The organism is Mycobacterium sp. IS-1264 (assembly GCF_001954195.1).
In the GTDB taxonomy this organism is placed as follows: domain Bacteria; phylum Actinomycetota; class Actinomycetes; order Mycobacteriales; family Mycobacteriaceae; genus Mycobacterium.
In genome coordinates, this window is the sequence record NZ_MBES01000034.1 from 1 (window position 1) to 97,140 (window position 97,140).

Annotated in this window: 104 protein-coding genes, 1 tRNA gene, 1 other RNA gene and 2 pseudogenes; 62 read left to right on the forward strand and 46 right to left on the reverse strand. The window is 67.5% G+C overall.

Annotation, left to right across the window (positions count from 1 at the left end; translation table 11 throughout):
* Window positions 1–102: 102 nt before the first annotated feature.
* On the reverse strand, window positions 103–717 hold the full coding sequence (locus tag A5744_RS06350) for a M15 family metallopeptidase (RefSeq protein ID WP_240562985.1): 615 nt from the start codon (window positions 715–717) through the stop codon (window positions 103–105).
* Between the two features lie 126 nt (window positions 718–843).
* Here A5744_RS06350 and A5744_RS06355 point away from each other — a divergent pair, with 126 nt between their 5' ends.
* The gene (locus A5744_RS06355) at window positions 844–2,340 is read left to right on the forward strand and encodes a serine hydrolase domain-containing protein (protein WP_076059375.1); all 1,497 of its coding nucleotides are present in this window, start codon (window positions 844–846) and stop codon (window positions 2,338–2,340) included.
* Here A5744_RS06355 and A5744_RS06360 read toward each other — a convergent pair.
* Both A5744_RS06360 and A5744_RS06365 read right to left on the reverse strand, forming a co-directional pair.
* The gene (locus A5744_RS06360) at window positions 2,337–3,491 is read right to left on the reverse strand and encodes a 1,4-beta-xylanase (RefSeq protein ID WP_076059377.1); all 1,155 of its coding nucleotides are present in this window, start codon (window positions 3,489–3,491) and stop codon (window positions 2,337–2,339) included. The two genes, A5744_RS06355 and A5744_RS06360, sit on opposite strands and share 4 nt — an antisense overlap.
* Before the next feature lie 131 nt (window positions 3,492–3,622).
* Entirely contained in the window at window positions 3,623–4,114 is a 492-nt protein-coding gene (locus A5744_RS06365) for a TM2 domain-containing protein (protein WP_076059535.1), read from the reverse strand.
* Window positions 4,115–4,310: 196 nt separating this feature from the next.
* On the opposite strand from A5744_RS06365, the gene A5744_RS06370 reads away from it, so the two are divergent.
* The 7 genes from A5744_RS06370 to A5744_RS24350 all read left to right on the forward strand — a co-directional run bounded on the left by A5744_RS06370 (window position 4,311) and on the right by A5744_RS24350 (window position 9,681).
* Window positions 4,311–4,697: a DUF2237 domain-containing protein gene (locus tag A5744_RS06370; protein WP_076059379.1), complete on the forward strand. Its 387-nt coding sequence runs from the start codon at window positions 4,311–4,313 to the stop codon at window positions 4,695–4,697.
* A gap of 21 nt (window positions 4,698–4,718) precedes the next feature.
* Window positions 4,719–5,987 (forward strand): sulfotransferase, encoded by a 1,269-nt coding sequence (locus tag A5744_RS06375; protein ID WP_076059381.1) that lies wholly within the window; start codon window positions 4,719–4,721, stop codon window positions 5,985–5,987.
* 14 nt (window positions 5,988–6,001) lie between these two features.
* The gene (locus A5744_RS06380; RefSeq protein WP_076059383.1) at window positions 6,002–7,240 is read left to right on the forward strand and encodes an MBL fold metallo-hydrolase; all 1,239 of its coding nucleotides are present in this window, start codon (window positions 6,002–6,004) and stop codon (window positions 7,238–7,240) included.
* The gene (locus A5744_RS06385; RefSeq protein ID WP_076059385.1) at window positions 7,237–7,986 is read left to right on the forward strand and encodes an SDR family oxidoreductase; all 750 of its coding nucleotides are present in this window, start codon (window positions 7,237–7,239) and stop codon (window positions 7,984–7,986) included. Before A5744_RS06380 ends, A5744_RS06385 begins: the two co-directional genes overlap by 4 nt.
* A gap of 16 nt (window positions 7,987–8,002) precedes the next feature.
* Window positions 8,003–8,482 carry a VOC family protein gene (locus A5744_RS06390; protein WP_076059387.1) on the forward strand — a complete coding sequence of 160 codons (480 nt, stop codon included), beginning with the start codon at window positions 8,003–8,005 and terminating at the stop codon, window positions 8,480–8,482.
* Window positions 8,483–8,491: 9 nt separating this feature from the next.
* Window positions 8,492–9,439 (forward strand): LLM class flavin-dependent oxidoreductase, encoded by a 948-nt coding sequence (locus A5744_RS06395; RefSeq protein ID WP_076059388.1) that lies wholly within the window; start codon window positions 8,492–8,494, stop codon window positions 9,437–9,439.
* Between the two features lie 86 nt (window positions 9,440–9,525).
* The gene (locus tag A5744_RS24350) at window positions 9,526–9,681 is read left to right on the forward strand and encodes a hypothetical protein (RefSeq protein ID WP_139329394.1); all 156 of its coding nucleotides are present in this window, start codon (window positions 9,526–9,528) and stop codon (window positions 9,679–9,681) included.
* A 67-nt stretch (window positions 9,682–9,748) separates the two neighbouring features.
* Here the strand turns inward: A5744_RS24350 and A5744_RS06400 are convergent, their stop codons facing one another.
* Complete coding sequence (locus A5744_RS06400; RefSeq protein ID WP_076059390.1) at window positions 9,749–11,158, reverse strand: aldehyde dehydrogenase; 1,410 nt, start codon at window positions 11,156–11,158, stop codon at window positions 9,749–9,751.
* 93 nt (window positions 11,159–11,251) lie between these two features.
* Between A5744_RS06400 and A5744_RS06405 the strand changes: the two genes are divergently transcribed.
* The 11 genes from A5744_RS06405 to A5744_RS06455 are packed head-to-tail and all read left to right on the forward strand — an operon-like array spanning window position 11,252 to window position 19,063.
* Entirely contained in the window at window positions 11,252–12,520 is a 1,269-nt protein-coding gene (locus tag A5744_RS06405; protein ID WP_076059392.1) for an aromatic ring-hydroxylating dioxygenase subunit alpha, read from the forward strand.
* Window positions 12,517–12,855 (forward strand): hypothetical protein, encoded by a 339-nt coding sequence (locus tag A5744_RS06410; protein WP_139329395.1) that lies wholly within the window; start codon window positions 12,517–12,519, stop codon window positions 12,853–12,855. Before A5744_RS06405 ends, A5744_RS06410 begins: the two co-directional genes overlap by 4 nt.
* Complete coding sequence (locus A5744_RS06415; RefSeq protein ID WP_076059393.1) at window positions 12,852–14,105, forward strand: amidohydrolase family protein; 1,254 nt, start codon at window positions 12,852–12,854, stop codon at window positions 14,103–14,105. The genes A5744_RS06410 and A5744_RS06415 overlap by 4 nt, the downstream gene beginning before the upstream one ends.
* 18 nt (window positions 14,106–14,123) lie before the next feature.
* Complete coding sequence (locus A5744_RS06420; RefSeq protein ID WP_076059395.1) at window positions 14,124–14,576, forward strand: MarR family transcriptional regulator; 453 nt, start codon at window positions 14,124–14,126, stop codon at window positions 14,574–14,576.
* Between the two features lie 54 nt (window positions 14,577–14,630).
* Window positions 14,631–14,942: a 2Fe-2S iron-sulfur cluster-binding protein gene (locus tag A5744_RS06425; protein WP_076059397.1), complete on the forward strand. Its 312-nt coding sequence runs from the start codon at window positions 14,631–14,633 to the stop codon at window positions 14,940–14,942.
* Window positions 14,939–15,682 carry an SDR family NAD(P)-dependent oxidoreductase gene (locus A5744_RS06430; protein WP_076059399.1) on the forward strand — a complete coding sequence of 248 codons (744 nt, stop codon included), beginning with the start codon at window positions 14,939–14,941 and terminating at the stop codon, window positions 15,680–15,682. Before A5744_RS06425 ends, A5744_RS06430 begins: the two co-directional genes overlap by 4 nt.
* 22 nt (window positions 15,683–15,704) lie before the next feature.
* A complete protein-coding gene (locus A5744_RS06435; protein ID WP_076059401.1) occupies window positions 15,705–16,973 on the forward strand; it encodes an aromatic ring-hydroxylating dioxygenase subunit alpha in 1,269 nt (422 codons plus the stop codon).
* Between the two features lie 3 nt (window positions 16,974–16,976).
* Entirely contained in the window at window positions 16,977–17,312 is a 336-nt protein-coding gene (locus tag A5744_RS06440; protein ID WP_076059402.1) for a hypothetical protein, read from the forward strand.
* Between the two features lie 22 nt (window positions 17,313–17,334).
* Window positions 17,335–18,180: a TauD/TfdA family dioxygenase gene (locus A5744_RS06445; RefSeq protein ID WP_076059404.1), complete on the forward strand. Its 846-nt coding sequence runs from the start codon at window positions 17,335–17,337 to the stop codon at window positions 18,178–18,180.
* 11 nt (window positions 18,181–18,191) lie between these two features.
* Complete coding sequence (locus A5744_RS06450; protein ID WP_076059406.1) at window positions 18,192–18,503, forward strand: hypothetical protein; 312 nt, start codon at window positions 18,192–18,194, stop codon at window positions 18,501–18,503.
* Window positions 18,503–19,063 carry a carboxymuconolactone decarboxylase family protein gene (locus A5744_RS06455; RefSeq protein WP_076059539.1) on the forward strand — a complete coding sequence of 187 codons (561 nt, stop codon included), beginning with the start codon at window positions 18,503–18,505 and terminating at the stop codon, window positions 19,061–19,063. The genes A5744_RS06450 and A5744_RS06455 overlap by 1 nt, the downstream gene beginning before the upstream one ends.
* Before the next feature lie 71 nt (window positions 19,064–19,134).
* On the opposite strand, the gene A5744_RS06460 is transcribed toward A5744_RS06455, so the two are convergent.
* The 4 genes and pseudogenes from A5744_RS06460 to A5744_RS06475 all read right to left on the reverse strand — a co-directional run bounded on the left by A5744_RS06460 (window position 19,135) and on the right by A5744_RS06475 (window position 22,067).
* A complete protein-coding gene (locus tag A5744_RS06460; protein ID WP_076059407.1) occupies window positions 19,135–19,728 on the reverse strand; it encodes a TetR/AcrR family transcriptional regulator in 594 nt (197 codons plus the stop codon).
* Window positions 19,725–20,497: pseudogene (locus tag A5744_RS06465) on the reverse strand (SDR family NAD(P)-dependent oxidoreductase). Before A5744_RS06465 ends, A5744_RS06460 begins: the two are co-directional and overlap by 4 nt.
* A complete protein-coding gene (locus A5744_RS06470; RefSeq protein WP_076059409.1) occupies window positions 20,494–20,997 on the reverse strand; it encodes a VOC family protein in 504 nt (167 codons plus the stop codon). The pseudogene A5744_RS06465 and the gene A5744_RS06470 overlap by 4 nt, the downstream one beginning before the upstream one ends.
* Window positions 20,994–22,067: a dihydrodipicolinate reductase gene (locus tag A5744_RS06475; RefSeq protein WP_076059410.1), complete on the reverse strand. Its 1,074-nt coding sequence runs from the start codon at window positions 22,065–22,067 to the stop codon at window positions 20,994–20,996. The genes A5744_RS06470 and A5744_RS06475 overlap by 4 nt, the downstream gene beginning before the upstream one ends.
* A gap of 88 nt (window positions 22,068–22,155) precedes the next feature.
* On the opposite strand from A5744_RS06475, the gene A5744_RS06480 reads away from it, so the two are divergent.
* From A5744_RS06480 to A5744_RS06500, 5 genes are read left to right on the forward strand one after another with little or no spacing between them, the layout of a single operon-like run.
* Window positions 22,156–23,013 (forward strand): SDR family oxidoreductase, encoded by an 858-nt coding sequence (locus tag A5744_RS06480; protein ID WP_139329396.1) that lies wholly within the window; start codon window positions 22,156–22,158, stop codon window positions 23,011–23,013.
* A gap of 59 nt (window positions 23,014–23,072) precedes the next feature.
* On the forward strand, window positions 23,073–23,456 hold the full coding sequence (locus A5744_RS06485) for a DUF1330 domain-containing protein (RefSeq protein WP_076059541.1): 384 nt from the start codon (window positions 23,073–23,075) through the stop codon (window positions 23,454–23,456).
* A 49-nt stretch (window positions 23,457–23,505) separates the two neighbouring features.
* Window positions 23,506–24,861: a wax ester/triacylglycerol synthase family O-acyltransferase gene (locus tag A5744_RS06490; protein WP_076059414.1), complete on the forward strand. Its 1,356-nt coding sequence runs from the start codon at window positions 23,506–23,508 to the stop codon at window positions 24,859–24,861.
* 8 nt (window positions 24,862–24,869) lie between these two features.
* Window positions 24,870–25,355 (forward strand): NUDIX domain-containing protein, encoded by a 486-nt coding sequence (locus A5744_RS06495; protein WP_076059416.1) that lies wholly within the window; start codon window positions 24,870–24,872, stop codon window positions 25,353–25,355.
* Window position 25,356: 1 nt separating this feature from the next.
* Window positions 25,357–26,262, forward strand: coding sequence for a haloalkane dehalogenase (locus tag A5744_RS06500; RefSeq protein ID WP_076059418.1), 906 nt, complete (start codon window positions 25,357–25,359; stop codon window positions 26,260–26,262).
* Window positions 26,263–26,275: 13 nt separating this feature from the next.
* Here the strand turns inward: A5744_RS06500 and A5744_RS06505 are convergent, their stop codons facing one another.
* The 3 genes from A5744_RS06505 to A5744_RS06515 form a co-directional block, all read right to left on the reverse strand.
* Window positions 26,276–26,641: a hypothetical protein gene (locus A5744_RS06505; RefSeq protein WP_076059420.1), complete on the reverse strand. Its 366-nt coding sequence runs from the start codon at window positions 26,639–26,641 to the stop codon at window positions 26,276–26,278.
* Between the two features lie 120 nt (window positions 26,642–26,761).
* Window positions 26,762–27,238, reverse strand: a complete 477-nt coding sequence (locus A5744_RS06510) for a hypothetical protein (protein WP_076059422.1) — start codon at window positions 27,236–27,238, stop codon at window positions 26,762–26,764.
* Between the two features lie 166 nt (window positions 27,239–27,404).
* A complete protein-coding gene (locus A5744_RS06515; RefSeq protein ID WP_076059424.1) occupies window positions 27,405–28,472 on the reverse strand; it encodes an ATP-dependent DNA ligase in 1,068 nt (355 codons plus the stop codon).
* A 37-nt stretch (window positions 28,473–28,509) separates the two neighbouring features.
* Here A5744_RS06515 and ligD point away from each other — a divergent pair, with 37 nt between their 5' ends.
* Entirely contained in the window at window positions 28,510–29,538 is a 1,029-nt protein-coding gene (ligD, locus tag A5744_RS06520) for a non-homologous end-joining DNA ligase (RefSeq protein WP_076059543.1), read from the forward strand.
* Between the two features lie 2 nt (window positions 29,539–29,540).
* Here ligD and A5744_RS06525 read toward each other — a convergent pair whose 3' ends face one another.
* A complete protein-coding gene (locus A5744_RS06525) occupies window positions 29,541–30,179 on the reverse strand; it encodes a cutinase family protein (protein ID WP_076059426.1) in 639 nt (212 codons plus the stop codon).
* 37 nt (window positions 30,180–30,216) lie between these two features.
* Window positions 30,217–30,987 carry a class I SAM-dependent methyltransferase gene (locus A5744_RS06530; RefSeq protein WP_076059428.1) on the reverse strand — a complete coding sequence of 257 codons (771 nt, stop codon included), beginning with the start codon at window positions 30,985–30,987 and terminating at the stop codon, window positions 30,217–30,219.
* A 93-nt stretch (window positions 30,988–31,080) separates the two neighbouring features.
* On the opposite strand from A5744_RS06530, the gene A5744_RS06535 reads away from it, so the two are divergent.
* A complete protein-coding gene (locus tag A5744_RS06535; protein ID WP_076059430.1) occupies window positions 31,081–32,220 on the forward strand; it encodes a glycosyltransferase in 1,140 nt (379 codons plus the stop codon).
* 249 nt (window positions 32,221–32,469) lie between these two features.
* Here A5744_RS06535 and A5744_RS06545 read toward each other — a convergent pair whose 3' ends face one another.
* Window positions 32,470–32,814, reverse strand: coding sequence for a hypothetical protein (locus A5744_RS06545; protein WP_076059434.1), 345 nt, complete (start codon window positions 32,812–32,814; stop codon window positions 32,470–32,472).
* A gap of 130 nt (window positions 32,815–32,944) precedes the next feature.
* Between A5744_RS06545 and A5744_RS06550 the strand changes: the two genes are divergently transcribed.
* Both A5744_RS06550 and A5744_RS06555 read left to right on the forward strand, forming a co-directional pair.
* On the forward strand, window positions 32,945–33,655 hold the full coding sequence (locus tag A5744_RS06550; RefSeq protein ID WP_076059435.1) for a response regulator transcription factor: 711 nt from the start codon (window positions 32,945–32,947) through the stop codon (window positions 33,653–33,655).
* Window positions 33,652–35,232 carry an ATP-binding protein gene (locus A5744_RS06555; protein ID WP_076059437.1) on the forward strand — a complete coding sequence of 527 codons (1,581 nt, stop codon included), beginning with the start codon at window positions 33,652–33,654 and terminating at the stop codon, window positions 35,230–35,232. The genes A5744_RS06550 and A5744_RS06555 overlap by 4 nt, the downstream gene beginning before the upstream one ends.
* A gap of 114 nt (window positions 35,233–35,346) precedes the next feature.
* Here A5744_RS06555 and A5744_RS25300 read toward each other — a convergent pair.
* Window positions 35,347–35,835: pseudogene (locus A5744_RS25300) on the reverse strand (rhomboid-like protein); the annotation flags it as partial.
* Window positions 35,836–36,015: 180 nt separating this feature from the next.
* Here A5744_RS25300 and A5744_RS06565 point away from each other — a divergent pair.
* Complete coding sequence (locus A5744_RS06565; protein ID WP_076059438.1) at window positions 36,016–36,849, forward strand: mycofactocin-coupled SDR family oxidoreductase; 834 nt, start codon at window positions 36,016–36,018, stop codon at window positions 36,847–36,849.
* A gap of 10 nt (window positions 36,850–36,859) precedes the next feature.
* On the forward strand, window positions 36,860–38,062 hold the full coding sequence (locus tag A5744_RS06570; protein ID WP_076059440.1) for a cytochrome P450: 1,203 nt from the start codon (window positions 36,860–36,862) through the stop codon (window positions 38,060–38,062).
* A gap of 2 nt (window positions 38,063–38,064) precedes the next feature.
* On the opposite strand, the gene A5744_RS06575 is transcribed toward A5744_RS06570, so the two are convergent.
* Complete coding sequence (locus tag A5744_RS06575) at window positions 38,065–38,667, reverse strand: TetR family transcriptional regulator (protein ID WP_076059441.1); 603 nt, start codon at window positions 38,665–38,667, stop codon at window positions 38,065–38,067.
* 66 nt (window positions 38,668–38,733) lie between these two features.
* Between A5744_RS06575 and A5744_RS06580 the strand changes: the two genes are divergently transcribed.
* Complete coding sequence (locus A5744_RS06580; protein ID WP_076059443.1) at window positions 38,734–39,495, forward strand: SDR family NAD(P)-dependent oxidoreductase; 762 nt, start codon at window positions 38,734–38,736, stop codon at window positions 39,493–39,495.
* A 4-nt stretch (window positions 39,496–39,499) separates the two neighbouring features.
* Here the strand turns inward: A5744_RS06580 and A5744_RS06585 are convergent, their stop codons facing one another.
* The 3 genes from A5744_RS06585 to A5744_RS06595 all read right to left on the reverse strand — a co-directional run bounded on the left by A5744_RS06585 (window position 39,500) and on the right by A5744_RS06595 (window position 41,590).
* Complete coding sequence (locus tag A5744_RS06585; RefSeq protein ID WP_076059445.1) at window positions 39,500–40,486, reverse strand: NAD-dependent epimerase/dehydratase family protein; 987 nt, start codon at window positions 40,484–40,486, stop codon at window positions 39,500–39,502.
* Between the two features lie 45 nt (window positions 40,487–40,531).
* The gene (locus A5744_RS06590) at window positions 40,532–41,203 is read right to left on the reverse strand and encodes a cutinase family protein (RefSeq protein ID WP_076059545.1); all 672 of its coding nucleotides are present in this window, start codon (window positions 41,201–41,203) and stop codon (window positions 40,532–40,534) included.
* Between the two features lie 213 nt (window positions 41,204–41,416).
* Window positions 41,417–41,590, reverse strand: a complete 174-nt coding sequence (locus A5744_RS06595) for a CsbD family protein (RefSeq protein WP_076059447.1) — start codon at window positions 41,588–41,590, stop codon at window positions 41,417–41,419.
* A gap of 88 nt (window positions 41,591–41,678) precedes the next feature.
* Between A5744_RS06595 and A5744_RS06600 the strand changes: the two genes are divergently transcribed.
* On the forward strand, window positions 41,679–41,843 hold the full coding sequence (locus A5744_RS06600) for a hypothetical protein (protein WP_170874438.1): 165 nt from the start codon (window positions 41,679–41,681) through the stop codon (window positions 41,841–41,843).
* Between the two features lie 11 nt (window positions 41,844–41,854).
* Window positions 41,855–43,141 carry a serine hydrolase domain-containing protein gene (locus A5744_RS06605; protein ID WP_076059450.1) on the forward strand — a complete coding sequence of 429 codons (1,287 nt, stop codon included), beginning with the start codon at window positions 41,855–41,857 and terminating at the stop codon, window positions 43,139–43,141.
* A gap of 10 nt (window positions 43,142–43,151) precedes the next feature.
* On the opposite strand, the gene A5744_RS06610 is transcribed toward A5744_RS06605, so the two are convergent.
* Genes A5744_RS06610 through A5744_RS06620 form a run of 3 tightly spaced genes read right to left on the reverse strand, consistent with a single transcriptional unit; the run spans window position 43,152 to window position 46,711 of the window.
* Window positions 43,152–44,207 carry a dihydrodipicolinate reductase gene (locus A5744_RS06610; RefSeq protein WP_076059452.1) on the reverse strand — a complete coding sequence of 352 codons (1,056 nt, stop codon included), beginning with the start codon at window positions 44,205–44,207 and terminating at the stop codon, window positions 43,152–43,154.
* 39 nt (window positions 44,208–44,246) lie between these two features.
* The gene (locus A5744_RS06615) at window positions 44,247–45,386 is read right to left on the reverse strand and encodes a hypothetical protein (RefSeq protein ID WP_076059454.1); all 1,140 of its coding nucleotides are present in this window, start codon (window positions 45,384–45,386) and stop codon (window positions 44,247–44,249) included.
* Window positions 45,383–46,711 (reverse strand): hypothetical protein, encoded by a 1,329-nt coding sequence (locus tag A5744_RS06620; protein ID WP_076059455.1) that lies wholly within the window; start codon window positions 46,709–46,711, stop codon window positions 45,383–45,385. Before A5744_RS06620 ends, A5744_RS06615 begins: the two co-directional genes overlap by 4 nt.
* Before the next feature lie 98 nt (window positions 46,712–46,809).
* Here A5744_RS06620 and A5744_RS06625 point away from each other — a divergent pair, with 98 nt between their 5' ends.
* Window positions 46,810–47,127: a hypothetical protein gene (locus A5744_RS06625; protein WP_346425762.1), complete on the forward strand. Its 318-nt coding sequence runs from the start codon at window positions 46,810–46,812 to the stop codon at window positions 47,125–47,127.
* Here A5744_RS06625 and A5744_RS06630 read toward each other — a convergent pair.
* The 3 genes from A5744_RS06630 to A5744_RS06640 form a co-directional block, all read right to left on the reverse strand.
* Window positions 47,082–48,437: a CHAT domain-containing protein gene (locus A5744_RS06630; RefSeq protein WP_076059459.1), complete on the reverse strand. Its 1,356-nt coding sequence runs from the start codon at window positions 48,435–48,437 to the stop codon at window positions 47,082–47,084. The two genes, A5744_RS06625 and A5744_RS06630, sit on opposite strands and share 46 nt — an antisense overlap.
* The gene (locus tag A5744_RS06635) at window positions 48,434–50,131 is read right to left on the reverse strand and encodes a hypothetical protein (protein WP_076059461.1); all 1,698 of its coding nucleotides are present in this window, start codon (window positions 50,129–50,131) and stop codon (window positions 48,434–48,436) included. Before A5744_RS06635 ends, A5744_RS06630 begins: the two co-directional genes overlap by 4 nt.
* An 83-nt stretch (window positions 50,132–50,214) precedes the next feature.
* The gene (locus A5744_RS06640) at window positions 50,215–50,697 is read right to left on the reverse strand and encodes a lipoprotein LpqH (RefSeq protein WP_076059463.1); all 483 of its coding nucleotides are present in this window, start codon (window positions 50,695–50,697) and stop codon (window positions 50,215–50,217) included.
* 138 nt (window positions 50,698–50,835) lie between these two features.
* Between A5744_RS06640 and A5744_RS06645 the strand changes: the two genes are divergently transcribed.
* Both A5744_RS06645 and A5744_RS06650 read left to right on the forward strand, forming a co-directional pair.
* Entirely contained in the window at window positions 50,836–51,216 is a 381-nt protein-coding gene (locus A5744_RS06645; RefSeq protein WP_076059465.1) for a hypothetical protein, read from the forward strand.
* Window positions 51,213–51,953: an enoyl-CoA hydratase/isomerase family protein gene (locus A5744_RS06650; protein WP_076059466.1), complete on the forward strand. Its 741-nt coding sequence runs from the start codon at window positions 51,213–51,215 to the stop codon at window positions 51,951–51,953. The genes A5744_RS06645 and A5744_RS06650 overlap by 4 nt, the downstream gene beginning before the upstream one ends.
* Before the next feature lies 1 nt (window position 51,954).
* Here the strand turns inward: A5744_RS06650 and A5744_RS06655 are convergent, their stop codons facing one another.
* Window positions 51,955–52,776, reverse strand: a complete 822-nt coding sequence (locus tag A5744_RS06655) for a hypothetical protein (RefSeq protein ID WP_076059468.1) — start codon at window positions 52,774–52,776, stop codon at window positions 51,955–51,957.
* A gap of 48 nt (window positions 52,777–52,824) precedes the next feature.
* A tRNA-Ser gene (locus tag A5744_RS06660) sits at window positions 52,825–52,913 on the reverse strand.
* Window positions 52,914–52,988: 75 nt separating this feature from the next.
* On the opposite strand from A5744_RS06660, the gene ffs reads away from it, so the two are divergent.
* The 3 genes from ffs (at window position 52,989) to A5744_RS06675 (ending at window position 56,354) form a co-directional block, all read left to right on the forward strand.
* Window positions 52,989–53,085, forward strand: an RNA gene (ffs, locus tag A5744_RS06665) — signal recognition particle sRNA small type.
* Between the two features lie 51 nt (window positions 53,086–53,136).
* Window positions 53,137–54,438, forward strand: a complete 1,302-nt coding sequence (locus A5744_RS06670; RefSeq protein WP_139331263.1) for an aminotransferase class I/II-fold pyridoxal phosphate-dependent enzyme — start codon at window positions 53,137–53,139, stop codon at window positions 54,436–54,438.
* Window positions 54,439–54,545: 107 nt separating this feature from the next.
* Window positions 54,546–56,354: a DNA polymerase III subunits gamma/tau gene (locus tag A5744_RS06675; RefSeq protein WP_076059549.1), complete on the forward strand. Its 1,809-nt coding sequence runs from the start codon at window positions 54,546–54,548 to the stop codon at window positions 56,352–56,354.
* Here the strand turns inward: A5744_RS06675 and A5744_RS06680 are convergent.
* Entirely contained in the window at window positions 56,351–57,664 is a 1,314-nt protein-coding gene (locus A5744_RS06680; RefSeq protein WP_205866291.1) for a class I SAM-dependent methyltransferase, read from the reverse strand. The genes A5744_RS06675 and A5744_RS06680 overlap by 4 nt on opposite strands.
* Window positions 57,661–59,055: an FAD-binding oxidoreductase gene (locus tag A5744_RS06685; protein WP_205866292.1), complete on the reverse strand. Its 1,395-nt coding sequence runs from the start codon at window positions 59,053–59,055 to the stop codon at window positions 57,661–57,663. Before A5744_RS06685 ends, A5744_RS06680 begins: the two co-directional genes overlap by 4 nt.
* Before the next feature lie 69 nt (window positions 59,056–59,124).
* Here A5744_RS06685 and A5744_RS06690 point away from each other — a divergent pair, with 69 nt between their 5' ends.
* On the forward strand, window positions 59,125–59,562 hold the full coding sequence (locus A5744_RS06690; protein WP_076059553.1) for an SRPBCC family protein: 438 nt from the start codon (window positions 59,125–59,127) through the stop codon (window positions 59,560–59,562).
* Here A5744_RS06690 and A5744_RS06695 read toward each other — a convergent pair.
* Entirely contained in the window at window positions 59,559–60,320 is a 762-nt protein-coding gene (locus tag A5744_RS06695; protein WP_205866293.1) for an Rv3717 family N-acetylmuramoyl-L-alanine amidase, read from the reverse strand. The genes A5744_RS06690 and A5744_RS06695 overlap by 4 nt on opposite strands.
* Window positions 60,321–60,417: 97 nt before the next feature.
* On the opposite strand from A5744_RS06695, the gene A5744_RS06700 reads away from it, so the two are divergent.
* Both A5744_RS06700 and recR read left to right on the forward strand, forming a co-directional pair.
* Window positions 60,418–60,771 (forward strand): YbaB/EbfC family nucleoid-associated protein, encoded by a 354-nt coding sequence (locus A5744_RS06700; protein ID WP_076059474.1) that lies wholly within the window; start codon window positions 60,418–60,420, stop codon window positions 60,769–60,771.
* Between the two features lie 13 nt (window positions 60,772–60,784).
* The gene (gene recR, locus A5744_RS06705) at window positions 60,785–61,396 is read left to right on the forward strand and encodes a recombination mediator RecR (protein WP_076059476.1); all 612 of its coding nucleotides are present in this window, start codon (window positions 60,785–60,787) and stop codon (window positions 61,394–61,396) included.
* A gap of 6 nt (window positions 61,397–61,402) precedes the next feature.
* On the opposite strand, the gene A5744_RS06710 is transcribed toward recR, so the two are convergent.
* The 3 genes from A5744_RS06710 to A5744_RS06720 are packed head-to-tail and all read right to left on the reverse strand — an operon-like array spanning window position 61,403 to window position 63,775.
* Window positions 61,403–61,843, reverse strand: a complete 441-nt coding sequence (locus A5744_RS06710) for a hypothetical protein (RefSeq protein WP_240562982.1) — start codon at window positions 61,841–61,843, stop codon at window positions 61,403–61,405.
* Between the two features lie 2 nt (window positions 61,844–61,845).
* A complete protein-coding gene (locus A5744_RS06715) occupies window positions 61,846–62,553 on the reverse strand; it encodes a glutamine amidotransferase (RefSeq protein ID WP_076059478.1) in 708 nt (235 codons plus the stop codon).
* The gene (locus A5744_RS06720) at window positions 62,546–63,775 is read right to left on the reverse strand and encodes a Mur ligase family protein (RefSeq protein WP_076059479.1); all 1,230 of its coding nucleotides are present in this window, start codon (window positions 63,773–63,775) and stop codon (window positions 62,546–62,548) included. Before A5744_RS06720 ends, A5744_RS06715 begins: the two co-directional genes overlap by 8 nt.
* A 130-nt stretch (window positions 63,776–63,905) precedes the next feature.
* On the opposite strand from A5744_RS06720, the gene A5744_RS06725 reads away from it, so the two are divergent.
* From A5744_RS06725 to A5744_RS06735, 3 genes are read left to right on the forward strand one after another with little or no spacing between them, the layout of a single operon-like run.
* Window positions 63,906–64,898 carry a DEDDh family exonuclease gene (locus tag A5744_RS06725; RefSeq protein WP_076059481.1) on the forward strand — a complete coding sequence of 331 codons (993 nt, stop codon included), beginning with the start codon at window positions 63,906–63,908 and terminating at the stop codon, window positions 64,896–64,898.
* 40 nt (window positions 64,899–64,938) lie between these two features.
* Window positions 64,939–65,388: a hypothetical protein gene (locus A5744_RS06730; RefSeq protein WP_076059483.1), complete on the forward strand. Its 450-nt coding sequence runs from the start codon at window positions 64,939–64,941 to the stop codon at window positions 65,386–65,388.
* Window positions 65,388–65,978: a TetR/AcrR family transcriptional regulator gene (locus tag A5744_RS06735; protein WP_076059485.1), complete on the forward strand. Its 591-nt coding sequence runs from the start codon at window positions 65,388–65,390 to the stop codon at window positions 65,976–65,978. Before A5744_RS06730 ends, A5744_RS06735 begins: the two co-directional genes overlap by 1 nt.
* Here A5744_RS06735 and leuA read toward each other — a convergent pair.
* Together leuA and A5744_RS06745 are read right to left on the reverse strand one after the other, a co-directional pair.
* A complete protein-coding gene (gene leuA / locus A5744_RS06740) occupies window positions 65,956–67,824 on the reverse strand; it encodes a 2-isopropylmalate synthase (protein WP_240562983.1) in 1,869 nt (622 codons plus the stop codon). The two genes, A5744_RS06735 and leuA, sit on opposite strands and share 23 nt — an antisense overlap.
* 84 nt (window positions 67,825–67,908) lie before the next feature.
* Complete coding sequence (locus A5744_RS06745) at window positions 67,909–69,000, reverse strand: DUF4185 domain-containing protein (RefSeq protein WP_240562984.1); 1,092 nt, start codon at window positions 68,998–69,000, stop codon at window positions 67,909–67,911.
* A gap of 487 nt (window positions 69,001–69,487) precedes the next feature.
* Here A5744_RS06745 and A5744_RS06755 point away from each other — a divergent pair, with 487 nt between their 5' ends.
* Window positions 69,488–70,342 carry a C1 family peptidase gene (locus A5744_RS06755; protein ID WP_083679220.1) on the forward strand — a complete coding sequence of 285 codons (855 nt, stop codon included), beginning with the start codon at window positions 69,488–69,490 and terminating at the stop codon, window positions 70,340–70,342.
* A gap of 22 nt (window positions 70,343–70,364) precedes the next feature.
* Here the strand turns inward: A5744_RS06755 and A5744_RS06760 are convergent, their stop codons facing one another.
* Window positions 70,365–72,317 carry an LpqB family beta-propeller domain-containing protein gene (locus A5744_RS06760; protein ID WP_076059561.1) on the reverse strand — a complete coding sequence of 651 codons (1,953 nt, stop codon included), beginning with the start codon at window positions 72,315–72,317 and terminating at the stop codon, window positions 70,365–70,367.
* Between the two features lie 108 nt (window positions 72,318–72,425).
* Between A5744_RS06760 and A5744_RS06765 the strand changes: the two genes are divergently transcribed.
* Genes A5744_RS06765 through A5744_RS06775 form a run of 3 tightly spaced genes read left to right on the forward strand, consistent with a single transcriptional unit; the run spans window position 72,426 to window position 75,863 of the window.
* Window positions 72,426–73,691 carry an aspartate kinase gene (locus A5744_RS06765; protein ID WP_076059489.1) on the forward strand — a complete coding sequence of 422 codons (1,266 nt, stop codon included), beginning with the start codon at window positions 72,426–72,428 and terminating at the stop codon, window positions 73,689–73,691.
* Window positions 73,688–74,725, forward strand: coding sequence for an aspartate-semialdehyde dehydrogenase (locus A5744_RS06770; protein WP_139331264.1), 1,038 nt, complete (start codon window positions 73,688–73,690; stop codon window positions 74,723–74,725). Before A5744_RS06765 ends, A5744_RS06770 begins: the two co-directional genes overlap by 4 nt.
* Before the next feature lie 40 nt (window positions 74,726–74,765).
* Window positions 74,766–75,863, forward strand: coding sequence for a DUF4185 domain-containing protein (locus tag A5744_RS06775; RefSeq protein WP_205866294.1), 1,098 nt, complete (start codon window positions 74,766–74,768; stop codon window positions 75,861–75,863).
* A 2-nt stretch (window positions 75,864–75,865) separates the two neighbouring features.
* On the opposite strand, the gene A5744_RS06780 is transcribed toward A5744_RS06775, so the two are convergent.
* Window positions 75,866–76,198 carry a hemophore-related protein gene (locus tag A5744_RS06780; protein WP_076059494.1) on the reverse strand — a complete coding sequence of 111 codons (333 nt, stop codon included), beginning with the start codon at window positions 76,196–76,198 and terminating at the stop codon, window positions 75,866–75,868.
* 118 nt (window positions 76,199–76,316) lie between these two features.
* On the opposite strand from A5744_RS06780, the gene A5744_RS06785 reads away from it, so the two are divergent.
* From A5744_RS06785 to egtE, 10 genes are all read left to right on the forward strand, one after another.
* On the forward strand, window positions 76,317–77,288 hold the full coding sequence (locus A5744_RS06785; protein WP_076059496.1) for a carbon-nitrogen hydrolase family protein: 972 nt from the start codon (window positions 76,317–76,319) through the stop codon (window positions 77,286–77,288).
* Window positions 77,289–77,336: 48 nt separating this feature from the next.
* Window positions 77,337–77,720: a hypothetical protein gene (locus A5744_RS06790; protein ID WP_233148048.1), complete on the forward strand. Its 384-nt coding sequence runs from the start codon at window positions 77,337–77,339 to the stop codon at window positions 77,718–77,720.
* Window positions 77,721–77,857: 137 nt separating this feature from the next.
* On the forward strand, window positions 77,858–78,217 hold the full coding sequence (locus A5744_RS06795; RefSeq protein WP_076059499.1) for a hypothetical protein: 360 nt from the start codon (window positions 77,858–77,860) through the stop codon (window positions 78,215–78,217).
* A gap of 58 nt (window positions 78,218–78,275) precedes the next feature.
* Window positions 78,276–78,704: an organic hydroperoxide resistance protein gene (locus tag A5744_RS06800; protein ID WP_076059501.1), complete on the forward strand. Its 429-nt coding sequence runs from the start codon at window positions 78,276–78,278 to the stop codon at window positions 78,702–78,704.
* Between the two features lie 20 nt (window positions 78,705–78,724).
* Window positions 78,725–79,372, forward strand: coding sequence for a sensor domain-containing protein (locus A5744_RS06805; RefSeq protein WP_076059503.1), 648 nt, complete (start codon window positions 78,725–78,727; stop codon window positions 79,370–79,372).
* A 114-nt stretch (window positions 79,373–79,486) separates the two neighbouring features.
* Window positions 79,487–80,755 (forward strand): ergothioneine biosynthesis glutamate--cysteine ligase EgtA, encoded by a 1,269-nt coding sequence (egtA, locus tag A5744_RS06810; protein WP_076059505.1) that lies wholly within the window; start codon window positions 79,487–79,489, stop codon window positions 80,753–80,755.
* Entirely contained in the window at window positions 80,752–82,062 is a 1,311-nt protein-coding gene (gene egtB / locus A5744_RS06815; RefSeq protein WP_076059506.1) for an ergothioneine biosynthesis protein EgtB, read from the forward strand. Before egtA ends, egtB begins: the two co-directional genes overlap by 4 nt.
* The gene (gene egtC / locus A5744_RS06820; RefSeq protein WP_076059508.1) at window positions 82,062–82,766 is read left to right on the forward strand and encodes an ergothioneine biosynthesis protein EgtC; all 705 of its coding nucleotides are present in this window, start codon (window positions 82,062–82,064) and stop codon (window positions 82,764–82,766) included. The genes egtB and egtC overlap by 1 nt, the downstream gene beginning before the upstream one ends.
* On the forward strand, window positions 82,763–83,728 hold the full coding sequence (gene egtD, locus A5744_RS06825; protein WP_076059510.1) for an L-histidine N(alpha)-methyltransferase: 966 nt from the start codon (window positions 82,763–82,765) through the stop codon (window positions 83,726–83,728). The genes egtC and egtD overlap by 4 nt, the downstream gene beginning before the upstream one ends.
* Window positions 83,725–84,873, forward strand: a complete 1,149-nt coding sequence (egtE, locus tag A5744_RS06830) for an ergothioneine biosynthesis PLP-dependent enzyme EgtE (protein ID WP_076059512.1) — start codon at window positions 83,725–83,727, stop codon at window positions 84,871–84,873. The genes egtD and egtE overlap by 4 nt, the downstream gene beginning before the upstream one ends.
* 3 nt (window positions 84,874–84,876) lie before the next feature.
* Here the strand turns inward: egtE and A5744_RS06835 are convergent, their stop codons facing one another.
* Entirely contained in the window at window positions 84,877–85,554 is a 678-nt protein-coding gene (locus tag A5744_RS06835; protein ID WP_076059514.1) for a class I SAM-dependent methyltransferase, read from the reverse strand.
* Window positions 85,555–85,574: 20 nt separating this feature from the next.
* Window positions 85,575–87,047 carry a glutamate--cysteine ligase gene (locus A5744_RS06840; protein WP_076059515.1) on the reverse strand — a complete coding sequence of 491 codons (1,473 nt, stop codon included), beginning with the start codon at window positions 87,045–87,047 and terminating at the stop codon, window positions 85,575–85,577.
* Window positions 87,048–87,119: 72 nt separating this feature from the next.
* On the opposite strand from A5744_RS06840, the gene glpK reads away from it, so the two are divergent.
* Entirely contained in the window at window positions 87,120–88,658 is a 1,539-nt protein-coding gene (glpK, locus tag A5744_RS06845; protein WP_076059517.1) for a glycerol kinase GlpK, read from the forward strand.
* Between the two features lie 18 nt (window positions 88,659–88,676).
* On the opposite strand, the gene A5744_RS06850 is transcribed toward glpK, so the two are convergent.
* Entirely contained in the window at window positions 88,677–89,399 is a 723-nt protein-coding gene (locus A5744_RS06850) for a PadR family transcriptional regulator (RefSeq protein WP_076059519.1), read from the reverse strand.
* A 131-nt stretch (window positions 89,400–89,530) separates the two neighbouring features.
* On the opposite strand from A5744_RS06850, the gene A5744_RS06855 reads away from it, so the two are divergent.
* Window positions 89,531–89,920 (forward strand): hypothetical protein, encoded by a 390-nt coding sequence (locus A5744_RS06855; RefSeq protein ID WP_076059520.1) that lies wholly within the window; start codon window positions 89,531–89,533, stop codon window positions 89,918–89,920.
* 6 nt (window positions 89,921–89,926) lie between these two features.
* Here A5744_RS06855 and A5744_RS06860 read toward each other — a convergent pair whose 3' ends face one another.
* On the reverse strand, window positions 89,927–90,805 hold the full coding sequence (locus A5744_RS06860) for an RDD family protein (RefSeq protein ID WP_076059522.1): 879 nt from the start codon (window positions 90,803–90,805) through the stop codon (window positions 89,927–89,929).
* Between the two features lie 36 nt (window positions 90,806–90,841).
* Between A5744_RS06860 and A5744_RS06865 the strand changes: the two genes are divergently transcribed.
* Window positions 90,842–91,843 (forward strand): stage II sporulation protein M, encoded by a 1,002-nt coding sequence (locus A5744_RS06865; protein WP_076059524.1) that lies wholly within the window; start codon window positions 90,842–90,844, stop codon window positions 91,841–91,843.
* Window positions 91,844–91,869: 26 nt separating this feature from the next.
* Here the strand turns inward: A5744_RS06865 and A5744_RS06870 are convergent, their stop codons facing one another.
* The 5 genes from A5744_RS06870 to A5744_RS06890 all read right to left on the reverse strand — a co-directional run.
* A complete protein-coding gene (locus tag A5744_RS06870) occupies window positions 91,870–93,192 on the reverse strand; it encodes a DUF58 domain-containing protein (protein ID WP_076059526.1) in 1,323 nt (440 codons plus the stop codon).
* Window positions 93,192–94,169 carry a MoxR family ATPase gene (locus A5744_RS06875; protein ID WP_076059528.1) on the reverse strand — a complete coding sequence of 326 codons (978 nt, stop codon included), beginning with the start codon at window positions 94,167–94,169 and terminating at the stop codon, window positions 93,192–93,194. The genes A5744_RS06870 and A5744_RS06875 overlap by 1 nt, the downstream gene beginning before the upstream one ends.
* Window positions 94,166–95,314, reverse strand: a complete 1,149-nt coding sequence (locus A5744_RS06880) for a DUF4350 domain-containing protein (protein WP_076059530.1) — start codon at window positions 95,312–95,314, stop codon at window positions 94,166–94,168. Before A5744_RS06880 ends, A5744_RS06875 begins: the two co-directional genes overlap by 4 nt.
* On the reverse strand, window positions 95,296–95,949 hold the full coding sequence (locus A5744_RS06885; protein WP_076059532.1) for a DUF4129 domain-containing protein: 654 nt from the start codon (window positions 95,947–95,949) through the stop codon (window positions 95,296–95,298). The genes A5744_RS06880 and A5744_RS06885 overlap by 19 nt, the downstream gene beginning before the upstream one ends.
* Window positions 95,950–95,973: 24 nt before the next feature.
* Window positions 95,974–97,140: hypothetical protein (locus tag A5744_RS06890; RefSeq protein WP_076059563.1), on the reverse strand; the 1,167-nt coding region annotated here is incomplete at its 5' end.

Genomic DNA, 97,140 nt, shown 5'->3' on the forward strand with positions numbered 1-97,140 from the left:
ACCCCCGCCCGCCTATTACGGCCCGCGACCATACGTCTCGATCGGCATCTGCGCGCCCATACCGTTTGTATCTATCTGCGCCGGTATCTGAGCCGGCGTAATTCATCGTGAAGGCAGCTCGAAGTGCTGGTAGTCGAGGGGACTCGACCAAAGGCCGCCCCAGCTCCAGCCCCGGTCCGTGAAGACGCGTACGGCCGGGTCGCCGTTATGTAAGAGTCCCGCGTCGGTGCGGCTGCGATCCAGATACGGCGCCGCATTCCGCGGTTCGAATACGCCGCTCGCGTAGACGCACGGATTGAGAAGCGGATTGACGTCGATGGCCCGGCCGTAGGCGTGTTGAGACCATTCGCTGGATCCCGGGATGCCTCGGCAGTTGAATGCCGAAGTGTTGTCGTCCTCCATGGATAGCTCGTCGTCGGCGCCCGGATAGTGGTCGACGGTGCGGATTTTCTCGATGGGAAGGCGCAGGCGGTAAAGCTGCTCGAAGATCGCGATGACCTGCGGCACCAGGTCTTCGTGCACGATCAGCTCGCCGCGGTGGGTCTGGCCGTCCAAACCGACATGGTCGACGCCGACCCGCCGCAGCCGCGCCGGTTCGACCGGACAACCCGGCCGCCAGCTTGCGCCGAGTTCCGCGGCAGTCACCGGCTGGACCGTCGCATCGGCGTGTGCCGGCGGGGCCGCGCCGCACTGCAACAGCAAGACACCGGCCGCCAGCGCGCTCACCGGCACGACAATCCATCGCCGGCAGGACGTCAATTGGTATGAGTCCTCACGCTTGCAAGTCTGCCGCATCGTTGTTCGCTCTCCCGACTTCCAAGCCGACGACCTACGCTTGGCCATATGCCCGGCAAGGCATCGGTGCGAACGGCCATTGTTGCCGGAATTCTCATCTTGATACTGGCTGTGCCCTCCTCGCGCGGCTACATGGCGCGCCTAGCGGTAGGCGAGGACGCGCAGGCCACACCGCCGACGCAGGCGACGCAGCCAACGCAGGCGACGCAGCCGCCGCAACCGACGCAGGCGACGGAGCCACCGCAAGCCGTGCCGCCGCCGGATGCGGCGCCCGCGGGGGACTTCGCAGCCGTCGCCAAGCTCATGAACGCTGCGGTTGCCGCAAACAGACTTCCGGGTGCCGTGGTGGTGATCGGGCACGGGGGCAAGGTCGTCTTCCATCAGGCTTTTGGCTCGCGCAAACTTGCGGGCGAACCGGGGCTGGACGGATCGCCCGCACCCGCAGAGCCGATGACCGAGGACACGATCTTCGACTTGGCGTCGTTGACCAAGTGCCTCGCGACGGCCGTCGCCGTCATGCAGCTCTACGAACAAGGCAAGGTCGGGTTCGACGATCCGGTCCAGAACTATTTGCCCGAGTTCAACGCGGCCAACGACCCACAGCGTGCCAAGGTGACGCTTCGCATGTTGCTGACGAACACGTCGGGCGAACCGATAGATGTAAACCTAGGCGATCCGTGGGGACTGGACCGCCCCGACAAGGCGGAGGGCATTCGTCGTGCGCTCACCACGCCGCTCCAGTCGGGTCCCGGTGACGTGTTCCGCTACTCCGACATCAACTTCCTCCTGCTCGGCGCTCTGCTCGAAAAGGTCTCAGGCCAGGCGGAAGACGTCTACGTAGAGCAAAACGTATTCGCGCCGCTGGGCATGGAGGACACCCGCTACCTTCCGCCAGCCAGTCTCTTGCCGCGCATCGCACCGACGGCGCTCGACGAGGAAAACAGGGCCGATCCGAGCAAGAATCCCGATTACGGTCACCTGCTTCGCGGCACCGTGCACGACCCGACGGCGCGGCGCATGGGCGGAGTGGCCGGGAACGCCGGCGTCTTCGCGACGGCGCACGACGTCGCCATCTACGCGCAGGCCCTGCTTGATCGACTTGCGGGCCGCCCGAGCAGCTTTCCGCTGCAGCAAGCGACGCTCGAGATGATGACGACGCCACAGCAGCCCGGGCATAGCGCCCGACAACTTCAAGTGGCGAACGATGCGGCCCGCAGGGCCATCGCTCCGAGCTATCCCGCGATCAACGGACAGAACCTATTCGGCTTCGGCTGGGACATCGACACTCCCTTTTCCAGACCGCGCGGCTCGATCTTTCCCGTTGGCAGCTTTGGCAATACGGGGTTCACCGGAACCACGCTGTGGCTGGATCCGGAATCGGATACCTACGTCATCCTGCTCTCGAACGCGATCCATGTGCGCGGTAGCCCACCGATCTCGGATCTGCGCGGCGAAGTGGCCACAGCGGCCGCCCGGGGGTTGGGGCTGTACGGAAGCGCCCCGTCGTCATCGACGCCGGCTTCGAAACCCGTTCGGCAGCACTAGCCCTGGGCGCCGGTCAGCCCGCGAACTGCCTGAATCTCGCTGTCCCGGTACGGCCGTCCATCGGGCAGCACCAAGTCGTGGAACCACACCTTCGGCGGTGCCGTGTACGGGTGATCCCACGAGTCCCACGGAAAGTAGGTCTGGGTCTTTCCGGCGACCAGGCCCCAGTTGAACGCGCCGACGTTGTGGCGTTTCGCCACGGGCAATATCGACTCAATGGTGCTGCCCTGGGGCCGTGCCATGTACTCGGTGCAAATGATCGGCCGCCCCAGGGGTGCAAGCTCGTTGATTCGGGACTCGAAGCCCGCGGGCTCAGCATACGAGTGGAACGTGATCACGTCGGCGTTGTCCAGTTGCGTGGCGCTGATCGCGCTGCGCCCCGCCGGCTCGCCCCAGTCACCGCGCCACACACCGCTCGTCAGCGGTTGGCTCGGATCGACCGCACGTGCCCACAGGAACACCTGGGGGAGCAGCTCGGCGACGCGGTCCAGCTTGTCCGGGCGCTCGACCTTGCTGTACACCTTCGCCGGATTGTCGGGCTCGTTCCACAGGTCCCAGCCCAAAACCCGGTCGTCGGTGCGGAATTGGGTCAGCACCCCGGTGACGTAGTCACGCAGGACCCGGGCGTACCCGGGATCGCCGAGGCGCTCGGCTCCCGGACTCTGCACCCATCCGGAGTTGTGCACACCGGGCCGCGGCGCGTGTTGCGGACCAACTCGGGGCAACGGATCCCAGCACGAGTCGAAGAAGACGAATAACGGCTTAATGCGGTGGCGCGCCGCGATATTGACGAACTGCGCCAGACGCATCAGGAAGCCGCGGGCGTCCTGCGCCCAGAGCTGATCGTGGAGGAAGACCCGCACGCTGTTGAGTCCGGCCGCGCGGGCCCAGCCGAGTTCGGTGTCGATGCGCCGGGGATCGTAGGTGCCGGGTTGAAACATCTCGAGCTGGTTGATGGCGTTCGAGGTGATGAAATTCGCTCCGACAAGCCAACCTTGGGCCTGGTACCAGCGATTGGCGCGTTCGGCCGACCACCGGGTTATCTCCCCGGAAGAGCGGGGCGCTGGTTCCGCGGAAACGCGGGGTGCGTGGGCCAGTGCACTGCCTGCTGCCAACATCAGCGGAAGCTTCAACACCGTACGGCGATACACGAATTGACGATAAGTGGGTCGGGGCCCCGTCCCCGGTATTTACTTAGCGCGTCGCGATACGTTTTGCTGAAAATCGTTATTTCATTGTCATCAAGCGGTGTTGAGCGGGCTTGTCCAGTCGATGACATCCTCTAGCGGAGCTTGCGGCCGTAGTTGTCTCTGACGCTTCCGGTGAACATCATGATCGCGTCGACGAGGGCCCAGATGCCCGAAGCGAGTAGGACCGGGAAGCCGAAAAGACAGAACAGCGTGAAGACGAATCCGAAAATGCCCAAACACAACTGAGCGATCGCGATCTGAGTCGAGTCGATATAGAACCGGCCGACCCCGAACACCCCCAGGAACAACTGCAGGAGACCGGCCGTGGTGGCGGACTTGTCCGACAGCGGGACCCCGGTGGCGGGGTCACGACCAAACGGCGCCTGGGGATCGACGTTCCCCGCGTAGCCGGGGTAGGGGGGCGGGTACGGCTGCGGCTGCGGATAGCCCGGTTGGTACCCCGGTGGGCCCGGATATCCGGGCGGCGGAGGGATTTGGGGATTCTGCTGCGGACCATAGCCCTGCGGCTGCCACCCCTGGGGTGGCTCGTCGGAGGGGTTTCCGGGTGGGTTCGGGCTCGCCATCCCAAGAACATAGCCCACGCAGGCCGTCGTCAGCTCCGGCAAACAGCCGAAGCTGGCCACAGTGTGCTCAGCCGGGCTCAGCGGTCGGGGCGGCAACTGCCGCAAGCCTGATCGGCGCGATCCGGCGGGCAGTTTTTCGCGGCGTGGATGGCGCATTTCCCGCAAACTTCGCGCCCGGGAGCGCGATACTGAGCAAGTGCCTGATCGCAATGTGCTGGGCGGGCCGCTGGAACCGTGCGGTACCGACCCACTGACTGGTTTCTATCGCGACGGTTGCTGCTCGTCCGGGCCCGAAGACCGGGGCCGGCACACTATCTGTGCCGTGATGACTGCCGAATTCCTGGAGCATCAGCGTTCCATCGGCAATGACTTGTTGACGCCGGTGCCCGAGTACCGGTTCCCCGGCCTGCTGCCCGGCGATCGCTGGTGCGTCACCGCCCTGAACTGGCTTCGGGCCCATCAAGACGGTTGCGCCGCCCCCGTGGTCTTGGCGTCGACTCACGAGCGCACACTGGAGGTCGTGCCTCTCGAGGCGCTGAAGGAACACAAAGTCGACGTTCCCGACGACCTGGCTAACTTGTAGAGCCCGCTAGGAGGCGCTCGCATGGGCTCTGCGGGCCCCGACATCGCGGATATCGACTTCGACGACCTGACGGCGCCCAGGCTCACCGATGTGCAGCGCCAGATTCTGGAATTCACCGAGGCCAAGCGCGTCGACTTCGACATCGAGCGGATGCGGGCCGAGGCCGTCGAGCGGGCCGGCGTCAGCGACCTGGACGACACGGACGGCTTCGGTGACCGCCTGCGCGCACACGTGGCCGCGATCGAAGCCGACGAGGGCCTGCGCGAGCTGACGCGTTCCTCACTGCGCCAACGGGGCGTTCGCCTGCTGCGCAACCGGCTGTCGTTGACCGAACTCCTCAAGCGTTATCCCGAGATCGAGACGATCCCGATCGAGAAACCGTTCATCGTCGTCGGGATGCCGCGATCGGGCACCACGCATCTGGTCAATCTAGTTGCGGCCGACCCGCGCCGACGCGCGCTGCCGTATTGGGAAAGCCAGGAGCCGATACCCGCGCGCGGCGAAGGACCCGACATTTTCGGGGTCGACCCGCGCTACGCGCGGGCCAAGTCCGAACACGACGCACTCATGGCCAGCGCCCCGGTGGTGGCCGCCATGCACGACCGGTTTCCCGAGGCTATCGAGGAGGAGGTCGAGCTCCTCGACCTCGATCTGGCCGCCTATGTACTGGAATGGCATGCGCGCGTTCCCGATTGGCGCGACTACTACCTGACGCTCGACCAGACGCGGCACTACGCCTACATGAAGAAAGTGTTGCAGGCGTTGACCTTCCTGCGCGGCCCGCGGACATGGATCCTCAAAAGCCCGCAGCACTGTGAGCAGCTCGGTCCGCTGATGGCAACATTTCCCGACGCGACGGTGGCGTTCACACACCGCGATCCCGTCGCGGTGATCCAATCGGCGATCACGATGATGGCCTACTCCGATCGATTGCGCCGGAACAGCATCGACCCGGGCTGGCTACTGGACTACTGGAGCGACCGCGTGCACCGGTTGCTCAGCGCGTGCGTGCGCGACCGCGACCTGGTGCCCGCCGATCGCAGCCTCGACATCAGCTTCCACCATCTCAACGGCAACGAAATGCCGCTGCTCGACGAGCTTTACCGCCGCGGCACCGTGGAATTGACCCCGAAGGTGCGCGAACGATTCCAGCGCTACCTGGACGCCAATCCGCGCGGAAAGCACGGCCGCATCCGCTACGACCTGCAACGCCACTTCGGAATCTCGGCCGACGAACTCCGTGGGCGGTTCAACTTCTATTTCGATAGATTCGACGTCCGCCCCGAATGAAGGAGCCAACAGCGATGCCCGGACCGGTCTATCGCAACAGGCCCGGTGCCGAGGCCATGCGCCCGGCGTCGGCCGAACAAGCCGAGCAGCTCGCCCCGGGGCTCTGGTGCTCGCCGGGTCTGTCCAATGCGTACTTGCTGACCACGGCCGACGGCCGGGTGATCGTCAACACCGGGATGGGCTTCGAGGGGCCGGTGCACCGCGCGAACTTCGACGCCGTGGACTCCTCGCCGGTGCGCTACATCATCTTCACCCAGGGCCATGTGGACCACGTTGGCGGCCTGGACAGCGTCCGTGACGAGGACACAACGGTTGTCGCCCAAGCCAATTGGACCGCCTGGCGGGACGACAACGAACGGCTGATCCCCTACCGCGCCAGCCGCAGCGCGTTCGCCTTCAAAGACACGCTGGCGTCCGGCATCCGGGCGATACAACGGCGCCTCGGAACCAAGCACCTGCCCGGCCAGAGTGTTCCCACCGTCGACCTCGACTTCGATGACACCCTCACCCTCGAGGTGGGCGGGCGGCGGCTGGAGCTCATCTCGGTGCCCGGCGGCGAGACCACCGACTCGCTGGTGGTGTGGTTGCCCGACGAGCGAATTTGCTTGTGCGGAAACACCTTCGGTCCGGTCTTCGGGCACATCCCCAACCTGGTCACCATGCGAGGCGACCGCTACCGCGACGCCCTGACCGCCATCGCATCGGTCGAGCGAGTGCGCGACCTGCGGCCCGAGCTGCTGGTTACCGGTCACTTCGCACCGATCGCGGGCGCCGATCTGATCGAAGCCGAGCTCACCCGGCTGCGCGACGCCATCCGGTACGTGCACGACGCCACCGTGGCCGGGATGAACGCCGGCAAGGACGTCCAGACCCTGATGCGCGAGATCACGCTGCCCGCGGAATACGAAGTGGGACAAGGCTATGGCAAGGTCGCCTGGGATGTCCGGGCGATCTGGGAGAACTACTCGGGCTGGTTCCATCACCGCTCGACCACCGAGCTCTACCCGGTCGGCTTCGATGCCGTGGCCGCCGACGTGGTCGAACTGGCCGGCGCCAAGGCCCTCGTGGATCACGCCCGGGAGCATCTTGCCGCGAGCCGCCCCCTGCACGCCATCCATCTCGCCGAGCTCGTCTCGTCGAATGATCCCGCGGCCCGGGCGGTACTGCGGGAGGCACACGAACTCCTGCTCGCGGACAGCACCAATTTCTGGGAACGAGCCTGGCTCTCCGAACAAATAGCGAGGAACTCATGACGGCCCGTGTGGGCTTCGACTTCACCGGCACGACCGCGTTGATCACCGGCGGTACCAGCGGGATCGGCCACGCCACCGCGGTGCTGTTCCGGGATGCCGGAGCCGAGGTCACCATCACCGGCACCAAAGCGGCGGCGGCGGACTATGACGCCGACCTGGCCGGCATGGCCTACCGCCCGCTACAGATCACCGACCATGACTCCGTGGACGCGCTGGCCGGCAGCTTCAGCAGGCTCGACGTTCTGGTCAACAACGCCGGCGCGAATTTCCCAGGCGGCCTGGACGAATCGAAGCCGGAGGGTTTCGAGGCGTCGGTGAGCCTCAACCTCGTTGGGCCGTACCGGCTTACGGTGGGGCTGTACCGTGCCTTGAGGGCATCGACGGCGGCGGGAGGCGCCAGCGTGGTCAATCTGGCATCGATGTCTGCGCTGCGGGCTGTTCCCTTGGTGCCCGGCTACGGCGCCGCGAAGGCCGGGATCGTCGATATCACCAGGAACCTCGCGGTCAAGTGGGCCACCAAGGGAATCCGGGTGAATGCCGTGGCACCGGGAACCATCGACACGCCGATGACCGCGCCCATGCACGCCGCGGCGGACATCGTGGATTCCGAGCTGGCTCATATCCCGTTGCGCCGCTTCGGATCCGTCACGGAGATCGCTCCCACGATCGCATTTCTGTGCACCGAGCAGAGCAGCTACACCAGCGGCGCAGTCTTCGTCGTCGACGGTGCGTCGGACTGCGTCTGAGATTAAGGACAAGACCATGGCACTCGCGCTTCGACCCGAGGACTTCTACCACACCGGCATCGTCGTGCCCGACCTCGAAGCCGCGATGGCCCGGCTCAGCGCGCTGGCCGGCTACCGATGGATCACGCCGCTCACCTACACGCTGCCCTTCCGCACCGCGACCGAAACACGGGAACTCACCTCGACATTCGTCTACTCCCTGCAGAGCCCGCACCTCGAACTCATCCAAGAGGTCCCAAATAGCCCGTGGAAGGCGGCGCCCGGCAACTCCGCTCATCACCTCGGCTACTTCACCGACGACCTCGCCGGCAGCGCCGAGATGCTGGAGGCCAACGGCTTCACCTTCGAAGCCACCGCCGACGTCTCAGCCCCGGGCCTGGCGCTGTTCGCGTACTACGTCGACGCCTTCGGTACCCGCATCGAAATCGTCGACCGCGCACTCTTTCCCGACTTCGCCGCGTTTCTGCAGTCGGCCGCGGCGCCGGTCCAGGGCTGAGGGTCGAACATGGTGCTGACCGTGCTGCGCTTCAACTTCGCCGCGCCGCAGGGCGAACCGAAGACGCAGAGCAGGATCTTGTCCGCCGCGCTCGAATTGGCGCAGTGGGGCGAATCCCACGGCATCACCACGGTCAGCGTCGACGAGCACCACGCGACCGGCCACGGATGGAGCTGCAATCCGATCATGGCGGCGGCAATGTTCTTGGCGCGAACGACGAGCCTGATCGCCAGCGTTGACTGCGCGCTCGGCCCGCTGTGGAACCCGGTCCGGCTGGCCGAGGACATCGCGCTGGTCGACAACATGAGCCGAGGACGGCTGCACACCACCGTGGGATTGGGCTACCGAACCGTCGAATACGACGCGCTGGCGGTGGATTTCAGCCGGCGGGGCGAGCTGATGGACGGCCTGATCGAGCGAATGCTGTCGGTGTGGGCTGATGTCGGCACGTGGACCCGGCCGCACCCACCGCTGTATGTCGGTGGGGGAGCGCGTGCCACCGCGCGGCGGGCCGCGCGTTTCCGGCTGCCGCTCAGCCTGGCCGACCACCTACCCGACATCGCCGCCTACTACCGCGAGCTGTGTTCCGAGGTCGGCCTCACGCCATTCGTCATCATGCCCGGGCCGATCAATCGCGGCATGATCTACCTGCACGAGGATCCGGACCGGGCGTGGGCGGAACTCGGTGAGCACATCCTCTGGGAGGCAGTCACTTACGGCGAATGGGCAACCGACCATCGTTCACTCATGCACCTGCCGGGAGTCCGGACGCTGGACGAGGTGAAGGCATCGGGACGATACCGATTCCTGACTCCCGAGCAGCTCATCGCCGAAGTCCGCGAGACCGAGCACTACGGGCCGCTGGTGATGCATCCGCTGGTCGGCGGCATGCCTGTCGACGAAGCATGGAAGTCGGTCCAGCTCCTCACCGACGTGGTCCTGCCCGCGCTCGGCTGAGTCTTCCTCGCGATTGAAGCCCTCCGGGGCGGGTACTCGGGCATTTCGGGCTAATTCAACGTGCGCGTAATGGAGAGGAGTGTGCTGTGATCATCCTGGGCATCATTCTTTTGATCATCGGTTACTTCACGAGCCTGTCAATCCTGTACACGATCGGCGCAATCCTGGTGGTCATCGGTGTGATCTTGTGGATCCTCGGCGCGGTTGGGCGCCCGGTGGCCGGTCGAAAGGTCTGGTTCTAAGGCTGGTTGGTCCGACTGCTGCCAGGACGCTCAACCCGCGCTCCATGAAACGTGTCATTCGGTGCTGTCACGCTCCGGGTGAGACCGCGATGGATTTGGCATCGAGATAGGCGTCGAGGCCTTCCGGACCCAGTTCGCGACCGTAACCGCTGGCTTTGACGCCGCCGAACGGCGCAAAGGGATCCATGGTGTAGCCCGCATTGATTCCGAAGGTGCCGGTGCGGATGCGCGTGGCGATGCCCAGGGCTCGATCGGTGTCAGCAGTCCACACCGAACCTGCAAGGCCGTAGTCGGAGTCGTTCGCAATGGCCACCGCATCGTCCTCGTCGCGATATGGGATGACGGTGATCACCGGCCCGAAGATCTCCTCTTGCGCAATGCGCATAGTGTTCTCTGCGTCGGCGAAGAGGGTGGGTTGGACGTACCAGCCGCGCTCGAGGCCGTCGGGCATGTCGGTGCCGCCGATTACGAGTCGCGCGCCTTCGCGTTGACCTATCTTGATGTAGTCGCGGACACGCTGCTGCTGGCGGTGCGAAACCAGCGGGCCGAGCTGGGTGTCGGGATCGCTCGGATCGCCGACCCGCAAGCCGGCCATTTCGGATGCAAGAGCATCGACATACTCATCATGTCGTGGGGCGGGTACCAGAACGCGGGTCAACGCGTTGCAGATCTGGCCGCTGTTGGACAGGCTGGCCGATCGCACTCCGGCGGCGACCTTCTCGGGTGCGGCGTCATTGAGGACGATCGCGGCCGACTTGCCGCCGAGTTCGAGGCTTACCTTGGTCAGGTTGGCCGCACAAGCCGCGGCGACCGCCCGGCCCGCCGCCGTGGATCCGGTGAACGAGACCTTGTCGACTTTCGCGTGGGCGACGAGGGCTTCACCGACCGCGGCGTCACCCGGCAGTACGGTGACGACGCCCGGCGGCAGGTCGATTTGGTCGATCATCTCAGCCAAAAGCAGTGCATCCAAGGGAGATTCGGGGGCGGGCTTGAGCACGACGGTGCAGCCGGCGAGGAGTGCCGGCACCAGTTTGGCGACGATGAGGAATTGGGGCATGTTCCACGGGACAATCGCGGCGACGACGCCAACGGGCTCCTTGCGGACCTGCACATCGGCGCCGAAGAAGCCGGGCCGGGTCTCCTGCCAGCGGTATCGATCGGCGAGGTCGCAGAACGCGCGCATCATCATTGCGGGCAGGCCGACTTGGGCGCGCTTCGCAAAGGTGATGGGGGCGCCAATCTCCGCGGTGATGGTGTCGGCCATTTCGGTGCGGCGCTGGTCGTAGACGTCGGCGAGCCTGCGGATCGCGGCGACGCGCTCGGCAGGCTCGGAGCGGCCCCAGGGACCAGAGTCGAAGGCCGACCGGGCGGCATCGACGGCGGCGTCGACTTCGTCCGGCCCCGCCGCTGCGACCTCGGCGATGGGTTGTTCAGTGTGCGGTGAGATGACTTCCAAAGCCTCCGCCTGCGACCGCATTGTGCGCCTCCCTTGTATGCGCAATATCAACTACTTGCGATTCGAGTCTCGAGCATATACCGTCGGCCCGACGGACTTAGGACAGGAGCGGTTATGGCTCGATTCCCCAAGCCCTCGGAAGGCAGCTGGACGCAGCATTATCCTGAGTTGGGCACCGAGCCGGTGTCCTACGAGGACTCAATCAACCCCGAGATATACGAGCTGGAGCGCGAGGCGATCTTCAAACGCGCCTGGCTGAATGTGGGCCGGGTCGAACAGCTTCCCCGTAAGGGCAGCTACTTCACCAAAGAGCTTAAGGTGGCCAACACCTCGATCATCCTGGTGCGCACCGCATCTGGAGACGTCAAGGCCTATCACAACGTCTGCCGGCATCGCGGCAACAAACTGGTGTGGAACGACATGCCACTGGAGGAGACCAGCGGCGTGTGCCGCCAGTTCACTTGCAAGTACCACGCCTGGCGTTACGACCTCGACGGCAACCTGACCTTCGTGCAACAGGAGGAGGAGTTTTTCGATCTCGACAAGAGCCGCTACGGGCTGGTATCGGTGCACTGCGATGTCTGGGAAGGATTTATCTTCGTCAACTTCGCCAAGAAACCCGACCAGTCGCTGCGCGAGTTTCTGGGGCCGATGGTGACGGATCTCGAGGGCTACCCGTTCGGCAAGCTGACCTCGCGCTGGTGCTATCGCTCGCGGGTGAAAGCGAACTGGAAGCTGTACATGGACGCGTTCCAGGAGTTCTATCACGCCCCGGTACTGCATGCGAACCAGTCGCCGACGGCCTATTCGAAGGCGGCCGCCGAGGCGGGTTTTGAGGCCCCGCATTATCGCCTGGACGGCCCCCACCGGTTGGTCAGCACGTCGGGGGTGCGGGCCTGGGAGATGTCTGAGGAGATGCGCAAGCCGATCGAGGACATCTGCCAGAGCGGACTGTTCGGGCCGTGGGAGAAGCCGGATTTGGGGGAGATGCCCGTGGGCCTGAATCCCGCGAAATGTGATCCGTGGGGCCTGGATTCGTTCCAGCTGTTCCCCAACTTCGTCGTGCTGTTCTGGGGCCAGGGCTGGTATCTGACCTACCACTATTGGCCGACTTCCTACAACAGCCATGTCTTCGAGGGCACACTGTATTTCCCCGAGCCGCGCACCCCGCGCGACCGCGTCGCTCAGGAACTCGCAGCGGTGACGTTCAAGGAATACGGCCTGCAGGACGCCAACACTCTGGAGGCGACCCAGAGCATGATCGAGTCGCGCGCAATCGACAAGTTCCTACTCAACGACCAGGAAATCCTGCTGCGCCATTTGCACAAGGAGACCGCGGCCTGGATCGACGAGTACCGCCGCACGACCAAGGCGGGAGCATGAACACGATGCGCGCTTTGCTGCCAACCGAATTCGCCGACCTCGAGCCCTTCACCGAGTGGTGCCTGGCCACCGAACCGGAACGCTACGCCAAGCGCCTGGCGAGCACGATGATCGAAATGAAGGCCTTTTACGACGCGATCACCCCGCGAGCCGAGGAGGCCCTCGCCTACTGCGACAAGTTTCCCCTCGACGACCTGCCCGAGGACGTGCTGAATCTGATGCACCTGCTGTATTCGATGATTATGGTGTCGTTTCCGGTGGAGTGCTGGAAGCAGCCTCGCGTACCCGATTCCGGTGCTTCCACCCTGGACTGCGTATCCGAGCCCGTGCCGTGACCGGTGTGACCGTCCTGCGGGCGGCCCGCTGGGCCGACGTCGACGCCGGACAGGTTTGCTCACCGGCCGTTGTGGTGGTCGACGGGCAGCGCATTGCCGCGGTCAATCCCGAAGGGCCGCTGCCGGATTCGGCTACGGTCGTCGACCTCGGCGACGTCACGCTGCTGCCGGGCCTGATGGACATGGAACTCAATCTGCTCATCGGTGGGCCTGGCGGGCCCGAGGGCCTGCCGGCGCCGATGCACGGAGTTCAGGACGACCCGGCCTATCGCACACTGCGCGGCGCGGTCAACGCGCGCACCACACTTGAGGCCGGATTCACCACCGTGCGCAACCTCGGGCTCATGGTCAAGACCGGGGGCTACCTGCTCGACGTCGCGCTACAGCGGGCCATCGACCAGGGCTGGCACGCGGGCCCTCGTATCTTTCCCGCGGGCCATGCCGTCACCCCCTACGGGGGCCACCTGGACCCCACAGTGTTTCAGCGGCTGGCGCCGGGAATCATGCCGCTGTCGGTTGCGGAGGGCATCGCCAACGGTGTACCCGACGTCATCGCATGCGTGCGTTACCAGATTCGCCACGGCGCCAAGCTCATTAAGGTCTCGGCATCGGGCGGTGTCATGTCGCACAGCACCGCTCCCGGCGCCCAGCAGTATTCCGATGCGGAGTTCGCCGCGATCGCCGACGAGGCCCACCGCGCCGGCGTCCGGGTGGCCGCGCACGCCGTCGGCGACACCGCGATCCGCGCGTGCATTCGCGCCGGGATCGACTGCATCGAGCACGGGTTTCTGGCCACCGACGAGACAATCCAGATGATGGTCGATAACGGCACCTTCCTGGTTTCCACCACCTATCTCACCGAGGCGATGGCCATCGACCGGATCGCGCCTGAACTGCGCAGGAAGGCGGAGGAGGTGTTCCCTCGCGCAAAGTCGATGTTGCCCAAGGCGATCGCCGCCGGGGTGCGTATCGCATGCGGCACCGACGCACCGGCTATCCCGCACGGCGACAACGCCAGGGAGCTGGAGGCGCTAGTGGCGCGCGGCATGACGCCCATGCAGGCAATCCGCGCGGCTACGGTGGTGGCCGCCGAACTTGTCGAGGCCGATCACGAGTTGGGCCGCCTCAAACCCGGCTACCTCGCCGACATCATCGCCGTGCCCGGGGACCCCTCCCGCGACATCGCCACCACACTCGAGGTCTCGTTCGTCATGAAGGATGGACGCATCTACAAGTCGCTGTCGGCCTGACCGGGCGAGGAGAAGAGAATGGAACTCACCGAAAACATCCTTTGGCTGCTCAAGCAAGCCTTTTACTTCTCGCTGACCAGCGTGAATGACGCGATCAGTAGCCACGGAGTCAGCACGGCTCAGATCGGCGTGCTGCGCCAACTCTCCAACGAACCCGGCCTGTCCGGCGCCGAACTCGCCCGGCGTCTGCTGATCAGCCCCCAGGGTGTTCAGCTGGCGCTCACCACGCTCGAACGCCGCGGCCTGGTTGAGCGAAAGCAAGACCCAGAGCACAAGCGAATTCTGCAGGCTTACCTCACCGACGCGGGGCGTGACGTCGTGGCCATCGTGCTCAGCGACGCCATGGCCGCTCACGAGAAGGTGTTCGGCGTCCTCAACGTCGAGGAACAAGAGACTTTGCGTGAGCTGCTGAGCCGTGTGGTCGAAAAGGGCACCGGCCACGAGCTCTTCAAAGACCACATCGAAAACTGATCCGGTATATCTAGTACTTGAGATCAATCGCAAGTAGTTGATACTCTTTCCCGGATGAATGATCCCGCTCCGACGCTTGCTGACGATGTCGTCACCGAAGAGGTGACCATCGAGCTTGATCGGCGCACCACCAAGGCGCATTACTCACCCGGGGACACCTTGCTGCAGACGGCCCGCATGGCGGGTCTGAGTCCACCGTCATCATGTGAGATCGGTTCCTGCGGAACATGTATGGCCCGCTTGACCGAGGGCAGCGCCCGGATGATCAACAACGACGCACTTGAGGACGACGAGCTAGACGAGGGGTGGGTGCTGACTTGTCAGGCTCTACCAACCAGTCGCACCGTACGGGTGGTGTACGAATGAACAGGGTTGCGGTGGTGACCGGCGGCGCCTCGGGCATGGGCGAGGCGACCTGTCACGAACTGGGCCGGCGGGGCCGCAAGATCGGGGTCCTAGACGTCAACGAGCAGGCGGCCCAACGCGTCACCGAAGATCTTCGCGCGGAGGGGATCACCGCCGTCGGCGTCGGCGCCGACGTCACCGACCGAGCCGCCGTTGAGCAGGCGTTCGCGAAGGTGCGCAGCGAAATGGGTCCGATCTCCGTGCTGGTGACCAGCGCGGGAATGTTCGGGCATTCGCCGTTCACCGACATCACCCCCGAATCCTGGTCGAAAATCATCGACGTCAACCTGACGGGCACCTTCCACTGCTGCCAGGTCGCGATCCCGGACATGGTCGCCGCGAAATGGGGCCGGATTGTGATGATCTCATCGTCCAGCGCCCAGCGCGGATCGCCGTTCGCCGCTCACTACGCGGCGTCCAAGGGCGCGGTCATCACCCTCACCAAGTCGCTGGCCCGCGAGTACGCGGCCCACGGGATCACCGTCAACAACATCCCGCCATCGGGCATCGAGACACCAATGCAGCATCAGGCGCAGGCCGCGGGACTTGTGAAGTCCAACGAGGAGATCGCCCGGAACATCCCGGTGGGGCATCTGGGCACCGGTGCCGACATCGCCGCGGCGGTCGGTTTCCTGTGTTCGGACCAGGCGGGCTTCATCACCGGCCAGGTGCTGGGTGTCAACGGCGGAGCGGTGATGTGACTGTGCGACAAGGAGGTTCACGATGACACGATCCGGTAGGCCCTCGGAGGGCTCCTGGACCGAGCACTATCCCGAACTCGGGACCGGCCCCGTATCGTTCCGCGATTCGACGTCGCCGGAGTTCTTCGAGCTGGAACGTGAAGCGGTATTCAAACGGGCGTGGCTGAACGTCGCCCGTATCGAGGAACTGCCTCGCGTCGGCAGTTATGTCACCAAGGAGATCGAGGTCGCCCGGGTTTCGGTCATCCTCGTCAAAGGTCGCGACGAACGCATTCGCGCCTTCTACAACATCTGCCGCCATCGCGGAAATAAGCTGGTGTGGAACGACTTTCCCGGCGAGGCAGTACAGGGGACGTGCCGCCAATTCACGTGCAAGTATCACGGCTGGCGCTACGGCCTTGACGGTGCGCTGACGTTCGTGCAGCAGCCCTCGGAGTTCTTCGACCTCGACACGACCGACTACGGACTGAAGCCGGTGCACTGCGACGTGTGGAATGGGTTCATTTTCATCAACTTTGATGCCGAGCCGCGCCAGAGCCTGCGCGAGTTCCTCGGCCCGATGATCACCGGCCTGGACGACTACCCGTTCGGGAAGCTGACCGAACGTTACGAGTGGGTCGCGCACAACAACAGCAACTGGAAAATCTTCGCCGACGCGTTCCAGGAGTACTACCACGTGCCCTCGCTGCACCCGCAGCAGGTGCCCTCAGCGGTGCGCGACCCGAACGCCGGATTCACCTGCGGGCACTTCCAACTCGACGGCCCCCACCGGCTGGTGTCGACCGCGGGACGGCGTCGCTGGCTGCTGCCGCCCGAGTGCATGTATCCGATCGAGCGGGCCACCCAAAGCGGGCTCGTCGGCCCGTGGCGCACCCCGGACATCGGCGAGCTGCCGGCCGGGCTGAATCCCGGTGGCATTGAGCCGTGGGGAATCAGCAATTTTCAGATATTCCCGAATACCGAGATATTGATCTACGGCGGCTGGTATCTGCTGTATCGGTACTGGCCCACCTCCTACAACACCCACCGGTTTGAGGCCTACACGTACTTTCACCCGGCCCGCACGGTGCGGGAGCGCATCGAACACGAAGTCGCCGCGGTGGTGCTCAAGGAGTTCGCCCTGCAGGACGCCGGCATGCTCGGTGGCACGCAGGCGGCGCTGGAGTACGGCATCGTCGACGGGTTCCCGCTCAACGACCAGGAAATCCTGGTGCGCCACCTGCACAAGGTCATCGTCGATTGGGTCGACGCATACCAGCGCGAAAACACCGCGGCACCGGCGGGAGTGTGACCCATGCCAGATGCCTTGCTGCCCAGTGCATTCGCCGAGCTGGAGAACTACGCGCGGGTCTGGTGCCTGGCCACCGAAACCGAACGCTGGAACGCGCGGATGGCCAGCACGATGCCCGAAATGCACGAGTTCTACGATGCATTCTTCCCACGCCTTGAAGAGGCCATCGAGTACTGCGACAAGTTCCCGCTCGACGAACTGCCCGAGGATGCGCTGAACCTGCTGCACCTGATCTATTCGCTGATCATGGTCGCCATGGCGGTGGAGGTCATGCACCAGACTGTCCCGACCGATGCCGCCGACGCGGTCATGATCCGCACCGGCGAGCCGTTCCCATGATGTCCGCCAGAAAGGTCTGAGCATGAGTCTGCTCACCATCACCAAGCTCAGCGATTCGGTCGGCGCCGAAGTCACCGGGCTGGACCCGGCCCACCTTGCCTCCGATGACTCAGTCGGCAAAACCATCCTGGATGCGTTGGAGGACAACGGAGTTCTGGTCTTCCGCGGGCTGCGGCTTGACCCCGAGACCCAGGTTGCTTTCTGCCGCCGCCTCGGTGAGGTCGACCACTCCTCCGACGGCCACCACCCCGTGCCTGGAATTTATCCGATCACCCTGGACACATCGAAGAACTCCTCGGCGGCCTACCTGAAGGCGACATTCGACTGGCACATCGACGGCTGCACGCCCATCGGGGACGACTGCCCACAGAAGGCCACCGTCCTTTCCGCCGTGCGGGTCGCCGAATGGGGCGGCGAAACCGAATTCGCCAACTCCTACGCCGCCTACGATGCGCTGAGCGATGAGGAAAAGGACCGCTTCGGGGCCCTGCGTGTCGTGCATTCGCTGGAGGCCTCCCAGCGGCGCATCACCCCTGACCCCACGCCAGAACAGGTGGCGCGCTGGCGATCCCGGCGCACCCACGAACATCCCCTGGTCTGGACGCACCGCAGCGGCCGCAAGTCGCTGGTGCTCGGTGCCTCGGCCGACTACGTGGTTGGCATGGATCTCGACGCGGGACGCGCCTTGCTTGCCGAACTCCTCGACCGCGCCACCGTGCCCGAAAACGTCTATAGCCACGACTGGTCGGTCGGCGACACCGTTATCTGGGACAATCGCGGGGTGCTGCACCGAGCGGCCCCCTACGATCCCAGCTCTTCGCGTGAAATGTTGCGCACCACCGTGCTCGGCGACGAGCCGATCCAGTAGGGAGACCGCAAATGGGCAAGTCACTGCTGTTCGTCGAGAGCAAGCCCGCCTCGCCGGAACTCGTTGAGGAATACCACCGTTGGCACGATCAGGTGCACGTGCCCGAGATGCTGGCGATCGACGGCTTCGTGTCGGCTCGCCGTTGGCAGACCGACGGCGAATCCTTCGTCACCCTCTACGAGATCGACACCGATGTCGACACCGCCCGCACGAGTCTGCGAGCGGCAATGGCGGAGGGGCGCATGTCCAAACCCGTGGCGGTCCAAACAGACCCACCGCCGGTGATGCGCTATTTGAGCCTGGTCAACGAGCTGGCTCGCTGATCGCAACCACTGTCGTGACCGACCGACACCCTCTCCGGCTAACCCCGTTGCCCGCCGATGAGTGGGACGATCGCAGCCGTGCGGCTCTGGCTTCACTGATACCCGCTGAGCGGGCCAATCCCGATGGCGCTGGCAATGTTTTGTCGACCCTCGTGCGCCACCCCGATCTCACTCGGGCTTATCTGCCGTTCAACGCCTATCTGCTCAACCGCTCCACGCTGCCGCCGCGGATACGCGAGGTGGCGCTACTTCGAGTCGTGTACCGCCGCGACTGCGACTACCTGTGGTCTCATCACCTCCCGATCGCGCGCCGAGCGGGATTGACCGATCAAGAGATCGACGCGATTCGTTACCGCAAAGTCACCGATGACGCCGACCGAACGGTGCTGGACGCCGTCGATGACCTCCTCGATCATGGCACCGTCTCGACCGCTGTGTGGGACGACTTGCGACGCCACTTCACCGACCCCCAATGCATGGACCTGGTGTTCACGATCGGTGGGTACTACCTGCTGGCCATCGCGGTCAACACTTTTGGCATCGAAGACGAGAAGTCGTGACGGAACGACGGGCACAGTACTGACGATTGACGGTGGCACCTCCGTTGACGCATAGGTGACTTTCACGATATCTAGCGGCGCTTCCAGCGGGCAGACTTGACCGCTTCCAATGCTTCGGCAACGCGGCGGTCCAGTGGTCTACTTGTGCTGGCTTGGCGAACCCAATGCTGAAAGGCGAAATCGGCTGCGGCAAAGGCCAGTTGGACCAGTAGGCCGGGACGGATATCGTCGTCGGGATCCGCGCCCATGCGTTGGCCGATCAGCTTGGCGGCCCGTTCCTTGTCGACGGGCGTATGGATCGTCGCCTTGCTGAGCAGTCCTGGAGCGACCAGCAATGCGTCGCGCCACTCCTCGATGTCGGCCTGGTCGAACGAGTGGATGCGCGCGATGATGGCGTTGATCAGCGCGACATCCGGCGCCTCTCCGGCCGGGCGCTGTTCGAGCAGGTTCACGATCGCGGCGCCACCGTGGCGAACGGGGGCGAGCAGCAGATCCTCTTTTGTAGGCACGTGCCGGAAAAAGGTGCGCGGCGAAACGCCTGCGGCGGTGGCGATTTCCTCCGTCGTTACGGCGTCGTAGCCGCGCTCGACGAAGAGCCGGAACGCGGCGCGCCTGATGTCGGCCCGGATTTGCGCGCGCTGTCGGTCGCGCAGCGACTCCTTCATCGGAAGCTGCCGATACCGCCGTCGACGTGAATGGTTTGACCGGTGATGAACGTCGCGTCGCTGCTGAGTAGGAACGCCACCAGCGCGCCCACGTCGGTGCGCACGTCTCCGATGCGTTTCATCGGAACGCGTCTCACCGCCTTCGCGTAATCGTCGGGCGCGTGTTGCTTCCACAGTTTGACGCCATCGGACTCGGCGAAGGGACAGATGACGTTGACGCGGATGTTGTCGCGCCCCCATTCCAACGCGGCGACCTTCGACAGCCCCCGGATGCTCTCCTTGGCGGCGGCGTATCCGCCCCACCTGGGTTCGCCCCCGGTGCCCGTCCCCGAGCCGAGGTTCACGATCGACCCCCCGCCGGCCTCGACCATCACCGGGTGCACCGCCTGCATGAGCAGGAATGTCGCCCGGGGCCCGACGTCGTAGCCGAGCGCCAGGTCCTCGGTGGTGATGTCGACGAACGCCTTGGGCTCGTTGGTCGCGATGGCGTTGTTGACCAGGCCATGCACGGCACCGAAGGAGTCGACGGCAGCCGCCACGATCCGCTGGGCGCTGTCGGGATCGCGCAGATTGGCGACCAACTTCTCGACCCGGCCCGTCGCCCGCAGCTCGTCGGTTGTCGTGCTCAGGACATCGGCTTGGATGTCGACGAGCAGCACCGTCGCACCGCGTTCGAGCAGCGCGGCGGCGATGCCCTTGCCCACGCCCTGCGCGGCGCCGGTCACGTCGCGACGTGACCGCGCATCGACTCGGGATGGGTGTAGGTCATGTCGCGGGCCCCATCCGCAGCGGCACGCCCCGGTGCATCTCGTACGTGCTGCGCGCGCCACCGGGCAGCTCGATGAACTCCACCGGCGTTCCGTCCGGGTCCTTGACGAAAAACATTCGCACCCCGCCTATTTCGAACGGGTCCTGGTCGGGCGTGCAGCCCGCCGCGGTGATGCGACGGTGGGTGTCGTCGAGGTCCGGGACGGAGAGCGACACGTTGTGGATGCCGGTGACGCGTCGGCGCTCCGGCTGGTCCGCGGACGGCTTGGCGCCGAGGGAGAGCAGCTCGACCATCAACCCGCCCAGCAAGCCGCCCACCACCCGGCCCTCCTGCTTTCGCTTGGCATGCAGGACCGCGTCGAAGGGTTCTCCGGAGATGAGGGTCTCGAAGATGACCTCCATGCCGATCACGTCGCGGTAGAACGCCAGCGAGCGGTCCATGTCGGTCACGCCGATGACGAGGTGGCAGAACGACACATCGTGTAGGACGCCGGATGTCATAGCGGCGCAGCAACTTTGGGGGCGGGGCGTCCGGCGAACAGCGGCAGGTCGAGATAGGTCTTGATGCCGGGGCCGGCGGCGCAGACGTCGGGAATGGCGTTGACGCAGTGGTTGGCCGTGGCGACGACACCGGGGTTTCGTTTGAGCCCTTCGGCGATGGATGGCGGTTGCAGGCCTTTGAAGGTCAGAGACACGGTGGGGTCGCCGGTGATCTCGACTTCGAAGCGTTCGCCGAGGCCGCCGAAATTCCAGTCCGGTTCCAGGTTGTCTTCACCCATCAGCCAGTTGACCGCCGCGGTGATGACCGGTTCGCCGTCGGTGATCGCCTGCCAGCGGAATCGGCGTGCGGCCACGGTTCCCGCGGTGATCGGGAAGGGGTCGTAGTCGATGTCGGCGGTCGCGACGGCGATCTCCTGGACGGTCCTGATGTTGGGATCGATGCGAAAACCCATGTGCTCGGCCACCATTCGCACGGACATCTTGAAGCCCGCTTCGAGCAGGGTGGCCATGGGTCCTTGCATGGCTTCCTCGGGGGTGCCGCCGAAGCCCATGATGTGGCGCACCACGTCCGGTGCGTTGTAAGTGCGGATGTCGGAGAACTCCTCGGCGCGCACATGGGTGACCGCTGAGGACAGTCCGGACAGCATCAGCGGGAATCGCTCCGTGATGCCGCCGGGATGGATGCCGGACCCGTGCAGGGTCACCCCGCCCTCGACCGCGGCGTCGGCGATCGCTTTGACGGCCGGGTTGTCGAGGTCGGGATATACCCAGCCGACTGGAGTGACGACATTCTTGCCGGACCGCAGAATCGCGACGACCTCGTCGTCGTTGGGGATCAGCGGGCTGTACACGACGCAGTCGGCGTCGAGGGCCAGCACCTCGTCGGCGCTGGAGGTGGCGGTGACGCCGAGCTCGTCGGTTCCGGTGATCCGGCCGACGTCGACGCCGTCCTTTTCGGCGCTGTGCACCCAGCACCCGACCAGCTCGAGCTGCGGATGATTCATGACGCATTCGATGGCGGCCTTGCCGACACCTCCGGTCGCCCATTGGATGACGCGAAGCTTGCTCATGGCTGACCTCCCGACGCCTTTACATCGCACCAACGAGATGGCACGGTATGACTACCTGGCAGTGACTGTCAACAAGGAAGGTCGGTCGGTGGGAGCGCTTGACGGCAAGGTTGCGATCGTCACCGGGACCAGCCGCGGTGTCGGCGTCGGGATCGCGCATGAGCTGCTCCGCGCCGGCGCGACGGTCGTCGGATGCTCACGCTCGCCGCTGGACACCATTCCCGGCGTCGATGCCGAATGGGCAGCCCGTGCGTTCCAGAAGGTTTGCGACCAAGGTGACTACCACTCGATCGACGCCCTGGTCGCCGACGTCGTGGCGACCCACGGCCGAATCGACATCCTGGTGAACAACGCCGGCGGCACCGTCCCGGCGCCGCATGTGGAGAGCATTCCCGAACTCGTCCAACGCATTCAGGGCGCGCCGCCAAACGACGACGACTTCGCGCGCACGGCACTGTTTCACGCGTACGCGGTGCAGATGAACCTCATCAGCCCGTTGTGGTTCGCCATCCGGGTGTACCGGCAGATGACGACCCAGGACGGCACCGGCTGCATCATCAACATTTCCAGCGGCGCCGGGCATCCGGCGGGATCACCGACCCTGGTCTCCTATGGCGCGGCCAAGAGCGGGCTCAACCACCTCACGCGGTCGCTGGCCGAGGAGTGGGGACCGAAGGTGCGTGTCAACTGCGTCGCGCTGGGCCCGACGATGACGGAGAACTTCCGGTCGTTTGTGCTACCCAAAGACGATCCGACCGGCGAAAAGTACTTCGCCGCCGTTCCCTTGCGCCGCGCGGGGGAACCGGCGGAGGTGGGCCGCGTGTGCGTCTTTCTCGCGAGCGGGGACGCGGACTTCGTCAACGGTACGACGATCGAGCACGACGGCGGCATGCTGCCCGGCGTGCTCTACGACGCTGGCCTGAAGACCATCACCGATCTGTTGTAGCGGACGCCTTCGTCGCGGTCGGCGTGACGTCACATGCGTCCCAGGACAAGGAGATTCACGTGAGCAGCCTGCAACCCACGCCCGAACAGTTCGCCGCGCTGGCCGCGCGGCCGGCGGACGAACCGGTGGTGATGGTCAACCTGCTGAAGTTCAAGGCCGACGGCGGCCTCGAGCGCTACGCACAGTACGGCCGTGAGGTCACACCGCACCTCGAACGCGTCGGCGCCACGGTGCTCTACGCGGGCGGCGCGCCGACGGTGGTCATCGGCGACGGCGAACGGCCTTGGTGGGACGCGATTCTCGTCGTCCAATACCCGTCGCCCCAGGCGTTCATCGACATGGTGACAACTCAGGAGTACGCCAAGATCCACGAACACCGCGCCGCGGGCTTGGAGCGAGGGGACCTGGTCGCGACATCGGCGTGGTCGGTCGCTTCGGCGTGATCTCCTAAGGCGCTGGCGGGTTGCTTCCCTGTGGGGGTCTAATTGGTGGATGGAATTGATGATGCCCACCGATTCGGTGTTTTTGCTGGGGGAATCCCGTGAGCACCCCATGCACGTCGGGGGCCTAGCGCTATACGAGCCGCCGGCCGGCGCCGATCAGGGATTCGTCCGCGAGTTCTACGACCGGCTGGTCGCCCAGCAGGATTTCCAGCCCACCTTTCTCAAGCGTCCCGCGACCTTCTTCGGTGGAATCGCGAATCTCGCGTGGTCCTACGACAACGACCTCGACATCGACTACCACGTGCGTCGCTCGGCGCTACCGTCCCCGGGGCGGGTTCGCGATCTGCTCGAACTGACCTCGTTGCTGCACAGCAGCCTGCTCGATCGCCACCGTCCGCTCTGGGAGGCGTACGTGATCGAGGGTCTCAAGGACGGCCGCTTCGCGGTCTACACCAAGATGCATCATGCGCTCATCGATGGTGTCTCGGCCCTGAAGCTCATGCAACGCTCGCTGTCGCCCGATCCCGACGATCGCGAGATCCGGGCGCCATGGGGCCTGCGTAAACCCAAACGCAAGTCCGTCCCGTCGTCGCCGTTGACCACACTGAAACGGACCGCGGGAGGTGTTGCCGCACTGGCTCCTTCGACGGTGTCGCTGGCTCGCGCGGCGCTGTTCGAGCAGCGGGTGACGCTGCCGTTCGGAGCCCCGCGCACCATGTTGAACGTCAAGATCGGGGGCGCCCGGCGGTGCGCGGCGCAGTCGTGGTCGGTGGACCGGATCAAGAACGTCAAGAAGGCCGCGGGCGTGACCCTCAACGATGTGGTCCTGACGATGTGCTCGGGGGCGCTGCGGTACTACCTGCTCGAGCAGAACGCGCTGCCGGACACCCCGCTGGTCGCGATGGTTCCGGTGAGCCTGCGCAAGGAACACGAGGCCGACGCCGGCGGCAACCTCGTGGGAGCCATCCTGTGCAACCTGGCCACCGACATCGAGGATCCGGCCAGACGGCTGGAGATCGTCAGCGAGTCGATGCGCAACAACAAGAAGGTGTTCTTCGAACTGCCCCGGTTCCAGGCGCTGGCGCTGTCCGCGATGAACATGGGTTCATTGGCCCTCGCAGCGGTTCCGGGTTGGGTGTCGTCGACGTCGCCGCCGTTCAATCTGGTCATATCGAACGTGCCGGGGCCGCACGAGCAGCTGTATTACGGGGGCGCGCGGCTGGACGGCAGCTATCCGCTATCGGCGATCGTGGACGGCCAGGCGCTGAACATCACCCTGGTCAGTAACGGCGCCAATCTCGATTTCGGTTTGACCGGATGCAGGCGCAGCGTGCCGCACCTGCAGCGCCTGCTCGCCCACCTGGAGTCGTCGCTCAAAGACCTGGAACGCGCCGTCGGGGTCTGAGTAACTCGATGCCCAAACTCAGCGCCGGTGTGCTGTTGTACCGGGTTAGCGACGGCGTCGTCGAAGTTCTGATCGTGCATCCTGGCGGCCCGTTTTGGGCGCGCAAGGACGACGCGGCCTGGTCGATCCCGAAGGGTGAGTACACCGACGGCGAGGACCCCTGGACGGTTGCGCAGCGGGAGTTTTCCGAGGAGCTCGGGCTGCCGACGCCAGTGGGGCCGCGCGTCGACTTCGGTCGGCTCAAACAGCCCAGCGGCAAGGTGGTTACGGCCTTCGGTGTGCGGGCCGATCTCGACGTCACCGATACGCGCAGCAACACCTTCGAACTCGAATGGCCGAAGGGCTCGGGCAAGTTGCGGGAGTTTCCCGAGGTCGATCGCGTCGGCTGGTTCCCGGTGGCGCAGGCCCGCACCAAGCTGCTCAAGGGGCAGCGGCCGTTCCTGGACCGATTGATGACCCTGCCCGAGTTGGCGGGCTTGGACGAAGGGACCTGAAATGCAGACTGTACGGACCCCCGGCGACCGATTCGACAATCTACCCGAATTCCCCTATGCCCCAAGGTATTGCGACATCCCCGACGGCGACGGCGCTACGCTGCGGGTCGCGTGGGTCGAAGATGGCCCGGAGAGCGCCGACCCCCTTCTCATGCTGCACGGCGAGCCGTCGTGGTCCTACCTGTACCGCAAGATGATTCCGATACTCGCTGCCGCCGGGCATCGCGTCGTGTGTCCCGACCTGGTCGGGTTCGGCCGTTCGGACAAGCCGACCCGACGCGCTGACCACAGCTACGCCCGCCACGTCGAGTGGATGCGCGCGCTGGCCTTCGATGTGCTCGACCTGCGCAACGTGACCCTGGTCGGCCAGGATTGGGGCGGCCTGATCGGATTGCGGCTGGCCGCAGAGCATCCCGAACGGTTTTCCCGCCTGGTCGTCGCCAACACCGGCCTGCCCGACGGCGAGCAGCCGCTGCCCGAGGTCTGGTGGCGTTTTCGCGAAGCCATCACGACGGCGCCGGAGCTGAACATAGGGGCGTTCGTCCAGAGCGGCTGTCGCCGCCCGATGAGCGACGAGGTGCGCGCGGGCTACGACGCGCCGTTTCCGGACGACGAGTATTGCGCGGGACCGCGCGCCATGCCCGGTCTGGTGCCGACCGCACCGGACGATCCCGCGTCCGCGGCTAACAAGGCCGCGTGGGCGAAGCTGTCGGTGAGCCCGACGCCGATGCTGGTCGCCTTCAGCGACAGCGACCCAATCACCGGGCCGATGGGCGAGATCTTCCGGCATGCGATGCGCGGCGCGCAGGGTATCAACCATCCGCTGATTCGCGACGCCGGACACTTCGTGCAAGAGGACGCGGGCGAAGAGCTCGCCAACTACATCGTGGAATTCTTGCGCCGCTAGGGCTTTTCAGGTTTCAGCGCTCCCACGGCGCGGTTTCGTCCATCTTCTTGTAGTACTTGGCCAAGTGGCTCCGGACCCGGTCGATGTCGCTCTTGGGCAAGTCGATGCCGCCCCGCGCGCCGTCCATGATCGCGCCGGCGATCATCACCCCTCGCGGTACCGCTTGCAGCTTGCCGCCGATGACGTCGGCGAACAGCAGCTTGTACCCGGTGAAGTTGTCTTTGTTGTCGCTGTCGTACCAGATGTGGGCATCGCGGTACTTCTGGTTCGGTTTGTCCTCCGCGCCGGCCCACTTCCGGACCCGCTTTTCGGCGGCGCCGCCGTCCCACTTGCGGTCGCGGTCGGCCAGCGGCAGATCCTTGAACGCTGTTACAGACATGTAGGTCGCGTGCCCGCCGCGCCGCTGGGCTAAACGCGGGCTTGCTGTGTTATCCACAGTTGGCGCTTCATCCACAGGTGGGCGTCATTTGCTGAAGAGATTTCGGGCCGGCAACGCTCGTTAGGCGCCACAGAAGTGGCTGTGGCCATACTTCTGCGAGCACCAGATGTCACCTGCGTTCGCATCGGTGAGTTCGGCGTCGTTCTGGGCCAAGTGGAGGACGGTGGGGCCGTCTGGGGCCACGACGAGCTCGGCCTTCCACGCGGTCTGCTCGTTGATGTAGCCGCCCATTCCGTCGCCCCAGGCACCGATGCGCTGCTCCAACCTGATCGCGAGACCGGGGCCGTCGCCCTGCGTCCAGCGCATCGTCCACCTCTCGCCGTCGCGCGCGCTGGACCCGACCACGATCGTCCCGGTGCCGTCGGGCGCGATCGTCATCATGCTCAGGTGTCTCTGCCAGTCTCCGACGTAGTCGCCACGCGACGTCTGCATCGGCGGGATGTCCGCCGGATTGGCGTTGGCGACCGAGGCACCAGTAATGAGGGCGGCCGCTACTGCGGTGAGCGCCACGATCGAGCGGGCAGTAATTTTCGCCATGGAATGTCCCTTCTGGGTAGCTCCTGGATGTGCAGTGCCAGGCGCGGGTCGTTAGCTGTTGCCGCATGTGACGGCCATTCGTGGAAAGAGTCTGGCAGCCGCCTTGCGTAATCCTTGTGCGATTCTTGCGGCGGCCTCAGGCGGCGCATCGACTCCGAGCGTGCACTCAATGCCCCAGGCCCGGAACGATGTCGCCCAGGCTGAAGGTGACCGGCTGTTCGAGTTGTTCGTAGGTGCATGACCGTGGATCGCGGTCGGGGCGCCATCGATTGAATTGGGCGGTGTGGCGGAAGCGCTGGCCTTCCATGTGGTCGTAGCGCACCTCGACGACCCGCTCGGGCCGCAGCGGGACGAATGACAGATCCTTGCCGGCGTTCCAGCGGGAGAACTCGTTCTTGCGCGGCGTGCGCTCGCCGGCTTCGTGGGCCGCCCAATTCCAGGGATGGTCGTCGAAGTCGGTGACCAGCGGCTGCAGCTCAGAAAACAGCCGCCGCCGCTCGGCCATCGGGAAGGCCCCGATGACTCCGACCGACGCCAGCTGGCCATCGTCCTGATACAACCCGAGCAGTAGCGAGCCGATGGCGTCGCCACCGGACTTGTGGACTCGGTACCCGGCGACCACGCAGTCCGCGGTCCGCTCGTGCTTGACCTTGAACATGACGCGCTTGTCCGGCTGATAGGTGATCGCCAGCGGCTTGGCGACGACGCCGTCCAACCCCGCTCCCTCGAATTCCTCGAACCACTGCTGCGCCGTCGTCAGATCGGTGGTGGCCGGCGTGACATGGAACGCGGGCCCGGAATCGGCCAACGCCTCGACGAGGGCCGCGCGCCGCTCTTCGAATGGCCGCTGCGTGTAGTCGTCATCGCCGACGGCGAGCAGATCGAACGCGATGAAGGACGCCGGTGTCTTCTCGGCGAGCATTCGCACCCGCGAATCGGCCGGGTGGATGCGCTGCTGCAGCGCCTCGAAGTCCAGGCCGTGGTCGGTGGCGATGACGATCTCGCCGTCGATCACACAGCGCCGCGGCAGCTCGGCCTGCGCCGCCGCGACCAGCTCGGGGAAGTACCGGGTCATCGGCCGCTCGTTCCGGCTGCCCAGCTCCACTTGATCGTGGTCGCGGAAACAAATGGACCTGAACCCGTCCCACTTCGGCTCATATGACGCATCGGGCGGGATCGACCGCACCGACTTGGCCAGCATCGGCGAGATCGGCGGCATCACGGGCAAGTCCATTGGTTCATTGTGGCGTGCGACATGTTGGAATCGTGGTGTGGCCGCACCAGCAGAAGAGGTCGACGTCGACGGCATCGCGGTTCGGCTGACCAATCCGGACAAGGTGTATTTCCCCCAACTCGGGTCGAACGGCACCAAGCGGCGGCTCGTCGAGTACTACCGCGCCGTGGCGGGCGGGCCGATGCTGGACACGCTGCGGAACCGCCCCACCCACCTGCAGCGCTTTCCGGACGGCATCGACGGCGAGGAGATCTATCAGAAGCGGGTGCCGCAGCATCATCCCGATTACCTGGAGACCTGCCGGGTGACGTTTCCGTCGGGGCGCACCGCCGACGCGTTGAAGGTGACCCACCCGGCGGCGATCGTGTGGGCCGCGCAGATGGGTACCGTCACGCTGCACCCGTGGCAGGTGCGCTGCCCCGACACCGAACACCCCGACGAGCTGCGCATCGATCTGGACCCGCAGCCCGGCGTCGCCTTCGAGCAGGCCCGCACGGTGGCGGTTGACGTGCTGCGCCCCCTGCTCGACGAACTCGGTCTGATCGGTTATCCCAAGACGTCCGGGGGCCGCGGGATCCACGTGTTCCTACGGATCGCCACCGACTGGGACTTCATTCAAGTGCGCCGGGCGGGCATCGCGCTGGCCCGTGAGGTCGAGCGTCGCGCACCGGATTTGGTCACCACCTCGTGGTGGAAGGAGGAGCGCGGCGAGCGCATCTTCATCGACTTCAACCAGAACGCCCGCGACCGCACCATGGCGTCGGCCTATTCGGTGCGGCGCACCCCGATCGCCACCGTGTCGACACCGCTCACATGGGACGAGCTGGCCGGCGCCCAGCCCGACGACTACACGATGGCGACCGTGCCCGATCTCGTGGCCGGCCGCGACGACCCTTGGGCCGCAATGGATTCCGTTGCCCAGTCTATTGCGCCGCTGCTGGAAATGGTCGAGGCCGACGAACGGCGCGGCCTTGGCGACATGCCCTACCCGCCGAACTACCCGAAAATGCCCGGCGAACCGAAACGCGTTCAGCCGAGCCGCGACACGGACCTCAAGGACAAGTGAAACTAGAGCCGATCGGCTGCAAATGCCGCGGCCTGGTTGGTCATCCCGGACTGAACATACAAAACGTGTGAGGTCGGGTTTCTGCCTTCGGAGCAGATCGGGTCGTCGGGAACGCACAGGTCAATCGTCTTGGGGCGGTAGAGCGGGCTGATCGTCGGAAGCCGGCCGCCCCCAAGCGTTCTCGCGAAGTTACTTTCTGGATTGCCGAAGACGGCGACCGCGGCGACATGACTCGCTGCCTGGGGCGGCAGATTGTCGGTGGTCATATCGATCACGCCCGCGCCTTGCGAGTACCCGCCGAGCACGATTCTGGTGTTGGGACAGTTCGCAACCGTTGCCTGGACATGACCGCCCGCATCGCCGGCCCCGGCCAACGAACTCCGCACGAAATCGTTGGTGGCGGGGTAGTTGACCGCGTATACGCCGACGGACCGGCCCCCAACACGCGACCTAAGGGAGTCCACGAATGCCTGGCCGACCCCTCCGACGCCGGGAGGTTCGTTGGTGCCGCGAGCGAATACCACCTCGACGTCGGGACACGGGGCGGCCACAGCGTAACGGGTATCGATGAACGCGCTCAGCGGCGTCCATGTGATTACCACCGCCGCACACAGGACGCGAGCGATGCTTCGTGCGCGCATTGCCACCGATGCGAAGTCTAATCGCAGGCGTGCGCCGTCATACCTCGCCGCCGTGACGGCCGGACATGCAAAACAACAGATTTGCGAACACGACGGGCTGGCTCACCTGCATGGCCACGGTCACCACCTCGTAGTCCGGAAACGTGGACACGCCTGCACCAGGCATCGTTTTCAAGACGTCAGCCCAATGTGCCTGATCGTCGTTGTTGGTGGCGGCATAGAGCTTCATGTCCGACGCGCAGAACGGAAAAAGCTCGCCGGCCGCGACGGCTTCGGCGATCGCCGTCGCGACGCCCGGTTTTTCTGTTATCCGGTAGTCGTCCAGGCTGATCACGCCACGCGGGCCGGCGTGCTTGGCGACGAGCTTGATGTCGCCCCGGGCGCGCTCATAGCTGTGGCCCCCGTCGATGTGCATGAAACGCAACGACGGGAGGTCGGTCAATTTCGCTGAGTCACAGATTCTGACGTCGAGTTGTCGTCGACTGTGAAACTGATCCCAGTTGCGGCAGAACGTCTCGACGTCCAGACCGCCATAGGGTTCCCGGTCCTCGATGGGAATGTCTTCCTGCGACATCACCTTTTCGAACAGATCGCACGCGATGAGGCGCTCGTCGGGGCGCAGGCCGCAACCCATCAAAATGGCTGATTTACCCTGGTAAACCCCGATCTCGAGCATGTGTCCCTCGACCCCGCCGTCCAGCTGGTGGCCCAGGATGAAGTCGAACAGCATGAAGTCGGCGGGGTAGAAGAAGCCGGGAATTTGTGCGGACGCGCGCGCATATCGTGCGGCGGTCTCGAGCTTCAGCATTGATGCAAGCGTACAACTCGGCGCTGCGCACTGAAACAGGTTCTCGCAGCGATCTTTTGGGGCGAAGGGCATCGCTGCGTTACATTTGCCGCGATGAAGTTTGCGCTGGCAACCTTGGGAAGTCGAGGCGATGCCGAGCCGTACGCAGCCGTCGGTCGGGAGCTGCAGCGTCGAGGTCACGAAGTACGCATGGCGGTCCCGCCCGCCTATCTCGGGTTTGTCGAATCGGCCGGGCTTGCCGCGGTTCCCCATGGCGCGAACTTGGTCCGCAAATTCGCGCCGATGCCGAATCCGATCAGCATGATGTGGGAAATCTTGCGGGATGTCACCCAATACTGGCCGGAGGTGGGTACGGCCCTGACGTCGCTGGCGGACGGGGCCGATCTGCTACTGGCCGACCCGAGCCAACAGGGGCTGGCCGCCAATGTTGGGGAGTACTACGACATTCCGCTGGCGACGCTGCACTTCTACCCGATCGAGGCCGGTGGTCCGGGCATAACCCAAGACGCGGAGGACGCCCACCGGCGGGAACTGGGCCTGCCGGAGGAAACGGGACCCTCGCAATGGCTGGAGATCCAGGCCTACGACGAGCTGTTCTTTCCCGGGCTGGCCGCCGAATGGGCGAAGCGCGGCCTCCGACGGCCCTTCGTCGGCGGGCTGACGCTGGAGTTGCCGATGGATGTCGACGACGAGGTCGCGTCGTGGATTGCCGCGGGCACACCGCCGATCTACTTCGGCTTCGGCAGCGTCCGAGTCGCGTCTCCCGATGACGCGGTCGCGATGATCAGCGCGGCCTGCGCGGAGCTAGGTGAGCGGGCGTTGATTTGCAGTGGCGCAAGCGATTTCACCGACATCTCGCAACCCGAGCACGTCAAGATTGTGGACGCGGTGAACCACTCGGCCGTCTTTCCCGCTTGCCGCGCGGTCGTTCACCACGGGGGCCCCGGCACCACGTTCGCGGGCATCCGGGCCGGAGTCCCGACCCTGATCCTCTGGGTTTCGGTCGATCAGCCGATGTGGGGGGCCGCGGTCAGCCGACTGGAAGCCGGGACCGCGCGCCCCTTCTTCGAGACCACCCAGAAGTCGTTGGTCGCAGATCTGCGGTCCATCCTCACCACGCAGTGCATCAGTCGGACCCGCGAGATCGCCGCCCAGATGACCACACCCGCCGAAAGCGTCACCGCCGCTGCCGAGCTCCTCGAAGACGCCGCCCGCACCGGGCGCGGCCCCTAGCCCGGCGGATACGGCGCGCCGGGCCGCGGTCCAAGCGGGCCAGGCGGTCCCGGTGGGCCAGGCGGCGATGGCGGCCCGAACGGCCGATCCGGACCACCCGGCCCGGGCGGCGGTGGTGGCCCGGGTTGCCCGGGCCACGGGGGCGGCGGCGGGGGATCGGCGCTCGCGACAGCGGCCCCGAAGCCCGAGATCCCGAGAACACCCGCGAGCAGGGAACCAGCGATGAACCGTTTGATCTTCATGCTTGGCCTACCTCCCCGTGCCGGGCGCGGGCGTGCCGGGCGCTGGGGCCGAAGGCGGACCGCCGGGTTCGGGGAGCGACGCGTGCCCCGGTTGCGGCGGCGGTGCGAGGCCGGGCCCGGGTGGCGGCGGGCCCCAGCCCGGTGGGATCGCCCAGGCCGGTGGCGGCGGCGGTGGTGGTGGCATGCCGAAGGGTCCGGGTGGCGGTCCCCACGCCAACGGAAGCAACAGCGCGGTCAGGATCGCGCCCACGATCAGGCCGGCGGCGCCGGCGCCGACCGCGACGCCGACCGGGTGCCGTTGCACGACAGATGGTGCCTCGCTCGTGCGCTGTGATGGTTGCTCGTCGGTCATGGCCCCTCCAGGTTGTGTGTACATTGCGATGCCGGCGAAGCTAGGAAGCGAATCTGAAGCCAACCTGAAGACATCGCGCAAGGGCCTGGTTTCTTCAGGTTGATTTCAGGAAGCGGCCGAGAATGAGGGCATGAGCGATCGTTTCGGCTCCCACCGTCCACCGCGGCGCGCCGGGGCGCGCGTTCTGGTCGTCGAGGACTCAGAGACGATCCGCGAAATGGTGTGCGAGGCGCTGACCGACGTCGGGTATCTCACCGCGGCCCGACCAGACGGCGCGGGCCTGGAAGACGTTCTGGAAGGATTTCGTCCCGACCTGGTGGTCCTGGATGTGATGATGCCCGGCCGCGACGGGTTCGAGTTGATCGATGTCGTCCGCGACTGGGGCCAGGCCGGGATCGTGTTGCTCACCGCCCGTGACGGCCTGCCCGACCGGCTGCGCGGGCTCGACGGCGGCGCCGACGATTACGTCGTCAAACCCTTCGAGCTCGCCGAGCTGATCTCGCGCGTCGGCGCGGTGCTGCGCCGCCGCGGCCGGCTACCCGCCGTCGTGCAATGCGGCGACCTGACGTTGGATCTCGACGCCTCGGTGGCCGCGCGGGCTGGATCACCGCTGGACCTGACCGCCACCGAACTGCGGCTGCTCGGGTTCCTGATCGAGCAGCGCGGCCGCATTGTGAGCACCGGGCAGATCCTGAGCGCGGTCTGGGGCTATGACGCCTACGACGCCAACCTGGTGCATGTCCACGTCAGCGGCCTGCGCCGCAAACTCGAGGCCCACGGACCCCGCATCCTGCAGACGGTGCGCGGCATCGGCTACCGCCTGCAACCGATCCGCCAATGAGCGACCAACGCGCGGCGGCGCCTACCCGCACGCCCTCGTTGCACCGCCGGGTCGCCCTGATGGTGCTCGGTGTGCTCGGCGTGCTGTTGGTGGTGCTGGGCCTCACCATCGACCTGCTGCTCGGCGCGCAGACCCGCCGCGACCTCCACGACCGGCTGATGGCCACCGCCGCCCGCGCCGACGCGCTGGCCGCCGCCAACGTCGCGCCCGATCGCCTGGTGGCACAGCTCGAGGGCGGAGGAATCCGCGCGCTGCTCGTCGCCGCGGACGGAACTACGTACGGCGACCACTCCATCCGGCCCGACACGACCAGCGGGCCCACAGAACCCCCGCCTGCGCCGCCTCCGCCCCCGCCGCTACCACCGGGCTGGCCACCGCCGCCGCCGGGCTGGCCTCCGCCGCCGCCGCTGCCGCCGGGCTGGCCACCGCCCCCACCGCCGCCCGGCGGGCCACCGGATGCCACCGCCACCGTCGTGGTGCACCCGCTGAAGTCGGGCGGGCGGGTGATCCTGGTCGCTGACACGACCCAAACCACCGCGTTGATCCGGCGGCTGCGCGAAGTTCTGGTGGCCGGCGGCCTGATCACCCTGCTCGTGGCTGGTCTGCTGGTCACCGCCGTGACGCGCGCCGCCCTGCGACCTCTGGATCGGCTGACGTCCCTGGCGCGATCGATTACCGGCGGCGACCGCGGCAGGCGGCTCCGACCCGACCGCGTCGGAACCGAACTCGGCCGCGCGGCAGCAGCTTTCGACGGCATGCTCGACGCGCTGGAAGCCTCCGAACGGCGCACTCGGCAATTCCTCGCCGATGCCGCCCACGAACTGCGCACACCCATCGCCGGTATTGGCGCCGCCGCGGAACAACTGATGGCGGCTGCGGCCCAACGCGGTGACGACGCGGTTGCGAAGGGCCAATACCGCCGCGCGGCAATGCTTTTGGCCGAATCCCGCCGGGCCGGTCGACTGGTCGCCGACATGCTGGACCTGAGCCGCATCGATGCCGGGGTCGCCCTGGACCTCTCCGATGCCGACCTCGTCGAGATCGCCGAAGCCGAATGCGAGCGAGCGGCCGTCCTCTCCCCGGACATCACCATCACCCGCACCGGCGAGCCGGGCGTGCCGGTGCGCGCCGACCGGACCCGGGTCGCCCAGATTGTGTCGAATCTCGTCGACAACGCCCGCCGATACACCCCGCCCGGCGGGCGCATCGTGATCGACGTGCGCAGGGCCGGGCCGCATGCCGAGTTGACCGTCACCGATTCGGGCCCCGGGATCGGCGACTCCGACCGTGAGCGGATCTTCGATCGACTAGTCCGCCTCGACGTTGCCCGCGACCGTGACCACGGTGGCGCCGGGCTGGGACTGCCGATCGCCAGAGCGTTGGCGCGCGCTCACCGTGGCGATCTTGTCTGCCTACCCAACGATCAGGGTGCGCGCTTCCAGCTCACCTTGCCGCTCGAACATCGGCGCGCGGCCAGCCAGAACCGCGATGAGCGCGCCCGCCACACCCGCGACCGGCGTGACCATCGACGGCCCGGAGAGCACGAAGTAGCCGAACGCGACGCCAACGGAGAGTAAAGCCACCCGCATGGGCGTCCAGTGCGCAGTTGAAGGCAGCCGGGATGACAACCGAATGCCCAGCAGCAGCGCGAGGATGTGACCGAAGGCGGTGAAGTCGGCGCCCAGGGCCGCGATCACCGCCACACCGAGCCACCACCCGACCCATGCCGCCCGCCAGCGCGACGGTATCGACGCCGTCAGCGCGCCCAGGACACACACCGCGCCGTAGCTGACCCCCACGTCGCTGGCCCGCGCCACCGACATAGGCAGCCATCCCGCCTTGAGCGCGGCGGCCAAACCTATCGCGACCAACAGCGTTGCGCCGATGTGACCGACCGTGAACGTGAGGACCAAACCCCTACTGCGCCAGATTAGTTCGCCAAGCGCCAGCAGGCACACCAAGCCCGGCAACCAGACATAGACCGCATCACTGCCGTCGACGAAGGCGCTGCCGACCAGGGTGCCCATGTGGCCGTGCCGCAAATTGTGCAAGTTGGTGCTCATGCGGCTCACGGCGGCCTCGCGCGCATGCGGACCGAGCATGGTCAGCGTAAGAGAGACCCCGATCAGCAACAGTGCGTATCCGGCCGTGACGCGCAATCGCGCAACCGTCGCCTTCATACGTCAACGATGCTGGTTGGCGGCGCGATCGGCCACGTTCTTAACGAAGCTTTCACACCCGTGTGATGAATCTTCACAGATTGTCGCGGGCTCTTGACGAGGCAATCGTGATGCTGCTAGACATGGCCCTGCGCAACAAATTGGGCGATCGCCCAAAAACAGCCCGGAGCGGAGGGTGCAATGGGCCGGATGGACGGCAAGGTCGCGTTCGTGACGGGGGCGGCCCGCGGGCAGGGCAGAAGCCACGCGGTGCGGCTCGCGCGGGAGGGGGCCGACATCATCGCCGTGGACATCTGCCGCAAATTCGAGGCTTCGCCCGCCGACGGCGCGACGCCGGAAGATCTCGACGAGACCGCGGGGATGGTGAAGAACGCCGGGGGCCGTGTCGTCACCGCCGAAGTCGACGTGCGCGATTTCGACGCCCTGAGCGCCGTCGTCGATGACGGCGTCGAGCAGCTGGGTCGCCTGGATGTCATCGTGGCCAACGCCGGTATCGGTACGACGGCGGGAAAGCTGCACAAGGCCGACGAGGCGCTGTGGCAGGAGATGATCGACGTCAATCTGAGCGGGGTCTGGAAGACGGTGAAGGCCGGCGTTCCGCACATCCTGCGGGGCGATCGCGGCGGCTCGATCGTCTTGACGTCCTCGGTGGCCGGTTTCAAGGCCTACCCGCACGTCGGGCATTACGTGGCGGCCAAGCACGGGGTGATCGGCCTGATGCGATCGTTCGCCGTCGAATTGGGTCAGCGGATGATCAGGGTCAACGCCGTTCTCCCGACCCATGTGAATTCGCCGTTGTTGATGAACGAGCAGACGTACCGCGCATTTCGGCCCGAACTGGAAAACCCCGGTCCCGACGATCTCGCGCCGGTGTGCCAGAGCTTTCACGTCCTGCCGATCCCCTGGGTGACCCCCGAAGACATCAGCAACGCCGTGCTGTTCCTGGCCTCCGACGAAGCGCGCTATATCACCGGCGTCGCGCTCAACGTGGATGCCGGCAGCAGCCTGAAGTAAGGAACGCATCGTGACCGTCACCAACGACACGGACGTCTATTACGACCCCTACGACACCGGCATCAACGCCGACCCGTATCCGACCTACGCGCGGCTGCGCGACGAGGCACCGATCTACTACAACGAGCGCTACGACTTCTGGGCGATATCAAGACATTCCGACGTCGACCGGGCACTGGCCAACTGGGAGACATTCTCCAACCGACGCGGCGACATTCTCGAGCTGATCAAGTCGAAGTTCGACATGCCCGGCGGCGTCATGATGTTCCAGGATCCGCCCGAGCACACGGCGCTGCGCGGGCTGATGTCACGGGTGTTCACCCCGCGCCGGATGGCCGAAATCGAAGACCAGATCCGCGCCTACTGCGTCCGGTGCCTGGATCCGCTCGTCGGATCCGAAGGATTCGACATCATCGCCGAGCTCGCGTCGATGATGCCGATGCGGGTGATTGGCATGCTGTTGGGAATTCCCGAGTCCGAGCAGATCTCGGTCCGGGACGCCAACGATGCCAACCTGCGGACCAAGCCGGGCGCCCCGCTCAAGGTAGCGGACGCCGACTCGATCGCCGACGGCCGGATTTACGCCGACTACGTCGAGTGGCGATCGAAGAACCCGTCCGACGACCTGATGACGCAGCTGCTCAACGTCGAGTTTGACGACGACCAGGGCGTGCACCGCAAGCTCACCCGCAAGGAGGTCCTGCACTACACGCAGGTGGTGGCCGGCGCCGGTAACGAGACGACGGGCCGGCTGATCGGCTGGCTGGCCAAGGTGCTCGCCGAGCATCCCGACCAACGTCGGGAGATCTACGAGGATCGGTCGCTGCTGAACCGCACCGTCGACGAGACGCTGCGGTTCGAACCCACCGGCCCCCACGTGGCACGTTGGATGGCAAGGGATTTCGAAATATACGGCACCACCGTTCCGGCCGGGAGCGCCATGCTGCTGCTCTTCGGTGCCGCCAATCGCGATCCCCGCCGCTACACCGATCCGGACACGTTCAACATCCACCGCGACAACATCTCGCACATTACCTTCGGCAAGGGAGTGCACTACTGCCTGGGCGCCAACCTGGCCCGGCTGGAGGGGCGAGTCGCGCTCGACGAGATGCTCAACCGCTGGCCCGAATGGGACATCGACTACGACACAGCGAAATTGGCGCCGACGTCCACGGTTCGCGGCTGGGAGCGGCTGCGGGTGGTGCTGCCCTGAGGTCAGCCGCGACGCGGCTTCGGTGTCGGCATCTCGTACCGGTCCAGCAGGCGGTTGACGAGCGCGACGGCCTCGTCGTGGCCCCCCGAGGTGCCGAGCGCCTGCTCCAAGATGAGCATGCGGCCGATCGACGCAATGACGACGGCGATGCCCGCCGGCGGGAATTCCCTTGTGTCAAGCCCATGTTCGCGGACAACGAAGTTCAGTGCGGTGATCTGCATTTCACGCCACCGCTCCTGCCACGCCGCGATCTCGGCCCGGATCTCCTTGCGGTGGTTGGCCAGGCCCATGAATTCCAGCAGCAGCCGGGTGTCCTTGGGCCCGATCAGGGTGTCCCACAAGGCGTGTAGGGGACGGTCAGAGGCCAGGGCCTTCTTTTGCCGCTCGAGGTACGCGGCGGCGCCGCGGCGGAACACGTCCAGGTATAGCTCGTCCATCGTGGGGAAGTAGTAGTGCACCAACGCCGGTTTCACGCCGGCTTCCGCCGCGACCCGCCGCGAGGTGGCCGCGGCGTAGCCCTCGTCGACCATGATCCGACTCGTCGCGTCGATCAGCATGTCGCGAGTGGTGGAGTCCCGCGTCTTGGGGCGTCGTGATGCGGTCATTCACCTACCTTCGTTGAGCGATTGCCCAAATCGTACTTGACCGTGGTGCGCGTGGGTGATAGGCAGATGAGGGCAACCGGCCTGAGCGATCGCTCAGCTTTCGTGGAAGGTGGGGATTTGAGCCAGAGAACAGCGGTCGTGACCGGCGGTGCGTCGGGGATTGGCCGTGCCGTCGCGGAACGGTTGCGCCGCGACGGATTTCGGGTGGCCGTCATCGATCTGTCGCCCACCGACGACGGGACCGGACACGTCGCCGACGTCACCGACCGCACGCAGGTCGATGCGGCGGTATCGGCGATCCGCGACGAGCTCGGCCCAATCCTGGTGCTGGTCAACGCCGCCGGGGTGGAGGGCTTCAAGAAATTCTTGACCATGTCTTTTCAGGAATGGTCGAGGGTGATCGACGTCAACCTCAACGGCGTCTTCCACACCATCCAGGCCGTGCTGCCCGACATGGTCGAGGCCGGCTGGGGACGCATCGTCAACATCTCGTCGTCCAGCACGCACTCCGGGCAGCCGTTCATGGCCCACTATGTGGCGGCGAAGTCCGCGGTGAACGGGCTGACCAAGTCGCTGGCGCTGGAATACGGGCCGAGCGGAATCACCGTCAACGCCGTGCCGCCGGGATTCATCGACACACCGATGCTGCGCAGCGCCGAGAGCCGGCACCTGCTCGGCGGCACCGTGGAGGATCACATCAATCGCACGCCGGTGCGCCGGGTGGGCAAGCCCGAGGACATCGCCGCGGCGTGCGCGTTCTTTGTCTCCGAGGAAGCCGGCTACATCACCGGGCAGATCCTCGGCGTCAACGGTGGTCGCAACACCTGACGTGCTAGCCGGCGGCGCTGCGCAGCGCTTCGAAGGTGTCGGCGACGGTTTCGGTTGGATCGCGGTAGGTGATGCCGAGTTCGCGCTCGCTGGGCGAATCGTCGGAGGCCGGCATCTGCGTGTAGTACTGCATCCCCGCCGAGGTGAAGGGGGTGTCGAAGGGCAGATACCGGCCCGCCCGATCCAGCATCGCACCCGCTACCCGCAGCGCGGTGTCGGGAATGGGAACGGCAACCATTGGCGTGCCGGCGATTTGGCCGAGCATGGTCGCCAGCTCGGCCGCCGGAACTCGATGCCCGCCCGCGGTGTAGCGGCGCGGCCCGCGGCCCGGCTCCAAAAGCGCCGCGTGCAACGCCGCGAGATCGCGAACGTCGACGACCAACCACGCCGCGCTTCGCCCCGGGATCGCATGCATCTGCAACGCCGCCTTGACGCCCTCGCCCGCCTCGCCGAATTGGTCTCCTACCGGCGGACCGAGAACCATTCCGGGATAGGTGATGTTCACCGGGGCGCCCGCGTCCTGCAGGCCGCGGGCATAGATCTCGACCTGCGCCTTGGACGTCCCGTATCCGTCCGCCCCGCCGACCACCGGCAGGTCCGCCGTCAACGTCTCGAGGCCGGGATGAAACAGCGCGGTGAAGCTCGACACGTGGACGATCGGATCCAGGCCGAGCTCGACGGACTGGCCAAGGACGTTCTGGGCTCCCTGCATGTTCGTGGTCAGCATCTCGTTGGTCTGACGCGGGTCGGTTGCCACCAGGGCGGCGCTGTGCACGACGGCGTCGCAGCCGCGCAGCGCGTCGCGCACCGAGACGCGATCCGTGATGTCCCCGACGGCGAAGTCCGACACGTCGACGCCCAGCTTGGCGACCGAGGTCTGCAGCCGATCGGGATTTCGCACCAGGAACCGGATGGAATGTCCGGCGTCAGAGATCAGCTTGGCGGTCCAGCCGCCCACGAATCCGGTCCCGCCCGTGATCAGAACGTGCATCGTGCGATTCTCGCAACGGCCGCGCGCCCTCAGGCGCCAGGGGTATTACAGATGACCGGCGGCGAAGTCCGCGGCTTGGTCCGTCATGCCGTTCACCCCGTACATGACGTGCGCGGCGTTGTCGTTGCCGGTACCGCAAATGGGGTCGCCCTGCGCGCACAATTCGAGGGTCTTGGGCTTGTACAGCGGGCCGATGGCGATCGGCGGCGCGCCATACTGCGCCAGCCATTGGTCGGAAGGCTTCCCGAACAGTGTCACCGCGGCCACGTGGTTCGCGATGTCCGGCGACATCGGCTTCGGCACCAAATCAGCGGGTACCCCCGGCGGTACGGCGGCCGAGGTGGTGTAGCCGGCCACGGCCGCACCCTGCGAGTATCCGCCGAGGACCTCGCGGGTCTTGGGGCAGTTCGCCGCCATGGATTGGATGTGAGAGCCGGCGTCGCGAATCCCGTCGATCACGGTCAACGGGAAATTGGGATTGCTGAAATCGGTGCTGGCCTCGTAGTTGACCGGATACACCCCGAACGATCTCGCGCCGACGCGCCCGCGCAGAGCGTCGACGAATTGCTGCCCGATGTTGCCGACGCCGGGTGGCTCGCCGGTGCCGCGCGCGAACACGACCTCGACGTCGGGGCACGGGTCGGCCGACGCCGAGGGGGCGGGCGGGCACAGCAGTGCGGACGCGACCAGCACTACACCCGCACCGGCGACCGTCATGATCCGGCGCACGCGTTTGTTGATCAACACCAAGACGTCCATCTTCGCCCTACCGCCTCGCATCATCCGAGCCCCTTGGTATTCGACGCTAATTGCGGTAGGGATTGCCAGAAGGCTCAATTTTCAACCGCGCCGCGCGCCCAATGCCCCCGTGACAAGGCGACCAGCAGGCTTACCCACTTTCTCGAGTAAACCTGCTGGTCTATGGGGTGGCTATTTTCGGAAAGCGTCCTTCACCTTCTCGCCGGCATCCTTCAGGCTGGACTTGGCCTGATCCGCCCGGCCTTCGGCCCGGGTCTCGTCATCGCCCGTGGCCCGGCCGATGGCTTCCTTGGCCCGGCCGCCCACGTCATCGATCTTGTTCTTGATTTTGTCTGTGGTGCTCATCTGTTTCGGCTACCCCGCAGCCCGCGACGTTGAAACCCGTACGGCGATGCCCCGGCCAGACATGCCAACCGCTGTCACCATGGAGTTTGTGAGCACCGCAATCGTGGTGGCAATAGTGGCGACGCTGATGCTGCTGGGTATCAGCATGGTCGTCAATCAGCTTCTTCGGCTGAGGAAGTTTTTGAGGGAAGCGCCGCCCGATGTGGCCCCGGGCGCCGACGTGCGCGAACCCCCCGACGAACCCCACTGCTAGCTTCATTCTCAATGTCGACTCTGCTGCTCACCGACGACGGCCTGCCGCCCCATGTGTGCGGCGCCGCCGATCCGCATTTCGCGAACGTCGTCAAGTCGTTCGCCCAGCGCTTTCCCGGGCGGCGGTTGGGTGGGGGAGCCCTCTGCGTCTACATCGACGGCCGGCCCGTCGTCGACGTCTGGACGGGGTGGTCGGACCGGGCGGGCACCGAGCCGTGGACCGCGGACACCGGCGCGATGGTGTTCTCGGCGACCAAGGGCGTCGCCTCGACGGTGATTCACCGGTTGGCCGATCGTGGCCTGTTGTCGTATGACGAGCCTGTCGCCGAATATTGGCCCGAGTTCGCGGCGAATGGGAAAGCCGAGATCACGGTTCGCGATGTCTTGCGGCATCGATCCGGGTTGTCGCATCTGAGGGGCGTCACCAAGACGGAGTTGATGGATCACCTCCTCATGGAGCAGCGCCTGGCCGAGGCGCCCCTTGATCACCTGCGGGGCGTGCAGGCGTATCACGCGCTGACCTATGGCTGGCTGTTGTCCGGTCTGGCCCGCGCGGTCACCGGCAAAGGCATGCGGGAGTTGATCCGCCAGGAGATCGCGCGCCCGCTCAACACCGACGGCCTGCACCTCGGCCGTCCGCCCGCCGCTTCGCCCACCAGGGCGGCGCAGATTTTGATGCCGCAGGGCAAGTGGCGCATGCCGGTGCTCAAGTTCGTCGCACCGCGGGTGGCCGGTCTGCCGCTCTCCGGGGCCCTCGGCGCGATGTATTTCCCGGGGGTCATATCGCTGGTGAAAGGCGACACCGCGTTCCTGGACGGCGAGGTGCCCGCGGCCAACGGCGTGGTGACCGGGCGCGGCCTGGCCAAGATGTTCGCGGTGCTCGCCAACGACGGCCGCATCGACGGCAAACGGTACCTGTCCAAGGAGTTGGCGCGCGGCCTGGCGGGTCAGTCGCGGTTCAAGTGGCCGGACGCGAACATGGTGGTGCCCATGCCTTTTCACCTCGGCTACCACGAATCACCGGTTCCCGGACTGCTCAAGGGTTTTGGTCACGTCGGGCTGGGCGGAACGCTGGGATGGGCCGATCCGGAGACTGGCAGCGCGTTCGCATACGTCCACAACCGGCTGCTGACGCAACGGCTGTTCGACATGGGATCGTTCGCGGGGCTGGCGCGTCCGCTGCGCAGCGCGATCGAGGCGGCCCGCCATCAGGGTCCGCTCGAGGTACCGCAGCTGGGTGCGACCTACGCCAAACCCGCCCGGCGACGGGCCGATGCGGCCGCGTCGGGGAGCGCGTAGCTTTTCGGCGCTAGGTCTTGACGAAGCCGCGCGGGAGCGTCAGCGGAAGATCGGCGTAGGTGACGATGCCCGGTGCCGAGGCGACGACGGCGGGGATGGCGTTGATCGCGGGCACCGCGGTCATGATGTGCCCGAGGTCCATGAAGTCGGCGATCGTCTCCGCCTGGAAATACGGCGGCGGCAGGAAGCCGACCTTGGTGGTGACCGTGGGCTGCCCGTCGATCTGGACGACCCAGCCGTCCTGTTCGATCTTCCAGTCGGGTTCGAGCGTCTGGCCCTTGCGCCACCGGACATTGAGGTCGATCAACGTCTTGCCGTCGACGATGCCCTGCCAGCTGATGTAGACGCCCGCCACGCATCCCGCTTCGATGGTCCAGGACGCCATTTCGAGATCGGCTGTGGTCTGGGCGAATTCGGCCACGCAGCGGACCTCGTCGAGCTCGACGCCGAGCGCGTCGCCCACCAGCTGGACCGCCTCGCCGAAAATCGCCGTCCCCTTGGCGGCCATCTGCTGTAGCTCGGGATGGTCGATCGGCTGGCCGAAGCCCACCGGCTTCTCGGTGTCGGGCGAGTCGTAGAACGTCGTGTCGGCGGCCTCGTTGACGGTGACCTTGTCGATCCGGTTGCACACCATTGCCGACACGATGGCCAACAGTTCGGCGAAGCCCGGACTCACGCCCGACCCGAAGAGCGTCGAGCCGCCCTTCTCGCAGGCCTCCACCAGCCGGTCGCGGCCGTCGCCGAGGTTGCGCCCGGTGATGAAGGACGCCGTTGTGACGACGTTCACGCCGGCCGACAGAATGCGGACCAGCTCGGCGACGTCGAACCACATCGGGTTGTAGACCACGCAGTCCGGTTTCAGGGCGAGCAGCGCGTCGACGTCGTTGGTCGCCGCGATCCCGAGCGGCGCAATGCCGACCAATTCGCCGGCGTCGCGGCCGACCTTGTCCTTTGACCAGGCATAACAACCCACCAGCTCAAGGGTGGGGTTATCGGCGATGGATTTCAGCGAGCTCTTGCCGACGTTTCCGGTGTTCCACTGAACGACGCGATAGGTGTTTGGCACTCGCTCAGCATAGGGAATCGACCCGAATCTTAGTAGGCCTTAGTAGGCGGATTCGGCGGCGAGGATCTCGGCCAGGAAGGCGTCGTCGCCGGGGCGGTCCAGCCGCGTTCGCGCCCAGCGACGCACCCGCTCCCGCGTTTCGCGCGTCTCCGCCGCGGCGTCGGCGCCGACGGTCACCGAGGTCGCCGTCCAGTCGTGATCCCAGGCCGCCGATTCCGTCATGGGCTGCTGGTCGTTGACCAACGGAAGGGTGGCGCGGCCGGCGGCGTCCAGGACACCGGCGCCACTGATGGCCCCCGACCGCAGTCGCACCTCTATGCCGATGGCCGGGTCCGGCCCGATGACGGCCGCGCGCACAACGGCGATCGGCGCCGCGCCGGCCGCCTCGACGCTCCACTCGACGGTGTCCTCGGCCGCGTCGAATATCGCAGGCGGAACCGCGCTCCAGTTGATCGACGCGACGCCGCCGGCGACCGCCGTCGTGCCCCGCGTGCCCGCGTCCCCAGCCGCGGCCAGCGCATAGTCGTCCTGATGTCTGCCGGGCATCGACAGTAGGGTGCTCGAATCATCAAGGGCGGCATGCAGTTCCGGCCACCCGATGCCGTCGACGCCGGCGTCGTCGGCTACCCCGGCGCCGGCCCGAACCAGGTCGAGCACCCGCGGATCGTCACTTCGGGCGTGCATGAGCAGGGCCGCGGCGTGCGGCGCCAGCAGCTGCGTGACGTCCGAATCCAGGGTGTCATCGGTGAAGAAGCCCTGCGCCCCGACGGTGAGCAGGGCGACCTCGACGTCGAGCAGGGCACGGTCCAGCCCGGCGATGCCGTCCCGGCGACTGGCGGGCCACCAGCGCCGCAGCCAGTGGCCGAGGGCCAGCCGCCGCAGCGGGTCGACCGATCCGGGCACGATGTCGACACCGGTCAGCTCGACGCTGTGTGCTTGGTCGGTGGCGCCTTCGGTGGCGCCTAAGGTGGATGCCAGCGCGACGTGTCCGGAGTCGCCGAGGACGCGCCAAAGCCAGTCGGCGCGCGCCAGATCGGTGAAGGTGATCTGGGCGGCGCCGGTGGGATCGTCGACCGTCCAGGACAGCACGGCGCCACTGACTTCCAGCACCGCGGTCAGCGGCGTATGTGCGGTGGCGGGGACGGTTCCCCAAAGACCGGAATCGGCAACCAATCTCATCCGGCCACCTGCAATTCCAGCATCGCCTTGATTCGTTGCCGGTGATCCAGGCTCACCGACCGCGCGACCCCCTCCAGCAGGGACCGCACCTCGTCGATGTCGTCGCAGGGTTCCTGCCAGACATCACGCCCGTGCAGGCGGGCCCAGAGCCGGCTCAGGTACGGCTGCGCGTAGTCGCCGAGATCGTCGACGACCTGCCGTTGCCGCGGATGAATTGGGCCGCCTTCGGCGAGATAGCGCCTGGCGTGCAAGACGTATGCCTCCTTGCGCAGCCGCGCCTGGATCTGCGCGGCCAGCCCGTAGTGGCTCATGACGGTGGGGTCCAGCGGCGCCAGCTCGACCGCGACCTCGATGCCGGCCACCAACGTGGCCTGTTTGTCCTCCGACAGCAACCCCCATGGCGCGCTGGCGCGGTCGACCTCCTCTTCGCACAGCAGCGGGATGTCGGGCAACGCGTCGCGGTCGAGGGCGCGCCGCAACGTGGCGCGCACCCGGTCCACCACGCTGCGGTCCAGCGGGCGATCGCTGTCGGAGCCGGCGGATATCTGCGGCTTCCGTTGCGGTGCAACCGAACTCAAGCCAAGCTTGACGATCGACCATGGCAGCTCGGCCGTTTCGGCTCGGGCCAGGGCGCCCAGGTTGTACGGCGTCGGGTCGGCGATCACGGTCGACCACGCGCGTTGACGCGCGGCGGCGGCGCTGTGGCCGGCCGCACGGCCGAGCGCGGTGCCGAGCTCGTCACGGAACCGACCGCCGGTCGACGGGATAGCTGCCGAGGCCCGCACGTCGCCCCAGCTGCGATCGAGCTGTCCGGTGAGCGTGGCGACGACGTCCGGGCTTGCCACGTATTGGCGCAACACCTCGATCGCGGTGCGGTCCCGGCCGAGGTGGATTTCGCTGAGTATCGCGGCCACCGTCTCCTGATCCTCCGGTGCCGGTGGGCCTTTCGTCACCGCGAGCTCGAAGCACACCGGGAAGTACAGCTCCTGGGCGTTTCCCGTGCGGATCCGCTGCCGACGGCGCTCGAGTTTAAGAGCGTCGAACCATGCCGCGGCGGAACGCAATTGGGCAGCGCTTCCGACGATCAGCTGGTGCATGGCGGCGGCCGTCTCGGGATCGACGACGGGGTTCGAATACTGGGGGTTGGACCGCAGCCGCAGCACCAACGGGTCCACGATGCGTTTGACGGTGCGGCTCAACGGGCCGCCGTCGTCGCTGCTGAGCACCTCCACGCCGGGACCGATCGCGCGCCACGCCCGGTCGATCACCGACCTGCGCGGGTGGCCGACCGCGGTGGCAGTCGCCACCTGCGAATCCGCACTCATCAGGACAGGATAGGGGCTTTCCGAAGATAGCGGCAGCGAAAAAGTTGGGTTCGGTAGCCGGTCCGTACCGCCAACCTGGTCACATGAAGACGCTGACAATGCTGCTGTACACCGGTTTTCGCGGGCTCGTCGTCGCCCGGCAGCGAAAGTCCCGTGAACGCACCGTCGGGGTCGGCACCGTGCGCGCGGTCGGGCCCCAGGTTTTCGTCGAGGTGGTGGCGGTGTCCGGGGAGACGTTCGTCGGCAAATTGGCATGCAGTGACGGCTCGGACGCCTCGATACTGCGTCCGGGCCTCGTCGTGCTGGTGGCGTTCGATCCCGCTGCCCGCGAAGACCTTTCGCTGCCCGACGACGTCTTGGCCGTGCACTGTCAGCGAGCGCCGTCGACGGCAAAACTGACGAGCGCGGCCCAGTAGAGCGGGCTTGCCGTGGCGTCGCCGTCGCGCCAGCGCCGCATCTGCTCACGCTGCCACCGATTCACCGCGCAACCCGCGTCGACAGCCTCGTGCGCGTCGTCGACGGCGATCACCGCGTCGGACATCGGATCGGTCCGGTCATCGCCCGCGAACCGCCGGTAGGCCGCGGTGGTCGGCAGCGACCACAGCGTGGCGGTCACCAACTGTGCGCCACCCAGGATTATGGCGGCCACCAGGCCCGTCGCCTCGTCGAACTGATAGTCACCGCCGGATGCGCAGGCCAGGAGCGCCACCCGGGGTGGCATCGGCAGCCGCAACGCCATCAGATCCGACGCGGTCAGCGGGCGGTGGTCGCCGACGGCGTCGGCGTCCCCGGGAATGCCCGCGGTGCAGGCCAGGTGCAGGGCGGCCCGATCGGCCTGGGCGGCATGGCCATCCGGTGAACTCGCGTGGCCGACGTACATCAGCCTGCTCGGGGTCTGCGCCAACAGTTCGGCGAGCCAGCGGCGGTCGGCGTCCTGGCGGCGGAACAGTTCCACCGCCGCGTCGACCGTCGGCAGCACCGCGCGACGTCCCATCAGCCCGGTGTAGTGCCGCGCCAACGCCGTGTCGGCGGACGGCCTGCCGAGCACCGACCCGAGCGCGGAGTCCGGGCGCTGACCGGGCACCCGGGGGTCGAGGACCAGCACCGGGGGAGCTTCTCGGCGGGCGTCCCATCCGGCCGGTGACCGCGGCGAGTGCACGATGTTCTGCGGCACCGCCATCAGCACGTCGACCATCTCCATCAGCCGGTACCCATCGGTGTGCTCGCCGATATCGGCCAGCTGCCAAGGGATTCGGGCGGCAACCCTGCCGCTGGCGGTGATGGCGTCCTGGCGGGCGCGGACGAGTTCTTCCTTGCTCGGCCCCGACTTCGGCAACGCCAGCAGGCCCCACGGGACGCGAGCCAGGCGCGCGGTGGGCGAGACGAACAGCACCGCGCGCGGGCTTGCCACGCATTCCGTCAACAGCTGCCACCCGGGTTCGGCGATGAGCAGCACGCCCAGGATGTAGGCGAGCGTCAGCTCGGCCGGCGGGGTCGCGAACGGGCCGCCCGTCAGCGCCCGCTCGATGGCGTCTCGACGGCTCTGACCGTCGTGCGGTTCCGGCAACGCGTCGGCCAGCTCCTGCAGCGCCGCCAGCAGGATCGGTTCCTCCACCACCCAATTGACGGTTCGGGACGGCTGCCCGACGATACGCAAACTGGCGTACGTGACGATCCCGAGATCCGCGAAGCGCAGGACCAGAGTCGGCCGGTCCGTCTCACTCATGGCCAGGTGGACCAGGCGGGTTCGTCGGCGGTGACCGCCCGGCCGTAGCGCTGCAGCGCCAGCGCACGGTAGTGACTCAGGATCGGGGCGGCGTCCGGCTGCATCTGTAGCGGCGGCAGCGGGCCCAGCCGCGTCAGCGAGGTGCCGCCGCGCGCCGGCGGGCCCGCGGCGGAAAGTGCTTCGCCGGCGTCGATCAAGAGGGAAGGGGCGGCCGCGGACGCCCATTCGCCGACTTTGGCCGCCTGCGGTTCGGCATTGAAAGTCCCTCGCGCGCTGTGGTATTCGACCAGCTCGCTGATCAACTCGGTGTTCTCCCATTCCCAGGCAACGGCGAACGCACTGGCCAAGATCGGCGCCGAGACGTTGGCGGCCCAGCGTGATCTCGCGTCGGCGTCGGCGATCGAGTACCGCACCGAGTCGACCGCCAACGCGGCCGGCACCTTGAGCTCCGCGGCCTGTTCGAGCTTGGTCATACCACGCCAGTACTCTGGCGTGCCCACTTCGCCGTGGAGGATGCCGAGTCCTTCGGCCTGCCGCGCCTCGGTTTCCTGCAGCGTCTCGTCGGGGTCCCCCGAGCTGTCGAAGCCCAGGTCCGTCAATGCGTCAGCGCGCCAAACGGTTCCGAGGTGGTTGTCGAGCTGGGCGTACTGCAGCCAACTGCTGCGCGGCGACGAGTCGAGCAGCTCGCGAGCCTGGGCGATCAGCTCGACCGCGTCCGGGAAGCGGCCCCAGAAGATCGCTATCCAGCTGCGCTGCAACAGAATACGGTGCAGATACAGTGGCTTGCCCAGTTCACGCCACCGGCTCTCGGCGTGTTCCCAGCACTGGTCGGCCGCTTCCAATGCGCCGGAGGCCAGCCGGGTGAGTCCTAGGTACAGCCAGCACCGCGCCTCGTCGTGCGCTCGGGCATATCGCGCGAGGACGGGCTGGGCCTCCGAGACCAGCTGTTCGGTCGTGGCGTGGTCGGCCGCCGACCAGCATGCCGCGGCACGCTCCAATTGCGTTCTGGCCGTGGCCAATTCCCATCCACGCGCCTGCGCGCGGGCTCCCGCTCGACGCAGCCACGGCTGCGCCTCGGACAACCGCCCGGTTTCCACGCAGAACCTGCCGTATCCGGTAGCCGCATCGATCCGGAGATGGTCCCCGGCCTCGCTGTCGCCGCCCAGGTGATCCGGATCGGCGATGGCGCCGAGCACGTGCTGCCACAGGGGAAGCGATTCGACGTGCAGGTCGTCGTCGCAGAGCGCGGTCGCGCACAGCAGTTGCGCATAGGTGAGCAGGTAGGCGTGTTCGTCGGCGAGGTCGGTGAAATCGGTGTTCGAGTCGTCCAACGCCGCCAACTCCTTCGCGGCGCCTTCGTGATCGCCGAGCGCCGCGGTCAGGCCCGTCTGCAGGAATTGGGCTCGCCGCGAGTACTGACGGATCATGTGGGCCACCTCGGCGGCGGGTGCGCCCGCTTGGGCGGCATAGGCGGCCAGACAGTCGCGGATGCGCCGAATCGACTCGCGGACGCCATCATTCGCTCCGCGCGCCAGGTAGATCTCGCCGAGCTGCGCGAACGCCTCGAGCGCCAGATCGTCGCGATCCTCTTGCGCGATGCGGGGCATCAACGACAGCAGCAGATCCCGCGCCGCGCCCTCGTCGGCGGCGAACGCCAGCTGGCGTGCGCGCTCCAACTCGGCCGGAATCGACACGGCTGCATCATAAGTCTTGGCGGCGCAAACCCGGAGCGGCGGACGTGTGATCCAGCCACGTCCGCCGCCCGGAGTTCGACCGATCAACCGCAGGTCACCTTGATGCTGAAGTCCTTGGTGACCATGCCGGCCATCGGGTTCTTCAAATCGGCGCCCTGCGCCTGGCCCGTGATGGTGTAGGTCTTACCGTCCACCGCTACGTTGGCCGAGCCGACCTTGGCGCCCATGCCGCTGCTGACCGACAGCGCGTTGCCGTCGACGACAAGGGCCAACGACTCGACCTTCGGCGTGGCCTCGTCGGTCATCACGACCGCCAGCGCCTGCTGGCCACCGCCGGTGGACCCGCTGCCGATATCGATCTTGCCGCCGGTTTTGACGCAGGTCACCGAGGCGGGATTCAACCCTGCGAGGTCGCTGCCGCCGACCTTGACCTGTGCGCCGGTGCCCGTGGAGGCGCTGGGCGCCCCACTCGACCCCGTGCTGGCCGTGTGGCCGCCGCTCGAGCAGGCCACCAGCGCCGACGCGACGCCAAGGCCTCCAATCGCTGCCGCGAGAAGACGTTTCACTGGGATTTCCTTCCTTCATGCGCCGCCCCGTTGGCGTCGTCATGGGAGGAGTACAGAACGCCCGATTTGCTACCGATCCCAATTTTTCGGTGCAACCGGTAGGCTGCGTCGACGTGGCCCTAGGAAGGGAGGCAGCCATTGCCGAAGGTGAAATGGCTGGGAAAGCCTGAGGCCCATGACTTTCCGGCCGCTGCCGACTACCTCGCCCTGCTCGCCGATCCGCACACCGTCGAAGAGCTGACGTATAGCCTGCAGACCTCTGACGTTGTGCACAAGAAGGCCAAGGACATACTGCGGGCCGCCCAGCTGAGCCTGCTTCCGGTTGACAATCCCCATGTCGCGTCGGATCTATCCAAGATCAAAAAGGGTGAACCGCTCTCGCCCATCCTGCTGGTCCGCGGTGACTTCGCCACCGGCGTTCCGTTACAGATCGCCGACGGCTACCACCGCGTGTGCGCGAGCTATCACACCGACGAGAACACCGACATTCCCGTCGTCATAGTCGGCAGACCGCAGTGATCGAGATCCAGACCGTCGGAACGGTCCGCGTGTTGGCCCTGTCGTCGGGCCGGGTCAACGCCCTCGACGTCGAGCTGCTGGAGGAGCTGACCGCCGCCGTCCGCGAGTTGCGGGATTCGGGCGCCCGCCCGCTCGTCGTCACCGGCGCGGGCCGGGTGTTCTGCGCCGGGGTCGACCTCAACCGCGTGCTGCAGGGCGGGGCCGACTACGCCGATCGGTTGATTCCCGCGCTGTCCGACGCGTTCGTCGCACTGTTCGGCTACCCCGGGCCGACCGTCGCCGCGATCAACGGCGCCGCCATCGCGGGCGGGTGCGTGCTGGCGTGTGCCTGCGACCGCCGGCTGATCGGGCCGGACGCGCAGATCGGGGCGACGGAGGTTCGCGTCGGGGTCCCGTTTCCAGCCGCGGCGCTCGAGGTCATTCGGCACGCGTGCGGCGATCACGCCGAGGAAGTGCTGCTCGGCGGCGGCCTCTGTCGCGGCGACGACGCAGTCGCCAGCGGACTTGCCCACAGCGTGGTCGCCGACGACCTGCTCGGGGCGGCCGTGGCGGAGGCGTCGGACCTGGGTGAGATCTCGGCCGACGCCTATCGGCACACCAAAGCCCAGTTGAGGGCGCCCGTTCTGGCGCGGATCGGCGAGGCCGGCGGCATCGACCGCGAGGTGCGTGAGCTGTGGGGTGCCGAGCAGACCCGGCAGCGCATCGCCGACTCGCTTGAGCGCCTACGGCGCCGCTGAGTTATTCGTCGTCGACCGCGACGCCGCCGCGGGTGCGCCGGCGGCGCATGCGGTGGGTGCCCTTGCCGGTGGGGCGGCGATTGCGCAGCCCGCCCGCGGGCTCTTCGGCGGCCGGCTCTTCGGTCGCTGCCTCTTCGGCTTTTGCGGGCTCTTCGGCGGGCTCTTCAGCTTCTTCGGCTTCGGCGGTTTCTTCGGTTTCCGCGACCGGCTCGACCGTCTCGGCTTGCTCGGTTTTATCAGCCTCGGCTTCGGGCTCTTCGGGTTCTTCCGCTTCTTCCGCCTCTTCGTCGGCCTGGGACTCCGCCGCCTCGGCCTCCTCGGCGGCTTCGTCGGCCGCCTCATCCTTCTTGCCACGACGCTTCTTGGGCTTCTTCGCCTTGATCGGTTTCGGCGGTGGCGGCGGCAACTCGGCCACAAACGACAGGTAGAAGGCGAAAATTCCGAGCAGGCCGATCGCGGCCGCGGCGCCGTAGATGCCGAACAGGTACCGTCCGGCGGAGTCCAGGCTGAGCCAGATCTCGCTGATCGCGGTACCGACGATCAGCACGCCCGCCAGCACGTGGGCCACGATCGACCAGACCCGCATGGACAGCGCCAGCTGCGGGGTGCCCAGCTCCGGCTTGCGGGTGCGCAGCAGGGTGAACACCACGGGCAGCGCGGCCAACCCGATGAGAGCGCCCGACGCGATGCGGCCCGCCATCCCCAGTCCGCGCGTCATCTCGCCCGTCAGCTCGTACCAGCGCGGGAGCACACAGAAGAAATAGAGGACGCCGGCACCGATCGAAAACAACAAGTGCCACGGTATGGCGACCTTGCGCCCCATACGCCTCCTCATGCTGATGGTCAGTCCTCGGCCGCACCGGGGACTAGCTGGCGGAGGATGCGGGATTTGAACCCGCGAGGGCTATTAACCCAACCCGCGTTCCAGGCGAGCGCCATAGGCCACTAGGCGAATCCTCCGTGGCCATGGTAGCCGAGTGCCCTACGGCCCCCACCGGTTGCACGCGGGTAACTCCGGGCCAGGTATTACACTCGCGATGGACCCCGCGCGGCGTCTATCCTGTGAACTCCCCCAGGGCCGGAAGGCAGCAAGGGTCAATGGGCTCTGTCGGGTGCGCGGGGTCCCCTATGTCCGGGGGCATTCATGACCCCGAAGCTCGTGCGATCAGCGAAAGGTCCCCTGGTGGCGTTCGATTCCCTCAGCCATGACGAGCTAGCGGCCCTGCACGCACGCCACCAGCAGCAGTATGCGGAGCTGCAGGCCATGAAGCTGTCCCTGAACCTCACCCGCGGCAAGCCGTCCGAAGAGCAGCTGGACCTGTCCAACCGGCTGCTGACCCTGCCCGGAGAGGACGACTACCGCGACGAGGAGGGCACCGACACCCGCAACTACCTCGGCCAGCACGGGCTGCCGGAATTGCGGGCAATATTCGGCGAGCTGCTCGGCATTCCGGTGCCCAACCTGATCGCGGGTAACAACTCCAGCCTGGAGCTGATGCACGACATCGTCGTCTTCTCGTTGCTGCACGGCGGCGTGGACTCGCCACGGCCGTGGAAGGACGAACCGAGCGTCAAGTTCCTGTGTCCCGTCCCCGGCTACGACCGGCACCACAACCTCACCGAAACCATGGGCATCGAGATGATTCCGATCCCGATGCTGCCCGACGGTCCCGACATCGACCTCATCGAAGAACTGGTCGCCGTGGACCCCGCAATCAAGGGGATGTGGGCGGTCCCGGTCTTCGCCAACCCGACCGGCGTCACCTATTCGTGGGAGACGGCTCGCCGACTGATCCAGATGCGCACGGCCGCGCCCGACTTCCGGTTGTTCTGGGACAACGCGTACGCGGTCCACACCCTGACGCACGAGTTCGTCCGCCAGGTCGACGTTCTCGGGCTGGCGGCCAAGGCCGGCAACCCGCACCGGCCGTATGTGTTCGCGTCGACGTCGAAGATCACGTTCGCCGGCGCCGGCGTCAGCTTCCTCGGCGGATCGTTGGGCAACATCGCCTGGTATCTGCAATACGCGGGGAAGAAGTCGATCGGACCGGACAAGGTCAACCAGCTGCGGCATCTGCGCTTCTTCGGCGACGCCGACGGGGTCCGCCTGCAGATGATGCGGCATCAGCAGATCCTGGCGCCGAAATTCGCGTTGGCGGCCGAAATCCTGGATCAGCGGCTGAGCGAATCCAAGATCGCGTCGTGGACCGAGCCCAAGGGCGGTTACTTCATCAGCCTCGACGTGTGGCCCGGCACGGCGCGGCGGACCGTCGCCCTGGCCAAGGACGCCGGCATCGCGGTCACCGACGCCGGCGCGACCTTCCCGTATCGGAAAGACCCGGACGACAAGAACATCCGCGTCGCACCCACATTCCCGCCGATGCCGGAACTGCGTGCCGCCGTCGACGGGCTGGCGACCTGCGCGCTGCTGGCGGCCTCGGAGTCGATGCTCAACCTGGCCCCGTCCGCGTCGAGTGTGCGCTGACGGTTTTCACTGTGCACTGACGGCGCCCTGCGCGCACACTGAACGCCGCCGCTGCACACCCGATGCCAGTCGGGCCCGAGTCACCGGCCGTCGGTAGCCTGCTGAGCGTGGCCCTCTACCGCAAGTATCGACCGGCAACCTTCGCCGAAGTGGTGGGGCAGGAGCACGTCACCGAACCGCTGTCCATCGCCCTGGAAGCCGGCCGGATCAACCATGCCTACCTGTTCTCCGGGCCGCGCGGCTGCGGCAAGACGTCCTCGGCGCGCATCCTGGCCCGGTCGTTGAACTGTGCGCAGGGGCCGACGGCCAACCCGTGCGGCGTGTGCGAATCCTGCGTGGCGTTGGCCCCCAACGCGCCCGGCAGCATCGATGTGGTGGAGCTCGACGCGGCCAGCCACGGCGGCGTCGACGACACCCGCGAGCTGCGCGACCGCGCGTTTTATGCGCCGGCGCAGTCGCGCTACCGGGTGTTCATCGTCGACGAGGCACACATGGTGACCACCGCGGGCTTCAACGCGCTGCTCAAGATCGTCGAGGAACCCCCCGAACACCTGATCTTCATCTTCGCCACCACCGAACCGGAGAAGGTGCTGCCGACCATCCGGTCGCGCACCCATCACTACCCGTTCCGGCTGTTGCCGCCGCGCATCATGCGGGCGCTGGTCGGGCGGATCTGTGAGCAGGAGGGCGTCGTCGTCGACGACGCGGTGTATCCGCTGCTGATCCGCGCCGGCGGCGGTTCGCCCCGCGACACCCTGTCGGTGCTGGACCAGTTGGTGGCGGGTGCCGAGGGCCAGCACGTGACCTATCAGCGGGCGCTGGGCCTGCTGGGCGCCACCGACGTCGCCTTGATCGACGACGCCGTCGACGCGCTGGCCGCTTCGGATGCGGCCACGTTGTTCGGAGCTGTCGAATCGGTCATCGACGCCGGCCACGACCCGCGGCGCTTCGCCACCGATCTGCTGGAGCGGTTCCGCGATCTCATTGTGCTGCAAGCGGTTCCGGATGCGGCTAGCCGCGGCGTGGTGGACGCGCCCGAGGATGTGCTGGACCGGATGCGCGAGCAGGCGGCACGCATCGGGCCGGCGGCGCTGACGCGCTACGCCGAGGTGGTGCAGGCGGGCCTGGGGGAGATGCGCGGCGCGACGGCGCCACGCCTGCTGCTCGAAGTGGTCTGCGCGCGACTGCTGCTGCCCTCGGCCAGCGATGCCGAGGCGGCGCTGCTGCAACGCGTCGAGCGGATCGAGACCCGGCTGGGCGTCTCCATCCCGGCGTCAGAGGCTGCCGACAGCGCGGTGCCCCCGCCACGGCCCGCCGCGCCCAGCCCGCCGCCCAAACGGGCCGCGGCACCCAAGCCCACCCCGGTCCCCGAACCGCCTGCACCGGCGCCGCCCAAAGCCGCCCCCGAGCAGGTCCCTGACGCGGTCCCCGAATCAGCCTCTGCCCCAGGCGAACTCAACGCGTCCGCGGTGCGAACGATGTGGCCCACGGTGCGGGACAAGGTGCGCCAGCGCAGCCGCACCACCGAGGTCATGCTCGCCGGCGCCACCGTCCGGGCGATCGAGGACAACACTTTGGTGCTCACCCACGCCTCGGCGCCGCTGGCCAAGCGGCTGTCCGAACAGCGCAACGCCGACGTCATCGCCGAAGCGCTCAAGGACGCGCTGGGAGTGAACTGGCGAGTGCGGTGTGAGGCCGGCGCGGCGGAACCCGCGCCGAGCGCCCCGCCACCCGCCAAGCCGGACCCTCCCGCGGAGGAGCCCGCCGAAGCGGATTCGGCCCGGCGGGACGAAGAGGAACACATGCTCGCCGAAGCGGGGCGCGACGAGCCGTCGGCGCCGCGCCGCGACCCCGAAGAGGCCGCGCTCGAGCTATTACAGAACGAGTTGGGCGCGCGCCGAATCGATAACGCCTAGGGCTGCCACCACGGCCGCAGCGGCAGATCGTCGTCGCCCCACTCGTCGACGTTGGCCGCCAGCACGTGATGCAGCTGAAGGTTGTTGCGCTCGAAGGCCACTCGTGATGCCGCCATGTACAGGCCCCACACCTTGGCCGTGGGCAACCCGACCTCCGCGACCCCCTCGTCCCAGTGCTCGACCAGATTGCGGCACCAGTCACGCAGCGTCATCGCGTAGTGATGCCGGAAGTTCTCCTCGTGCAACACCTCGAAACCGGCGTCCTGGATGTCGGTGACGATGCGGCCCGAGCCGGTCAGCTCCCCGTCCGGGAACACGTAGCGGTCGGTGAACCCGCCGGCGAAGGGGGTCGACTTGTTGTCGTGCCGGGTGATGCAGTGATTGAGCAGCAGGCCGCCGGTTCGCAACTTCGACTTCAGGAAGCCGAAATAGGCGGGGTAGTTCTTGACGCCGATGTGCTCGGTCAGCCCGATCGAGGAAACGGCGTCGAACCCCGCCTCGCCCACGTCGCGGTAGTCGGAGTGCCGCACTTCAGCAAGCTCCGCGAGTCCTTCGGCCTCGATCGCGTTTTTCGCCCACTTCGCCTGCTCGGCCGACAGGGTGGCGCCGATCGCCCGCACACCGCGACGCGCGGCGTAGCGCACCATGCCGCCCCAGCCGCAGCCGACGTCGAGCAGCCGGTCGCCCGGTTGCAGCCGCAGCTTCTCGAAAATCAGCCGGTACTTGTTCTCCTGGGCCTCTTCCAGCGTTGCGTCGGCGTTGGGGTAAACCGCGCAGGTGTAGGTCATCGACGGGCCCAGCACCCACTCGTAGAAGGTGTTGGACACGTCGTAGTGGTGGTGGATGGCCTCGGCGTCCCGGGTCTTGCTGTGCATGACGCCGGCGGCGACCCGGCGCCACCGCGGCGGCGCCTCTTCGGGGGGTGGGGCGACGGGCAACAGGTGTTCCACACCGATCGAGCGGACGACGTTGGCGAGCACCCGCGCCGACGGCCGCCTGAAGTTGACCCTGTCGGTCAGCGCCTTGAGCAGGGGGTACGGATCCCCGGGGGGCACGCCGTGCGCCTGCAGATCACCCGAGACGTAGGCGCGGGCGAGACCGAGTTCGCCGGGGGCGGTCGCCAGGTAGGTGGCGCCGCGGGACGACCGAAGATCCAGGCCCAGCTCGGCGTCGTCGCTGCCGGCGGTGCTGCCGTCGTACGCGGTGAACTTCAGCGGCTGTCCCCCGGTGGCGGTGAAGATCTCCAGGATCTCCGCCATGCTCAATTTGCCCGACTTGGTGGGGCGTTCGGGCTCTCGTGTCGTTGTCATCGCCGTTGCACCGCCTTTGCATAGAGGTCGAGGAGACGCGAATCGGGATCGTAGGTCTTTTTGACCGTCTTATAGGCCTCCCCACCGTAGAGTTCGTCAAACTCCTCGCGGGTGTAGAAGGAGTCGGAGTACAGCGACTTGTGCCCGTCGAGCTCACTGACCTTCGCCTCGATGGCCCGGTTGGTTGCGCCCTCGGCGGAGTCACTGGCCGGCACCGAGGACCAGAACCCGATGTTGACGTAGGTGTGGTCGGGCCGCATCGGATACAGCGGCCAGCCTTCATGATCGCGAAGCCGCAACGGGCACAACCAGATCGGTGTGATCGGCACGTTCTCGCCGAACCATTCGAGGAAGTCCACGACCCGTTCGATCGGCACCTCGACGTCCTGCACCACCCGTTCCCGCGCCGGACGACCGTGGCGCACCTCGATGCGGTCGGCGATGCCGAAGCGCTGGTCCAGCGCGATGAGCTTGGAGTAAACACTGCTGCGCCGGTAGCGGCGCGGCCACCAGCGGCGCAATCGGGGATTCTGCACGCCGAACGCGCGGGAACACCAAAACCAATCGGTGTCCCAGCGCCAGAAGTAGTCGTGAATCGTCAGCCGATCGTCTTTGGTGGCTTCGATGCCCGCCGCGTCGTGCTGTATCGAGCGGTAGTAGATGTCTTTGCCGGTGTAGTCGCTGACCGGGCCGGGAGTGGTGGTCCGCCTGCCGACGCACAGATAGCTTTCGTCGGCGCTGAACACGACGCCGTCGAGGTAGTCCACTTGAGTGCCGCCCTGCCCGCCGGTGTCGATGATGCGCTCCATCGCCGCGACCAGGTCGGGCAACGAGCGGAACCGGACGTGGCGCAGCGCCACAAACGGCGCCACCGGCTCCAGCTCGATGCGGAGCCTGGTCGAATATCCAAGCGTCCCATACGAATTGGGAAAAGCGCGGAAAAGTTCGGCGTGCTGGCCGCGGGAAGCGGTGACCAATTCGCCAGCGCCGGTGAGGATATCCATCTCCAGCACCGATTCGTGTGGCAGACCGTTGCGGAACGACGCCGACTCGATACCCAGGCCGCTGACCGCACCGCCGAGGGTGATGGTCTTCAGCTGCGGCACCACCAGCGGCGAAAGACCGTACGGCAGGGTCGCGGCCACCAGGTCCTCATACGTGCACATGCCCGCGACATCGGCGGTGCGGGCCTCCGGATCGACACCGAGCACCTGAGTCAGCCCCGAGGTGTCCAGGCCAGGCGCGTCGCGTTTGGTGCGGGCGCGGAAGAGATTTGAGCTGGGCTTGGCGAGCCGGACCGCGGACGTTGCTGGGATGGACCGATAACTCGCCATCAACCGATCAACGCCCGACGTGTGAGCCGAGAGTGCAGATCCAGGGCTTGGCACCACATATACCCTAGTCTTCGGAAACAGCCCGTGCACCCGCGCGGGCGGCATCGGAAAGAGGAGTTGCGCCTGATGGGCCAGGTGAGCGCGGCCAGCACGATCTTGATCAACGCCGAGCCGGAGGCCACGCTGGCCGCGGTTGCGGACTATCAGAACGTTCGCCCGAAAATCCTGTCCCCGCAGTACAGCGAGTACCAGGTCACCCAAGGCGGGCAGGGCGCCGGGACGGTTGCCAAGTGGCGGCTGCAGGCGACCAAATCACGGGTCCGCGACGTGCAGGTGAACGTCGACGTCGCCGGCCACACCGTCATCGAGAAGGACGCAAACTCGTCCATGGTCACCAACTGGACGGTGGCTCCCGCGGGCCCGGGATCCAGCGTGACCGTGAAGACCAGCTGGACCGGTGCGGGCGGCGTCAAGGGATTCTTCGAAAAGACCTTTGCGCCACTGGGTCTGAAGAAAATCCAGGCCGAGGTGCTGGCCAACCTGAAAAAGGAACTCGAAAGCTAGCGCACCTGGCCCTGTGTGGCCAGGAAACCCGCGACACCGCGGACCAGTGCGTCGGCGTATTTCTGCCGGCCTTCGGGCGACTCCATCAGCGCCGAATCCACCGGATTCTTCATGTTGCCGCACTCGACCAGGACCGACGGATACTGCGCCAGGTTCAGGCCGGCCAGATCCGACCGCCCATAGAGTCCGTCCTGGCCAATGTAGTAGGAGGGCGGAATGCCCGACGCCTGCAATTGATCGCGCATGATTCGCGCGTACTGCACCGACGGCCCGGCCTGCGCCTGGTTGAGCGGCGGGGCCGAATAGTTGACGTGGAAGCCCCGCCCGGATGGCGGGCCGCCGTCGGCATGGATGCTCAGGATCGCGTTGGGGCGCAACGCGTTGGCCGCGGCCGCGCGCGCGTCGACACACGCTCCCACGCCCGTGTCGTTGTTGCGGGACATGGCGGTCCGGACGCCGAGCGCGTTCAACGCGGCGCGGACCCGAAGCGCGGTGTCCCAAGTGAAGGTGTGTTCCATGTAGCCGGAGTTGGTCGACGTCCCGCTGGTTTGGCAGTCCTTGGTGCCGCCGCGGCCGGTGGGCACCTGATGCGTGATGGACGCGTCGTTGGCGCCGTTGTGGCCGGGATCGATGAACACGACCATGCCGGCGATGTTGGCGGGGACTCCCCATGCGGCCGGCGTCACCGCCGTCGACGCGGCAACCAGCGCGCCGATCGTCATTTTGATCCCGACACGCCTGCTCACTCGTAGGTCCACGGCGCAAAGGTAACGGCGCGCGGTCTACGCTGAGTGTTTCGAATCGCCGACATCCACAGGCGAAACCAACTCGAGACCAAGATGCGAGGGGATTGTCATGCAACCCGGAGGCGACATGTCGGCGCTGCTCGCCCAGGCGCAGCAGATGCAGCAAAAGCTCATGGAAGCGCAGCAACGGCTCGCGAACTCCGAGGTGCACGGGCACGCCGGCGGCGGCCTGGTCGAGGTCATCGTCAAGGGCAGCGGCGAGGTGGTCGGCGTGAAGATCGATCCGAAGGTCGTCGACCCCGCGGACGTCGAAACGCTGCAGGACCTGATCGTCGGCGCCATGGCCGACGCTTCCAAGCAGGTCACCGCGATGGCGCAGGAGCAGCTGGGGTCGCTGGCCGGCGGCATGGGTGGCCCGCCCGGCCAGCCGCCTGCCCCGCCGACGCAAATTCCGGGGCTCTGATCCTCCCACCGCCATGTTCGAGGGACCCGTCCAGGATTTGATCGACGAGCTCGGCAAGCTGCCGGGTATCGGACCCAAGAGCGCGCAGCGCATCGCCTTCCACTTGCTGTCCGTCGAGCCGGCGGATATCGACCGGTTGAGCGCCGTGCTGGCGAAGGTCCGCGACGGCGTGCGGTTCTGTGCGGTGTGCGGCAACGTGTCCGACGACGAGCGGTGCCGGATCTGTTCCGATACCCGTCGCGACGCGTCGGTGGTGTGCGTGGTCGAGGAGCCGAAGGACATTCAGGCCGTGGAGCGCACGCGCGAATTCCGCGGCCGCTACCACGTTTTGGGCGGTGCGCTCGATCCGCTGTCCGGCGTCGGCCCCGATCAGCTGCGGATCCGCGAGCTGCTGAGCCGGATCGGTGAACGGGTCGACGATGTCGACATCACCGAGGTGATCATCGCCACCGATCCCAATACCGAGGGCGAGGCGACCGCGACCTACCTGGTGCGGATCCTGCGCGACATCCCCGGCCTGACCGTGACGCGGATCGCGTCCGGGCTGCCGATGGGCGGCGACTTGGAGTTCGCCGACGAGCTGACGCTGGGCCGCGCGCTCACCGGCCGCCGGGCCATGGCCTGACGTCCCTCAGACTTTGCTCAATTGGAATGACCTGGTAAAGGTCTTGCCCGGCTCGTCACCGCACCCGTCCGACGTCGTCGTCAGGCCTTCGCCGGCAAGCGACACCGCATCGAAGCTGTAAATGACGTTCACCGGGGCCGATGCGCCGTTTGGGCACCGCGCCTGGGCCGTGCCGCTGTGCGTCCATCGCCCATTGGCGAGGTGGAATTCCCAGCTGATGACGAACGTGCCGCCATCTTGCGAGGTCGCCAGGGTGCAGTCCGAGCCGCACGGGACGAAAAGCCAGGCGGTCGGTTTGTCGCTGTCCTGGTAGAGCACGTTGTACCGGCCGTTCGGGACGTCGTAGTCGGCGTGCGCCGGTGTCGGCCCTGTGACGAACACAGCCGCGCCGAGCAGCGCTGCGCAGGCAGCCAGCCGCGGGCTGATCTTCTCCATCACGGCGCGCACGGCTAGCGCACCGCCAGTCGTTCGCGGCGCAGCAGCTCCACCTCGGGCAGCTGCAGCGGTTCCAGTTCGCCCACCACCTTGCTCAGCAGCAGGTCGGCCAGCTCCGGGTTGCGGGCCAGGCACGGCCCGTGCATGTACGTGGCGACCACACTGCCCTGGACCGCGCCGTCGACGCCGTCGCCGGCCCGGTTGCCCGCGCCCTTGACCACCGCGCCCAACGGTGCGGCCGCGGCCCCCAAAACCGTTCCGCCGCGGTGGTTTTCGAAACCGGTGAGGCGCTGGGTCAGGCCGGCCAGCAACGGCTTGGTCACCAGCTCGCCGATGGTGCGCTTGTCCTGCGGCGTGGTCGTCAAATCCAGCATGCCCACGCCGTCGACGCGTTCCCCGGCCGACGTCTCGTACCAGTGCCCGAGCACCTGGATGGCCGCGCAGATCGCCAGCACGGGTGCGCCGCGGTCCGCCGCGCGCTGCAGCCCCGGGTGCTGGATGAGGTGCCTGGTGGCCAGCCGCTGCGCGTAGTCCTCGGCGCCGCCCAGCGTGTAGAGGTCCAGGGATTCCGGCACCGGATCGGCCAGCGTGATCTCGACGATCTCGGCATCGATGCCGCGCAACCGCAGCCGCTGGCGCAGCACCAGGGCGTTGCCGCCGTCGCCGTAGGTGCCCATCACGTCGGGCAGCACCAGCCCGATCCGCACCTTTGAGTCAGCCATGGCGCACCAGTGCCCGCTGCAGCTGGAGGAACGCGGTGTAGTTGGCGACGACCTCCACCCGCCCCGGCGGGCAGGATGCGATGGCCGCCACGGTGTCGTGCACCAGGGTGTGGTCGACGCCCGCATACCCCAGCCGCACCGCCAGGTCGGTGCCGCGTTCCCCGGCGGCGACCACCTGGGTGTCCTCGAAGTGCTCGAAGCGCACATCCCACAGCCAGGACAGGTCCTCGCCGTCGGGCACCTGGCCGTTGACCGCGATGACCACGCCGGCCGCGTGCTTGTCCACCATCGACAGCGCCTCCTGCCAGCCCGCCGGATTCTTGGCCAGCAGGATCCGCGCGTCGTGCGCGCCGACTCGGACCGTGCGGTAGCGCCCGGCGACCTCGTCGACCGCCGCGACGGCCGCGACGGCTTGAGCCGGGTCCGCGCCCAGCGCCACCGCGGCGGCCACGGCTTGGGCCGCGTTGCCGCGATTCACCGCGCCGGGCAGCGTCAGCCGCATCGGCAGGGCCAGGCCGTCGGGCCCGTACAGCGTCTCGTCATCGAACCACCACTGCGGGCTGGGCCGCTTGAAGTCGGCGCCGGTCGAATACCAGTGGCCCCGTTCGCGGACGATGACCTCGCCGCTTCGCGGGCAGCTCACCGAGTCGTTCGCCCACGCCCCGCCCGCGGCCACCCACACCACGTTGGGGCTGTCGTAGGCGGCCGACGTCATCAGCACGTCGTCGCAGTTGGCGACCACGACCGCGCGCGGATGCCGCGCCAGGCCGGCGCGCAGCGTGCGTTCGATCACGTTGATCTCGCCGACCCGGTCCAGCTGGTCGCGCGACAGGTTGAGCAGCACGATGACGCTGGGTTCCACCGCATCGGAGACGTGCGGCACGTGCATCTCGTCGACTTCCAGGACCGCCAGGGGCGCATCGCGGTTGGCGGCGAGCGCGGCGATCAGGCCGGCGTCCATGTTGGCGCCCTCGGCGTTGGTGGCGACGGCGCCCAACGTCCCCAAGGCCGCGACGGTCATCCGGGTGGTCGTGGACTTGCCGTTCGTTCCGGTGACGACGACGGTGCGGCGGCCCGCGCCGAGCTGACGCAGGATCGAGCGGTCGAGCGTCATGGCGACCAGGCCGCCGATCATCGCGCCGGCGCCGCGCCCGGTGACCCGCGACGCCCATCGCGCGCTCGCTCCTGCGGCGAGTGCCAGACGTGCGCGGGTGGTGACCACGCGGTGAGTTTAAGGGCGATCGCAAGCGCGGCGCTCGCCGCCGGGCGAGGCGGGTCGCCCTCATCGATTTAGTTGACGACACGGCGCGCAGCGAACCGGTGATGTCGGTCTGACGTGCAATCCTCAGGCTATGAACGGGGTGTCCTGGGGTCGCCCGGCAAGCGAGCCGGACGGGGGTTGGGCCGTCATCGACGTCGAGACTTCGGGCTTCCGCCCAGGTCAGGCGCGGATCATCAGCCTTGCCGCGCTGGGCCTCGACGCCCACGGCAACGTCGAGCAATCCGTCGTCAGCCTGCTCAACCCGGGGGTGGACCCCGGTCCAACCCACGTGCACGGCCTCACCGCCGCGATGTTGGAGGACCAGCCGCAGTTCGGCGAGATCGCCGGCGACGTGATCGAGGTGCTGCGCGGCCGCACGCTGGTGGCCCACAACGTCGCCTTCGACTACGCATTTCTCGCCGCCGAGGCGGAGCTCGCCGAGGCCGAACTGCCCGTCGACAGCGTCATGTGCACGGTCGAGCTGGCCCGCCGCCTTGACCTCGGCATCGACAATCTGCGGCTGGAGACGCTCGCGGCGCACTGGGGCGTGACCCAGGAACGGCCGCACGACGCCTTCGACGACGCCATGGTCCTGACGGGGGTGCTGGCGTCGGCCCTGGCGCGGGCACGCGAACGCGACATCTGGCTGCCCGTGCGCCCGGTGACCCGGCGCCGCTGGCCGAACGGCCGGGTGACCCACGACGAGCTGCGGCCACTGAAGGTGCTGGCTTCCCGGATGCCCTGCCCGTATCTGAACCCGGGGCCGTACGACCCAGGTAGGCCGCTGGTGCAGGGCATGCGGGTGGCGCTGGCCGCCGAGGTGCGCCGGACCCACGAGGAACTCGTCGAGCGGATCCTGCACGCCGGGCTGGCCTACAGCGACACCGTCGACCTGGAGACCTCGCTGGTGGTGTGTAACGACTCCGCCCCCGAGCAGGGCAAGGGCTTTCTGGCTCGCAAGCTGGGCGTGCCCGTCGTGACCGATGCGCAGTTCATGGACTCCCTGCGCGGTGTCCTCGGCGGCACCAACATGGAGGAATTCGTCGACGTCACCACCGTCGACGAACAGCTCGCTCTGTTCTAGCCCTTGCCATCACTACACATGTAGTAGTACCGTAGGCGGCATGTCTACCACTACACATGTAGTACACAATTGGTCCTGGTGGCACACCTACCGCAGGCACGGCTACTTCTTCCGGCCGGCGGCCATGCTCACCATTTCGCTCGGGTACGCGCTGCACCTCTATCGCGTGATCTTCGGCGACGCCCTCACCCTGCAGCACGCGGCGACGTTGACAAACGACAGGATCCTGCTGGTTCCGATGGCGTATGCCGGCGTCACCGGCATCCTGGTGTGGCGCCACGTGCGGTTCGCCGACACCCGGCATCGGGCGCTGTTCACCGCGTCGGTGGTGTACATCGCCGGCAGCGTGCCGCTGCACATCTACCTCGACTATGTGATCAAGGACCTGACGTTCGTCACCTGGTTTCCGATGTGGTTCAGCTACCTCCTGCTGATCGCGGTGTATCCGGCCTTCCTCACGATGTTCTGGCGGCTGCGCTACAAAAGCTGATGCCGCCTAACCCGCAACGCCGCGCGCAGATCCTCGACGCCGCCATCGGCATCCTCGCTGACACCGGCGTCGGGGGTTTGACGCATCGCCACGTCGACGACCGCGCGGGCCTGCCCGCGGGCACCACCTCGAACTACTTCCGGACGCGCCAAGCCCTGCTGGAAGCCACTGCCGCACGGACCGTCGACCTGCATTGGCGGCGCGTCGAAGCCCTGCGGGCCGCGATCGGGTCGCTCACCCGGGACGGCCTCAAAGCGCTGATGACGCAGCTGATTTCCCACCCGGACGAGCAGTTCCGCCGGCACACGCTGGCTCGGTTCGAGCTGTTCCTGGAGGGCACGCGCCGGCCCGAGCTGCAGCCGTTCCTGCTCGAGTTGCAGGCCGCGGCAGTGAAGTCCGCCACGCTGATCTTCGAGGCGGCGGGCCTCGCCCCGACGGCCCAACAAATGGACGACCTGAGCCGCCTGCTCAACGGCTACGTGTTCAGCAAGCTCACGATGCCCTCCGACGACGACCCCGCGGGGCTAATCGATCGACTGCTGAGCGCGTTCTTCGGCCCCAGCGGCGCTAATTTCGAGACGCGCGATTGACCGCCGACACCACGGCCCGCAGCGACGCGGTCGTGATCGACGGCGCGATCCCGACACCCCACACGGTCCGACCGCCCACCGACGCCTCGACGTAGGCCGCGGCCTGTGCGTCGTCACCGGAGCTCATCGCGTGCTCCGAGTAATCCAGGACGGCCACCTCGAACCCGACCTTGCCCAGCGCATGGACGAAAGCGGCCAGCGGACCGTTGCCGACGCCGGTGATCTCGGTCTCGACCCCGTTGATCTTGACGGTCGCGGCGATGCTGGTCGGGCCGCCGTCCTCCTCGGAGGTGTCGACTCGCTGCTTCATCCGCTCCAGCGGCCGCACCGGCGCGAGGTACTCCTCGGAGAAGGCGTCCCACATCTCCTTCGGCGAGACCTCACCGCCCTCGCCGTCGGCGATCTTCTGGATCACTTGGGAGAACTCGATCTGCAGCCGCCGCGGCAGGGCCAGGCCGTGGTCGGCCTTCATGATGTAGGCCACCCCGCCCTTGCCGGACTGCGAGTTGACCCGGATCACCGCCTCGTAGGTACGCCCGACATCCTTCGGGTCGATCGGCAGATACGGCACCTGCCACAGCATGTCCTCGACGTCGCAGTCCGCTTCGTCCGCGTCGATCTTCATCTGGTCCAGGCCCTTGTTGATGGCGTCCTGATGGCTGCCCGAGAACGCGGTGTAGACCAGGTCCCCGCCGTAGGGGTGACGCTCGTGCACCGGCAGCTGGTTGCAGTACTCGACCGTGCGGCGGATCTCGTCGATGTTGGAGAAGTCGATCTGCGGGTCCACGCCGCGCGAGAACAGGTTCAGTCCGAGCGTCACCAGACACACGTTGCCGGTGCGTTCCCCGTTGCCGAACAGGCAGCCCTCGATCCGGTCCGCGCCGGCCTGATAGCCCAATTCGGCTGCGGCGACGGCGGTTCCGCGGTCGTTGTGCGGATGCAGGCTCAGGATGACGGACTCGCGGTTGGCCAGGTTGCGGCTCATCCACTCGATCGAGTCGGCGTAGACGTTGGGCGTCGCCATCTCAACGGTGGCGGGCAGGTTGAAGATGATCGGGTTGTCCGGTGTGGGGCCGATGATTTCGCCGACGGCGTCGCACACATCCTTGGCGTACTCCAGTTCGGTGCCGGTGTAGGACTCCGGCGAATACTCGAACCGCCACTGGGTGCCCGGGTATTTGGCGGCCTGCTCGACGCACTTGCGCGCGCCGTCGGTCGCGATGGCCTGGACCGCGGCGCGGTCGGCGCGAAAGACCACGCGCCGCTGCAGGATTGACGTCGAGTTGTAGAAGTGCACGATGGCCCGCGACGCGCCCTCGCACGCCTCGAACGTGCGCTCGATCAGCTCCGGTCGGCACTGCGTCAGCACCTGGATGGTGACGTCGTCGGGAACGGCGCCGGCGGTGATGATTTCACGGACGAAGTCGAAATCGGTCTGGCTGGCCGACGGGAACCCGACCTCGATCTCCTTGTAGCCCATGCGCACCAGCAGGTCGAACATGCGGCGCTTGCGGGCCGGGCTCATCGGGTCGATCAGCGCCTGGTTGCCGTCGCGCAGATCCACCGCGCACCACAGCGGTGCGGTGTCGGTGACGCGGTCGGGCCAGCTGCGGTCGGTGAGCCGAATGGGCTCGACTTCCTCGAAGAACGGTCGGTACCGGTTGATGGGCATCGACGAACCCCGCTGGGGATTCCACACGGGCTGGCCGGACGCGGGTGGGCCCGCGGGTTTGACGACGGTCCGCGCCCCGAACGACTCGGTATAGGCGTCGGGGCCGGATGGCTGGGAAAAACTTGTCACGGTAGTTGCTCCGGGGGTGTCAGAGGGAACCTCAGACCGGCGCATCGCGAACGCCCGCGACGGGAGGCCGGTCTGGATCAGACCCCGTCGCGGCGTCCGAGGAGGAGCACCCGCTGCACGTAGAGCACTCTACCGCGCTTGGCCCGGCGACCGAAATCGGCGCCGACCTGTGCGACTCGGGACGCTCGACGTGCCCGTGGTGTCCTTGAGGGTGACCCTGAACTGCATCGTCCTGTACGGCCACCCCGTCGCGGTGTTCCACTGCGACACCACCAGCCCGACGCCGCCCGGAACGTCCAGCCGTGAGCCCGGCAGAACATATCCGCCGTAGAGCTGGGCGACCTGATTGCCCGCGAGGTTTTGGGCGTCCCAGGTCGTCCCGACCACCGGCGTCTGGACCTCGGTTTCGTACAGATTGGCGGTCGGCGAGTCGATCGTGCGGTACCCCAACGCATATCCCGAGGACAGGAAGCCGCCCAGGATCCACGTGCCGGTATCGAGCCTGCGCAGCGTCAGCTCGCCCCACGTTTCGGCGGGCGGCGTGATGGGCGTCGGCGCCGTGTCCCATGCCCACCGGTTGTCGGCCCAGCCCCAGCCGGAGTATTTGGTCCTGTCGCCGATATCGCCCGGACGCACACGTCGCAGGATGACGCCCTTGTCTCGCTGGAACCCCGTGGAAACGACGTACACCCAGCCGTCGTCGGGGTTGTAGTCCCACGACCACAGCTGCGCGTAGCCGTCGTGCAGCGACGCGGGAAACCTTGCCCGGGCGCCCATCCGCCGCCAGCTGCCGCCGTTATCCGTGGAGGCCCAGATCCCGGTCCAGACCACGTTCCCGAAGCCGCGGTTGACGATGGCATGCAGGTACATCGTCTGCCCGACGACCAGCACGTCGGACGGAATCACGGTGCTGATCCCGCCCCGGTTCCACGGTTCGCCGTCGTGGACGTAGGACCACAGCTGCCGCGCATAGTTCGGGTCGGCGCCGCCCGCGTACTCATAGCGGATCTGGTTGTTGGCGTCCCCGCTGCCGACCATGGCGACCGGGGCGCGCCAGTCACCCTGCCCAACGGTGCGGCCCGAGAAGGTATCTCCGAAGACCGATACCAGCTTGCCGTTGGGTGCCACCGCGCAGACACCCAGGTCGGTGCAGGTAACCCCCCATGTGTCGGTGATGCCCGGGCCGGTGATATCCCCAAGATAGCCCTCGACGGACGGCATGGGCACCGCCGCCGACCGGATTGATCGTGAGCTGCGTGCGGCGGGCGATTTCGTTGCGACACAGCCACTTTCGCGCCTCCACCTATATACCGTGGAGGCGCTGACGCCGCTGTCGGCCGCAACCGCGGAGACCTTCTCTCCCGAGCGGAGTCTCCGCAGAACCTGTTTGCGCAGCGCCGCCGAATCCGCCTCGTGCATGGCTCCTCCGCTAGCGTCCCGGCCGAGTCGTCGCACCCCTCGGATTCGGCGACGACTCCCACCACGTCTTTACCCCCAACAATGCGGAGGACATGCGGCCGGGGCACGAGTAGCGGGCTACCTGTGTCGTCCTCGGCGCTCCGTTAACCGGCCTGCGCAACCGAACTCGGCGCGAGCCCTACTCGTCGGGATGACGTAGTTGGCCGAGAAATCAGGTGGTGCACTACGCGTGCCGTCCCTAGGTCTGGGCTCCTACGGTCGACGCACCACAGGAGATTTGGAGGTTGCAATGACCACTTTGCAAGAGCCCAGCCGCGTCAAGGGCCGCGGAGAAGGCGACGCCCAGGCACAGGACTGGAGCCACGTTCGCGGTTTCGGCTGGCGCCCACAGCTCCCGGACGCCCGCGACATGGTGTACACGGCCAGGCTTAGGGACCTGCCGCCCGCCGAGTACGACCTACGTCCGTCGATGCCCGCGGTCTACGACCAGGGCCAGCTCGGATCGTGCACCGGAAATGCCATCGCCGCCGCAATGGAGTACGAGCGGGATCGGCAGGGCCTGTCCGATTTTGTCCCTTCGCGGCTGTTCATCTACTACAACGAACGTGCGCTCGAAGGCACCGTGTCCAGCGACTCGGGCGCCGTCATCAGGGACGGCATCAAGGTAGTGAACCGCGAGGGCGTTTGCCCGGAAACCTTGTGGCCGTACGACATCGGCGTGTTCACGGTGAAACCGCCGAAGCGTTGCTACGTCGCCGCGAAGAAGGACAAAGCGGTGCAATACGAGGCGATCCAGACACTGGGGGACCTCAAGGATGCGATCGCCTCGAATCTGCCCGTCGTTTTCGGGTTTACCGTGTACCAGAGCTTTGAATCGCAGCCCGTCGCTCGAACGGGTGTGGTTCCCATGCCCAAACGGGGTGAGGCCACGGTCGGCGGCCATGCCGTAGTCGCCGTCGGCTACTCAGATCCCAAGAGCCACTTGATCGTTCGGAACTCGTGGGGACCGTCGTGGGGCGACCACGGCTACTTCTACCTGCCCTACGAGTATCTGACCGGTTCCAAGGCCAGCTCCGACAGCTCGCCCATCAACGGGGCGCACTTGGCGAGCGACTTCTGGGCCATCCAGATGGTTTCGTCGTAGCACCTCACCGCGCAACGCGCCGTTATGGCCGCCAGAGTTCGAGCCGCGGCACCCCCGGCGGGTCGAAGCCGAGAATCTGGCCGTAGAACGACAGACTCGACTCGAGCGTGTCGATGATCGTCTCGCGCTTGCGGAAGCCGTGCGACTCATCCTCGTAGGGCCGGTAGGCGTGCGGCAGGCCCTTGGCCATGAGTGCGTCGCGGAACCGCTCGGCCTGCGCCGGCGGGACGATCGGGTCGTCCAGGCCCTGCAGCAACAACACCGGACACGACAGCCCGGCGACGTTGTTCAGCGGTGCGCGCTGTTCGTAGAGTTCGCGCGCTTCGGGCAGGGGCCCGACCAAGCCGTCGATGTAGCGCGACTCGAAGTCGTGGGTCTCCTTGACGAACTCGATCAGTTCGGCGACGCCGAACAACGAGATGCCGCATGCGAACGCGTCGCTGGTGGTCAGGGCGGAGAGCACCGTCCAACCGCCGGCCGAGCCACCCTCGATGGCCAGGCGGGCGCCGTCGGCCACGCCGGCATCGGCCAGGCCGCGGACAGCCGCGACGGTGTCCTCGACGTCGACGATTCCCCACTGTCCGCGCAGTCGCTCGCGGTACTCGCGGCCGTAGCCGGTGGACCCGCCGTAGTTGACGTCGACGACCCCGATGCCCCGGCTGGTGTAGTACGCGTTGCTCAGCGAGAGCATTGGCTCGGTGTGGCCGGTTGGGCCGCCGTGCACGTGCGCGACGAACGGCGGCAGTTCGCCATCTGGCGCGGCGAAGTCCGGGTTGCGCGGCCGGTACACCACCGCGTGCACCTGGCGGCCGCCGACACCGGGGAAGGCCATTTGTTCGGCGTGCGGCAGGTACGCGGCGTCCGGAACGTCGTCGACGCTGAGCCGGATGTCGGCGAGCCGGCCGGACGCGAGCTCAAGCGTCCGGATCCCGGCTGGCGTGTGCGCGCCGGAACTGGTCAGCACCACCCGGCCGTCGCGGGCCGGCCCGAGAGAAACGCTGGTGTGGCCGCCGAGATCGATGTCGTCGTAGTTCCCGGTCTTGGGGTCGAGGTAGGCCAGCGTGGACGTCCCGAGGGTGCGCACGGTGAGCAGCCGCCCGTCCGGCAGAAGTGTGTACCAGCGTGTGCCGAGGGCCCACATCGGTCCGCCGAGATCGGCCTCGACCGCGCCGATCGGTTCCGGATCGCCGCCGTCGACCGCGATCAGATAGGGGTTCCAGAACCCGCTGCGATCGCTGATCACGTACAGGGATGCGGCGTCGCACCACTCCGGCTGCAACACCGACTCAGTCGTCGAGCCGAGCAAGGTGCGCATCGCGCCGGCAACGCCACCCGGGTCGAGATCGGCCACCCGCAGTTCGGTGCCGTCCCAAGGCATCTGCGGGTGCTCCCACGCGATCCACGCCAGCCGGGCACCGTCGGGCGAGATCCGCGGCGCGGCGAGGAAGTGTGAACCGGCGACCACCGAGCGGATCGCGTCGGCGTCCTTTGCGGCCGACCCGTCGACCGGCACCGCCGCGATGTCGCGCTGGACCACGCCGTCGGCGTGCCGCTCGCGAACGCACCACACCTCGCCGTCGCGCAACAGTTGCAGTTCGGCATAGCGCCAGGCGGCGGGCTCCGGCGGTTGCGGAGTGAGCGGGACGGGCACACCGCCCGGTTCGTCGAGGCGGTACAGCCGTTGATCACCGAACTCGGCGAAGATCACCGCGCCGGCATCGGTGACCGTCCACGCACCCCCGCCGTACTCGTGCACGCGGGTGCGCGCGTTCCACGGCGCGGGCAACACGTCCTCGGCGCCGCCGTCGGCACCGATGCGGCGCACGGCATAACGACCCTTCTCCGCTGGACGCCCTTCCAGCCACCACACTTCGTTGTCGACGAACCGCCCGCCGGCCACCGGATGCAATCCGCCGACCAGATCGGCGGCGTCGATGGGCGACGTCCAAGATCCGTAGGGAGCAGTCGTGGGCATGGCGCCCATCGTGCCGGACATCGCCGGGTAAATCAGGATGCGCCGGCACGTATTCTGTTGTGGACTCAAAACACGTCTGTAGGGGCCGGAAGGGCAGGCAGAGAGACAGTGGCGCTCGTCGTACAAAAGTACGGCGGATCCTCGGTGGCCGACGCCGACCGGATCCGTCGCGTCGCCGAACGCATCGTCGAGACCAAGAAACAAGGCAACGACGTCGTCGTGGTGGTCTCCGCGATGGGCGACACCACCGACGATCTGCTGGACCTGGCTCAGCAGGTGTGCCCCGTCCCGCCGCCCCGGGAACTCGACATGCTCCTCACGGCCGGTGAGCGCATCTCCAATGCGCTGGTGGCCATGGCCATCGAATCGCTGGGCGCGCACGCCCGGTCGTTCACCGGATCGCAGGCCGGCGTCATCACTACCGGCACCCACGGCAACGCGAAGATCATCGACGTCACACCGACGCGGCTGCAGTCGGCGCTCGACGAAGGCCGGATCGTTTTGGTCGCCGGGTTTCAGGGAGTCAGCCAGGACACCCGGGACGTCACCACACTCGGCCGTGGCGGTTCGGACACCACGGCCGTCGCATTGGCCGCCGCGCTGGGCGCCGACGTCTGCGAGATCTACACCGACGTCGACGGCATCTTCAGCGCGGACCCGCGGATCGTGCGCAATGCCCGCAAGCTCGACACCGTGACGTTCGAGGAGATGCTCGAGCTGGCCGCCTGCGGCGCCAAGGTCTTGATGCTGCGCTGCGTGGAATACGCACGCCGCTACAACATCCCGGTGCATGTCCGGTCGTCGTACTCGGACAAAGAAGGCACCGTCGTCGTCGGATCGATCAAGGACATAGCCATGGAAGACCCCATCCTGACCGGAGTCGCGCACGATCGCAGCGAGGCCAAGGTGACCGTCGTCGGCATACCCGACATCCCCGGGTATGCGGCCCAGGTGTTCCGGGCCGTCGCCGACGCCGACGTGAACATCGACATGGTGCTGCAGAACGTCTCCAAGATCGAGGACGGCAAGACCGACATCACCTTCACCTGCTCCCGCGACAGCGGCCCGACGGCCGTGGCGAAGCTGGACGCCCTCCGGGAAGAGATCGGGTTCAGCCAGCTGCTCTACGACGACCACATCGGCAAGGTGTCGCTGATCGGGGCGGGCATGCGCAGCCACCCCGGCGTCACGGCGACCTTCTGTGAGACGCTCGCCCAGGTAGGCGTGAACATCGAGCTGATTTCGACATCCGAGATCCGGATCTCGGTGCTGTGCCGCGACACGGAACTGGACAAGGCCGTCGTGGCGTTGCATGAGGCGTTCGGGCTGGGCGGCGACGGGGAGGCGACGGTGTACGCGGGGACGGGCCGCTGATGGTCGCGCTCGGTGTTGTAGGTGCCACCGGTCAGGTGGGCCAGGTGATGCGCAGGCTGCTCGACGAGCGGGATTTCCCCGCGACGTCGGTGCGGTTCTTCGCGTCGTCCCGCTCGCAGGGGCGCAAGCTGCCCTTCCGCGGCCAGGAGATCGAGGTCGAGGACGCCGCGACGGCGGACCCGAGCGGCCTGGACATCGCGCTGTTCTCCGCCGGCAAGACGATGTCGCTGGTGCAGGCGCCGCGATTCGCCGCCGCCGGGGTCACAGTGATCGACAACTCGTCGGCGTGGCGCAAGGATCCCGACGTGCCACTCGTCGTGTCGGAGGTCAACTTCGCCCGCGATGCCGCCAACCGGCCCAAGGGCATCATCGCCAACCCGAACTGCACCACCATGGCCGCGATGCCCGTGCTCAAGGTGCTGCACGACGAGGCTCAGCTGGTGCGCCTGGTGGTCTCGAGCTACCAAGCGGTGTCGGGCAGCGGGTTGGCCGGCGTCGAGGAGCTGGCGACCCAGGCGCGCGCGGTCGTCGGCGACGCCGAGGAACTGGTGCACGACGGCGGCGCGATCGAGTTCCCGGCGCCCAAAACGTACGTCGCGCCGATCGCGTTCAACGTGGTGCCGCTGGCGGGATCGCTGGTGGACGACGGATCCGGGGAGACCGACGAGGACCAGAAGCTGCGCCACGAGAGCCGCAAGATCCTGGGCATTCCCGACCTGCTGGTCAGCGGTACCTGCGTGCGGGTTCCGGTGTTCACCGGGCACTCGCTGTCGATCAACGCCGAATTCGCCCGCCCGCTGCCGCCGGAGCGCGCGCGTCAACTGCTCGACGGCGCCCCGGGTGTGAAGCTGGTCGACGTGCCGACGCCGCTGGCCGCCGCCGGCGTCGACGAATCGCTGGTCGGCCGGATCCGCCAGGACCCCGGCGTACCGGAGGGGCGGGGCCTGGCTTTGTTCGTCTCGGGTGACAATCTGCGCAAGGGTGCGGCGCTGAATACCATCCAGATCGCCGAGCTGCTGGCCGCCGAACTATAGTTCCCGGGTGAGTTCGGCCCGGGTCGCCCTGCTAAGCGTTTTGTGTTTGGTTGCGCCCCAGCCTGTTTGGCTTGCACACGCCGATCCGCCGGCGCCCGAGCCCGAGCCGGTGCTGCAGCCGCTGGCCCCGGGTCAGGTGCTGCGCATCGGTCCGACGGCCGGTACCGGCACCCCCACCCGCGACTACGGCATCGGCGCCACCGATCTGTGCGACTTCGTCGCGTTCCCCACTGAGCTGCTGCAGGTGTGCGGCGACAGCTTCGCGGGCCAGGGTGTCGGCTTCGGTGGCTGGTACTCGCCGGTTGCGCTGCATGTCGACACGGCGTCAGTGGACGATCCCGCAGGCGTCCGCTACACCGGCGTCACCGGAATCAACGCGCCGCTGCTGGCCGACCCGACGCCGCCGGGGGATTCGCAGCTGCCCGCCGGGGTGGTGGAGATCAACCGCCGCAACTACCTGATGGTGACCACGACCAAGGATCTGGAGCCGCAGAACTCCCGGCTGGTGGCGGCCGCACCGGCGCGCGCCGGATGGCAGACGGTCCCTGGCTCGCGGCGCGTCGCCTCGTACCAGGGCGGCTCACAGACGCAGATCAGCGGGTACTACGACCCGGTCCCCACCCCGGATTCGCCGAGCGGGTGGGTGTACATCGTCGCCAACAGCTTCACCCGCAGACAGCCGGTGGTGCTGTACCGGGCCACGCCGCAGACGTTCACCGACCGGTCCCGGTGGCAGGGCTGGGCCGCGGGGCCGGACGGCGGGTGGAACAAGCCGCCGACACCGCTGTGGCCCGACCAGGTGGGCGAGATGTGCATCAGGCAGATCGACGGCAAGGCGGTGCTGTCGTATTTCAACTCCGGTAACGGCAACATGGAGGTCCGGGTGGCCAACGACCCGACGTCGCTGGGCACCGCGCCGGTGACGACGGTGGTGCAGCACGACGAGTGGCCCGAGCCGGCGGAAAGCCTGCCGCCCCCGTATGACAACCGGCTCGCGCAACCGTATGGCGGATATATCTCGCCCGGTTCCACGCTCGATGAGCTTCGAATTTTCGTCAGCCAATGGGACACGCGAGCGCGGGTGAGCGCGCCGTACCGCGTGATTCAGTTCGCGGTGAACCCGTTCAAACCGGAGTGAGCTCAGAAGTTATTGCAGGTGTCGAAAGCCGTTTTAAGAATCGGTATCAACGGCTGATTGTCTGGGTTGCTCACCGTCAGCTGCGCCAACCGCTGGCGTTCAGCGGGCGCCGCGGCGAGGAACCGCCGCAAACCGGCCTGCATCTGCGGTGATGAGTTCAACATCGAGACATACTGTGGATCTTGCGCGTTCAACGCCGCGGCAACCTGCTGGTAATTGCAGGTGGTGTTGACGGCCGAACCCAGATCGGGATCTGCGGACGCGACCCCGGCGGTCAACGAAAGTGCCAGGCTGCCAACCGCTATCCCCAGTCCGGTCAAAAACAGCTTGATCATGTGGACTCCCTCCCTCCAACTGATCGCATCAACACTAATCGGCTCGCGTCATTGGGTGGCGGAAATCGTCGCTACATTGTCCTTGCTGTCATTCCGCCCGCCGGGTGAGCATCGATACATGGATAGAAGCCAGCGCGCCGCCGCCGTCCAGTTAGACGCCGTGCCCGCCGACGTCGACGCCAACCTCGCCGCCGTCGAGCGGCTCGTCGATGAGGCCGCCGCCGCCGGCGCAACCGTGATCGCACTGCCGGAGTTCTTCACCACCGGCATCGGCTTTCTGCCGGAACTCGCCGATGCCGCCCTGCCACCGGACGGCGAGGCCACCGAACTGCTGCTGGGCCTGGCCCGGCGCCATGGCGCGATGATCGGCGGGTCATTCTTGGCCAGGGACACCGACGGGCACGTACGCAACGCCTACGTGCTGGTCACCCCGGAAGGCGTAGCCGGTCGCCACGACAAGGACTTGCCCACCATGTGGGAGAACTCGTTTTACATCGGCGGCCACGACGACGGCATTATCTCGACCGGCGAGCTCACCGTAGGTGCCGCCGTGTGCTGGGAGCTCATGCGCACGCAGACGGTACACCGGCTCCGCGGGCGCATCGACCTGGCGATGACGGGGTCGGGCTGGTGGTCGGTTCCCCGCTGGCACCCGTCGGCCATGTTCCGCCGCATGGAAACCCGCAACGCGGCAACCGCGCAGCGAGCGGCCGAGTCCTTCGCCGGGTACGTCGGCGCGCCGGTGCTCCATGCGGCCCACGCCGGCGCACTGCGATCCCGGATGCCGTGGCTGCCAATCGATTACAGCGGCCGATTCGAAGGTGGAACCATGATCGTCGCCGCCGACGGTGCGGTGCTGGCTTCCCGCACCGCCGACGAGGGCGCGGGCGTCGTCGTCGCCGATGTCGTGATCGGCCGTCGCGCACCGAAAGCGCAACCGCCGAAAGGCTTTTGGCTGCATCGCCGGGGAGTCCTGCCGGCCATAACGTGGAACTACCAGCGGCTGCACGGCAGGCGCTACTACCGCCGTCATGTGGCGCATAGGGGCGGTTTCCGCCATTCACCAGCAGAAACAGGGTTCGCCTCATAGCTGCTACTTAACTAACGCATAGCCGCAACCACTGTTTACCCCCGCATCATGTGTCTCATGAGTGAAACACCTGAAACCCCCACTGTGCGGAGTTCCACCGCAACTGCACCGGCGGCGGCCACAGAGCCGGCGCTCTACCGGACCCCCCGGGTCTTTATCGCGGCGGCCTGGGTCGCCATCGTCGCCGGGATCGTGTTCATCGTCTCGGTCATCTTCTTCACGGGGATGGCGCTGGGGCATCACGGCGGTCATCACCACCATCACCACCACAAGCACCACGCGATGATGCACCGATTCGGCCCCGGCGGTCCGGGCGGCGGACCCGGCGCGAACGCTCCGGGTGCACCGGCACCGGCACCGGGAGCCGTGACGCCCGGCGCTCCCGGCCCCAGCCAGGTTCCGTCATCGGTCGCTCCGTCGCGGACGCCGTAGGGGAGAGTTCCACACCGTCCACGTGCTCACGGGGTGATAGGAGGACCCCGGCGGGCCGCTAACTGAACACCAAGTAGCCCGGCGCTCGTTCGAGCGCCGGGCTACCCGTCGTAACGGGCAGAGGGCAGGATCGAGGCATGAGCGAAACACCTGAACCGTCAACTCAGCCGACGTCCGCCCCGGCGCCTCCGCCGCCACCCGCAAGGGTCAAGCCCCCCGCGCTGTATGTGGCCGCGGCGTGGGTGGTGATCGTCGCCGGGATCGTTTTCATCCTCGCCACCGTGTTTTTCGCCGGCGCGATGGTCGTCGGGTACCACCATCACTGCCGTTACCACCACGGCATGATGTACGGCCCCGGAGGACCTGGCGGCCCCGGTGGCCCGCCGTGGGGCGGGCCGTGGGGATATGGCCCGGGTGCCTCGAGTGGTCCCGGCCAGTCGCCGACGACGAGTGCGCCGGCGCCGGCCCCGAACACGCAAGGTACTCCGCGGCCCTGATATCTGGGGTGCAACGACATTCGCCCGCCGGGCAACGGTGCTGGCATGATCGAGACCCATGACCATTGAAGTCGTTTACACCACGGAATCCACGGCGACCGGCGGCGGCCGCGACGGCCACGTGAAGTCCGACGACGGGCGGATCGACCTGGAAACCCGGCCGCCGAAGGCGATGGGCGGCAGCGGCGAAGGCACCAATCCCGAGCAGTTGTTCGCCGCCGGGTATGCGGCCTGCTTCCTGGGCGCGCTGCGCCTGGTCGCCGGCAAATCAAAAGTCACGCTGGACGACGCCACCAGCGTGAGCGTCGAAATCGGCTTCGGTAAGGATTCCGCGGGCGGATTCGGGCTGACGGGCAAGATCGTCGGCCACCTGCCGGGTGTGGAACAAAGCGTCGCCGACGATTTGGTGGAGCAGGCGCATCAGGTATGCCCGTACTCCAAGGCCACCCGCGGCAACGTCGACGTCGACGTCTCCGCGAAGGTCTAGCCGGGCCATTGGATCGGAGAATGCGGATCTGCGCCGCGGTCGCGACGATCGCCGTGACCGTGGGCGGCGCGTCGGCGATGCCCGTCGCGAGCGCCCACCCGTCGGAACCCGGGGTGGTCTCCTACGCGGTACTCGGCAAGGGGTCGGTCGGCAATATCGTCGGCGGGCCGATGGGCTGGGAATCGGTCTTCACCCAGCCGTTCCAGGGATATTGGGTCGACGTCGCGGAATGCAACAACTGGGCCGACATCGGATTGCCCGAGGTCTACAACGACCCCGACCTGGCGTCGTTCAACGGGGCCACCACGCAGACGTCGGCCAACGACCAGACCCACTTGGTCCGGCAGGCGGTCGGGGTGTTCGCGACCAACGACGCCGCGTCCCGAGCTTTCCATCGCGTGGTTGATCGAACCGTCGGTTGCTCGGGACAGACCACCGCCATGCATTTGGACAACGGCTCCACCCAGGTGTGGTCGTTCGACGGCGGGCCGGCGACCGGCACCGACGCCAACTGGACTAAGCAGGAAGCGGGCACCGATCGGCGTTGCTTCGATCAAACCCGGCTGCGCGAAAACGTGTTGCTGCAGGCGAAGGTCTGCCAATCTGGCAACGGCGGGCCCGCCGTCAACGTGCTGGCCGGAGCCATGCAGAACGCGCTGGGTCAGTAAACGGGTCGGGAATATGTCGGAGCGATCTGGAAGATGAAGTGACGGTGGCTATCGTCCCGATAGCCGCGAACATGGCGCCCGGCGATCCGTGGCCGGGCGCGGAGGGATCGTGATATGACGTTCGCCGCCACTTCCGCCGCGCTCGAAGCCGAGATGGCCAGTTCCACGGCAGCCGCGCAATACATCGCCGAGGGCTGTCTAGCGGATGCGCCCCTCGGGCCCGTCGGGCTGGAAATGGAAGGACATTGCCACGACCCGGCCGATCCCTTCCGGCGGCCGAGCTGGGCCGAAATCACCGACGTCATCGAGCGGTTGCCCACCCTGCCGGGCGGCAGCAGGGTCACCGTGGAACCGGGCGGCGCGGTCGAACTGTCCGGCCCGCCCGTCGACGGCGTGCTCGCGGCCCTCGACGCGATGCGCCGCGACCAGGCCGTGCTTCGGCCGGCCTTCGCCGACGCCGGGCTGGGCCTGGTATTCCTCGGGACGGATCCGCTGCGGCCGCCCGAGCGCATCAATCCCGGCACCCGTTACCGCGCCATGGAAGAGTTCTTCGCCGCCAGCGAATCCGGATCCGCGGGCGCGGCGATGATGACATCCACCGCGTCGATTCAGGTCAATCTGGACGCCGGGCCCAAGGATGGATGGGCGGCCCGTGTGCGGCTGGCGCATGCCCTGGGGCCGACGATGATCGCGATCGCCGCCAATTCGCCGATGCTGGGCGGCGAGTTCACCGGTTGGGTCTCGACCCGGCAGCGGGTGTGGGGCCAGATGGACTCGGCTCGCTGTGGGCCGATCCTGGGTGCCAGCGGCGACGACCCCGGCATCGACTGGGCGCGCTACGCGCTGAAGGCGCCCGTGATGCTCGTGCACACGCCGGAGGCGGTGCCGGTCACGAGCTGGGTCCCCTTCGCCGACTGGGTGGACGGCCGAGTGTTGCTGGGCGATCGCCGCCCCACCATCGCCGACCTGGAATACCACCTGACCACGCTGTTTCCGCCGGTCCGCCCCAGGCGGTGGCTGGAAATCCGCTACCTCGACAGCGTGCCGGACGCCTTCTGGCCCGCGGTCGTGTTCACCCTGGTGACCCTGCTCGATAACCCGGTCGCCGCCGACATCGCGGCCGAGGCCGTCGAACCGGTTGCCACCGCCTGGGACACCGCCGCCCAGGCCGGCCTGCGCGACCGGCGACTGTACGAGGCGGCCAATCGGTGCGTGGCCGCCGCCGCCGAGCAGGCTCCCCCTGAGCTGACCGACGCGATGGCGCGGTTGATTCGCTGCGTCGAGCGGGGCCGATGTCCCGGGGACGACTTCTCCGACCAGGTGATCGAGCACGGCATCGCGGCCGAGGTCTCGCGGGCCGCGAAAGCGCAAGGGGGCCCGTGACTTCCCGGGAGAGGCTTGCCGACGATCTGACCCGGGCGCGGACCCGGACGTTGCGGCTGACCGATTTCGACGACGCCGAGCTGTGCCGCCAGTACGACCCGTTGATGAGCCCACTGGTGTGGGACCTGGCGCACATCGGTCAGCAAGAAGAGCTGTGGCTGTTGCGCGGCGGGGACCCGCGCCGGCCGGGGATGCTGCCGCCCGCGGTCGAGGGCCTCTATGACGCGTTCGAGCACTCCCGCGCGAGCCGCGTCGACCTGCCGCTGCTGTCCCCGGAGCAGGCCCGATCCTATTGCCGCACAGTGCGATCCGCCGCGCTGGACGCGCTGGATGCCCTGCCCGACGACCCCGCCGGCGAGCGTGCCGCCTTCACGTACGGGATGGTGGTCAGCCACGAAAATCAGCACGACGAAACCATGTTGCAGGCCCTGAACCTACGCACCGGCGCGCCGCTGCTGCCCGACACGTCCACCCTGCCCGCGGGTCGGCCGGGGCTCGCCGGGACGTCGGTGCTGATTCCCGCCGGACCGTTCGTGCAGGGCGTGGACGCCGCGACCGAGCCCTACTCGTTGGACAACGAACGTCCCGCCCACGTCGTCGACGTGCCGGCATTCAGGATCGGCCGGGTCCCGGTCACCAACGGCGAATGGCAGCACTTCATCGACGACGGCGGCTACCACCAGCCGCACTGGTGGTCGGCGCGCGGTTGGCAGCACCGCCAGGGCGCGGGCCTGACCGGGCCGCAATTCTGGAGCTCCGATGCGCGAACGCGCACCCGATTCGGCCGCGTCGAAGAGATACCCGCCGACGAGCCGGTGCAGCACGTCACCTTTTTCGAGGCCGAGGCCTACGCGGCGTGGGCCGGTGCGCGGTTGCCCACCGAGACGGAATGGGAGAAGGCGTGCGCGTGGGATCCCGCGGCGGGGACGCGGCGTCGCTACCCGTGGGGCGAGCAGGATCCGTCGGACGCGCTCGCCAACCTGGGTGGCACGGCGCTGCGTCCCGCACCCGTCGGCGCATATCCGGGCGGCGCTTCGGCCTACGGGGTCGAGCAGCTGCTGGGCGATGTGTGGGAGTGGACCAGTTCTCCGCTGCGGCCCTGGCCGGGATTCGTCCCGATGATCTACGAGCGGTATTCCCAGCCGTTCTTCGACGGCGACTACCGGGTGCTGCGGGGCGGGTCGTGGGCGGTGGAGCCGTCCATCCTGCGGCCCAGCTTCCGCAACTGGGATCACCCGTTCCGCCGCCAGATCTTCTCCGGCGTCCGGCTGGCCTGGGATGCCCCCGACGCGGCAGGCTCCGGCTGATGTGCCGCCACCTCGGCTGGCTCGGGGCCGACGTCACCGTCTCCTCGCTGGTGCTGGAACCGCCGTCCGGGCTGCGGGTGCAGTCCTATGCCCCGCGCCGGCAAAAGTACGGCCTGATGAACGCCGACGGTTGGGGCATCGGGTTTTTCGACCAAGACGTGGCTCGGCGCTGGCGCAGCGCGGCGCCGCTGTGGGGTGACGCATCGTTCGAGTCGGTCGCGCCGGTACTGCGCAGCCACTGCGTGGTGGCCGCCGTCCGCTCGGCGACCGTCGGCATGCCGATCGAGGCCAGCGCGACCGCGCCGTTCAGCAACGGACGCTGGCTGTTGTCGCACAACGGGGTGGTCGACCGCACCGTGTTGCCGCTGACGTCGTCGGCCGAATCCGTCTGTGACAGCGCGATACTCGCGGCGGCCATCTTCGAGCGCGGGCTCGACGCGCTGGGCGACACCATCGCCGAGATCGGCACGGCGGACCCCCTCGCGCGACTGAACATATTGGCCGCCAACGGGTCTCGGCTGCTCGCCACCGCCTGGGGTGACACGCTGTGCATCCTGCGCCGCGCAGACGGTGTGGTGCTGGCCAGCGAGCCGTATGACGACGACTCCGACTGGGAGGACGTGCCGGACCGCCACCTGGTCGAAGTCACCGCGAAGGGTGTCACGATGACGCCTCTGGACCACCCGCCGAAAGGATCTCGATGACGTTGTCGCTGTCCAATCACCTCGCCGCCGACTCGGCGCATCACGCGCTGCGCCGCGATGTGCTCGACGGCCTGCGGCGCACACCGAAATCGCTGCCGCCCAAGTGGTTTTACGATTCGGTGGGCAGTGAGCTGTTCGACCAGATCACCCGGTTGCCCGAGTACTACCCGACGCGCGCCGAGGCCGAGATCCTGCGCGCCCGGTCCGCCGAAATCGCGGTGGCCAGCGAGGCCGACACCTTGGTCGAACTGGGCAGTGGCACGTCGGAGAAGACCCGGCTGCTGCTGGACGCGCTGCATGGCCGCGGGTCGTTGCGCCGGTTCGTGCCGTTCGACGTCGACGCCGGCGTCCTATCCGCCGCGGCGACCGCCATCCAGAGCGAGTACGCGGGCGTTGAGATCAAAGCCGTCTGCGGCGATTTCGAGGAACATCTGACCGAGATTCCCGGCGGGGGCCGCCGCCTGTTCGTCTTCCTCGGCTCGACGATCGGCAACCTCACGCCCGGACCGCGTGCGGAGTTCCTCGCGGCCCTGTCGGCGGTGATGCGGCCCGGGGACAGCCTGCTGCTCGGCACCGACCTGGTCAAGGACACCGGCAGGCTGGTGCGCGCGTACGACGACGCGGCCGGGGTGACCGCGGCCTTCAATCGCAACGTGCTGGCGGTGATCAATCGCGAACTCGACGCCGATTTCGACGTCGCGGCATACCGGCACGTGGCCCGCTGGAACGCGGGCGAGGAACGCATCGAGATGTGGCTGCGGGTCGATCACGAGCAGCGGGTGCGCGTCGGTGCGCTGGAGCTGACCGTCGACTTCGCGGCCGGCGAGGAAATGCTCACCGAGGTGTCGTGCAAGTTCCACCCGGACGGGGTGAACACCGAATTGGCCACCGCGGGACTGCGTCGCATCCGCTGGTGGACCGACGCCGCCGGTGATTTCGGGTTGTCGTTAGCCGTCAAGTGAGCGATTCACTGGCCGACCGATGGCGGGAGGCCCGCCCGCCGATGGCCGGATTACACCTGGACAGTGCGGCCTGTTCGCGCCAGAGTCTCGCGGTCATCGATGCGACCGCGCAGCACGCGCGCTACGAGGCCGAAGTCGGCGGGTATGTCGCCGCCGAGGCCGCGACGCCCGCGCTCGATGCCGGGCGCGCCGCGTTCGCCGCGCTGAGCGGGATGCCCGACGCCGAGGTGGTGTACACCACCGGCTCGCTGAACGCGCTGGATCTGCTGCTCGGTGGCTGGCCCGCGGATCGCCGGACGGTCGCCTGCCTGCCCGGCGAATACGGCCCCAACCTGGCGTTGATGGAGATCCACGGGTTCGAGCGACGGCTGCTGCCGACCCTGGACGACGGCCGGGTGGCGCTCGACGACGCGGCGTTGGCCCTCGAGGACAACCCGCCCGATTTCGTCCACCTGACCACGGTGGCCAGCCATAGCGGGGTAGTCCAGCCGGCGGCGATGGTTGCGAAGCTGTGCGCCGAATTGGGCCTGCCGTTGGTCGTGGACGCCGCCCAGGCGCTGGGCCACGTGGACACCGCGGTGGGCGCCGACGTCACGTATTCCTCGTCGCGCAAGTGGATCGCCGGGCCGCGGGGTGTGGGTGCGCTCGCCGTGCGCCCCGACCTGATGGAGCGGTTGCGTCCGAGGCTGGCCGCGCCCGAGTGGGCCGTGAAATCGGGGTCGCCGACGGTGGCCCAGCAGCTGGAATTCGGCGAGGCCAATGTCGCTGCGCGCGTGGGGTTTTCGGTGGCCCTGGGGGAACATCTGGCCTGCGGCGCCGAGGCGGTGCGGGCCCGGCTGGCCGAGTTGGGCGCGCTCAGCCGCAGCGTGCTGGCCGACGTGCCCGGGTGGGCGGTGATCGAGGAGATCGAAGAGCCCAGCGCGATCACCACTTTGGCCCCGGTCGGCGGCGCCGACGCAGCGGCCGTGCGCGAATGGTTGCTGCGCGAACGGCGCATCCTGACCACCTACGCGGGGGTCCAGCGAGCGCCCCTGGAACTGACCGGGCCGGTGCTGCGGATCTCGCCGCACGCCGACACCACGGCCGACGACCTCGGTGCCTTCGCCGAGGCACTGCGGGCCGCGACCGCGGCTTTGTCTGCTTGAGGCCTAGCCGGCCTTGTGCGCCGTGAGCAGGTAGGCGGGAAACTTCATCCGGCCCTTTTCGTCGCGGTCGTGCGGCGGGAATTCGAACGGTGCGTCGGGGATCTGGGGAACTTTCGCGTGGATATAGGCGGGCCGAATGTCGTCGATCTCCCAGTACTTGCTCACCGCGGCGCGCAACTCGTCCTCGTCGACCTCGTTCGGCTTCGGTTCCATCTCCGCGGGGAACGCACCCTTGGCGAACACCAGCACGTAGTAGCTGGCGCCCGGGGCCGCCGCGCGGTGCACCGAGCTCAGGTAGCCGTCGCGGCCCTCGACCGGCAGCGAGTGAAACAGCGTGCTGTCCACGACCGTGTTGAACCGGCCGTCGTAACCGGAGAACGAGGTGATGTCGGCCTGCACGAAGCTGGCCGTGCTCAAGCCGCGTTCTTCGGCCGCCTTGGTCGCCGCCGCGATGGCGGTGGGGGTTAGGTCGACGCCGACCACGGTGTAGCCCTCGGCGGCCAGCGCCAGCGACAGCTCGGCGTACCCGCAGCCCGCGTCCAGCACGTCGCTGCGGAACTTGCCGGCCGCAAGCAGCGCCGCCAGTTCGGGCTGCGGCTCACCGATATTCCACGGCGGCGGGCCCTGGAACTGGCCCTGCTCGCGGTATGCACTGTCCCAGTCCAAGATGTCAGAACACATGACCCCCAACGTACGCGCGCCTACGACGGCCAGGTGTGCACCGGCTCGTTGGCGTGCATGTGTTCGCAGTAGCGGCGCAGCATCTCGGCCAGCGCCGCGGGCCGCGTCATCCCGCCGTCCTGCAGCGCCCGCACCGTGGCCACCTGCCAGCTGGCGCCGTTGCGTCCGCTCGCGGCGCGGCCCTCGATGACGCCGAGGAACCGGTCGCGGGCCGCGGCGGCGACGCCCCACCGCCGCAGCCCTTCGTCGGCCATCGGAAGCAGCGTGTTCAACACCAATTCCGGCGCCGTCACGTGGTCCAGGCCCGGCCAGTGCAGGCGGGCGGCAATGCCGTTGCGGGCCGCCTCGACGAAATTGGCATGCGCCGCAGCGAAACTCATTTTCGTCCAAAGTGGGTCGTCGGCTTCGGACAAGACGCGCAGCATGCCGTAGTAGAAGGCCGAGTTCGCCAGCATGTCGATCACGGACGGACCGGCCGGCAACACCCGATTCTCCAGCCGCACATGCGGGCGTCCGTCGACGACGTCGTACACCGGGCGATTCCACCGGTACACGGTGCCGTTGTGCAGGCGCAATTCCGATAGCGCGGGAATGCGTCCGGCGGCCAGCTCGGCGGCCGGATCCTCGTCGGACAGCTCGGGCAGCAGGGACGGGAAGTAGCTGATGTTCTCCTTGAACAGGTCGAGGATCGACGTGATCCAGCGTTCGCCGAACCACACGCGCGGCCGCACTCCCTGGGTGGTGAGTTCCTCGGTGCGGGTATCGGTGGACTGCGTGAACACTTCGATACGGGTCTCCGACCACAGTTGGTGGCCGAAGAAGTAGGGCGAATTCGCGCCCAGGGCCAGCTGCGGGCCGGCCAGCACCTGCGCGGCGTTCCAGTTGGCGGCGAAATCGCGCGGGGCCACCTGTAGATGCAATTGCATGCTGGTGCAAGCGGATTCGGGCGCGATGGTGGCGGTGTTCCAGCTCAACGGCTCTGGGCCGTCGATATCGATCTCGATGTCCTCGCCGCGAGCGCTGAAGATGGACTCGTTGAGGGCCGCGTATCGGGTCGACTCGCTCATCCAGCCCTCGTCGAGATGTTCGGGTCGCAGTGTCGGCAGGATGCCGATCATCACGATGTGTGCCCCGCTGGCGTTGGCCTTGGTCTCCGCGTCGTTGAGGCTGGCCCGCACCTCCGCCTCCAGGTCCAGGGCGGTGTGACCGGGCAGCGGGCGGGGCGGCACATTGAATTCGATGTTGTAGGCGCCCAATTCGGATTGGTAGGCCGGATCCGCGATGGCGTCCAGCACGTAGCGATTCGACATCGCGGGCTGGTAGTCGGCGTCGACGAGGTTGCACTCGATCTCCATGCCGGTGAGGGGCCGGTCGGCGTCGAAGTGTGATTGCGAGAGCATGGTCTCGAAGACGTCCAGACACAACTGCACCTTGCGCCGGTATTCCCGCCGATGTGCGTGGTCATAGGTGGTGCGCTTGACCTCTTCGCCCACAATGCCGATGGAACATGTTTACCGGCGGCAACGCAAGTTTCCGGTCGGCGTGTGGGTAGACCATCATGGACGATGACACGAGGAGGAGAGCGCTTGGCCGACTTCGTCGCCGCCATAGACCAGGGCACCACCAGCACCCGCTGCATGATCTTCGACCACGCCGGGACCGAGGTCGCCCGTCACCAGCTCGAGCACGAGCAGATCCTGCCGCGCGCGGGCTGGGTCGAGCACGACCCGGTCGAGATTTGGGAGCGCACGTCCTCGGTGCTGACGTCGGTGCTGAACCGAACCGATCTGGCGGCGAAAGACATTGCCGCCCTGGGAATCACGAACCAGCGCGAGACCACGCTGGTATGGAATCGGCGCACCGGGCGCCCCTACTACAACGCGATCGTCTGGCAGGACACGCGCACCGACCGAATCGCGTCGGCGCTGGAGCGCGACGGTCGCGGCGACGTGATCCGGCGCAAAGCGGGCCTGCCGCCGGCGACCTACTTCTCCGGGGGAAAGCTGCAGTGGATCCTGGACAACGTCGACGGGGTGCGCGAGGCCGCCGAAAGCGGTGACGCGCTGTTCGGCACCGCCGACACCTGGGTGTTGTGGAATCTGACCGGCGGCCCGCGCGGCGGCGTGCACGTCACCGACGTCACCAACGCCAGCCGCACCATGCTGATGGACCTGGAAACGCTGGACTGGGACGACGAGCTGTTGTCGTTCTTCTCGATTCCGCGTGCGATGCTGCCGGCGATCGCGCCGTCGTCGTCGCCGGAACCGTACGGCGTCACCACCGATACCGGTCCCGTCGCCGGCGAGGTGCCGATTACCGGCGTCCTCGGCGACCAGCATGCCGCCATGGTCGGTCAGGTGTGCCTGGCCGCGGGGGAGGCGAAAAACACCTACGGCACGGGCAATTTCCTGCTGCTCAACACCGGTGAGACGATCGTTCGATCTCGCAACGGCCTGCTGACCACCGTCTGCTACCAGTTCGGAAACGCCAAACCCGTTTACGCGCTTGAGGGTTCGATTGCGGTGACGGGCTCGGCGGTGCAGTGGCTGCGCGACCAGTTGGGCATCATCAGCGGCGCGGCACAGAGTGAGGCGCTGGCCCGTCAGGTCGCCGACAACGGCGGGGTGTATTTCGTGCCGGCGTTTTCCGGGCTGTTCGCCCCGTACTGGCGATCCGATGCCCGCGGCGCGATCGTCGGGCTGTCCCGGTTCAACACCAACGCGCACCTGGCCCGCGCGACCCTTGAGGCGATCTGCTACCAGAGTCGCGACGTGGTCGACGCGATGAAAGCCGATTCCGGTGTGCGCCTTGAGGTTTTGAAGGTCGACGGCGGTATCACCGGCAACGACCTGTGCATGCAGATTCAGGCGGACGTGCTGGGCGTGGACGTCGTGAGGCCGGTGGTCGCCGAGACCACCGCGCTCGGCGCGGCCTACGCCGCGGGTCTGGCCGTCGGGTTTTGGGCGGACCCGGGCGAGCTGCGCGCGAACTGGCACGAGGATAGGCGATGGTCGCCGGAGTGGAGCGACGACGAGCGCGCCGCCGGGTATGCCGGCTGGCGCAAGGCGGTGCAGCGGACCCTGGATTGGGTCGATGTGACCTGATCCAGGGTCCGCCGACCGTCAGTCCTCGCCGAGGATGCCGTAGATCTCCCGTCGCGCATTGTTGAGGATGTCGACGATGCGCTGCTGCTGGTCGGAAGAGGCGGTGTGCGCGGACTGCGCGACCGCCCCGAACAGCTGGCCTGCGGCGGTGCGCAGGTTGACGTGGCCCGGGTCGGCGCCCTTGGCGATCTCGTCCCACGGCGGGGTTTCGATCTTCTCGGCCGCCGCGCGGCCCTGGTCAGTCAGCTCGAAAAGCTTCTTGCTGCCGTCGGTTTCGGTCGCGGTGATCAAGCCTTCGTCGGCCAGTAGCTGCAGCGTCGGGTAGACGGAGCCCGGGCTGGGCTGCCAGATTCCGTCGCTGCGTTCGGCGATCTGCTGGATCATCTCGTAGCCGTGCATCGGCCGCTCGGCGAGCAGCACCAGGATGGCCGCCCGCACATCGCCGCGGCGTCCGCGGCCTGGACCGCCGCGACGCCATCCGCCGCGCCGGCCGCCGGGGCCGAAGCCGAAGCCGGGACCGAACCCGGGACCGAAGCCGGGACCGAATCCCGGCCCGAAGCCGGGCCCGAAGCCCTGGTTGCCGGCCTGGTCGCGAAGGTGTTCGCGGAATTCTCGCCGGGCCTGCCGCCTCGCCTCATGCAGGGCGCGCCGCTGAGCGGGAGCCGGGCCGGGGCCGAAACCGAAGCCCAGGCCGGGTCGAGCGCCGAATGGACCGTCGGGAGGGGTGAATGGATTGGTCATTGTCTAGTCCTTACGTCTGTTGGGTCGCGCACCGGTCGTGCGCTTCGGTAGATCACGATATATCGTAAACTAACGCGATGCAATGAGATATTCCAGGTTTGCGTCCGAACTCGACGGGTAGCACCTGTGGGATGGACGCAAATAACTCCAACGTGACGTTCGACAGCGCAACGCGGAGTGCGACGGGTCAGGCGCAGGGCGAAGCGCGTGGACGCCGCGTCTGGCCGTGGGTCAACTGGGCGTTGGCGCTGTCCACGGTGCCGGCGGCCGCGCTCGTGATGCTCTTTGCGCTGGGCGCCGTGATGAGTACCGACGGCTGCAGCGATCGCAGTTGTCCGAACCTGGGCCGCGGCGGGATCGACTTCGGTGTCGCGTTCTACGGCGCGCCCGTGGTGGCGTTCGTCGTCATCGCCGTCTCGGTCTTCACCGCCAAGCGCCGTGGCGGCATCGTCGTTCCGCTGGCCGGATGGGCGCTGCTGATCATCGACGTGATCTGGATGGCGTTTACCGTCTCCGGCTAGCGGCAATCAGCGAGGCGGCGAGAAGCCGCCGGCCTGCGGATCCTGCTGCGGCCAGGGAACGGCCGGCGGCGCGCCGGCCGGCGCGGGTGACCCGGCTGGCCACGGCGTCGGCCCGGCCGGCGGCCACGGTCCTGGCGCCGGCATCGTGGGACGTAGCCGCGCCAGTTCGCGGCGGTGGCGTTCGGCAAGGACCGCGGCGAGCACCAGCTCCGGCGGTGCGCCGGGCGGGGGCGGCGGCGCGATGCGCGACACCACGTCCCCGGCGATCCGGTACGCCATCTGCTGGCGTAGCTGTCGATCGAGTTGTGGTGCGCGGGAAAGGAATTGGCGCGCAACCTCGGCTTGGCCGGCGGACAGCCCGGACAGCTGCAGCGACGTCGCCCACCACGCCAGCGCCGGGGGCATGGCCGGCGGCGGACTCGATCGTGGGCCTCGCTCACTCACCACGACCGTGCCGGCGAAGATGTCGCCGACGCGTTTGGCCTTCGGCGACAGCATGCTGCAGATGACGGCGGGACTGCCGAGAAACATCCATATCTCCACCACCGCGGCCAGCGCGCGAAACACCACCTGGCGGAAGCGTTCTGGGCCACCGTCGTCGGACACCACCCGCAGCCCCATCACGATCTTGCCCACCGACCGTCCGCGCGTGGCGGTTTCGAAGGTCAACGGGTAACCGATCATCACCAGCACGGTGAAGATGATCAGGACGGCCGCGCTCAGCGCGCTGTCGAACTGCGTCAGGGTGGCGGCCCACAGCATCAGCCCGAGCAGGTAGAAGACGAACATCACCGTGATGTCGATCAGCGCGCCCACCGCCCGCACCGGCAGCTGGGCGATCTGGACGTCGAGGACCACCGCGTCCCCGGTCACCACCTCCGACATACCACCGAACGGTACAGGCGAATTAGGCTGCTCAGGGTGGACGTCGACGCATTCGTGCTGACCCATCGCGCGACCTGGGACCGACTGGACCAGTTGGTCAAGCGCCGCCGGTCGCTGACCGGCGCGGAAGTCGACGAACTGGTCGAGCTGTACCAGCGCGTGTCCACCCATCTGTCGATGCTGCGGTCGGTCAGCACGATCGGGTCGGATTCGCTGATGGTCGGCCGGCTCTCGAGCCTGATCGCGCGCGCCCGGTCCGCGGTGACGGGTGCCCACGCGCCGCTGAGCAGTGCGTTCATCCGGTTCTGGACGGTGTCGTTCCCGGTGGTGGCCTATCGCAGCTGGCGTTGGTGGCTGGGGACGGCGGCGGCATTCTTCGCCATGGTGCTGGTCATCGGGTTCTGGGTGGCGAGCAATCCGGAGGTGCAATCCGCGATCGGAACACCCACCGACATCGATCAACTGGTGAACCACGACGTCGCGTCGTATTACAGCGAGCACCCGGCCGCAGCGTTCGCCCTGCAGATCTGGGTGAACAACGCGTGGGTTGCGGCCCAGTGCATCGCGTCGGCCGTCGTGCTGGGGCTGCCGATTCCGGTCGTGTTGTTCGAGAACGCGGCCAACCTGGGACTGATCGCCGGCCTGATGTTCCACGCCGGTAAGGGCGGGATCTTGCTGGGTCTGCTTGCTCCGCACGGGCTGCTGGAGCTGACGGCGGTATTCCTGGCGGCCGGATCGGGGATGCGGTTGGGCTGGTCGGTGATATCGCCCGGGGATCGGCCCCGCGGCCAGGTCCTTGCCGAACAGGGCCGCGGGGTGGTGTCGGTCGCCGTGGGGCTGGTGGGTGTGCTGCTGGTTGCCGGGTTGATAGAGGCGTTGGTGACGCCGTCGCCGTTGCCGACGTTCGTCCGGGTCGGCATCGGAATCGTCGCCGAGGCGGCGTTCCTGTTTTACATCGTCTACTTCGGCCGGCGCGCGGTAAAGGCCGGCGAGACCGGCGATATCGACGACGCGCCCGATATCGTCCCGACCGCCTGATCGAGCCCGAAAGCCCAAGCCGAAAGTTAAAGCCGCCCCGTCGCTTTCATCGCCAAATAGTGGTCGGCCAGGGCGGGCGCCAGCTCCGTCGGAACGGCGTCGACCACGTCTACCCCGCCGTGGCGCAGCCGCGACGCGATGGCGCGGCGGTCGTTGCGGGAGCGCTCGGCGGCCGCCGCGTCGTACACCGCGGCGGGGTCGGAGCGCCCGGCGGCCATTTGGTCGACGCGCGGGTCGGCGCACGCGGCGATCATCACGTGGTGTTTGGCGGACAGCCGCGGCAGGATCGGCAGCAGACCCTCGTCCAGCGCGGTCGCGTTGAGGTCGGTCAGCAGCACCACCAGCGAGCGTCGTCGCGTGCGCCGTAAAATGGCGGCAACCATTGCGCGCCAATCGGATTCGACCAGCGTGGGCTGCAGCGGAGCCATCGCTTCGACCAGTTGGGCGAGCAGCTCGGTGCGCGACGCGCCGAATACGCCGGCCCGGCTCACCCGGTCGTGGGCGAGGAAGTCGACGTGGTCACCGGCCCGCGACGCGAGCGCCGCCAGCAGCAGGGCCGCGTCCATCGACCAGTCCAGCCGGGGCCACCCGGCGGGATCGGCGGCGGTCGGGTCGACGCCGACGCGACCGGCCGCCATCCGCCCGGTGTCCAGCACGATCACCACCCGCCGGTCGCGTTCGGGGCGCCACGTGCGAACCATGACGTCGGCGCGGCGCGCGGTCGCACGCCAGTCGATCGAGCGGACGTCATCGCCGACGACATACTCGCGCAGCGAGTCGAATTCGGTTCCCTGCCCGCGGATCAGAGTCGGCAGCAGCCCGTCGATCTCCCGCAGCTTGGCAAGCCGCGACGGCAGGTGCTTGCGGGACAGGAAGGGCGGCAGCACCCGTACCTGTCCGGGTACCGGCTGAGAACGCTGGCGTCCGGCGAAGCCGAGCGGCCCGATCGAACGGGCCGTGACGACGGCCGCGCGCTGATCGCCGCGGCGAACCGGTTGCAGGACGCTGAGGACGTGCTGGCGCTGCCCGGCGGCGATGTCGACGGCGTGAATGCGGGGTTCGGCACGCGCGCTCGGTGGCCAGGCGTCGCGGATCTGGCCGCGGAAGCGCCGGCGGCCGTCGTTATAGATGTCCAGGCTCGCGTCGACCTCCTGTCCGAGTCGCGCCGAACAGTCGGGGGACCGGGTGAAGCGCAATGCTCCGGGGCTGGCCGCCAGCGCGATATCGGCGGCGACGACTACCGCCAGCGCCACCAGCAGCGCCACGAAAGCCTTTGCCGGCCAAGGCGACAGCGCGATCGGCAGAACCAGGATCAGTGCCGCCAGGCCGGTCCGTCCGGTCAGGATCACTAGCGGGGCACCGGAACCGACGCCAGGATTCCTTCGAGCACGCCGTCGGGGGTGGCGCCTTCGAGCTCCGCCTCGGGGCGCAGCATCACCCGGTGCCGCAGCGTCGGGCGCGCCATGGCCTTCACGTCGTCGGGCGTGACGTAGTTGCGGCCGGACAGCCACGCCCAGGATCGGGCCGTGCCCAGTACCGCCGTCGCCCCGCGTGGTGACACGCCCAGCTGCAAGGCCGGTGAGGAGCGGGTGGCCGCGACGATGTCGACGATGTAGCCCAACACCTCGTCGGCGACCAGCACCTGCTGGACCGCTTCCCGGCCGGCCGCCAGTTCGGCGGTGCCGGCAACCGGCTTGATATCCGACAGATCGCGCGGATCGAAGCCGTGCGCGTGCCGGGCGAGGATGGCGATCTCGGAATCACGCTGCGGCAGCGTCACATTCAGTTTGAGGAGGAAGCGGTCCAGTTGCGCTTCGGGCAATTGATAGGTGCCCTCGTATTCGATCGGGTTCTGTGTCGCGGCGACGATGAACGGGTCGGGCAGCGGTTTGGCTTCACCCTCCACGCTGACCTGACGCTCTTCCATCGCCTCGAGCAGCGCGGCCTGGGTTTTCGGTGGGGTGCGGTTGATCTCGTCGGCCAGCAGCAGGTTGGTGAACACCGGGCCCGGCCGGAATTCGAACGCGGCGGTGCGCGCGTCGTACACCAGTGAACCGGTAACGTCGCCGGGCATCAGGTCGGGGGTGAACTGCACCCGCTTGAATTCCAGCTGCAGTGCGGCGGCCAACGCCCGGACCAGCAGCGTCTTCGCCACTCCCGGAACGCCTTCCAGCAGCACATGGCCGCGACACAGCAGCGCGATCACGAGGCCGCTGACGACTCCTTCCTGCCCGACGACGGCCTTGGCCAGCTCGGTTCGTAACGCCAGCAACGCATTTCGCGCGGACTCGGCGACGGGGGTCTGTGGTGGGGACGATTGTGTCACGAGTGTGCGACCAGCCTTTCGATTTCGTCGAGCGCTCGGGCAAGTTGTAGGAGGTCATTGTCGGTGGCCGGCGGCGGGCCGAACAGGTGGTAGGCAACGAATCCCGCGTCGGCCCCGCTGCGCTCGGCCACGGTCGTCACCACCGCCGGCGGCGCCGCGCCCGCGCCCAGGCCGAGCCGCGGCACCAGCCGCTGCAATGTGGCGGTGCGCAACGCTTCGGCGGCGCGGTCGCGGGCCCGACGGGACCGGTAGAGCCGGCCGCGGCCCTCCACGGTCTCCGACGCCCGCACCACGACCGGTAATGCCTCGGCCACCAGCGGACCCGGCCGGCGGCCCTTCCACAGCGCAACCAGCAGCACGACCACGCACAGCTGCCAGACGATCCAGGTGACGTTTTCCGGGATCATGTCGTAAATCGATGCGGGGGAGGATGTTTCGCCCTCGACGCGATGCGGCGCGTACCAGATGACCCGGGGCCGGGCGCCGGCGAGGTTCATCGCCAGCGCCGCATTGCCCGCCTGCAACAGGCCGCGGTTGGTCATGAAATCGCTGCTGCCGACGGCCGTCACGGTCCGCCCGTGGTCCCGGAACCGGATCAGTATCCCGCCGTAGCAGCGGGTCATCGTGCGCCCGTCCTTGGCCTCGTAGGTGACGCTCGGGCCGAAGCGCACCGCTCCGGCCCGAGTGGCCTCGCGCAGCGAGCAATCGGGGTTGCTGTCGAAGTTGCTGGTGGGCTTGATGCCCACGCCCGGCATCAGAGCCTCGCGGGTTCGTGCCGTGGGCTCCACCAAGAGGAGATCTCCGGGGGCCTTCGCCAGGCGGTCCAGCAGGGCGTCGTCGGTCAGATACTGGCTCTGCGCCACCACGATGAGCGTGTTGGGGCGCGCCGCCCGCTCGACGTCGGCGATGCTGTTGGCCGCGATGACCTCGACGCCGCCGTCGCGCAGCAGGGTGACCAGCGCGTGCGCACCGTCGGTCCCGGTCGAAGCGGGATCCATCGGGGTGCCGGGCCGCGGTTCGGTCAGGTACGCGCCGATCCCGGCGATGACGGTGAGCACCACCAGGGTGAGCAGCACCCAGGCCCATACGCGCCATCGCGCCGCCGGACGCTTCTCGATGGTGGCCGTCATCGGACCTGCGCCCATGATTCGGCGGCGACATGGTGCGCCGTCGTCGAGGCAGCGGCCGGCCCTCGCGAGCGGAGGTGGTCGTCCAGGTCTGCGATCATTTGGTAAGCGGCCTGGGTACCGGGCCGCTCACCGTAGGTGACGTCATTGAATGCCGTTGCCGCCTCGGACAATTCACCCGCCAGATGAGGCAACGCCGCGCCGGCGTCCCGCGCCAGTTCGTTGGCGGTGCGGCCCGGAGCCGGGTTGAGGATGCCGGTCTCCTCGAGCTGGCGGGCGACGGCGCGCAACCGGTGCCGAATAGCTGCGGTCCAATTCCCTTCCGCCGCATAGCTTTCTGCGGTCGCGCGATGCTGGGCGGCGGTGAGCTGGGCGGCTTCGAAGAGCTGGTGGTCGCCGCCGCGTCTGGTGCGCATGGTGCGCCGGGCGATGCGGATCCCGACCACCACCGCGATCCCCAGCAGGATCAGCAGCACCATGGTGGTGAACCAGCCGCCCGGTATCGAGGCGGTCTTTTGCAACAGCCGGTAGATCTGTTCGTTGAGCCACTCGACGAATTGCTGTGTCGCGGAAGCCTTCGCGTAGATCGGCTTGCCCAGTTCTGTCTGGGCCGCCAGGTGGGCGCCATCGCGGTCGATGTCGATGGAAGGCACTGTCAGCTCGTCCTCGCTCGGCCCCTACGCGGGCCGGGTCAGCCACAGGTTGTCGGTGGACGCGGTCGCGTAGGGCCCGCCGGCGGCGCCGGTCTGCAGCACCAGGTCGAACGCTTCGGCGCGCATGCGGCGGTCGGTGTAGAGCAGGACGATGACTCCGGCGTTGAAGGGTGCGGTGACGATCTCACCGATTGCCGCCCCGACGGAGGCGATCGAGGTGCTGATGAGCAGCGCCGAAATGGACGTGTCCCCGGCAAACATGATCTGGCCCACGATGCTGAACGGCGTGGCCATCGCGTTGGCGATGACGGATGCCACGATGAACGTCAGGGTCCGAATCCCCAGCACCCTCCAGAAACCATTGCGAACCAGCGCAAAGGAGCGGGTGATCGCGTCCATGACCGGCAGCCGCTCCAGCACGATGAGCACGGGCGCGAACAGCACCACCGTGTAGAGGTACACCAGCACCGCGATCATGCCGAGCAGCAGCGGGAATCCCAGCAACACCGCCAGGGCACCGTTGCCGATCGCCGCGGCCACGGCGAGGATCACCGCGACCAACCCCGCAAGGGCCACCACCACGGCGGCTTCCAGCAGCGCGAGGCCGAGCAGGGGCAGCAGCCGCCCGCGAATCTTGGCCCACGTTTCGCCGATGGTGATCGTCGAACCGAACACCGCCCGCCCGACGATGACGGTGAGCATTCCGGACAGCATCATGCTGCCGAGCCAGGTGACCAGCAGGCTGCCCGACATCGACGCCAGCCACGCGCCCACGACGGCTAAGGACAGCTCGTCCGGCTTGTCCGTGTTGAGCCGGCCGTAGGCGGCCAACGGTCCGAAGAAGGCGATCCGCGTGATGATCTGCATGACCACGACCACCAGTGCGGTCAATCCCAGCGTCGCCTTCGGGTTGGTGCGGATGTAGCCGACGGCGCCGTTGAAGATGTCGCTCAGCGACAACGGGCGCAGCGGGATGATCCCGGGCTTGAGCGGCACCTGGCCCGGCGGGGACTGGCCATAGCCCGGCCAGGCACCGAAGCCCGGTGGCGCGCCGTACCCGGGCGGCGGGCCGTACCCCGGTGGCGGCCCGTATCCGGGTGGCGGCCCGTATCCGGGTGGCGGCCCGTACCCCGGTGGCGGCCCGTACCCCGGTGGCGGCCCGTACCCGGGCGGGGGGCCGTACGCGGGGGG

Coding starts and splice junctions, on each gene's coding strand:
- A5744_RS06380 (WP_076059383.1), top strand. CDS start 6,002: ATGCCCGGACCGGTCTATCGCAACAGGCCCGGTGCCGAGGCCATGCGC.
- A5744_RS06790 (WP_233148048.1), top strand. CDS start 77,337: ATGTGTCTCATGAGTGAAACACCTGAAACCCCCACTGTGCGGAGTTCC.
- A5744_RS06595 (WP_076059447.1), bottom strand. CDS start 41,590: ATGAGCACCACAGACAAAATCAAGAACAAGATCGATGACGTGGGCGGC.
- A5744_RS06850 (WP_076059519.1), bottom strand. CDS start 89,399: ATGACCAATCCATTCACCCCTCCCGACGGTCCATTCGGCGCTCGACCC.
- A5744_RS06530 (WP_076059428.1), bottom strand. CDS start 30,987: ATGCTGAAGCTCGAGACCGCCGCACGATATGCGCGCGCGTCCGCACAA.
- A5744_RS06385 (WP_076059385.1), top strand. CDS start 7,237: ATGACGGCCCGTGTGGGCTTCGACTTCACCGGCACGACCGCGTTGATC.
- A5744_RS06590 (WP_076059545.1), bottom strand. CDS start 41,203: ATGACGGTCGCCGGTGCGGGTGTAGTGCTGGTCGCGTCCGCACTGCTG.
- A5744_RS06390 (WP_076059387.1), top strand. CDS start 8,003: ATGGCACTCGCGCTTCGACCCGAGGACTTCTACCACACCGGCATCGTC.
- A5744_RS06365 (WP_076059535.1), bottom strand. CDS start 4,114: ATGGCGAGCCCGAACCCACCCGGAAACCCCTCCGACGAGCCACCCCAG.
- A5744_RS06470 (WP_076059409.1), bottom strand. CDS start 20,997: ATGACATCCGGCGTCCTACACGATGTGTCGTTCTGCCACCTCGTCATC.
- A5744_RS06755 (WP_083679220.1), top strand. CDS start 69,488: ATGACCACTTTGCAAGAGCCCAGCCGCGTCAAGGGCCGCGGAGAAGGC.
- A5744_RS06375 (WP_076059381.1), top strand. CDS start 4,719: ATGGGCTCTGCGGGCCCCGACATCGCGGATATCGACTTCGACGACCTG.
- A5744_RS06780 (WP_076059494.1), bottom strand. CDS start 76,198: ATGATCAAGCTGTTTTTGACCGGACTGGGGATAGCGGTTGGCAGCCTG.
- A5744_RS06615 (WP_076059454.1), bottom strand. CDS start 45,386: ATGAGATTGGTTGCCGATTCCGGTCTTTGGGGAACCGTCCCCGCCACC.
- A5744_RS06505 (WP_076059420.1), bottom strand. CDS start 26,641: ATGTCTGTAACAGCGTTCAAGGATCTGCCGCTGGCCGACCGCGACCGC.
- A5744_RS06445 (WP_076059404.1), top strand. CDS start 17,335: ATGAGTCTGCTCACCATCACCAAGCTCAGCGATTCGGTCGGCGCCGAA.
- A5744_RS06545 (WP_076059434.1), bottom strand. CDS start 32,814: ATGACCGACGAGCAACCATCACAGCGCACGAGCGAGGCACCATCTGTC.
- egtA (WP_076059505.1), top strand. CDS start 79,487: ATGACGTTCGCCGCCACTTCCGCCGCGCTCGAAGCCGAGATGGCCAGT.
- A5744_RS06725 (WP_076059481.1), top strand. CDS start 63,906: ATGAACGGGGTGTCCTGGGGTCGCCCGGCAAGCGAGCCGGACGGGGGT.
- A5744_RS06355 (WP_076059375.1), top strand. CDS start 844: ATGCCCGGCAAGGCATCGGTGCGAACGGCCATTGTTGCCGGAATTCTC.
- A5744_RS06510 (WP_076059422.1), bottom strand. CDS start 27,238: ATGGCGAAAATTACTGCCCGCTCGATCGTGGCGCTCACCGCAGTAGCG.
- A5744_RS06760 (WP_076059561.1), bottom strand. CDS start 72,317: ATGCCCACGACTGCTCCCTACGGATCTTGGACGTCGCCCATCGACGCC.
- glpK (WP_076059517.1), top strand. CDS start 87,120: ATGACACGAGGAGGAGAGCGCTTGGCCGACTTCGTCGCCGCCATAGAC.
- A5744_RS06785 (WP_076059496.1), top strand. CDS start 76,317: ATGGATAGAAGCCAGCGCGCCGCCGCCGTCCAGTTAGACGCCGTGCCC.
- A5744_RS06855 (WP_076059520.1), top strand. CDS start 89,531: ATGGACGCAAATAACTCCAACGTGACGTTCGACAGCGCAACGCGGAGT.
- A5744_RS06550 (WP_076059435.1), top strand. CDS start 32,945: ATGAGCGATCGTTTCGGCTCCCACCGTCCACCGCGGCGCGCCGGGGCG.
- recR (WP_076059476.1), top strand. CDS start 60,785: ATGTTCGAGGGACCCGTCCAGGATTTGATCGACGAGCTCGGCAAGCTG.
- A5744_RS06395 (WP_076059388.1), top strand. CDS start 8,492: ATGGTGCTGACCGTGCTGCGCTTCAACTTCGCCGCGCCGCAGGGCGAA.
- egtD (WP_076059510.1), top strand. CDS start 82,763: ATGACGTTGTCGCTGTCCAATCACCTCGCCGCCGACTCGGCGCATCAC.
- A5744_RS06450 (WP_076059406.1), top strand. CDS start 18,192: ATGGGCAAGTCACTGCTGTTCGTCGAGAGCAAGCCCGCCTCGCCGGAA.
- A5744_RS06680 (WP_205866291.1), bottom strand. CDS start 57,664: ATGACAACGACACGAGAGCCCGAACGCCCCACCAAGTCGGGCAAATTG.
- A5744_RS06860 (WP_076059522.1), bottom strand. CDS start 90,805: ATGTCGGAGGTGGTGACCGGGGACGCGGTGGTCCTCGACGTCCAGATC.
- A5744_RS06745 (WP_240562984.1), bottom strand. CDS start 69,000: ATGCCGTCCGTCGAGGGCTATCTTGGGGATATCACCGGCCCGGGCATC.
- A5744_RS06565 (WP_076059438.1), top strand. CDS start 36,016: ATGGGCCGGATGGACGGCAAGGTCGCGTTCGTGACGGGGGCGGCCCGC.
- A5744_RS06700 (WP_076059474.1), top strand. CDS start 60,418: ATGCAACCCGGAGGCGACATGTCGGCGCTGCTCGCCCAGGCGCAGCAG.
- A5744_RS06515 (WP_076059424.1), bottom strand. CDS start 28,472: ATGGACTTGCCCGTGATGCCGCCGATCTCGCCGATGCTGGCCAAGTCG.
- A5744_RS06735 (WP_076059485.1), top strand. CDS start 65,388: ATGCCGCCTAACCCGCAACGCCGCGCGCAGATCCTCGACGCCGCCATC.
- A5744_RS06475 (WP_076059410.1), bottom strand. CDS start 22,067: ATGAGCAAGCTTCGCGTCATCCAATGGGCGACCGGAGGTGTCGGCAAG.
- A5744_RS06730 (WP_076059483.1), top strand. CDS start 64,939: ATGTCTACCACTACACATGTAGTACACAATTGGTCCTGGTGGCACACC.
- A5744_RS06405 (WP_076059392.1), top strand. CDS start 11,252: ATGGCTCGATTCCCCAAGCCCTCGGAAGGCAGCTGGACGCAGCATTAT.
- A5744_RS06620 (WP_076059455.1), bottom strand. CDS start 46,711: ATGAGTGCGGATTCGCAGGTGGCGACTGCCACCGCGGTCGGCCACCCG.
- A5744_RS06535 (WP_076059430.1), top strand. CDS start 31,081: ATGAAGTTTGCGCTGGCAACCTTGGGAAGTCGAGGCGATGCCGAGCCG.
- A5744_RS06400 (WP_076059390.1), bottom strand. CDS start 11,158: ATGCGGTCGCAGGCGGAGGCTTTGGAAGTCATCTCACCGCACACTGAA.
- A5744_RS06575 (WP_076059441.1), bottom strand. CDS start 38,667: ATGACCGCATCACGACGCCCCAAGACGCGGGACTCCACCACTCGCGAC.
- A5744_RS06795 (WP_076059499.1), top strand. CDS start 77,858: ATGAGCGAAACACCTGAACCGTCAACTCAGCCGACGTCCGCCCCGGCG.
- A5744_RS06435 (WP_076059401.1), top strand. CDS start 15,705: ATGACACGATCCGGTAGGCCCTCGGAGGGCTCCTGGACCGAGCACTAT.
- A5744_RS06460 (WP_076059407.1), bottom strand. CDS start 19,728: ATGAAGGAGTCGCTGCGCGACCGACAGCGCGCGCAAATCCGGGCCGAC.
- A5744_RS06410 (WP_139329395.1), top strand. CDS start 12,517: ATGAACACGATGCGCGCTTTGCTGCCAACCGAATTCGCCGACCTCGAG.
- A5744_RS06490 (WP_076059414.1), top strand. CDS start 23,506: ATGGAATTGATGATGCCCACCGATTCGGTGTTTTTGCTGGGGGAATCC.
- A5744_RS06495 (WP_076059416.1), top strand. CDS start 24,870: ATGCCCAAACTCAGCGCCGGTGTGCTGTTGTACCGGGTTAGCGACGGC.
- A5744_RS06555 (WP_076059437.1), top strand. CDS start 33,652: ATGAGCGACCAACGCGCGGCGGCGCCTACCCGCACGCCCTCGTTGCAC.
- A5744_RS06430 (WP_076059399.1), top strand. CDS start 14,939: ATGAACAGGGTTGCGGTGGTGACCGGCGGCGCCTCGGGCATGGGCGAG.
- A5744_RS06880 (WP_076059530.1), bottom strand. CDS start 95,314: ATGGGCGCAGGTCCGATGACGGCCACCATCGAGAAGCGTCCGGCGGCG.
- A5744_RS06805 (WP_076059503.1), top strand. CDS start 78,725: ATGCGGATCTGCGCCGCGGTCGCGACGATCGCCGTGACCGTGGGCGGC.
- egtC (WP_076059508.1), top strand. CDS start 82,062: ATGTGCCGCCACCTCGGCTGGCTCGGGGCCGACGTCACCGTCTCCTCG.
- A5744_RS06800 (WP_076059501.1), top strand. CDS start 78,276: ATGACCATTGAAGTCGTTTACACCACGGAATCCACGGCGACCGGCGGC.
- A5744_RS06420 (WP_076059395.1), top strand. CDS start 14,124: ATGGAACTCACCGAAAACATCCTTTGGCTGCTCAAGCAAGCCTTTTAC.
- A5744_RS06835 (WP_076059514.1), bottom strand. CDS start 85,554: ATGTGTTCTGACATCTTGGACTGGGACAGTGCATACCGCGAGCAGGGC.
- A5744_RS06585 (WP_076059445.1), bottom strand. CDS start 40,486: ATGCACGTTCTGATCACGGGCGGGACCGGATTCGTGGGCGGCTGGACC.
- A5744_RS06440 (WP_076059402.1), top strand. CDS start 16,977: ATGCCAGATGCCTTGCTGCCCAGTGCATTCGCCGAGCTGGAGAACTAC.
- A5744_RS06425 (WP_076059397.1), top strand. CDS start 14,631: ATGAATGATCCCGCTCCGACGCTTGCTGACGATGTCGTCACCGAAGAG.
- leuA (WP_240562983.1), bottom strand. CDS start 67,824: ATGCGCCGGTCTGAGGTTCCCTCTGACACCCCCGGAGCAACTACCGTG.
- A5744_RS06655 (WP_076059468.1), bottom strand. CDS start 52,776: ATGGGGCGCAAGGTCGCCATACCGTGGCACTTGTTGTTTTCGATCGGT.
- A5744_RS06580 (WP_076059443.1), top strand. CDS start 38,734: ATGAGGGCAACCGGCCTGAGCGATCGCTCAGCTTTCGTGGAAGGTGGG.
- A5744_RS06500 (WP_076059418.1), top strand. CDS start 25,357: ATGCAGACTGTACGGACCCCCGGCGACCGATTCGACAATCTACCCGAA.
- A5744_RS06715 (WP_076059478.1), bottom strand. CDS start 62,553: ATGGCTGACTCAAAGGTGCGGATCGGGCTGGTGCTGCCCGACGTGATG.
- A5744_RS06630 (WP_076059459.1), bottom strand. CDS start 48,437: ATGAGTGAGACGGACCGGCCGACTCTGGTCCTGCGCTTCGCGGATCTC.
- A5744_RS06690 (WP_076059553.1), top strand. CDS start 59,125: ATGGGCCAGGTGAGCGCGGCCAGCACGATCTTGATCAACGCCGAGCCG.
- A5744_RS06605 (WP_076059450.1), top strand. CDS start 41,855: ATGTCGACTCTGCTGCTCACCGACGACGGCCTGCCGCCCCATGTGTGC.
- A5744_RS06525 (WP_076059426.1), bottom strand. CDS start 30,179: ATGCGCGCACGAAGCATCGCTCGCGTCCTGTGTGCGGCGGTGGTAATC.
- A5744_RS06625 (WP_346425762.1), top strand. CDS start 46,810: ATGCTGCTGTACACCGGTTTTCGCGGGCTCGTCGTCGCCCGGCAGCGA.